General features: G+C 60.6%; 104 protein-coding genes and 1 other RNA gene (2 of these 105 cut by a window edge). 62 read left to right on the top strand and 43 right to left on the bottom strand.

The window, feature by feature from the left end; all coding sequences use genetic code 11:
• Positions 1-1,038 carry the 3' portion of an RNA-guided endonuclease InsQ/TnpB family protein gene (locus FRT59_RS12215; RefSeq protein ID WP_153871318.1) on the top strand. The gene continues 168 nt to the left of window position 1, outside the view, so 1,038 of the gene's 1,206 nt are visible here — the last part of the coding sequence; the start codon falls outside the window, past its left edge; the stop codon is at positions 1,036-1,038.
• Positions 1,039-1,154: 116 nt separating this feature from the next.
• Positions 1,155-1,808, top strand: coding sequence for a gamma-glutamylcyclotransferase (locus FRT59_RS12220; RefSeq protein ID WP_034116342.1), 654 nt, complete (start codon positions 1,155-1,157; stop codon positions 1,806-1,808).
• On the opposite strand, the gene glpT is transcribed toward FRT59_RS12220, so the two are convergent.
• Together glpT and FRT59_RS12230 are read right to left on the bottom strand one after the other, a co-directional pair.
• Positions 1,805-3,142, bottom strand: coding sequence for a glycerol-3-phosphate transporter (glpT, locus tag FRT59_RS12225; protein ID WP_153837392.1), 1,338 nt, complete (start codon positions 3,140-3,142; stop codon positions 1,805-1,807). The two genes, FRT59_RS12220 and glpT, sit on opposite strands and share 4 nt — an antisense overlap.
• A gap of 225 nt (positions 3,143-3,367) precedes the next feature.
• On the bottom strand, positions 3,368-4,345 hold the full coding sequence (locus FRT59_RS12230) for an NADPH:quinone oxidoreductase family protein (RefSeq protein WP_034116340.1): 978 nt from the start codon (positions 4,343-4,345) through the stop codon (positions 3,368-3,370).
• Between the two features lie 150 nt (positions 4,346-4,495).
• On the opposite strand from FRT59_RS12230, the gene FRT59_RS12235 reads away from it, so the two are divergent.
• A complete protein-coding gene (locus FRT59_RS12235; protein WP_034116339.1) occupies positions 4,496-4,903 on the top strand; it encodes a flagellar basal body-associated protein FliL in 408 nt (135 codons plus the stop codon).
• Between the two features lie 56 nt (positions 4,904-4,959).
• Here the strand turns inward: FRT59_RS12235 and FRT59_RS26990 are convergent, their stop codons facing one another.
• The 5 genes from FRT59_RS26990 to FRT59_RS12255 all read right to left on the bottom strand — a co-directional run bounded on the left by FRT59_RS26990 (position 4,960) and on the right by FRT59_RS12255 (position 10,880).
• Positions 4,960-5,376 carry a hypothetical protein gene (locus tag FRT59_RS26990; protein WP_167524271.1) on the bottom strand — a complete coding sequence of 139 codons (417 nt, stop codon included), beginning with the start codon at positions 5,374-5,376 and terminating at the stop codon, positions 4,960-4,962.
• 187 nt (positions 5,377-5,563) lie between these two features.
• Positions 5,564-6,682: an ABC transporter permease gene (locus tag FRT59_RS12240; protein WP_153871319.1), complete on the bottom strand. Its 1,119-nt coding sequence runs from the start codon at positions 6,680-6,682 to the stop codon at positions 5,564-5,566.
• Positions 6,682-9,399, bottom strand: coding sequence for a ribosome-associated ATPase/putative transporter RbbA (gene rbbA / locus FRT59_RS12245; protein ID WP_153871320.1), 2,718 nt, complete (start codon positions 9,397-9,399; stop codon positions 6,682-6,684). Before rbbA ends, FRT59_RS12240 begins: the two co-directional genes overlap by 1 nt.
• The gene (locus tag FRT59_RS12250; RefSeq protein ID WP_153837395.1) at positions 9,396-10,361 is read right to left on the bottom strand and encodes an HlyD family secretion protein; all 966 of its coding nucleotides are present in this window, start codon (positions 10,359-10,361) and stop codon (positions 9,396-9,398) included. Before FRT59_RS12250 ends, rbbA begins: the two co-directional genes overlap by 4 nt.
• A 69-nt stretch (positions 10,362-10,430) precedes the next feature.
• Positions 10,431-10,880: an EVE domain-containing protein gene (locus FRT59_RS12255; RefSeq protein WP_034116335.1), complete on the bottom strand. Its 450-nt coding sequence runs from the start codon at positions 10,878-10,880 to the stop codon at positions 10,431-10,433.
• A 194-nt stretch (positions 10,881-11,074) separates the two neighbouring features.
• On the opposite strand from FRT59_RS12255, the gene FRT59_RS26995 reads away from it, so the two are divergent.
• Complete coding sequence (locus FRT59_RS26995) at positions 11,075-11,224, top strand: hypothetical protein (protein WP_010207387.1); 150 nt, start codon at positions 11,075-11,077, stop codon at positions 11,222-11,224.
• 12 nt (positions 11,225-11,236) lie between these two features.
• Here FRT59_RS26995 and FRT59_RS12260 read toward each other — a convergent pair whose 3' ends face one another.
• The 4 genes from FRT59_RS12260 to FRT59_RS12275 all read right to left on the bottom strand — a co-directional run bounded on the left by FRT59_RS12260 (position 11,237) and on the right by FRT59_RS12275 (position 12,657).
• The gene (locus FRT59_RS12260; protein WP_153837577.1) at positions 11,237-11,866 is read right to left on the bottom strand and encodes a 5-formyltetrahydrofolate cyclo-ligase; all 630 of its coding nucleotides are present in this window, start codon (positions 11,864-11,866) and stop codon (positions 11,237-11,239) included.
• A gap of 58 nt (positions 11,867-11,924) precedes the next feature.
• A non-coding RNA gene (ssrS, locus tag FRT59_RS12265) (6S RNA) lies at positions 11,925-12,103 on the bottom strand.
• Positions 12,104-12,133: 30 nt separating this feature from the next.
• Entirely contained in the window at positions 12,134-12,451 is a 318-nt protein-coding gene (locus tag FRT59_RS12270) for a cell division protein ZapA (protein ID WP_034116333.1), read from the bottom strand.
• Positions 12,448-12,657, bottom strand: a complete 210-nt coding sequence (locus tag FRT59_RS12275) for a TIGR02449 family protein (RefSeq protein ID WP_003177365.1) — start codon at positions 12,655-12,657, stop codon at positions 12,448-12,450. Before FRT59_RS12275 ends, FRT59_RS12270 begins: the two co-directional genes overlap by 4 nt.
• Positions 12,658-12,795: 138 nt before the next feature.
• Here FRT59_RS12275 and FRT59_RS12280 point away from each other — a divergent pair, with 138 nt between their 5' ends.
• The 8 genes from FRT59_RS12280 to gcvH all read left to right on the top strand — a co-directional run bounded on the left by FRT59_RS12280 (position 12,796) and on the right by gcvH (position 21,777).
• Positions 12,796-13,353 carry a YecA/YgfB family protein gene (locus FRT59_RS12280; protein ID WP_017739071.1) on the top strand — a complete coding sequence of 186 codons (558 nt, stop codon included), beginning with the start codon at positions 12,796-12,798 and terminating at the stop codon, positions 13,351-13,353.
• 20 nt (positions 13,354-13,373) lie between these two features.
• Positions 13,374-14,696 carry a Xaa-Pro aminopeptidase gene (gene pepP / locus FRT59_RS12285; protein ID WP_153871321.1) on the top strand — a complete coding sequence of 441 codons (1,323 nt, stop codon included), beginning with the start codon at positions 13,374-13,376 and terminating at the stop codon, positions 14,694-14,696.
• On the top strand, positions 14,693-15,880 hold the full coding sequence (gene ubiH, locus FRT59_RS12290) for a 2-octaprenyl-6-methoxyphenyl hydroxylase (protein WP_034116331.1): 1,188 nt from the start codon (positions 14,693-14,695) through the stop codon (positions 15,878-15,880). The genes pepP and ubiH overlap by 4 nt, the downstream gene beginning before the upstream one ends.
• 61 nt (positions 15,881-15,941) lie before the next feature.
• Positions 15,942-17,159 (top strand): 2-octaprenyl-3-methyl-6-methoxy-1,4-benzoquinol hydroxylase, encoded by a 1,218-nt coding sequence (locus tag FRT59_RS12295; protein WP_167524275.1) that lies wholly within the window; start codon positions 15,942-15,944, stop codon positions 17,157-17,159.
• A 159-nt stretch (positions 17,160-17,318) separates the two neighbouring features.
• On the top strand, positions 17,319-18,323 hold the full coding sequence (locus tag FRT59_RS12300) for an extracellular solute-binding protein (protein WP_043046961.1): 1,005 nt from the start codon (positions 17,319-17,321) through the stop codon (positions 18,321-18,323).
• A 162-nt stretch (positions 18,324-18,485) separates the two neighbouring features.
• The gene (locus FRT59_RS12305) at positions 18,486-20,102 is read left to right on the top strand and encodes an ABC transporter permease (protein ID WP_153871323.1); all 1,617 of its coding nucleotides are present in this window, start codon (positions 18,486-18,488) and stop codon (positions 20,100-20,102) included.
• A 156-nt stretch (positions 20,103-20,258) separates the two neighbouring features.
• Positions 20,259-21,341, top strand: a complete 1,083-nt coding sequence (gcvT, locus tag FRT59_RS12310) for a glycine cleavage system aminomethyltransferase GcvT (protein WP_153871324.1) — start codon at positions 20,259-20,261, stop codon at positions 21,339-21,341.
• 52 nt (positions 21,342-21,393) lie between these two features.
• The gene (gcvH, locus tag FRT59_RS12315) at positions 21,394-21,777 is read left to right on the top strand and encodes a glycine cleavage system protein GcvH (RefSeq protein WP_153871325.1); all 384 of its coding nucleotides are present in this window, start codon (positions 21,394-21,396) and stop codon (positions 21,775-21,777) included.
• Between the two features lie 109 nt (positions 21,778-21,886).
• Here gcvH and FRT59_RS12320 read toward each other — a convergent pair whose 3' ends face one another.
• From FRT59_RS12320 to FRT59_RS12345, 6 genes are all read right to left on the bottom strand, one after another.
• A complete protein-coding gene (locus tag FRT59_RS12320; protein ID WP_153871326.1) occupies positions 21,887-23,029 on the bottom strand; it encodes a DegT/DnrJ/EryC1/StrS family aminotransferase in 1,143 nt (380 codons plus the stop codon).
• A gap of 161 nt (positions 23,030-23,190) precedes the next feature.
• On the bottom strand, positions 23,191-23,505 hold the full coding sequence (locus FRT59_RS12325) for a DUF2388 domain-containing protein (protein WP_034116324.1): 315 nt from the start codon (positions 23,503-23,505) through the stop codon (positions 23,191-23,193).
• A gap of 68 nt (positions 23,506-23,573) precedes the next feature.
• The gene (locus tag FRT59_RS12330) at positions 23,574-24,020 is read right to left on the bottom strand and encodes an NfeD family protein (protein ID WP_034116323.1); all 447 of its coding nucleotides are present in this window, start codon (positions 24,018-24,020) and stop codon (positions 23,574-23,576) included.
• A gap of 10 nt (positions 24,021-24,030) precedes the next feature.
• On the bottom strand, positions 24,031-24,951 hold the full coding sequence (locus tag FRT59_RS12335) for an SPFH domain-containing protein (protein WP_003195285.1): 921 nt from the start codon (positions 24,949-24,951) through the stop codon (positions 24,031-24,033).
• 76 nt (positions 24,952-25,027) lie between these two features.
• Positions 25,028-26,722, bottom strand: coding sequence for a GspE/PulE family protein (locus FRT59_RS12340; protein WP_153871327.1), 1,695 nt, complete (start codon positions 26,720-26,722; stop codon positions 25,028-25,030).
• 84 nt (positions 26,723-26,806) lie between these two features.
• The gene (locus FRT59_RS12345; protein WP_034116321.1) at positions 26,807-27,145 is read right to left on the bottom strand and encodes a hypothetical protein; all 339 of its coding nucleotides are present in this window, start codon (positions 27,143-27,145) and stop codon (positions 26,807-26,809) included.
• A 127-nt stretch (positions 27,146-27,272) separates the two neighbouring features.
• Here FRT59_RS12345 and FRT59_RS12350 point away from each other — a divergent pair, with 127 nt between their 5' ends.
• On the top strand, positions 27,273-27,743 hold the full coding sequence (locus FRT59_RS12350; RefSeq protein ID WP_003195279.1) for an Lrp/AsnC family transcriptional regulator: 471 nt from the start codon (positions 27,273-27,275) through the stop codon (positions 27,741-27,743).
• Between the two features lie 99 nt (positions 27,744-27,842).
• Here FRT59_RS12350 and FRT59_RS12355 read toward each other — a convergent pair whose 3' ends face one another.
• Entirely contained in the window at positions 27,843-29,210 is a 1,368-nt protein-coding gene (locus FRT59_RS12355; RefSeq protein WP_153871328.1) for a CYTH domain-containing protein, read from the bottom strand.
• A 158-nt stretch (positions 29,211-29,368) separates the two neighbouring features.
• Between FRT59_RS12355 and argE the strand changes: the two genes are divergently transcribed.
• Both argE and argA read left to right on the top strand, forming a co-directional pair.
• Complete coding sequence (argE, locus tag FRT59_RS12360; protein WP_153871329.1) at positions 29,369-30,517, top strand: acetylornithine deacetylase; 1,149 nt, start codon at positions 29,369-29,371, stop codon at positions 30,515-30,517.
• A gap of 133 nt (positions 30,518-30,650) precedes the next feature.
• Positions 30,651-31,949 carry an amino-acid N-acetyltransferase gene (gene argA / locus FRT59_RS12365; RefSeq protein ID WP_034116318.1) on the top strand — a complete coding sequence of 433 codons (1,299 nt, stop codon included), beginning with the start codon at positions 30,651-30,653 and terminating at the stop codon, positions 31,947-31,949.
• A gap of 69 nt (positions 31,950-32,018) precedes the next feature.
• On the opposite strand, the gene tauA is transcribed toward argA, so the two are convergent.
• Complete coding sequence (gene tauA / locus FRT59_RS12370) at positions 32,019-33,005, bottom strand: taurine ABC transporter substrate-binding protein (RefSeq protein WP_034116317.1); 987 nt, start codon at positions 33,003-33,005, stop codon at positions 32,019-32,021.
• A gap of 369 nt (positions 33,006-33,374) precedes the next feature.
• On the opposite strand from tauA, the gene FRT59_RS12375 reads away from it, so the two are divergent.
• The 8 genes from FRT59_RS12375 (at position 33,375) to FRT59_RS12410 (ending at position 40,641) form a co-directional block, all read left to right on the top strand.
• Positions 33,375-34,718 carry an OprD family porin gene (locus FRT59_RS12375; RefSeq protein WP_034116316.1) on the top strand — a complete coding sequence of 448 codons (1,344 nt, stop codon included), beginning with the start codon at positions 33,375-33,377 and terminating at the stop codon, positions 34,716-34,718.
• Positions 34,719-34,990: 272 nt separating this feature from the next.
• On the top strand, positions 34,991-35,629 hold the full coding sequence (locus FRT59_RS12380; protein WP_016978988.1) for a peroxiredoxin: 639 nt from the start codon (positions 34,991-34,993) through the stop codon (positions 35,627-35,629).
• A gap of 336 nt (positions 35,630-35,965) precedes the next feature.
• Positions 35,966-36,559: an NADPH-dependent FMN reductase gene (gene ssuE, locus FRT59_RS12385; RefSeq protein WP_034116315.1), complete on the top strand. Its 594-nt coding sequence runs from the start codon at positions 35,966-35,968 to the stop codon at positions 36,557-36,559.
• Positions 36,560-36,653: 94 nt separating this feature from the next.
• Positions 36,654-37,622 carry a sulfonate ABC transporter substrate-binding protein gene (locus FRT59_RS12390; RefSeq protein WP_153871330.1) on the top strand — a complete coding sequence of 323 codons (969 nt, stop codon included), beginning with the start codon at positions 36,654-36,656 and terminating at the stop codon, positions 37,620-37,622.
• A gap of 25 nt (positions 37,623-37,647) precedes the next feature.
• On the top strand, positions 37,648-38,796 hold the full coding sequence (gene ssuD / locus FRT59_RS12395; protein WP_034116313.1) for an FMNH2-dependent alkanesulfonate monooxygenase: 1,149 nt from the start codon (positions 37,648-37,650) through the stop codon (positions 38,794-38,796).
• Between the two features lie 9 nt (positions 38,797-38,805).
• Complete coding sequence (gene ssuC / locus FRT59_RS12400) at positions 38,806-39,594, top strand: aliphatic sulfonate ABC transporter permease SsuC (protein WP_153871331.1); 789 nt, start codon at positions 38,806-38,808, stop codon at positions 39,592-39,594.
• The gene (gene ssuB, locus FRT59_RS12405; RefSeq protein ID WP_153837408.1) at positions 39,591-40,397 is read left to right on the top strand and encodes an aliphatic sulfonates ABC transporter ATP-binding protein; all 807 of its coding nucleotides are present in this window, start codon (positions 39,591-39,593) and stop codon (positions 40,395-40,397) included. The genes ssuC and ssuB overlap by 4 nt, the downstream gene beginning before the upstream one ends.
• A gap of 28 nt (positions 40,398-40,425) precedes the next feature.
• Entirely contained in the window at positions 40,426-40,641 is a 216-nt protein-coding gene (locus FRT59_RS12410; RefSeq protein WP_003176783.1) for a TOBE domain-containing protein, read from the top strand.
• 121 nt (positions 40,642-40,762) lie between these two features.
• On the opposite strand, the gene FRT59_RS12415 is transcribed toward FRT59_RS12410, so the two are convergent.
• Both FRT59_RS12415 and FRT59_RS12420 read right to left on the bottom strand, forming a co-directional pair.
• Positions 40,763-41,392, bottom strand: a complete 630-nt coding sequence (locus tag FRT59_RS12415; protein WP_153871332.1) for a TetR/AcrR family transcriptional regulator — start codon at positions 41,390-41,392, stop codon at positions 40,763-40,765.
• Between the two features lie 222 nt (positions 41,393-41,614).
• Positions 41,615-42,991, bottom strand: coding sequence for a glutamine synthetase family protein (locus tag FRT59_RS12420; protein ID WP_003213894.1), 1,377 nt, complete (start codon positions 42,989-42,991; stop codon positions 41,615-41,617).
• A gap of 608 nt (positions 42,992-43,599) precedes the next feature.
• Between FRT59_RS12420 and FRT59_RS12425 the strand changes: the two genes are divergently transcribed.
• The 7 genes from FRT59_RS12425 (at position 43,600) to FRT59_RS12455 (ending at position 51,931) form a co-directional block, all read left to right on the top strand.
• Positions 43,600-44,958 (top strand): glutamine synthetase family protein, encoded by a 1,359-nt coding sequence (locus FRT59_RS12425; protein WP_034116308.1) that lies wholly within the window; start codon positions 43,600-43,602, stop codon positions 44,956-44,958.
• A gap of 58 nt (positions 44,959-45,016) precedes the next feature.
• Positions 45,017-46,381 (top strand): aspartate aminotransferase family protein, encoded by a 1,365-nt coding sequence (locus FRT59_RS12430; RefSeq protein ID WP_153837410.1) that lies wholly within the window; start codon positions 45,017-45,019, stop codon positions 46,379-46,381.
• Between the two features lie 209 nt (positions 46,382-46,590).
• On the top strand, positions 46,591-47,685 hold the full coding sequence (locus FRT59_RS12435; protein ID WP_034116690.1) for a polyamine ABC transporter substrate-binding protein: 1,095 nt from the start codon (positions 46,591-46,593) through the stop codon (positions 47,683-47,685).
• A gap of 145 nt (positions 47,686-47,830) precedes the next feature.
• On the top strand, positions 47,831-48,925 hold the full coding sequence (locus FRT59_RS12440) for a polyamine ABC transporter substrate-binding protein (RefSeq protein ID WP_034116306.1): 1,095 nt from the start codon (positions 47,831-47,833) through the stop codon (positions 48,923-48,925).
• A 65-nt stretch (positions 48,926-48,990) separates the two neighbouring features.
• A complete protein-coding gene (locus tag FRT59_RS12445; RefSeq protein WP_034116305.1) occupies positions 48,991-50,133 on the top strand; it encodes an ABC transporter ATP-binding protein in 1,143 nt (380 codons plus the stop codon).
• Positions 50,130-51,050 carry an ABC transporter permease subunit gene (locus tag FRT59_RS12450; protein ID WP_034116304.1) on the top strand — a complete coding sequence of 307 codons (921 nt, stop codon included), beginning with the start codon at positions 50,130-50,132 and terminating at the stop codon, positions 51,048-51,050. Before FRT59_RS12445 ends, FRT59_RS12450 begins: the two co-directional genes overlap by 4 nt.
• On the top strand, positions 51,047-51,931 hold the full coding sequence (locus FRT59_RS12455) for an ABC transporter permease subunit (protein ID WP_034116303.1): 885 nt from the start codon (positions 51,047-51,049) through the stop codon (positions 51,929-51,931). Before FRT59_RS12450 ends, FRT59_RS12455 begins: the two co-directional genes overlap by 4 nt.
• Before the next feature lie 141 nt (positions 51,932-52,072).
• Here FRT59_RS12455 and FRT59_RS12460 read toward each other — a convergent pair whose 3' ends face one another.
• Positions 52,073-52,714, bottom strand: coding sequence for an HD domain-containing protein (locus FRT59_RS12460; protein WP_153871333.1), 642 nt, complete (start codon positions 52,712-52,714; stop codon positions 52,073-52,075).
• 159 nt (positions 52,715-52,873) lie between these two features.
• On the opposite strand from FRT59_RS12460, the gene FRT59_RS12465 reads away from it, so the two are divergent.
• Complete coding sequence (locus FRT59_RS12465; RefSeq protein ID WP_153871334.1) at positions 52,874-53,839, top strand: GlxA family transcriptional regulator; 966 nt, start codon at positions 52,874-52,876, stop codon at positions 53,837-53,839.
• 9 nt (positions 53,840-53,848) lie between these two features.
• On the opposite strand, the gene FRT59_RS12470 is transcribed toward FRT59_RS12465, so the two are convergent.
• Both FRT59_RS12470 and FRT59_RS12475 read right to left on the bottom strand, forming a co-directional pair.
• Positions 53,849-56,203, bottom strand: coding sequence for a penicillin acylase family protein (locus FRT59_RS12470; protein ID WP_153871335.1), 2,355 nt, complete (start codon positions 56,201-56,203; stop codon positions 53,849-53,851).
• 27 nt (positions 56,204-56,230) lie between these two features.
• On the bottom strand, positions 56,231-56,806 hold the full coding sequence (locus FRT59_RS12475) for a DUF6436 domain-containing protein (protein ID WP_153871336.1): 576 nt from the start codon (positions 56,804-56,806) through the stop codon (positions 56,231-56,233).
• Positions 56,807-56,905: 99 nt separating this feature from the next.
• Here FRT59_RS12475 and bipL point away from each other — a divergent pair, with 99 nt between their 5' ends.
• Positions 56,906-57,847 (top strand): phospholipase BipL, encoded by a 942-nt coding sequence (gene bipL / locus FRT59_RS12480; protein WP_153871337.1) that lies wholly within the window; start codon positions 56,906-56,908, stop codon positions 57,845-57,847.
• Between the two features lie 105 nt (positions 57,848-57,952).
• On the opposite strand, the gene FRT59_RS12485 is transcribed toward bipL, so the two are convergent.
• Positions 57,953-58,705, bottom strand: a complete 753-nt coding sequence (locus FRT59_RS12485) for a DUF2059 domain-containing protein (RefSeq protein ID WP_153871338.1) — start codon at positions 58,703-58,705, stop codon at positions 57,953-57,955.
• A gap of 131 nt (positions 58,706-58,836) precedes the next feature.
• Here FRT59_RS12485 and FRT59_RS12490 point away from each other — a divergent pair, with 131 nt between their 5' ends.
• The gene (locus FRT59_RS12490; RefSeq protein WP_034116296.1) at positions 58,837-59,469 is read left to right on the top strand and encodes a 2OG-Fe(II) oxygenase; all 633 of its coding nucleotides are present in this window, start codon (positions 58,837-58,839) and stop codon (positions 59,467-59,469) included.
• Positions 59,470-59,471: 2 nt separating this feature from the next.
• On the top strand, positions 59,472-59,966 hold the full coding sequence (locus FRT59_RS12495) for a 2-thiouracil desulfurase family protein (RefSeq protein ID WP_034116295.1): 495 nt from the start codon (positions 59,472-59,474) through the stop codon (positions 59,964-59,966).
• Positions 59,967-60,069: 103 nt separating this feature from the next.
• Here the strand turns inward: FRT59_RS12495 and FRT59_RS12500 are convergent, their stop codons facing one another.
• Complete coding sequence (locus FRT59_RS12500; protein ID WP_153837416.1) at positions 60,070-60,564, bottom strand: transporter substrate-binding domain-containing protein; 495 nt, start codon at positions 60,562-60,564, stop codon at positions 60,070-60,072.
• Between the two features lie 134 nt (positions 60,565-60,698).
• Here FRT59_RS12500 and FRT59_RS12505 point away from each other — a divergent pair, with 134 nt between their 5' ends.
• Positions 60,699-61,139 carry a DUF4399 domain-containing protein gene (locus FRT59_RS12505; protein WP_153871339.1) on the top strand — a complete coding sequence of 147 codons (441 nt, stop codon included), beginning with the start codon at positions 60,699-60,701 and terminating at the stop codon, positions 61,137-61,139.
• Positions 61,140-61,206: 67 nt separating this feature from the next.
• Here FRT59_RS12505 and serA read toward each other — a convergent pair whose 3' ends face one another.
• Positions 61,207-62,436: a phosphoglycerate dehydrogenase gene (gene serA, locus FRT59_RS12510; protein ID WP_034116292.1), complete on the bottom strand. Its 1,230-nt coding sequence runs from the start codon at positions 62,434-62,436 to the stop codon at positions 61,207-61,209.
• A gap of 205 nt (positions 62,437-62,641) precedes the next feature.
• On the opposite strand from serA, the gene FRT59_RS12515 reads away from it, so the two are divergent.
• From FRT59_RS12515 to FRT59_RS12530, 4 genes are all read left to right on the top strand, one after another.
• Complete coding sequence (locus FRT59_RS12515) at positions 62,642-64,036, top strand: FAD-binding oxidoreductase (protein WP_034116291.1); 1,395 nt, start codon at positions 62,642-62,644, stop codon at positions 64,034-64,036.
• Between the two features lie 22 nt (positions 64,037-64,058).
• Complete coding sequence (locus FRT59_RS12520; RefSeq protein ID WP_153871340.1) at positions 64,059-64,724, top strand: fumarylacetoacetate hydrolase family protein; 666 nt, start codon at positions 64,059-64,061, stop codon at positions 64,722-64,724.
• Positions 64,725-64,956: 232 nt separating this feature from the next.
• Positions 64,957-65,883, top strand: a complete 927-nt coding sequence (locus FRT59_RS12525; RefSeq protein WP_034116289.1) for an SdiA-regulated domain-containing protein — start codon at positions 64,957-64,959, stop codon at positions 65,881-65,883.
• Between the two features lie 121 nt (positions 65,884-66,004).
• Positions 66,005-66,913 carry an SdiA-regulated domain-containing protein gene (locus FRT59_RS12530; protein ID WP_153871341.1) on the top strand — a complete coding sequence of 303 codons (909 nt, stop codon included), beginning with the start codon at positions 66,005-66,007 and terminating at the stop codon, positions 66,911-66,913.
• Here FRT59_RS12530 and FRT59_RS12535 read toward each other — a convergent pair whose 3' ends face one another.
• On the bottom strand, positions 66,914-68,860 hold the full coding sequence (locus tag FRT59_RS12535; protein WP_198809671.1) for an autotransporter domain-containing protein: 1,947 nt from the start codon (positions 68,858-68,860) through the stop codon (positions 66,914-66,916).
• Positions 68,861-69,177: 317 nt separating this feature from the next.
• Positions 69,178-69,849, bottom strand: coding sequence for a ribose-5-phosphate isomerase RpiA (gene rpiA / locus FRT59_RS12540; RefSeq protein WP_005792336.1), 672 nt, complete (start codon positions 69,847-69,849; stop codon positions 69,178-69,180).
• Between the two features lie 138 nt (positions 69,850-69,987).
• On the opposite strand from rpiA, the gene ilvA reads away from it, so the two are divergent.
• Together ilvA and FRT59_RS12550 are read left to right on the top strand one after the other, a co-directional pair.
• On the top strand, positions 69,988-71,502 hold the full coding sequence (gene ilvA, locus FRT59_RS12545) for a threonine ammonia-lyase, biosynthetic (RefSeq protein ID WP_153837421.1): 1,515 nt from the start codon (positions 69,988-69,990) through the stop codon (positions 71,500-71,502).
• A gap of 41 nt (positions 71,503-71,543) precedes the next feature.
• Positions 71,544-71,957, top strand: coding sequence for a DUF2269 family protein (locus tag FRT59_RS12550; RefSeq protein WP_153871343.1), 414 nt, complete (start codon positions 71,544-71,546; stop codon positions 71,955-71,957).
• Positions 71,958-72,068: 111 nt separating this feature from the next.
• Here the strand turns inward: FRT59_RS12550 and FRT59_RS12555 are convergent, their stop codons facing one another.
• On the bottom strand, positions 72,069-72,725 hold the full coding sequence (locus FRT59_RS12555; RefSeq protein WP_153837423.1) for a histidinol-phosphatase: 657 nt from the start codon (positions 72,723-72,725) through the stop codon (positions 72,069-72,071).
• A gap of 143 nt (positions 72,726-72,868) precedes the next feature.
• Here FRT59_RS12555 and FRT59_RS12560 point away from each other — a divergent pair, with 143 nt between their 5' ends.
• Both FRT59_RS12560 and ptsP read left to right on the top strand, forming a co-directional pair.
• Positions 72,869-73,348: an RNA pyrophosphohydrolase gene (locus tag FRT59_RS12560; RefSeq protein WP_003176750.1), complete on the top strand. Its 480-nt coding sequence runs from the start codon at positions 72,869-72,871 to the stop codon at positions 73,346-73,348.
• A 22-nt stretch (positions 73,349-73,370) separates the two neighbouring features.
• Positions 73,371-75,650: a phosphoenolpyruvate--protein phosphotransferase gene (gene ptsP / locus FRT59_RS12565; RefSeq protein WP_153871344.1), complete on the top strand. Its 2,280-nt coding sequence runs from the start codon at positions 73,371-73,373 to the stop codon at positions 75,648-75,650.
• Positions 75,651-75,710: 60 nt separating this feature from the next.
• On the opposite strand, the gene FRT59_RS12570 is transcribed toward ptsP, so the two are convergent.
• The gene (locus FRT59_RS12570; RefSeq protein ID WP_153871345.1) at positions 75,711-76,457 is read right to left on the bottom strand and encodes an NRDE family protein; all 747 of its coding nucleotides are present in this window, start codon (positions 76,455-76,457) and stop codon (positions 75,711-75,713) included.
• 217 nt (positions 76,458-76,674) lie between these two features.
• Between FRT59_RS12570 and lgt the strand changes: the two genes are divergently transcribed.
• The gene (gene lgt / locus FRT59_RS12575; RefSeq protein ID WP_153871346.1) at positions 76,675-77,487 is read left to right on the top strand and encodes a prolipoprotein diacylglyceryl transferase; all 813 of its coding nucleotides are present in this window, start codon (positions 76,675-76,677) and stop codon (positions 77,485-77,487) included.
• A gap of 58 nt (positions 77,488-77,545) precedes the next feature.
• Positions 77,546-78,379 carry a thymidylate synthase gene (locus FRT59_RS12580; protein ID WP_034116689.1) on the top strand — a complete coding sequence of 278 codons (834 nt, stop codon included), beginning with the start codon at positions 77,546-77,548 and terminating at the stop codon, positions 78,377-78,379.
• 63 nt (positions 78,380-78,442) lie between these two features.
• Here FRT59_RS12580 and cadR read toward each other — a convergent pair whose 3' ends face one another.
• The gene (cadR, locus tag FRT59_RS12585) at positions 78,443-78,883 is read right to left on the bottom strand and encodes a Cd(II)/Pb(II)-responsive transcriptional regulator (protein WP_153871347.1); all 441 of its coding nucleotides are present in this window, start codon (positions 78,881-78,883) and stop codon (positions 78,443-78,445) included.
• 85 nt (positions 78,884-78,968) lie between these two features.
• On the opposite strand from cadR, the gene FRT59_RS12590 reads away from it, so the two are divergent.
• The 7 genes from FRT59_RS12590 to FRT59_RS12620 all read left to right on the top strand — a co-directional run bounded on the left by FRT59_RS12590 (position 78,969) and on the right by FRT59_RS12620 (position 88,039).
• Positions 78,969-81,275: a heavy metal translocating P-type ATPase gene (locus tag FRT59_RS12590; protein WP_153871348.1), complete on the top strand. Its 2,307-nt coding sequence runs from the start codon at positions 78,969-78,971 to the stop codon at positions 81,273-81,275.
• A gap of 16 nt (positions 81,276-81,291) precedes the next feature.
• On the top strand, positions 81,292-82,155 hold the full coding sequence (locus FRT59_RS12595; RefSeq protein WP_034116278.1) for a LysR family transcriptional regulator: 864 nt from the start codon (positions 81,292-81,294) through the stop codon (positions 82,153-82,155).
• 247 nt (positions 82,156-82,402) lie between these two features.
• Positions 82,403-83,467, top strand: a complete 1,065-nt coding sequence (locus FRT59_RS12600; RefSeq protein ID WP_153837428.1) for a putative 2-aminoethylphosphonate ABC transporter ATP-binding protein — start codon at positions 82,403-82,405, stop codon at positions 83,465-83,467.
• A gap of 1 nt (position 83,468) precedes the next feature.
• Positions 83,469-85,181, top strand: a complete 1,713-nt coding sequence (locus FRT59_RS12605; protein WP_153871350.1) for a putative 2-aminoethylphosphonate ABC transporter permease subunit — start codon at positions 83,469-83,471, stop codon at positions 85,179-85,181.
• Between the two features lie 21 nt (positions 85,182-85,202).
• Positions 85,203-86,225 carry a putative 2-aminoethylphosphonate ABC transporter substrate-binding protein gene (locus FRT59_RS12610; protein ID WP_153871351.1) on the top strand — a complete coding sequence of 341 codons (1,023 nt, stop codon included), beginning with the start codon at positions 85,203-85,205 and terminating at the stop codon, positions 86,223-86,225.
• A 126-nt stretch (positions 86,226-86,351) separates the two neighbouring features.
• The gene (locus tag FRT59_RS12615; protein ID WP_153871352.1) at positions 86,352-87,485 is read left to right on the top strand and encodes a TIGR03364 family FAD-dependent oxidoreductase; all 1,134 of its coding nucleotides are present in this window, start codon (positions 86,352-86,354) and stop codon (positions 87,483-87,485) included.
• Positions 87,485-88,039 (top strand): phosphonate degradation HD-domain oxygenase, encoded by a 555-nt coding sequence (locus FRT59_RS12620; protein WP_153871353.1) that lies wholly within the window; start codon positions 87,485-87,487, stop codon positions 88,037-88,039. Before FRT59_RS12615 ends, FRT59_RS12620 begins: the two co-directional genes overlap by 1 nt.
• Here the strand turns inward: FRT59_RS12620 and FRT59_RS12625 are convergent.
• Both FRT59_RS12625 and FRT59_RS12630 read right to left on the bottom strand, forming a co-directional pair.
• Positions 88,036-89,403, bottom strand: a complete 1,368-nt coding sequence (locus FRT59_RS12625; RefSeq protein ID WP_153871354.1) for a DUF3482 domain-containing protein — start codon at positions 89,401-89,403, stop codon at positions 88,036-88,038. The genes FRT59_RS12620 and FRT59_RS12625 overlap by 4 nt on opposite strands.
• Complete coding sequence (locus FRT59_RS12630; RefSeq protein ID WP_198809670.1) at positions 89,396-90,775, bottom strand: DUF2868 domain-containing protein; 1,380 nt, start codon at positions 90,773-90,775, stop codon at positions 89,396-89,398. The genes FRT59_RS12625 and FRT59_RS12630 overlap by 8 nt, the downstream gene beginning before the upstream one ends.
• 69 nt (positions 90,776-90,844) lie before the next feature.
• Here FRT59_RS12630 and FRT59_RS12635 point away from each other — a divergent pair, with 69 nt between their 5' ends.
• Entirely contained in the window at positions 90,845-91,357 is a 513-nt protein-coding gene (locus FRT59_RS12635) for a dihydrofolate reductase (RefSeq protein WP_153837433.1), read from the top strand.
• Positions 91,358-91,436: 79 nt separating this feature from the next.
• On the opposite strand, the gene FRT59_RS12640 is transcribed toward FRT59_RS12635, so the two are convergent.
• Complete coding sequence (locus FRT59_RS12640; RefSeq protein WP_034116269.1) at positions 91,437-92,828, bottom strand: L-cystine transporter; 1,392 nt, start codon at positions 92,826-92,828, stop codon at positions 91,437-91,439.
• A 241-nt stretch (positions 92,829-93,069) separates the two neighbouring features.
• Here FRT59_RS12640 and FRT59_RS12645 point away from each other — a divergent pair, with 241 nt between their 5' ends.
• The 4 genes from FRT59_RS12645 to FRT59_RS12660 all read left to right on the top strand — a co-directional run bounded on the left by FRT59_RS12645 (position 93,070) and on the right by FRT59_RS12660 (position 98,412).
• Complete coding sequence (locus FRT59_RS12645) at positions 93,070-94,131, top strand: HAD family hydrolase (RefSeq protein ID WP_153871355.1); 1,062 nt, start codon at positions 93,070-93,072, stop codon at positions 94,129-94,131.
• Positions 94,132-94,346: 215 nt separating this feature from the next.
• Complete coding sequence (locus FRT59_RS12650) at positions 94,347-94,880, top strand: RNA polymerase sigma factor (protein WP_034116267.1); 534 nt, start codon at positions 94,347-94,349, stop codon at positions 94,878-94,880.
• The gene (locus FRT59_RS12655; RefSeq protein WP_153871356.1) at positions 94,877-95,833 is read left to right on the top strand and encodes a FecR family protein; all 957 of its coding nucleotides are present in this window, start codon (positions 94,877-94,879) and stop codon (positions 95,831-95,833) included. The genes FRT59_RS12650 and FRT59_RS12655 overlap by 4 nt, the downstream gene beginning before the upstream one ends.
• A gap of 131 nt (positions 95,834-95,964) precedes the next feature.
• On the top strand, positions 95,965-98,412 hold the full coding sequence (locus tag FRT59_RS12660; RefSeq protein ID WP_153871357.1) for a TonB-dependent siderophore receptor: 2,448 nt from the start codon (positions 95,965-95,967) through the stop codon (positions 98,410-98,412).
• Between the two features lie 83 nt (positions 98,413-98,495).
• Here the strand turns inward: FRT59_RS12660 and ilvD are convergent, their stop codons facing one another.
• Complete coding sequence (gene ilvD, locus FRT59_RS12665; protein WP_153871358.1) at positions 98,496-100,337, bottom strand: dihydroxy-acid dehydratase; 1,842 nt, start codon at positions 100,335-100,337, stop codon at positions 98,496-98,498.
• Positions 100,338-100,627: 290 nt separating this feature from the next.
• On the opposite strand from ilvD, the gene FRT59_RS12670 reads away from it, so the two are divergent.
• Complete coding sequence (locus FRT59_RS12670) at positions 100,628-102,361, top strand: DUF4153 domain-containing protein (protein WP_153871359.1); 1,734 nt, start codon at positions 100,628-100,630, stop codon at positions 102,359-102,361.
• Here the strand turns inward: FRT59_RS12670 and FRT59_RS12675 are convergent.
• Positions 102,358-103,521, bottom strand: a complete 1,164-nt coding sequence (locus FRT59_RS12675) for an MFS transporter (RefSeq protein WP_153871360.1) — start codon at positions 103,519-103,521, stop codon at positions 102,358-102,360. The genes FRT59_RS12670 and FRT59_RS12675 overlap by 4 nt on opposite strands.
• 127 nt (positions 103,522-103,648) lie before the next feature.
• Complete coding sequence (locus FRT59_RS12680) at positions 103,649-104,845, bottom strand: class I SAM-dependent rRNA methyltransferase (RefSeq protein WP_034116262.1); 1,197 nt, start codon at positions 104,843-104,845, stop codon at positions 103,649-103,651.
• 308 nt (positions 104,846-105,153) lie between these two features.
• Here FRT59_RS12680 and FRT59_RS12685 point away from each other — a divergent pair, with 308 nt between their 5' ends.
• Both FRT59_RS12685 and mutM read left to right on the top strand, forming a co-directional pair.
• Positions 105,154-105,966, top strand: coding sequence for an HDOD domain-containing protein (locus tag FRT59_RS12685; protein ID WP_198809682.1), 813 nt, complete (start codon positions 105,154-105,156; stop codon positions 105,964-105,966).
• 21 nt (positions 105,967-105,987) lie between these two features.
• Entirely contained in the window at positions 105,988-106,800 is an 813-nt protein-coding gene (gene mutM / locus FRT59_RS12690) for a bifunctional DNA-formamidopyrimidine glycosylase/DNA-(apurinic or apyrimidinic site) lyase (protein WP_034116260.1), read from the top strand.
• A gap of 134 nt (positions 106,801-106,934) precedes the next feature.
• Here the strand turns inward: mutM and FRT59_RS12695 are convergent, their stop codons facing one another.
• The 5 genes from FRT59_RS12695 to FRT59_RS12715 all read right to left on the bottom strand — a co-directional run bounded on the left by FRT59_RS12695 (position 106,935) and on the right by FRT59_RS12715 (position 111,517).
• Positions 106,935-107,186, bottom strand: a complete 252-nt coding sequence (locus FRT59_RS12695) for a YfhL family 4Fe-4S dicluster ferredoxin (RefSeq protein ID WP_003195146.1) — start codon at positions 107,184-107,186, stop codon at positions 106,935-106,937.
• Between the two features lie 102 nt (positions 107,187-107,288).
• Entirely contained in the window at positions 107,289-107,768 is a 480-nt protein-coding gene (coaD, locus tag FRT59_RS12700; protein WP_003176711.1) for a pantetheine-phosphate adenylyltransferase, read from the bottom strand.
• A 114-nt stretch (positions 107,769-107,882) separates the two neighbouring features.
• Positions 107,883-109,478, bottom strand: a complete 1,596-nt coding sequence (locus FRT59_RS12705; RefSeq protein WP_153871361.1) for a GMC family oxidoreductase — start codon at positions 109,476-109,478, stop codon at positions 107,883-107,885.
• Between the two features lie 37 nt (positions 109,479-109,515).
• Entirely contained in the window at positions 109,516-110,061 is a 546-nt protein-coding gene (locus FRT59_RS12710) for a twin-arginine translocation pathway signal protein (protein ID WP_153871362.1), read from the bottom strand.
• 28 nt (positions 110,062-110,089) lie between these two features.
• Positions 110,090-111,517, bottom strand: coding sequence for a coniferyl aldehyde dehydrogenase (locus tag FRT59_RS12715; protein ID WP_153871363.1), 1,428 nt, complete (start codon positions 111,515-111,517; stop codon positions 110,090-110,092).
• Positions 111,518-111,663: 146 nt separating this feature from the next.
• Here FRT59_RS12715 and FRT59_RS12720 point away from each other — a divergent pair, with 146 nt between their 5' ends.
• Entirely contained in the window at positions 111,664-112,335 is a 672-nt protein-coding gene (locus tag FRT59_RS12720; protein WP_034116256.1) for a TetR/AcrR family transcriptional regulator, read from the top strand.
• A gap of 33 nt (positions 112,336-112,368) precedes the next feature.
• Positions 112,369-112,901 carry the 5' portion of a sulfurtransferase gene (locus tag FRT59_RS12725; RefSeq protein ID WP_153871364.1) on the top strand. Its footprint extends 322 nt past the window's final position, so the window shows 533 of its 855 coding nt (coding positions 1-533); it begins with the start codon at positions 112,369-112,371; its stop codon lies off the right edge, out of view.

A 112,901-nucleotide genomic window follows, 5' to 3' on the forward strand; every position in this document is an offset into this window, starting at 1 on the left:
AAGCAATTGGTTGAATGGAAAGATCATCCAGAAACCAATTGGCTGTCTGAGACGCCATCTCAGGCGCTTCAGCAGACACTCAAAGATTTGGAACGCAGCTACGCTAATTTTTTTGCCAAACGAGCTGAGTTTCCGCGCTTTAAAAAGAAATGGAAATCTGACAGTTTTCGTTACCCACAAGGGATGAAGATCGACGAAACCAACAATCGTATTTTCCTGCCCAAGCTGGGCTGGATACGCTACCGCAACAGCCGCGATATTCTGGGCAAGGCAAAGAACATCACCATTAGCCAGTCTTGCGGCAAATGGTACGCGAGTATCCAGACGGAGCGCGAGGTAGAACAGTCATTCCCACAAGGCGATGCCGTGGGTATCGACTTGGGCATCACCCGATTCGCCACGCTCTCAGACGGTACGTTCTTCAAACCGCTCAACAGCTTCAGGCAGCATGAAAGCCGCCTGCGAAAAGCGCAGCAGGTGATGAGCCATAAGGTTAAATTCAGCAACAACTGGAAGAGGGCAAGAGCCCGCGTCCAGCGTATTCACAGCCATATCGGTAACGCTCGCCGCGACTACCTGCACAAAACCACATCCAGCATCAGCAAAAACCACGCGATGGTGTGTGTCGAGGACTTGCAGGTTAGGAATATGTCCAAGTCATCGGCAGGCGACAGCGAGCAGGCCGGCAAGAATGTTCGGGCCAAGTCCGGCCTGAACAAATCTATCCTCGACCAAGGTTGGTTCGAGTTTCGGCGGCAACTGGACTACAAGTTGGCGTGGAAGGGTGGATACCTCGTTGCGGTCCCGCCGCACTACACAAGCCAGACCTGCCCATGCTGTGCTCATGTCTGCAAGGACAACCGGCAGACGCAGGCTCAGTTCCTATGTGTCGAGTGTGGTTTCAAAGAAAACGCCGATGTGGTCGGCGCGATCAATGTGTTAAGGGCGGGATACGCCCGGTTCGCCTGTGAAGTGAACGGTGCTGTCAGGCCGTCAGCAGCAGGAACCCACCGAGGTGAGTCAGCTCTAACAGGCTGAACACGGTAGGAATCCCCTTCCTTTCCAGCTTGCCTGTCTAGGCTCTGGGTAGCAGGCCGAGAGGTGGGGAAGGATGTCAAAACTGGTAACACACAGGAGGCGCACCGCTTTTCGCCATGACCGCCATTGAAACCGATCTTTTGCAGTTGGCTTACCCTCCGCGGCTCGATCTTGGGCCGCAACTCACTCACGAACAATTGATGAGCTCGATGCAGGCCACCATGGCCCGGCATAAGGGTGGGCCGGTGTGGCTGTTTGCCTATGGTTCGCTGATCTGGCGTCCTGAGTGTTCGTCGACCGAACGGGTGCGTGCACGGGTCCACGGTTATCACCGCGGCCTGTATTTGTGGTCCCACGAGCATCGGGGCACGCCGGAATTACCGGGGTTGGTGTTCGGGCTGGATCGCGGTGGTTCCTGCAGCGGGTTTGCCTACCGCTTGCCGGAAGACCAGTTGGAGGCCTCGCTGTACGCCCTGTGGCAGCGCGAGATGCCTTACCCCTCTTACCGGCCACACTGGCTCAGCTGCCGATTGGAAGATGGCAGTAGCGTGCAGGCGTTGGGGTTTGTATTGGAGCGGCACTTGCCCAGCTATGCTGGCAACTTGCCAGATATCGTGCTTAATCATGTGCTGCAAAGCGCTTGCGGGCGTTACGGCACCACTCGCGATTATGTCGAGCAGACCGTGAACGCCCTGCGTAGCCACGCCATGCCAGATAAAAACCTGGAGGCGCGGCTCAAGCGTTGTGCCAAGGATTGCCCAGGCGGTTAACGCGCCGAGCTGACGCTGTTGGTGTGCCACAGCGTGGGGATCAGGAACGCGATCGCCAGTACACAGGCACCAATCAGCAACACGAAACCACCGTCCCAGCCGAAATGGTCAACCGTGTAGCCCATGGCCGCACTGGCTGCCACCGAACCACCCAGGTAGCCGAACAAACCGGTGAAGCCCGCAGCGGTGCCGGCGGCTTTCTTTGGTGCCAGTTCCAGCGCCTGCAGGCCGATCAGCATCACCGGGCCGTAGATCAGAAAGCCGATGGAGACCAGCGCGATCATGTCGATCATCGGGTTGCCCGGCGGGTTGAGCCAGTAAACCAGGGTCGCCACGGTGACCAGGGCCATGAACACGATACCGGTCAGGCCACGGTTGCCACGGAAGATCTTGTCCGACATCCAGCCACACAGCAGCGTGCCCGGGATACCTGCCCACTCGTAGAAGAAATACGCCCAGGACGACTTGTCGACCGTGAAGTGCTTGGCTTCCTTCAAGTAGGTCGGCGCCCAGTCCAGAACGCCATAGCGCAACAGGTAGACGAACACGTTGGCAAAGGCGATGTACCACAGCATTTTGTTACGCAGCACGTACTTGACGAAGATTTCCTTGGCGCTGAATTCGTCTTCGTGGCTGGCGTCGTAGCCTTCCGGGTAGTCGTTCTTGTACTGCTCGATCGGCGGCAGGCCCACCGACTGCGGGGTGTCGCGCATGGTGATGAAGGCAAACGCCGCCACCGCCAGGGCCACCGTGGCCGGCACATAGAACGCGGCGTGCCAGTCGTTGAACCAGGCCATGCCCAGCAGGAACAGCGGGCCGATCAGGCCGCCGCCGACGTTGTGCGCTACGTTCCACACCGACACCACACCGCCGCGCTCTTTCTGCGACCACCAGTGCACCATGGTCCGCCCACTCGGCGGCCAACCCATGCCCTGGGCCCAGCCGTTGATGAACAGCAAAATGAACATCATGGTCACGCTGGACGTTGCCCAAGGTGCGAAACCGAAAATGAACATCACCCCGGCGGAAACCAGCAAGCCGAAGGGCAGGAAGTAGCGTGGGTTGGAGCGGTCGGACACCAGGCCCATGAGGAACTTGGACAAGCCGTAGGCAATCGCAATCGCCGACATCGCCAGGCCCAGTTCACCGCGGGTGTAACCCTCGTCGATCAGGTAGGGCATGGCCAGGGAGAAGTTTTTGCGCAGCAGGTAGTAGCCGGCGTAACCGAAGAAAATACCGGCGAAGATCTGCCAGCGCAGCCGTCGGTAGGTACTGTCTATTTTTTCTTCAGGCAGGGGCGCCTGGTGTGCGGCAGGGCGAAAGAAAGCAAACATTCAAGAGCTCCAAATTTCTTGTTTTGACTGCGGATGCGAATGTTACAGTTTCGTTACCGAAAATAGCATCGCCTCTTATCTGCAAACACAGGAAATGGGAGCAATTGCATGTTCTTTTACGAACATGTCGCTTATAGATAAGTGTGGGTCGTGATCAATTTTGATTTGCCGGTGAACCAAATGTGGGAGCGGGCTTGCTCCCACACTAACCGCATTTCAGATCAACTAGCGGGTTTGGACGACGACCTTGCCCACCGCCTTGCGCTGCCCAAGATCGTTGATCGCCTGGGCGGCTTGTTCCAGCGGATACACCTGCGACACCAGCGGCTTGAGCTTGCCTTCACCGTACCAACTGAACAATTGCTGAAAATTCGCCGCATTATCCTGCGGCTGGCGCTGGGCAAACGAGCCCCAGAACACCCCGACCACCGCCGCGCCCTTGAGCAATGCCAGGTTCACTGGCAGTTCAGGAATGCGCCCGCTGGCAAACCCCACCACCAGCAGCCGGCCGTTCCAGGCGATGGCGCGGACGGCCTGGTCAAACAAATCGCCGCCCACCGGGTCGTAGATCACATCGGCGCCGTTGCCGTCGGTCAGGCGCTTGATCTCGTCCTTGAGGCTGGCTTCGCTGTAGTTGATCAACTCATCGGCGCCGGCCGCCTTGGCCACCGCGAGTTTGTCGGCGCTGCTGGCGGCGGCGATCACCCGGGCGCCCATGGCCTTGCCGATTTCCACGGCGGCCAGGCCTACGCCACCGGAAGCGCCGAGCACCAGCAGGGTTTCGCCGGGTTGCAGGTTGGCCCGCTGTTTAAGCGCGTGCATCGAGGTGCCGTAAGTCATGCTGAAGGCGGCGGCGGTGTTGAAGTCCATGCTTGGCGGGATCGGCAGCACGTTATAGCCGGGCACCGCGACCTGCTCGGCAAAGCTGCCCCAGCCGGTCAACGCCATCACCCGGTCACCGACTTTCAAGTGGCTGACGTTCTCACCCACTTCACTGACCACGCCCGCCGCTTCGCCACCGGGTGAGAACGGAAAAGGCGGCTTGAACTGGTACTTGCCCTCGATGATCAGGGTATCCGGAAAATTCACCCCGGCGGCGTGCACGTCCAGCAGGATCTCGTTCTTCTTGATCGCAGGGCTGGTGATCTCTTCCAGCACCAGGGTTTCGGCGGGGCCGAAGGCTTTGCACAGCACAGCTTTCATCGGACTATTCCTTTTGGCGTCATGGCCGATAAGTGTAGGAGGGTACGCCCGCGGGTCAACGAGCATGCCCGGGCCTGATAAGCCGCCATAAGCTTGTGCTCAGCCTTGCTAGCGTTATGCTACCGGGCAACCGAATTCGAGGAATGAACTGTGAAAGCGTGGATCCTGTTGATGCTGGCCCTGACGTTGCCGATGGCAGCCCAGGCCGAAGAGGCCAAGGAAGGCGAGGCGCCGAAGGTCAGCTATATCAGCCTGACGCCACCGTTTGTGGGCAACTACGGCCTGGATGGCACGGCGAAGCTCAAGGTATACAAGGCCGACATCGCCCTGCGCGTGACCGGCCCTGAAGCGGCTGCTGCGGTCAAAGCCAACGACCCGTTGATTCGCAACCAACTGGTGGCGCTGTTTACCCAGCAGACCAATGAGGCCATGAGCAGTGTTGAAGGCAAGGAAAAACTGCGCCAGGAAGCCCTGAAGCAAACCCAGCAAGTAATGAACGATGAGACTGGCAAGCCGGTGGTTGAGGATTTGTTGTTCAATAACTTGATTATTCAATAAGTGCAGAGTTACCACGCCTGCGGCTGGTTTGTCGGCCGCAGGCAGGTCGGTATTATTTAAATAATGGGTAGATTTACAGTTTTTCGGACAGTTGCACTCGGGCCACCCGGCATAGCCTGGAATATGAAATCAAAAAAATAAGATCGCGAAGTTGTTTGAAGACTTGAGTCCCATTTCTCCCATTGGTTGATAATTGTTGGGTTTACAGATAGGGGAGATAAGTTAGGTGCTGTGATACTAAATTTCGAATCTTGCGGTTTATAAGACGTTTTGAGGTAGTAGCTTAGGGTTCTAACTAAAATTATCGACGAGCCCGAACCAGTAAGAGAATACTCGAACTCTATATAGCCATGGAATCCCCATGGTGCGTACGCGCCATCTATTATCTTGGTCGTCGCCTTGGTGGTTGGAGCGCTTACAGTTTCGGCAGGGAGTTCGATGTAGATTTCTTTGGATTCTGGTGTGTTCGCCATGATGAAGCTCCGTTAAGTGCATGGACATGCAAAAGTTGCTATGGCTTTGAGTTTTCCAGAGCAAATTTTTATATCGTCAGTAGAGTTCTTTAGAGCGGAATTTACTACTGTCATAAATAACAGTTGTTTAGGTTATATAGCTATAAGGAAGCTCGTTTTGGTGTTTTTGGCGCTAACAATTCAAGCGTCAAGACAACAACGTCTTCCTGAATCTCGCCAACGCCACCGCAAAAAACACCAAGCCAATCCCCGCCAACGCCAGCAAGTCCGGCCACACCACGCTCAGCCCCGCATCCCTGAATAGAATCGCCGCGCTCAAACTCACAAAGTGCGTCGACGGCGAGCCCTGCATCACCCACTGCAACCACTCGGGCATGCTGTCCAGCGGCGTACTGCCACCCGAGAGCAATAGCATCGGGATGATCACCGGGATCGCCAGCAGGCCGAACTGCGGCGTCGAGCGGGCGAGGGTGGCGAGGAAGATGCCCAGTGCGGTACTCGCAAACAGATACAGCGCCGTCACCAGCAGGAACAGGCTCAGCGACCCGGCCAACGGCACGCCGAGCAAGCCTTTGACCACCAACTCCAGGGACAGCCACGTACACAACACCACCACCAGCATATTGCTCCAGATTTTCGCCAGCATGATTTCCAGCGCGGTCAGGGGCAGCACCAGCAGGTGGTCGAGGGTGCCGTGTTCGCGTTCGCGCAGCAGGGCGGTGCCAGTCAGCACGATGGCGAGGATGGTGATGTTGTTGACGATCTGGATCACTGCCAGAAACCAGCCACCTTCCAGGTTGGTATTGAACAGCGCCCGAGTGGTCAGCAGGGCCGGGGCTTTGCTGGCTACGTCGGCCTGGCCGCTGTAGGTCAGCAGCTCCCGCTGAAAAATCCGGCCGATGTAACCCGCGCCCATAAATGCCTGGCTCATCGCCGTGGCGTCGACGTTCACCTGCACGCCCGGCTGGCGCCCGGCCAACAGGTCGGCCTGGAAATTCACCGGTACATTGATGACGAAGGTGTACTGGCCGCTGTCCATGACCTTGTCCAACTGGTCGTAGGCCAATGGCGCCGGCGCCTGGAATTCTGGTGGTTGCAGGGCCTCGGCCATCTGCCGCGAGAGCGCGCTGTGATCTTCATCGACAAAGGCCACGCTGGCGTTGTGCACGCCAATCACCGAGCCCGCGGCGGGCATATAGATCGCCACGGTGAAGGCGTAGAACAGAAATAGCAGCAACACGCTGTCGTGGCGCAGGCTGGTGAGTTCCTTGATCCCCAGCCGCAGGATATGGGCGAGCTTGTGCATCAGGCCTCCTGCTTCTTGAGCATCACCAGGCTGAGCCCGGTGAACCCGACGAAAAACCCGAACAAGGCCAGGCACTGCGGCCACAACTGGCGAAGGTCCAGGGCTTTGGTGAAAGTGCCCACCGCAATATCCAGAAAGTGCCCGGCCGGAAACAGCATGCCCATCAGCGCCGCCGCACCCTCCAGGGACGAACGCGGCACGATCAGCCCGGAAAATTGGATGGTTGGCAGGCTGGTGATGATCATGGTGCCGAGGATCGCCGCGATCTGGGTGCGGGTGAACGCCGAGATCAACAGGCCCATGCTCGTGGTGGCCAGCACGTACAACAGGCCACCGAAAGCCAGGGTCAAGCCGCTGCCTTTGAAGGGTACACCGAACAACCAGCGGTTCATCGCCACCAGCAGCGCCAGGTTGACCAGGCTGACGGCCAGGTAGGGCGCTTGTTTGCCCAGCAGGAACTCCAGACGCGTCAGCGGCGTGGCGTAGAAGTTGGTGATCGACCCCAGCTCTTTTTCCCGCACGATGCCGAGCGCGGTGAGCATGGCCGGAATGAACGCCAGGATCAGCGCCATCACGCCCGGGCCGATGGCATTCACGCTGACCACGTCCTGGTTGTAGCGAAAGCGCGTTTCAAGCTTGGCGGCGGCCCGGTTGTTCAGGGGCTGGCTGCTCAGTTCGGCGAGCTGCGCAAGGTTGCCCTGGTGCACCGCCTCCACATAGTTGCGGCTGGTTTCCGCACGAAACGGCATGCCGCCGTCGAGCCAGGCCGCGACGCTGGGCTGGCGGCCGGCGTAGAGGTCACGGCCGAAGCCCGGCGGGATCTCCAGGGCCAGTTTGATTTCCGAGCGTTGCAGGCGCTTGTGCAGTTCGTTGGCGTCGCGGATGGGCGCTTGCTCGGCGAAATAACGCGAACTGCGGAACGCCTCCAGGTAGGCGCGGCTTTGCGGGGTCTGGTCCTGGTCGTAGACGGCGAAGGCGAGGTTTTCCACGTCCAGGGAAATACCGTAGCCGAAGATCACCATCATGAACATTGCCCCGAGCAGGGCGAAGGCCATGCGCACTTTATCGCGCAGCAGTTCCTTGCCTTCGCGGCTGGCCACGGCCAACAGCCGGGCCAGGCTGAAGCCACGTTTGCTCACGGGCGGCGCGTGGGTTTCGTTGGCGGTTGCACGGGGTGCGGCGGGTTCGGGTTCACCCTGGGCCTGCTCCAGGCAGGTGACGAAAGCCGCCTCCAAGGTATCGCCGTGGAACTGCCGTTGCAGCGCCTCGGGCGTGTCGCAGGCCAGTACCTTGCCCGCATGCATCAAGGAGATACGGTCGCAGCGCTGGGCTTCGTTCATAAAGTGGGTGGACAAGAAGATGGTCACGCCCTGTTCCCGCGAGAGCTCGACCAGCAGCCGCCAGAAATCATCCCGTGCCGCCGGGTCGACGCCCGAGGTGGGCTCATCGAGGATCAGCACTTCCGGGCGATGCAGCACCGCGACGGCCAGGGACAAACGCTGGCGCAGGCCAAGGGGCAGCTCGCCGGAGGGCTGCTCGGCCACTTCACCGAGGTCGAAGCGCTTTATCAGTTCATCAATGCGCGGGCCACTGTCGACCTTTGGCAAGTCGAACAGTTGCGCATGCAGCACCAGGTTCTGGCGCACGCTCAGCTCGCCATACAGCGAGAAACTTTGCGACATGAAGCCCACGCGCTTGCGGGTCGCCAGGTCCTTGGCGTCCACCGGCTTGCCCAGCAGGATTGCACTGCCTTCGGTGGCCGGCATCAGCCCGGTCAGGACTTTCATGGTGGTGGTCTTGCCGCAGCCGTTGGAGCCGAGGAAGCCGAAGATCTCGCCGCGGCCAATGGCAAAGCTGACGTTGTTCACCGCCGTGAAGTCGCCAAAACGCAGGGTCAGGTCGTGGGCCTGGATGGCGATATCGGTGTTGCCGTTTGTGCGCGGTGGAATCACCAGTGGCTGGTTGTCGTGGGCGCTGTCGCCCTGGAAGTGGGTGAAGGCTTCATCCAGCTTGCCGCTGGGCGTGATCGTCGCCAGTTCGCGGCTCAACCCGTCGGCGATCAACCTGCCACGGTCAAGCATCAGGCAATGTTCGAACTGCTCGGCCTCTTCCATATAGGCAGTGGCTACCAGCAGCGTCAGTTGCGGGCGCTCGCCGCGTACGCTGTCTACCAGCTCCCAGAAACGCCGGCGTGACAGCGGGTCGACGCCGGTGGTGGGCTCGTCGAGGATCAACAGGTCTGGGTCATGGATCAGCGCGCAGCACAGGCCGAGCTTCTGCTTCATGCCACCGGACAGCTTGCCCGCCGGGCGCTCGGCAAAGCGTGCGAGGTCCGTGGCGAGCAGCAGGTTGTGCATGCGCTGGTCGCAATCGGCTTTCGACAGGCCGAACAAGGTGGCGAAGAAACGGATGTTCTCGCTGATGGACAGCTCGGGGTACAGGTTGCCACCCAGGCCCTGGGGCATAAAGGCGATGCGCGGGTACAGGCTGTTGCGGTGACGGCGGTCTTCGATGGAGCCGCCGAGCACCTGCAACTGGCCTTCTTGCAGTTTTTTAACCCCGGCGATCAACCCCAACAGGCTCGACTTGCCCGCGCCATCCGGGCCGATCAACCCGCAGCGGGTGCCGGCTGGCAGGCTGAAGGCAATGTCGACCAGCGCCTGTTGCTTGCCGTAGCGATGGTTGATCCCCGTGGCGTGCAGCGCCAGGCCGCTCATTGCAGGTTGGCCGGCCAGTCGATATCAGCTGTGCGAACGTAGCCCGCGCCGGGCATGCCCGGTTTGGCTTGTGGCACCGCGCTGGGTTGGGTCAGGCGCAATTTGACGCGGAACACCAGCTTCTGGCGTTCGTCGCGGGTTTCCACTTCCTTGGGGGTGAACTGGGATTTGTCCGCGACAAAACTGATTTTGGCCGGCAACGCTTGCTGGGGCAGGGCGTCGAGCAGGATGCGCGCTTCACTGCCGACAGTCAGGCGACCGGTGACGGAGGCGGGCAGGTAGAGGTTCATGTATTGGTCATTGGGATCAATCAGCAGCAACACGCGACCCCCTGCGCCGAGCACTTCACCGGGCTCGGCCAGGCGCAATTGGATGATGCCGTCGATGGGCGCACGCAGGCTGCTGTCATCAATTTCGCTGGTGAGTTGGGCCACTTGGGCCTGGGCCGCACCGATCGCGGCCTTCACCGCGTTGACCTGGGCTTGTGCGGCGATCACCGCGGCGTTGCCGGTGTTCTGGCGTGCCTGCTGCTGGTCGATCAACTGGCTGCTGGCGAAGCCGCGCCGGTACAGCTCCTGGGTACGCTTGAGTTCCTGGCTGGCCAGCAGTTGCTCGCTTTGGCGCAACTGCACGTTGGCTTCGGCGGAGGCGAAGTTTTCCTTGGCGCGTAACACCTCGGCTTCGGCCTGGGCGCGCTGGGCTTCCAGGGTGCGGGTGTCCATGCGCGCCAGCAGTTGGCCCTTGAGCACTTTGTCGCCTTCATCCACGCGCACTTCGGCCAGGCGGCCGGGGATCTTGGCGGCGATCTGCACTTCGGTGGATTCCAGGCGCCCGTTGCCCATGCTCAAGCCTTCGGGCAGGCGGTCCTGGGTCGAGCGCCAGTAACCAAAGGCCCCGGCCCCCAGCAACAGGGCGATCAGGGCAATAGCGAAAAGACGGGAGGTGTGGTGGTTCGTAGACATGGCTGCATCCTGCGGCGTTAGCGTCCCAGTGTGACGGGTTTACCCCGTGGTGGTGTTGATATCGGTCATTTAAAGCAGATGAATGATGGCGGCCCACTGTTCAGGTGTGACCGCCATGACCGAAAGCCGGCTGCCTTTTTGCACCAGCGGCATTTCGGCAAGAGCGGTTTGCTGTTTCAGATAGCCCAGGCTCAACACCTTGGGGAAGGTTTTGACGTGGGCCACGGTGATCGCACTCCAGGGGTTTTTCTCCGCGCTGGCCTTGGCGTCGAAGTAATGGCTGTCCGGTTCCAGTGCGGTGGGGTCCGGGTAGGCAGCCTCAATGATTTTGCCGATGCCGGCGATGCCCGGCTCCGGGCAACTGGAGTGGTAGAAGAAAAACTCATCGCCCACCGCCATGGCGCGCAGAAAGTTGCGCGCCTGATAGTTGCGCACCCCATCCCAGCGGGCTTCGCCGAGCGTTTCCAGGCCGTTGATGGAGAGTTCGTCGGGCTCGGATTTCATCAGCCAGTAGGCCATTTTGGGGCTCCTGAAAAAGGCATTGGGCAAGTTGTCGGGCAATTCCATGACAAACCGACAGTCGGTTGGCGTCAAGGTTTGCGTGTTGGTTCACGTTGCCGCAGAATGCCGGCCTTTAAGCTTGACGCAGCTGCAACGGACTACCTTGGAACGTTGTTGTCATCGTGTACGAGGTGCCTGAAGGGGGGCAATCGATGCAACGTAAACCGGATTTACTATGGATTTTGGTTATTTTGTTTGGTCTGGGCGTCGTGACCACCGGTTATGCCCAAAGCCTGTGGTCGAACAAGACCGATGCACCGGTTGAACTGGCTCAGCAGCAGCCACAACCGTTCAAGCGTTAACTCAAAGCTTAACTAAGGCGCCGCTGTTTCCAGCGGCGTTTGTGCGACATACCACTGCTTATCGGTCACCGTCCCCGCCAATGGCACATCCCAGCTTGCCTGCGCCAGGCGCTCGACTTTCTGACACTCATGGGCCAGCCCCAGCAGCGTCGGCTTGCGCCAGCTACGGCGACGGGCCAGATAGGCCAGGCTGCGGTCGTAAAACCCGCCGCCCATGCCCAGCCGCCCGCCCGCATCATCGAACCCCACCAACGGCAACAGTACCAAGTCCAGCGCCCACACTTGTCGTTGGCGCTGGGCATTCACCCGTGGCTCCAGAATGCGAAAGCGGTTGGGCAACAACTTATCCCCAGGCCGCACGCGCTGGAACACCATCTTGGTGCGCGGCCAGGCGCTCAGTACCGGCAGATAAGTGGCCTTGCCCCGGCGCTGGGCCGCACGCAGCAGCAGGCGCGGATCGAGTTCACCGTCCGTCGGCAGATACAAGGAGATATGTTTGGCCCGGCGAAACAGCGGGTGCTGTGCCAGTTGCCGATACACACCAAGGGCGGCCTGGCGCTGTTCGCTCGGTGTGAGGGCGCGGCGGGCCTTGCGCAACATGCGTCGAAGTTGCGGACGGGAAAGCGGCGCAGGTTCGGTCATGGTTTTTCGGCTCATAAAACAATGCCAGTCCTGGGACTGGCATTGAGTTTGGGAATTCAGGCTCCCCGACAGAGCCGCTGTCGACTTAGCCCTTGAACCCGAAAGTTCAAGGTGGAAGAAGCAGTAGGCTTTAAGGCTTTCCGTCTAGCGGACATGCACACCAGCCCAACGTGCAACTTCCAGGGTAGTGCGAATCGGCTCAGGGACATCGCCGACTGGCAAACACGCCAGGGAGTGGGGCGAGTATACCTTAAACAGACTCGGCAATCAGCCCTTGGGTGTGTCTGAATCGGTGGAAAGCACCAGATCCACGCGTTCGAGCAGGTCACGCACTTGCTCGCGCGTCGAGCCGCTGGCCTGCACGTCAGGGCGTTCCTGCTTATGCAGCAGATCGTGGGTGATATTCAACGCGGCCATCACGGCGATGCGGTCGGCGCCGATGACTTTGCCGCTGCTGCGGATTTCACGCATCTTGCCGTCCAGGTAGCGGGCAGCGCTCACCAGGTTGCTGCGTTCTTCCTGGGGGCAGATGATCGAATATTCTTTGTCGAGGATCTGCACAGTTACGCTATTGCTTGAACTCATGAGTCTTGCTCCAGGGCCTTCAGGCGCGAAATCATCGATTCGACCTTACGCCGGGCGATTTCGTTTTTTTCAATGAGGTGAGCGCGTTCCTCGCGCCAGGTCTTTTCCTGAGCTAATAGGAGTCCGTTTTGACTCTTAAGTTGCTCGACCCGATCAATTAGCAGTTCGAGTCTGGCCATCAGCGCTTGCAGGTCGGTGTCTTCCATTGGGTTCCACTGGATTTGTCTGATGAATGGCAACTGCAGGATAAACGATCTGACGCCCTCGATAGTCTTGGTGCGTCTGCCGGTGCTAGGATACAGCGCTCCATTCTAGACATTGCGCCGTCTGGCGCCTAGCTCACCATGCCCATTCAGAATTCCCCGTACGACGCTTTTTCCAAACTGCTGAGCACCAGCGGCCACCCATGCTCGCCTGCCGAACTGCACGGCGTGCTGTTGGGCCGCAGTTGCACCGGTGTGGGCTTTGATGCCGACAACTGGCTGGCCGATGTGGCCGAGCTGCTGGAAACCGAACCCACCGAGAACGTGCGTAACGCGCTGATCGGCCTGCAAGAAATGGTCAAGGGCGAGCTGACCGGTGATGACGTCACCGTGGTCCTGCTGCTGCCGACCGATGACGCGCCGCTCACCGAACGCGCTGCCGCCCTGGGCCAGTGGTGTCAGGGTTTCCTCCACGGTTTCGGCGTGAACGCCGGCGGCCTGGAGCTGAGCACCGACGCCAAGGAAGTGCTGCAGGACCTGGCAGCCATCTCCCAGGTGCAAGATGCCCTGGAAGAATCCGAAGACGGCGAGGGCGACTACATGGAAGTCATGGAATACCTGCGCGTCGCGCCGTTGCTGCTGTTCACCGAGACCAAAAAGTCTGCTGAACCTGCTGCACCCAAGCCTTCGCTGCATTAAGAAAGGAACCCCATCTGCCCATGATTCATATCCCCAAAGCGGAATACACCCGACGCCGCAAGGCGCTCATGGCGCAGATGGAACCCAACAGCATCGCGATCCTGCCGGCCGCCGCCGTGGCGATCCGCAACCGTGATGTCGAGCATGTGTATCGCCAGGACAGCGACTTCCAGTACCTGAGCGGTTTCCCCGAGCCCGAAGCGGTCATCGTGCTGATGCCCGGCCGCCAGCACGGCGAGTACGTGCTGTTCTGCCGCGAACACAATGCCGAGCGCGAGTTGTGGGACGGTCTGCGCGCCGGCACCGAAGGCGCGATCCGCGACTTTGGCGCTGACGACGCGTTCCCCATCACCGATATCGACGACATCCTGCCTGGCCTGATTGAAGGCCGCGATCGCGTGTATTCGGCCATGGGCAGCAACGCCGAGTTCGACCGGCATGTGATGGAGTGGATCAACGTGATCCGTTCCAAGGCGCACCTGGGCGCCCAGCCGCCGAACGAATTCGTTGCCCTGGATCATCTGCTCCACGACATGCGCCTGTATAAATCGGCTGCAGAAGTGAGGGTGATGCGCGAGGCGGCGCGGATTTCCTGCGCGGCCCACGTGCGGGCGATGCAGGCCAGCCGCGCCGGCCTGCATGAGTTCAGCCTGGAAGCCGAGCTGGATTACGAGTTCCGCAAGGGCGGCGCGAAAATGCCGGCCTATGGTTCCATCGTCGCCGCCGGGCGCAACAGCTGCATCCTGCATTACCAGCAGAATGACGCGCTGCTCAAGGACGGCGACCTGGTGCTGATCGACGCCGGTTGTGAGATCGACTGCTACGCCAGCGACATCACCCGCACCTGGCCGGTCAACGGCAAATTTTCGCCTGAACAAAAGGCGATCTACGAGATTGTGCTGGCCTCCCAGGAAGCCGCCTTCAAGCAGATTGCGCCGAACAAACATTGGAACCAGGCCCACGAGGCGACCGTGCAGGTCATCACCGCCGGGCTGGTGAAGTTGGGATTGTTGCAAGGTGATGTTGACGAGTTGATCGCCAGCGAAGCCTACCGCGCCTTCTACATGCACCGTGCCGGCCACTGGCTGGGCATGGATGTGCATGATGTGGGCGAGTACAAGGTGGGCGGTGAATGGCGAGTGCTGGAAGTCGGCATGGCCTTGACCGTGGAACCGGGCATCTATATTTCACCTGACAACCAGAACGTGGCAAAGAAATGGCGTGGCATTGGCGTACGCATCGAGGATGACGTGATAGTGACCAAGCAAGGCTGTGAAATCCTGACCGGCGGCGTGCCCAAGACTGTCGCCGAGATCGAAGCACTGATGGCGGCTGCCCGATGAGCCGGGTCAACCTGGCGATTATCGGCGGCGGCCTGGTGGGCGCCAGCCTGGCATTGGCGTTGCAGGCCGGGGCCAAGGCGCGGGGCTGGAAAATCGTACTGATCGAACCCTTTGCACCGGGTGACAGCTACCAGCCGAGCTACGATGCGCGTTCTTCCGCGCTGTCGTTTGGCGCACGGCAGATCTACCAGCGCCTGGGCCTGTGGCAGGCCATCTCCCCGCGTGCCGAGCCGATCAAGCAGATCCATGTGTCGGACCGCGGGCGTTTCTCCACTGCACGTTTGTCTGCCATGGAAGAGGGCGTTCCGGCCCTGGGCTATGTGGTGGAAAACGCCTGGCTCGGCCAATGCCTGTGGCAAGGCTTGGACAAGGATGTGGTGAGCTGGCGCTGCCCTGCGGAAGTCACGCGCATGGAGCCGCTGCCCGATGGCTATCGCCTGACCCTCAACGATGAAACCGTGCTGGAGTGCGACCTTGCAGTACTGGCCGATGGCGGCCGCTCCGGTTTGCGTGAGCAACTGGGCATTGGCGTGAAAACCCGGCCCTACAACCAGAGCGCGCTGATCGCCAACATCACCCCAAGCGAAGCCCACAATGGCGAAGCGTTCGAGCGCTTTACCGATGAAGGGCCGATGGCCTTGTTGCCGCTGCCGGACAACCGTTGTGCGCTGGTCTGGACCCGCATCGGCATGGACGCCCAGCGCTTGGCCAACCTTGACGAGCGCAGCTTCCTGAGCGAACTGCAGGGTGTGTTCGGTTATCGCCTGGGTACCCTCAAGCAAGTGGGCGCCCGTCACCTGTATCCGTTGACTCTGGTGGAAGCTGAAGAGCAAGTGCGCTCCCACCTGGCGGTCCTCGGCAATGCCGCCCACAGCCTTCACCCGATTGCCGGGCAGGGTTTCAACCTGTCCCTGCGCGATGCCAATGCCTTGGCCGAAGCCTTGCTGGCTGGCCCTGCAGTGCCGGGCGACCTGGCGACCTTGCAAGGCTATCGCGATCGCCAGCGCCTGGACCAGCAACTCACCGTAGGTTTCTCCGACCAGGTCACGCGCCTGTTTGGCAGCGGCCAGCCGTTAATGGCGCTGGGCCGCAACCTGGGCTTGCTCGGCCTGGACCTTTTGCCACCGGCCAAACGCTGGTTCGCCCGCCAGGCCATGGGCCTGGGCACGCGCTCTGATGTTTGAACCGGCCCACTACTTTATTTGCGGCCTGTGCCGCACACGAGACAAGGCTTAAAGCATGGACATGCGCGCAGATGTGCTGATTGTCGGGGCCGGAATGGTCGGAAGCGCCCTGGCGCTGGCGTTACAGGGCAGTGGCTTGCAGGTGCTACTGCTCGATGGCAGCCCGTTGAGCGTCAAGCCGTTTGACCCGAATGCAGCGTTTGAACCGCGGGTGAGCGCTTTGTCAGCGGCCAGCCAGCGCATTCTTGAACGCCTGGGCGTGTGGGGCGGCATCGTCGAGCGTCGCGCCAGCCCCTACGGCGAGATGCAAGTATGGGACGGCAGCGGCACCGGGCAGATCCACTTCTCGGCGGCCAGCGTGCATGCCGAAGTGCTCGGGCATATCGTCGAAAACCGTGTGGTACAGGATGCCTTGCTGGATCGCCTGCACGACTGCGACCTCGGCCTGCTGGCCAATGCGCGCCTGGAGCAGATGCGCCGCTCCGGCGATGACTGGCTGCTGACCCTGGCCGATGGCCGCAAGCTGCGTGCGCCGCTGGTGGTAGCCGCCGATGGCGCCAACTCCGCGGTGCGCCGCCTGACGGGCACCGCGACCCGCGAGTGGGATTATCTGCATAACGCCATCGTGACCAGCGTGCGCAGCAGCCAGCCGCACCAGCGCACGGCGTGGCAACGCTTTACCGATACCGGCCCGTTGGCGTTCCTGCCGCTGGTGCGCGATGGGCAGGAGGATTGGTGTTCGATCGTCTGGTCGACCACGCCGGCTGAGTCCGAACGCCTGATGGCCCTGGATGATGAACGCTTCTGCCGGGAACTGGAGCGGGCCTTTGAAGGGCGCTTGGGCACTGTGGTCAGCGCAGACCCACGCGTCTGCGTACCTTTGCGTCAGCGCCATGCCAAACGTTATGTGGCTGAAGGGCTGGCGCTGATCGGCGACGCGGCCCACGTGATTCATCCCCTGGCGGGTCAGGGCGTGAACCTGGGCTTCCTCGATGCAGCGGTGCTGGCTGAAGTATTGCTGGCAGCGACCGAGCGCGGCGAGCGCCTGGCGGATGTGAAGGTGCTGAGCCGTTACGAACGGCGGCGCATGCCGCACAACCTGGCGTTGATGGCGGCAATGGAAGGCTTTGAACGCCTGTTCCAGGCTGATCAACTGCCACTGCGCTGGCTGCGTAATGCCGGTTTGAAAATCGTCGACCAGATGCCCGAGGCCAAGGCGGTGTTTGTACGCCAGGCATTGGGTTTGACGGGTGACCTCCCAGAGCTCGCTAAACCTTGAACTGAAATGCAATCCCTGTGGGAGGGGGCTTGCCCCCGATGAGGCCATTGGCCTTCGCGCATATTCTGGCTATGCAACATCTGGTAACGCCTCCGCCGAGCGTTACCAAATGTGAGTCCTTATCATTTGCTCTCAATTTTCAAATGAGAGACCGCACCCATGTTGGCACCCAAGCGCCTCCTGACTGCCCTGGCACTCACCTTGATCGGCAGCACCACCGTGCAGGCGGCCGACGAAGTGGTGGTCTACTCCTCGCGTATCGACGAACTGATCAAGCCGGTATTCGACGCCTACACCAAGAAGACCGGCGTGCAGGTCAAGTTCATTACCGACAAGGAAGCGCCGCTGATGCAGCGCATCAAGGCCGAGGGCGAGAACGCCACCGCCGACCTGCTGCTTACCGTTGACGCCGGCAACCTGTGGCAGGCCGAACAGATGGGCATCCTGCAACCCTTCACCTCTGCCGTCATCGACAAGAATATTCCGCTGCAATATCGCTCATCGGCCCACGCCTGGACCGGTTTGAGCCTGCGTGCGCGGACGATCGCCTATTCCACTGACCGGGTAAAACCGGGCGAGCTGACCACCTACGAAGCCTTGGCCGACAAGCAGTGGGAAGGACGCCTGTGCCTTCGCACGGCGAAAAAGGTCTACAACCAGTCGCTGACCGCCACGTTGATCGAAACCCATGGCGCAGCCAAGACCGAAGAGATCGTCAAGGGTTGGGTCAACAACCTGTCCACCGACGTGTTCTCCGACGACATTGCCGTGCTGGAGGCTATCAACGCCGGGCAGTGCGACGTGGGTATCGTCAATACCTACTACTACGGCCGCCTGCACAAGCAGAAGCCCGACCTGGCAGTGAAACTGTTCTGGCCGAACCAGGGCGACCGTGGCGTGCATGTGAACCTGTCAGGTATCGGCCTGACCAAGCACGCGCCGCACCCGGAAGCGGCCAAGGCACTGGTGGAGTGGATGACTACGCCTGAGGCGCAGAAGATCTTTGCCGACGTGAACCAGGAGTTCCCGGCCAACCCGGCGGTACCGCCATCGGCGGAAGTGGCGAGCTGGGGCAAGTTCGTAGCCGATACCTTGCCGGTGGAAGTGGCGGGCAAGCGCCAGGCTGAAGCCATCCGCCTGATGGATCGCGCTGGCTGGAACTGAATGTGTAAATTGCCACAGATCTAAATGTGGGAGGGGGCTTGCTCCCGATAGCGGGGTATCAGTCTAATCATCATTGACTGGCACTCCGCCATCGGGAGCAAGCCCCCTCCCACACTGTTTTGTGTCTTACCTTTAGATAACCCGTTCACAGAGAGTTTGCTCTTGGCCCACCCCGCCCAACGCCGTTGGTACCTGCCGGTCTTCACCGTCGCCGCCCTGGTGCTGCTGCCGCTGAGCGTGCTGTTGCTGTCCTGGCAAAGCATCGATCAACAGATCTGGTCCCACCTGTGGGACACCCAGATGCCCCGTTTGCTCGGCAACACCCTGACCCTGGTACTCGGTGTCGGTCTTGGCGTGACACTGTTGGGCGTCAGCCTGGCCTGGCTGACCAGCCTCTGCGAATTCCCCGGGCGACGCTGGCTTGATTGGGCCTTGATGCTGCCCTTTGCGATTCCGGCCTACGTGCTCGCCTTCGTGTTCGTCGGCCTGCTGGACTTCGCAGGTCCAGTGCAAACCTTGCTGCGCGAATGGTTCGGTACAGGGCTGCGTTTGCCGCGGGTGCGCTCCACAAGCGGCGTAGTCATCGTGTTGGTGCTGGTGTTCTATCCCTACGTCTACCTGTTGGCGCGCACGGCGTTTCTGGCCCAGGGCAAGGGCTTGATGGAAGCGGCGCGGGTGCTGGGGCAGTCGCCCTGGCAAGCATTCTGGCGCGTGGCCTTGCCGATGGCGCGCCCCGCGATTGGTGCCGGCGTGGCCTTGGCCTTGATGGAGACCCTGGCGGATTTCGGCGCCGTCTCGGTATTCAATTTCGACACCTTCACCACCGCTATCTACAAGACCTGGTACGGCTTTTTCAGTCTTTCCAGTGCCGCTCAACTGGCCAGCCTGTTGCTGCTGGTGGTGATGCTGGTGCTGTATGGCGAACGGCGCGCCCGCGGGGCCAGCCGGCCGAGCAATGAGCGACCGCGAGGCAAGGCGTTGTACCACCTTCGTGGGCTCAAGGCGGTGGCGGCCAGCGCTTGGTGCGGCCTGGTATTCGCTTGCGCGTTTGTGATCCCGATGCTGCAACTGGTGGCCTGGTTCTGGCAGCGCGGTCGCTTCGACCTGGATGAGCGCTACACGGGCCTGATCATCCACACCCTCTACCTGGGCGGTATTGCAGCGCTGATTACTGTCAGCGTGGCGCTGATACTGGCCTTTGCCAACCGCTTGGCGCCGACTCGGGCGATTCGCTCCGGCATCAGCCTGGCCAATGTCGGCTATGCCTTGCCCGGTTCGGTGCTGGCGGTGTCGATCATGCTGGCGTTCAGCTACTTGGATCGCGAGCTGGTGGTGCCACTGTCCGGCTGGCTGGGCGGTGCGGGCAAGCCCTTGCTGCTGGGCAGCCTGTCAGCGCTGGTGCTGGCGTATTTGGTGCGGTTCCTGGCAGTGGCCTACGGGCCTTTGGAAAACAGCCTGGCACGCATTCGCCCGTCATTGCCCGAAGCTGCACGCAGCCTTGGAGTGAGTGGCCCGCGACTGTTTTGCAAAGTGTATCTGCCGTTATTGTTGCCGGGCACCTTGAGCGCGGCGCTGCTGGTGTTCGTCGATGTGCTCAAGGAAATGCCTGCGACCCTGCTGATGCGCCCGTTCGGCTGGGACACCCTGGCGGTGCGGATCTTTGAAATGACCAGTGAAGGCGAATGGGCGCGGGCTTCTTTGCCGGCGCTGACCCTGGTGCTGGTCGGGTTGTTGCCGGTCATCGGGCTGATTCGGCGCTCTGCCCGACAAATCGGCTAGGTGCCAGTCCTACGGCTTGAGGCTACAATGCGCGGCATTCGGTGCGCTCCGTCTTTCGGATCGACCTGCTGTATGTGGCTGCGGGCCTTGTAATCCAGGGTGTTCAGCGCATGTGGCAGCCCTGCGCACCTTCGCCAAGCCCGGAAGGAGAAACCCATGGGACAGCGTACGCCTCTGTATGACCTGCATCTCGCCCTCGGCGCGAAAATGGTCGATTTTGGCGGTTGGGATATGCCTTTGCATTACGGCTCGCAAGTTGAAGAGCACCACCAGGTGCGACGCGACTGTGGGGTCTTCGATGTATCTCATATGACCGTAATCGATGTCACCGGCCCTCAGGCCAAGGAATGGCTCCAGCGCTTGCTGGCCAATGATGTCGATCGATTGCACGGCTGCGGCCGTGCGTTGTACAGCGCCATGCTCAACGAGCAGGGTGGGGTGGTGGACGACATGATCGTCTACCGCACAGAGAGCGGCTACCGGCTGGTGGTCAACGCCGCCACCCGCGACCAGGACATGGCCTGGATGCAGGCGCAACTGGGCGACTATCAGGTGCAACTGCATGAGCGATCCGAGCTGGCCATGCTCGCCATCCAGGGCCCCCATGCCCGGCAGAAAATCGCCGAACTGGTGACCCAGTCCCGTGGCACCCTGATCCAGCAACTCAAGCCCTTCGAGGGCCAGGCCGACGGCGACTGGTTTATCGCCCGCACCGGCTATACCGGTGAAGATGGCCTGGAAATTGTCCTGCCTGCCGATCAGGCGCCAGGCTTCTTCAACGATCTGGTGGGTGCCGGCATTTCCCCCATTGGTCTCGGCGCTCGCGATACCTTGCGCCTGGAGGCCGGCATGAACCTGTATGGCCAGGATATCCACCAGAATGTTTCGCCCCTGGCGGCCAATATGGCCTGGAGCATTGCCTGGGAGCCTGTCGGGCGCAATTTCATCGGTCGCACTGCGCTGGAAGCGGAAAAAACTGCCGGCGTGCAATTCAAACTGGTGGGGCTGGTACTGGAAGAGCGCGGGGTTTTACGTGCTCACCAAGTGGTTCGTATCGCCAATGTTGGCGAAGGAGAGATCACCAGTGGTAGTTTCTCGCCTACGCTAAGCAAATCCATTGCCCTGGCGCGTGTGCCGACGGCGACTGCCGACCGGGCCGAAGTGGAAATCCGCGGTAAGTGGTACCCGGTTCGAGTGGTCAAGCCGACCTTCGTGCGCCATGGCAAAACCTTGATCTAACTATTTCCGGCAGGCCAATGGCCGCTGACATTTCTTCTTGAGGACACAGACTATGAGCAATATCCCTGCAGACCTGCGTTTTGCCGAAAGTCATGAGTGGGCGAAAAAGGAGGGTGATCTTATCGTGGTGGGCATTTCCGACCATGCACAGGAAGCTCTGGGCGATGTGGTGTTTGTGGAACTGCCGGAAATCGGCAAAGTGTTTGTCGCGGGCGATGTCGCGGGTGTGGTTGAGTCGGTGAAAGCGGCCTCGGATATCTATTCACCAGTGGCGGGTGACGTGGTCGAAGTCAACCAGGCGCTGGGTTCCGAACCTGAAGCGCTGAACAACACGCCTTATGAATCGTGGATTTTCAAGGTCAAACCTTCGAATGCCGATGCGGATTTGGAAAAACTCTTGGACGCTGCCGGCTACAAAGCCGCCATCGGCGAATAAACGCAAACCCCATGTGGGAGGGGGCTTGCTCCCGATTGCGGTGTGCCAGTCAACTCACTTGTAGCTGACACACCGCAATCGGGAGCAAGCCCCCTCCCACAGTGTGTGATCAGCCTGCTTTCAATACCGCTTTAACCGCCGCGACAGCCCGCTCCACATCCGCCTCTGTCATCGCCGTAAACATCGGCAACGACACGATCAAACGCCCAACACGCTCCGCCACCGGGAACATACCTTCCTTGAAACCCTGCGCCCGATACAGGCTCAGCAGGTGGATCGGCGGATAGTGATAGCCAATGCCGACGCCGTGGGCCTGCATCTGCTCCATGAACGTCGCTCGGGCCGGCAGGCCATCCTGGCGCTCCGGCAGCACCAGTTGGAACAGGTGCCAGTTGCTGTTTTCGAAGTCTGCCGGCGGCAGTTGCGCACCATACTGTTCTTCGAAATCGCTGCCGAAGCACTTGAAGTAGTGTCGTGCCAGGTTCTGGCGGTGGGCGGTGATCTTCTCGATATGCGCAAACTGCCCCAGCCCGATGGCTGCGGCAATGTCGGTCATGTTGAACTTGCCGCCCAATACATCCACATCCAGGCCGTCGAAACCGGTGCGGGTCACGCCCTGCAGGCGATATTTCTCTGCCAGGCGGGCTTCCTCGGCGTTATTCAACACCAGGCAGCCACCTTCGGACGAAGTGATGTTCTTGTTCGCCTGGAAACTGAATGACACGAAGTCGCCGGTGGCGCCAATCCGCTCTCCATCCCAACTGGACCCCAGTGCCTGGGCAGCATCTTCCACGATACGCAGGTTGTACTTGTTGGCCAGCGCGTAAAGCATCGGCATATCCAGGGGTAAACCGGCCAGGTAGACCGGGATGATCGCCTTGGTACGCGGGGTGATTGCTGCTTCTACCTGGGTCAGGTCGATGTTACGCGTGACTGGATCGATATCGGCAAATACAGGGGTGGCGCCCACCTCGAGAATGACGTTGGCCGTCGCAACCCAGGAAATCGGTGTAGTGATGACTTCATCCCCTGGCCCGATACCGGCAATGCGCAGGGCAATCTCCATGGTGCAGGTGCCCGAGTTGAAGGTGCGCACTGGGCGCCCGCCAAAGTATTCCGACAACTGCGCTTCGAATGCCTGCACCTTGGGCCCGCTGGTGATCCAGCCGGAACGCAGGACATCGCCGACTGCCGAGATAGTGGCTTCATCGATGGTAGGTTTGGAAAACGGCAGGAAGGGCAGTTGGCTCATGACGAAGAAGGCATCCGTTTCGGTAGGTGATGAGTAATAGAGGTATCAGTAGCGCATGGTTGCATGGCTCGACTGAATATAGCCTGTCGCGCGTGAACGATTCGTCAGGTTGCAGGCAAAAAAATGCCGCTTGAAAAAGCGGCATTTTTTATCGGGCTTGGTTACTCGGCGACGGCATTCTTCGCGAGGATGGCGTTAGCCAGTTCCATGTCCGTGGCCTTGAGGCCAGGGTTGTCGGCGCGGACTTTCTGCATGGCGGCTTCCAGGTATGGGCCGCGAATGCCGCCGTCGCTGGCAACGAAGCTGCCAGCGTCATCCTGGGCGGCAACGACCAGCTTGTGGTCCTTGAACGTCAGGTACGTCGAGCCGGTGGTGGCGCCCGACGAGATGACATTGCGCCAGAAACTGTCGGCCATGGCTGAACCGACAGGAAGGGAAAGCACAGCGAGGGTGGCGACAGCATATTTGAGACGCATGATGGGTGACTCCGGTGGGTTATCTGTACGTTTTGATTGTAGTTAAGTCAGTCGAGTTCCATGACTGACTAAACAGTTTCAACTTTTAAAATCACTCCCTCCAGGCCAATCACGCGCACTTGAGCGCCTGCGGGTGTGTCGGCACCGGTGACCATCCATACCCCATCGCCGACTTTGACCTTGCCCCGGCCTTCCACAATCGCCTGATGCACCACGAAGGTGCGCCCGACCAGCTCTGTACCACGCTCGTTCAAGCCCGGTTGATCGCTGGTTTTGCCGCTGCTGCGTTGGCGTTTCCACCAGTACACGGCGGTCAGTATCGACAACACGGCAAACAGCAGCAGTTGCCATTCCAGCCCGAGCGGCGGCACCAAGAACTTGATTACGCCCACGGCAGCAGCGGCGATGCCCATCCACAGCAGGTAGCCGCCGGCACCGAACACCTCGAGTATCAACAGCACGGTGCCCAGCGCCAACCAATCCCAGAACGACAAATGCAGCAGGAAATCCCACATGGTGATGGCCTCAGCCTTTCTGGTTGCCGAAAGTCGCCTTGACGATCTCGCCGATACCGCCCACGGCGCCAATCACCTGGCTGGCTTCCAGCGGCATCAGGATGACTTTGCTGTTGTTGGCCGACGCCAGCTTGCCCAGGGCATCGATGTATTTTTGCGCGACGAAGTAATTGACCGCCTGCACGTTGCCCGACGCGATGGCTTCGGACACTACTTGTGTCGCCCGGGCTTCGGCTTCGGCCTGACGCTCACGCGCTTCGGATTCCAGGAACGCAGCCTGGCGGCTACCTTCGGCTTCGAGGATCTGCGCCTGCTTCTTGCCTTCGGCCGTCAGGATCGCCGACGCCCGCAGGCCCTCGGCTTCGAGGATCTGTGCACGCTTGATCCGCTCGGCTTTCATCTGGCCAGACATGGCGGCCATCAGGTCGGCGGGCGGGCTGATGTCCTTGATCTCGATACGGGTGATCTTGATGCCCCACGGCGCAGTGGCTTCATCCACGGTGCGCAGCAGCTTTTCGTTGATGCCGTCTCGCTGGCTCAGCATGGCGTCCAGTTCCATCGAGCCGAGTACCGTACGGATATTGGTTTGCAGCAGGTTGCGAATGGCATGTTCGAGGTTGTTGACCTCGTAGGCGGCCTGGGCGGTGTTGACCACCTGGAAGAAGCACACGGCATCGATCTGCACGGTAGCGTTGTCGGCGGTAATGACTTCCTGGGGCGGGATATCCAGTACGCTTTCCATCACGTTGATCTTGCGACCAATGCGGTCCATGACCGGGATGATGATGTTCAGGCCGGGCTTGAGGGTGTTGGTGTAGCGGCCGAAACGTTCAACAGTCCACTGGTAGCCTTGGGGCACCACCTTGAAACCCATGAACAGGATGGCAATGGCCAAGCCCACGAAAAGAAGCAGTACGGTTCCGATCTGCATAACGATTCCCTATCTGGAGGTGTCAGTGAACGACATTGGGCCGATTGTAACGGTCTGGTCACGAATAAAGACGGTTTCACGGCCCAATAAACAAGGGATTTGTTTCTGAATCCCCAGGGGTGACCCGTAATACCTCCGTCATCGTGGTCAGGCCAGCCTTCACTTTATCGATGCCGGCCATACGCAGGCTGTTCATGCCTTGTGCCAGCGCCCCACGGCGCAGCGCCTGTACGTCTGCGTCGGGGGTGACCAGCGCCTTGAGCGCTGGGTCCAATACCATTATTTCGTAGAGCCCGGCCCGGCCCTGATAACCGCTGTCACGACATTCCACACAGCCGACGGCTTCGTAGCCGCCAACGCTTTCCACCTCCGCCGGGCGCTTGCAGTGGGTGCACAGGACTCGCACCAGGCGCTGGGCCATGACCCCTAAGAGCGTAGCCTTGATCAAATAATGAGCAATGCCCAACTCCTGCAGTCGGCTGATAGCGCTGGGCGCATCGTTGGTATGCAGGGTCGATAGCACCAGGTGCCCGGTCAACGCGGCCTGGATCGCCATCTCTGCGGTTTCCTGGTCACGGATTTCGCCGATCATGATGATGTCCGGGTCCTGGCGCAGCAGGGCGCGGATGCCGCTGGCAAATGTGAGATCAATGTTGTGTTGGACCTGCATCTGATTAAAAGCCGGCTCGACCATTTCAATCGGATCTTCCACCGTACACAGGTTGACCTCACGGGTCGCCAGTTGCTTGAGGGTGGTGTAGAGGGTGCTGGTCTTGCCCGAGCCGGTCGGGCCTGTGACCAGGATGATGCCATTGGCTTGCCGGGTCATGGCGTGCCAGCGTTGCTGGTCAGCGCTCGACAACCCCAACTGGTCAAAATCCTTGAGCAGCACCTGTGGGTCAAAAATCCGCATCACCAGCTTTTCGCCAAACGCCGTCGGCAGGGTCGAAAGGCGCAGCTCCACCTCGACGCCTGTCGGGTTCCTGGTCTTGACTCGGCCGTCCTGGGGTTTGCGTTTCTCGGCCACATTCATTCGCCCGAGGCTTTTCAAACGGCTGACCACTGCCGTGGTGACCTGAGGCGGGAATTGATACACGTCCTGCAACAGCCCATCGATGCGAAAGCGCACCCGGCCCTGGTCGCCGCTGGGTTCAATGTGTATGTCGCTGGCCCGTTGGGCAAAGGCGTATTGCAACAGCCAGTCGACGATGTTGACGATATGCGCGTCATTGGCATCCGGTTCCTTGTCGCTGGCGCCGAGGCTGAGCAGCTCGACGTTGCCGGGTGTCGCCATCTTTTGATCGGCGCTACGGACTGACTTGGCCAGCCGGTAAAACTCGTTGATGCAGCGCTGGATATCCCGGGGGTTGGCAACCACGCGCCTGATCGAGCGCTTGAGCACTTGGGAGAGCCCGGCTTCCCAGGCGCTGACATGGGGCTGGGCGCTGGCGACCGTGACGCTCTGCGCATCTACCGCCACTGCAAGGATGCCGTGGCGCTGGGCGAAGGCATGAGACATCAACGGCACCACTGCCGCCACATCGATTTTCAACGGGTCGATGCGCAAGTAAGTCTGGCCGGCATGCCGGGCCAGCCATTGGGTCAAGGTCTCAAGGCAAGGGCCTTCGGCCGCGATGCACTCCAAGGGATGTTGGTTGCAGGGTGCTGCCGAAATTTTCTGCGCCGCCTGCGCCGTGATCAACCCTTGCTCGATTAACGCCGGCAACAACTGATGCAGTTCCAAGGGGTGATCGTGGGAGGCGACGGACATGCAGGGTTTCCTGGGAAGCTGGGAGGTGTAATCCCAGGCTAGCCAGCCTCTGAAAATCCTCCTCCCCGTGTGTTTTACAGGCTGTTACCCCGCGGTTGCCGCCAGCGCTTGAAGCCGCTCGGAATCAGCTGGCCAAAGCTCCAGGTCGCATACGCTGATCAGGTTTCGAATCTTTTCACCGATCACTTGGGCGCGGTGCCAGCTCAGGCCATGCATCACGATATCGATGTTCATCAGGTCGGCGTCCCGGCTCGCACTGACCTGGGCAGGTGTCAGCGATTGCAGCGCGAAATAGTTCAGCACCCGGCACAGCACGTCCGGCTCAGCTTCGGCGACGATGCGATAGTGCGCCTGGCAGTGGGCGCTGGTGACGGCCCACGCATCGGCGCGGGTGACAGGGTGGGCGGTTTCAACGACATGCATGCTGACTCTCCAGATTTGACTGGAGAAATTTTTACATTCGGCTCGGGAGATTTCTTATCTATGATGAGCTGATTTTGCGATTATTCGAATCAATCAATTCAGAATAAACCTATCAGCAGGTATTTCTATGCACAGTGAGTTGGACGCCTACGACCGCCGCATCCTGGCCCTGCTGCAAGAGGATGCCTCGCTCTCCAGCGCACAGATCGCCGAGCAGGTTGGCCTATCACAGTCACCGTGTTGGCGGCGCATTCAGCGGCTCAAGGAAGAGGGCGTGATCCGTGGCCAGGTCACCCTGCTGGACCGCAAGAAAATCGGGCTCAACACGCAGATTTTCGCCGAGGTCAAACTCAACGCCCATGGTCGCTCCAACTTCACCGAGTTCACCGAAGCGATTCGCGGGTTCCCGGAAGTGTTGGAGTGTTATGTGCTGATGGGGGCGGTGGATTTTCTGTTGCGCATCGTCACCTCGGATATCGAGGCATATGAGCGGTTTTTCTTCGAGAAGTTGTCGATGGTGCCGGGGATCCAGGAGGTCAACTCGATTGTGGCGTTGTCCGAGATCAAGTCCACCACCAGCCTGCCAGTATTGCGCTGACAGGGAGGGCCTCATCGGGGGCAAGTCGAATCGTCGCACCGCCCCTCCCACATTGGAACGCATTCCCCTGTGGGAGGGAGCTTGCTCCCGATGGCGATATTACAGGCGCAGAAGCGTCTTCCAGGCCCGATTCTGATACACCGCAATCGCCTGATGCATACGCGCATCCAGCGACTCATCGGTAATCGGCTGGTTAGCCAGGTGCGCCAGCTTGTTCAGCTCGCCGTACAAGCGGTCCAGCTCGGGAATATCCACCACGTGACGCGCATGGTGCAGCCAGGCCTGGATGCGTTCGATGCGCGGCAGTTGCTCGGCCAGGTCTTCCGGCTGTTGCTGGTAGCGCGACAGTTGCAGGGCTACGGCGTCGTCGGCCAGCAGGCGCGGCAGCCAGTTGGTGATTTGCGCAGCGCCCTGGCGGTTGCCGCGCACGTTGCGCTCGGCGGTCCAGGTACGGGCCAGCAGCCAGCGCGAGGTGTTCAGTGAGAACAGGCCCCAACGCACGTCTTGCAGCTCTTCGACGAACTGCTCCGGCGCGGCTTTGCGAATGTCTTCATCGTCGTCACCGGCCTGGACCAGCGGGCGCCAGTCTTCCAGCAGTGCATCCAGCGCGCTGCGCAGCTCGCTGGTGGATTGACGCGGTGCGGCCTGGCCGAGGCTGCCGATCAGGGCACGCAGCTCGCCGAGGTTTTCGACCCAGTCCTGCAGCAGGCGCCAGTGGCCGTTGAAACGGTATTGCTCGGCCAGGCGCTGGCTGCTGCCCAGCAGGTGCCACATGATCGCAGCGAAGGCATCGTCCAATGGCATTTCTGCGTGGATCTGCGGGGCGGGCAGGCTCAGGGAGTAGCTGCTGGCGTCGTACAGGCGGTAGCCACGCTCGGCCTTGCTGATATCACAGGGCATCAGCGCCAGGGTCGCGGCCAGCTCGGCGGCCAGTTCCAGCAGGGCAGCCGGTTCGCCTTCGCGCAGTTCCAGTTCCAGCTCGCAGATTTCTTCCTTCTGCTTGCCGACCACTACATGGCCCAGGTCCAGGGCGGCTTCGATCACCACCTTGGCTTTGCCGCGGCCCCAGGCGATTTCGGCGTGCTCGCGGACGAAATCGGTGGTGAAGATCGGCTTGAGGGTTTTCTTGTCCAGCTCGGCCAGTTGCTCAGGCCAGCATTCGCCGTCTAGTTTCTTCACGTCGAGCTTGGCTTTGGGCAGTTCCCAGTTGTACTCGTTGCGTTCCGACAAGCCGGCGACGCTTTGGCCACGGGTCTTGAGGGTCTGGATAATGTCGTCACCGTCCTTGCGCAGGCGCAGGGCAACTTTGGCCTGGGCCAGGTCACGCTCGGGGGTGTCGAAGTACTGGTTCATCAACTCACGGCGTTCCCAGCCACTTTTGTTGCGTTTTTTCAGTAGCGGGTGCTCACGCAGCGCGGCGAGTGTTTCGCGGCTGACGCGGAGCTTGATTTCGGTTTCTTTCTGCATGGCCGGAAAATCCAGGATCGGGAGCGCAGCCGGGGAAAAGTGTGGCTGCCAAGGTCGTGCAGTGTACAGGACTGAGCCCGGCAACGTGCCGCAACGGTTTATTGTGTCGTGCAGATGCCTCTATAGTGAGGTTCATCCGGGAAGTTGGGAGACCGCGCATGCCGTTACCGTCCATGAAAGAGCAGTTCGCCGCCTTGATCGCCGCACCGTCGGTGAGTTGTACCCAAGCGTCTCTCGACCAGACCAACCGCCCGGTGATCGATCTGCTCGCCGCTTGGCTGGGTGACCTGGGCTTTGCTATCGATATCCAGCAAGTCAGCCCTGGCAAGTTCAACCTGTTGGCCAGCTTCGGCAGCGGCCCCGGTGGTTTGGTGCTGGCGGGCCATAGCGATACCGTTCCTTACGACGCGGCGTTGTGGAAGACCGATCCGCTCAAACTGACGGAAGTCGACGGCCGCTGGGTAGGACTGGGCAGTTGCGACATGAAGGGCTTTTTCGCCCTGATCATCGAAGCTGTGTCGCCGCTGCTGGACCAGCCGTTCAAGCAACCGCTGCTGGTCCTCGCCACCTGTGACGAGGAAAGCTCGATGTCCGGTGCCCGTGCGCTGGCCGAGGCCGGGCGCCCGCTGGGCCGGGCGGCGGTGATCGGCGAGCCGACGGGCCTCAAGCCGATTCGACTGCACAAAGGCGTGATGATGGAGCGCATCGATATCCTCGGCCGCAGCGGTCACTCGTCGGACCCCAGCCTGGGCCACAGCGCCCTTGAAGCCATGCACGATGCCATCGGCGAACTGCGCGGCCTGCGTCTGGCCTGGCAGCGCGAGTACCGCAACCCACAATTCAGCGTGCCGCAGCCGACCATGAACTTCGGCTGCATCCACGGCGGCGACAACCCTAACCGCATCTGCGGCCAGTGTTCACTGGAGTTCGATCTGCGACCTTTGCCGGGCATGGATCCCGAGGTGCTGCGTGCGGCTATTAGGCAGAAGCTCGAACCCCTGGCCGAGCGCCACAAGGTCAAGATCGATTACGCGCCATTGTTCCCCGAAGTTCCGCCTTTCGAGCAGCCCGAAGACGCTGAGTTGGTGCGCGTGGCGCAGCGATTGACCGGTCATCGTGCCGAAGCAGTAGCGTTCGGCACCGAAGCGCCTTATCTTCAGCGCCTTGGTTGTGAAACCCTGGTGCTTGGCCCCGGCGATATTGCCTGCGCCCATCAGCCGGGCGAGTACCTCGAAATGTCACGCTTGACGCCTACAGTGCGTCTATTGCGGGAACTGATCGAACACTACTGCCTGAAACCTGCATAAATTAACCCCTGCCCATTCGTACATAAGGAGAGCGAGCGTGTCGCCAAGCCTGTTCCGACGATAACCATCAGCCCGCTGTGCGTTTTTTCGACTCATCCTTTTTCGGCTGCTTTTTATTACAGGCCCAGGTTCCATGCCCGAATACGTCAATTGGCTTCGTCACGCTTCGCCCTACATCAACGCCCACCGCGACTGCACCTTTGTGGTCATGCTGCCCGGCGACGGTGTGGAACACCCGAACTTCGGCAATATCGTCCACGACCTGGTGCTGCTCCATAGCCTGGGTGTGCGGCTGGTGCTGGTACATGGTTCGCGCCCACAGATTGAAACCCGCCTGCAGGCACGCGGCCTGACCCCGGCTTACCACGAAGGCTTGCGCATCACCGATGCCGCGACGCTGGAGTGTGTGATCGACGCGGTGGGCCACCTGCGTATCGCCATTGAAGCGCGCCTGTCCATGGACATGGCCTCGTCACCGATGCAAGGCTCGCGCCTGCGGGTGGCCAGCGGCAACCTGGTGACCGCGCGGCCGATTGGTGTGCTTGAAGGCGTGGACTACCACCACACCGGCGAAGTGCGCCGCGTCGATCGCAAGGGCATCAACCGCCTGTTGGACGAACGCTCCATCGTGCTGCTGTCGCCGTTGGGTTATTCGCCCACCGGTGAAATCTTCAACCTGGCCTGTGAAGACGTCGCCACCCGCGCTGCCATTGACCTGGGCGCCGACAAGTTGCTGTTGTTTGGTGCCGACCTGGGCCTGATCGATGAAAACGGTCGCCTGGTGCGAGAGTTGCGCCCGCAGCAAGTGCCTGCGCACCTGCAACGCCTGGGCAGCAACTATCAAGCCGAGCTGCTCGATGCCGCCGCGCAAGCCTGCCGGGGTGGAGTAGGGCGCAGCCATATCGTCAGCTACGCCGAAGACGGCGCCTTGCTCACCGAACTGTTCACCCGGGACGGCGGCGGTACGCTGGTGGCCCAGGAACAATTCGAATTGGTGCGCGAAGCGGCGATTGAAGACGTCGGCGGTTTGCTCGACCTGATCAGCCCGCTGGAAGAGCAAGGCATTCTGGTACGCCGTTCGCGGGAAGTGCTGGAACGTGAGATCGAACAGTTCAGCGTGGTCGAACGCGAGGGCATGATCATCGCTTGCGCGGCGCTGTATCAGATCGCGGATTCGGATGCGGGTGAGTTGGCGTGCCTGGCAGTGAACCCGGAGTACCGCCACGGCGGGCGCGGTGATGAACTGCTGGAACGCATTGAGACTCGGGCGCGGGCTCAAGGGTTGAAGACGTTGTTCGTGCTCACCACCCGCACCGCGCACTGGTTCCGGGAGCGTGGGTTTGTGCCGAGCAGCGTGGATCGCCTGCCGTCGGCACGGGCCTCGCTGTACAACTATCAGCGTAATTCGAAAATTTTCGAGAAAGCGTTGTAAACCCGACCCAGCAAACAATACATATCCAAATGTGGGAGGGAGCAAGCCCCCTCCCACATTGGACCGCGTTTATTCTGTGACGAACTTGTCGGTCACATACGCCGAATAGTCCGGCAACACCGCCTCCACCTTGCCCTGCTCCTTCAAGAACTTCGCGGTCTCCCCAATCGCCTTCGCCGTGCCGCCCTTAAGCAGCGCCTCGGTTTGCTGCGCTTGTGCATCCGGAAACGTCGTACCGGCCAATAACTCTGGAATATCGTCGGCGTTGGAGCCTGTCAATTTAGCGATTTTCTGCACCGGCTCCGAATCCACCGTCCAGCTGTCTTTATGGGCGGCATAGTCAGCGAAGGCGTCCAGGGTGACCTTGGCAAACTTGGCCACTACGTCAGGATGTTTTTCCGCGAAATCCTTGCGCGCTACCCACACTTCAAACGTCGGTGCACCCCACTGGCCCACCTGCGCCGCATCTGTCAGGGTTTTGCCGGTCTTGCGGATTTCGCCCAAAGCCGGTGACCACACGAAGGCACCGTCGATATCGCCGCGTTTCCAGGCGGCGGCGATCTCGGCCGGTTGCAGGTTAACCACCTTGACCTGCTGGGTGTTCAGCCCCCAATGCTTGAGCGCGCCGAGCAGGCTGTAATGGGAGGTTGAGACGAATGGCGTGGCGATGGTTTTGCCGATCAGGTCTTCGGGCTTGTCGATGCCACTGCCGTTACGCACCACCAAGGCTTCAGAAGCGTTGATCTGTGCCGATACGATAAACGCCACGATCGGTAGATTGCGCGAAGCCGCCGCTGCGAGCGGGCTGGAGCCGAGGTTGCCGATTTGTACATCACCCGAAGCAATCGCCGTGACCACCTCTGGCCCGCTGTTGAACCGGCGCCAGGCAATTTTCTCGCCAATGGTTTTTTCGTACAGACCGTCGGCCTGGGGGACTTTGCTGGGGTCGATGCCGGTTTGATAGCCGACGGTTAGATCGGCCGCATTGACACCAAAAGAAAGTATTAGCGATACAAAAACTGTAACAAATTGACGGGAGGATGTGCGTTTGGCCATGATGGCGTCGCCTTTTTGATCGTGAGTGACGTATGTAACCTTGCGGGCACACTAAACGATCTAAAAAAGCACTGGTAAATACCCTTTAGGAATTAGCTTATGGAGCGTGCGTCTATGCTGAGCAGCCCGCTGCATGGAAAGTCTTATTCCTGGATCGTATGAAAAAGAATGAAATAATTCTTTTTGGGTGTATGAAAAACTCATTACCCTGCAGGGACCAAATCAACTGCGATTAGACGAAGGTAGTAGACACACAAGGTTACGATTGACTTGGTAGTCACTATCTGGCGCTAATCGCGCATCTGTGGATCCAGGGCGTCAGACCCGGGACCAAAGAAATACAAAAATTAGAAATGAGAGGAGCGGTACATGAATAAGTCCACCTTGGCATTGGCTGTAGCCCTGGGCGCGGTTGCCCAGCAAGCAGGCGCTGCTGGTTTCATCGAAGACAGCAAGGCCACACTGGGCCTGCGTAACTTCTACATCAACACGGATAACCGTGAAGGTACCGCCAACCCGAGCAAGAACGAAGAATGGGGCCAAGGCTTCGATCTGCGCTTCATCTCCGGTTACACCCAAGGCACCGTTGGCTTCGGTCTCGACGCTATCGGCCTGTTGGGTGTTCGCCTGGATTCCGGCGGCGGCACCAATGGCGCGACTGCCAGCTCCTACGGTGGCACCATCTTCCCGAGCAAGTCCAATGGCGAAGCCGTTGATAACTATTCGAGCCTGGGCCTGACCGCCAAAGCCAAGATCTCCCAGACCGAACTGAAGCTGGGTACCTTGCAGCCTAAGCTGCCGGTCATCGTCACCAACGATGGTCGTATGCTGCCGCAGACCTTCCAGGGCGGCCAGATCACTTCCAGCGACATCAAGGACCTGACCCTGGTTGCCGGCCAGATCGAAAAAGCCAAGGGTCGTAACTCCAGCAACAACGAAAGCCTGTCCATCTCCGGCGCCAACAGCCGCGGTGTGAACTGGCGTTCGAGCAACAAGTTCTACTACGCCGGTGGCGACTACAAGATCACCAAGGATCTGACCGCCCAGTACTACTACGGCAACCTGGAAGATTTTTACAAGCAGCACTTCCTGGGCCTGACCCACAACTGGGCCATCGGTCCTGGCGTGCTGAAGTCTGACCTGCGCTACTTCAACAGCTCCGACGACGGTAACAATGGCAACCAGTCTGCCTACTTCTCGTCCGGTAACTACGGCGGCGTCAACTCCGGCCGTGGCAAGGTGGATAACAACCTGTACAGCGGCCTGTTCCTGTACTCCGTTGCCGGTCACACCTTCGGTGGCGGTTACCAGGTCAGCAACGGCAGCAGCGACTTCCCTTGGTTGAACCAGGGTGACGGCTCGTCGGCTTACATCACCACCGACATGCAGATCCAGAAGTTCGCCCGTGCCGGCGAGCGCACCTGGCAAGCTCGCTACTCCTACGATTTCGCCAAGGTTGGCGTACCTGGCCTGACCGCTGGCGTCGTGTACCTCAAGGGCGATCATATCGACACCGTTGCCAGCAACCGTGCCGAGTTCACCGGTCAGTCCGAGTGGGAACGTGACATCACTGTTGCCTACGTCGTACCGGAAGGTCCGCTGAAAAACGTCGGCGTGGCGTGGAAAAATGCTATGTGGCGCAGCGATATCGCCAGCGCGCGTAACCAGGACGAAAACCGTGTAATCGTCAGCTACTCGATCCCGCTGTTGTAAGACCGTAAAACCTTGCCCGGCGCGATGCCGGGCAAGGTGTCTTGCTTTTCAAGTCGGGCTCAACCCCCGCAAGCCCTTCCTGAACCCTCTTTTTACAGCGTCTCAAGGCCTTCTCGAACCTTGGAAGCAATGGTGCTCCTCGCCCGTTGACGCGTCCAATGAACACATTTTTAATATTCCTTTATCGTCTAGATAAATCGATATTTATTCTTTTTAAATAATTCAAGATCCATGCACAGTGGGCTCCATAAGCACTCACCAGGAGCCACACCATGAGCCTAAGACTGGGCGACATCGCCCCCGACTTCGAACAGGATTCCAGCGCCGGCAAGATTCGTTTCCATGAATGGCTGGGAGATAGCTGGGGTGTGTTGTTTTCCCACCCGGCGGACTTCACGCCGGTGTGCACCACCGAGTTGGGTTTTACCGCCAAGCTCAAGGACGAATTCGCACAGCGTGGCGTCAAGGCCATCGCCCTGTCGGTAGACCCGGTGGACTCGCACCACAAGTGGATCGAAGACATCAACGAAACCCAGAACACAATCGTCAACTTCCCGATCCTGGCCGACGCCGACCGCAAGGTCTCGGACCTCTACGACCTGATCCACCCGAACGCCAGTGACACCCTTACCGTGCGCTCCTTGTTCGTGATCGACCCGAACAAGAAGATCCGCCTGACCATCACCTACCCGGCCAGCACCGGGCGCAACTTTCATGAAATCCTGCGGGTAATCGACTCGCTGCAACTGACCGACAACCACAAGGTTGCCACCCCGGCCAACTGGCAGGATGGGGATGAAGTAGTGATCGTGCCGTCGCTTAAGGATGAGGAAGAGATCAAGAAACGCTTTCCGAAGGGTTACCGCGCCGTGAAGCCTTACTTGCGCCTCACTCCACAACCCAATCGTTAACACAGGTCAAATGTGATACAGGACCAGTGTGGGAGGGGGCTTGCTCCCGATAGCGGTGGATCAGTCACCGAATGCATTGACTGGCACTCCGTCATCGGGAGCAAGCCCCCTCCCACGTGTTTAAGCGCATTTTCAACGCTCACAATGCAGGGGTTTTCAGGCCGTTTCCACGGCCTTTTTTTTCGCCTGGCGATTGATAAACCGCTTATGTGTTTATGGAATAAACAAATGAATAAATAAGATTTATAGATATATAAATCTGCTGTTAAGGTCTGTTCCATCTTGGCGCCATCGCCACACAGCGAACCGCCGACACTTGCCCAAGGAATTCCCTACATGCTGGTCGTAACACTTGGAGGCAGTCCCAGCCAGCGTTCGCGCTCCGGGGTGTTGCTGGATAAAACCCGTCAATGGCTGCAACAGCAGGGCGTGGAAGTGGTGAGTTACCAAATACGGGACTTCCCGGCAGAAGATTTACTGCACGCCCGGTTCGACAGCCCCAAGGTCATCGACCTGCTGCAGCAAGTTGCCAATGCCGACGGCCTGGTGATTGCCACGCCGGTGTACAAGGCGTCGTTTTCCGGCGCGTTGAAAACCGTGTTGGACCTGCTGCCCGAACGCGCCCTGGCGCATAAGGTGGTACTGCCAATAGCAACCGGCGGCAGCATCGCCCACATGCTGGCAGTGGACTACGCCTTGAAGCCGGTGTTGTCAGCCCTCAAAGCCCAGGAATTGCTTCACGGCATTTTTGCCGAAGACAGCCAGATCGCGTATGGCGAAGGCAGCGCCCAGGCGCAACTGGTGCCGGTGCTCGAACAGCGTTTGCACGAGGCTCTGGAGCAGCTCTACAGCGCCATGGCTCGGCGCCCGAAACCGCTGGACCCTGATGTGTTGAATGAACGTTTGTTGAGTGCTCGCTGGAGCATCTGAGCCTTACCCGGATATCGAGAAACACTCACCTTACTCAGCCGCCAACGGCCAAGCAGGTGCAGCCAAAACCCTAATCGCAAATGTGGAGAGCGCCATGCGCACTGTCATCTTGCGTCGTGGTCTGGTCGCACTGTTTGCTGCGGCTGTGTCCTTCGGCGCCATTGTTCAAGCCCAAGCCGCCGAGACCCTGCGGATCGGTTATCAGAAATACGGCACCCTGGTGCTGCTCAAAGCCAAGGGCACCCTGGAAAAACGCCTGGCCGCCCAAGGCGTGCAGGTGCAGTGGACCGAGTTCCCCGGCGGCCCCCAGTTGCTCGAGGGCTTGAACGTCGGCTCTATCGACTTCGGCGTCACCGGTGAAACCCCACCGGTCTTCGCCCAGGCTGCCGGCGCCGACCTGCTCTATGTCGCCTACGAACCGCCCGCGCCTACCAGTGAAGCGATCCTGGTGCCCAAAGACTCGCCGATCAAATCGGTGGCTGAGCTCAAAGGCAAGAAGGTGGTGCTCAACAAAGGCTCCAACGTGCACTACCTGCTGGTGCGTGCCCTGGAAGATGCCGGCCTCAAATACACCGACGTGACGACGGTGTTTCTGCCGCCCGCCGATGCCCGTGCCGCGTTCGAGCGCGGCAGCGTGGACGCTTGGGTGATCTGGGACCCGTACCAGGCCGCCGCCGAGAAACAACTGCAAGCCCGCACCCTGCGTGACGGTACCGGCATTGCCGACAACCATCAGTTCTACCTGGCCACCAAGCCCTACGCCGAAAAGCATCCGCAAGTGATCGAAGCATTGGTGGACGAAGTGCGCGCCGCGGGCGAATGGGCCAAGGCCAATCCTGAACAAGTCACCGCACAGGTCGCGCCGCTGCTGGGGCTGCCCGCTGATGTCACCCTCACCTCCATGAAGCGCCAAGGCTTCGGCGCGCTATTCCTGACGCCAGAGGTGGTCGCAGCCCAGCAGAAAATCGCCGACAGCTTCTACCAACTCAAATTGATCCCCAAGCCCTTGAGCATCAAGGACGTGATCTGGACGCCACCCGCCGCTGTTGCCAAAGCGCCGTAACCCGACTTCTTCAGGAGACAACTCCATGAGCCTCAATATTTTCTGGTTCCTGCCTACCCACGGCGACGGCCATTACCTTGGCACCGCCGAAGGCGCTCGCGCCGTCGATCACGGTTACCTGCAACAAGTGGCCCAGGCCGCTGACCGGCTGGGTTTTGGTGGGGTGTTGATCCCTACCGGCCGCTCCTGCGAAGACTCGTGGCTGGTGGCCGCCTCGCTGATTCCAGTGACCCAGCGTCTGAAATTCCTTGTCGCGCTGCGCCCCGGGATCATTTCCCCGACGGTGGCCGCACGCCAGGCCGCAACCCTGGACCGCCTGTCCGGTGGCCGTGCGTTGTTCAACCTGGTGACCGGCGGTGACCCCGAAGAGCTGGCCGGCGACGGCCTGTTTCTCAGTCATGAAGAGCGCTACCAGGCCTCCGTGGAATTCACCCGCATCTGGCGCCGCGTGCTGGAAGGCGAAACCGTGGATTACGACGGCCAGCACATCAGCGTCAAAGGCGCCAAGTTGCTCTACCCACCGATCCAGCAACCGCGCCCGCCGCTGTACTTCGGTGGTTCCTCCGAAGCCGCCCAGGATCTGGCAGCCGAACAGGTGGAAATGGTCCTGACCTGGGGCGAGCCGCCGGCTGCGGTCGCGGAAAAAATTGCACAGGTTCGCGCCAAGGCCGAGAAACTCGGGCGTACCCTGCGCTTTGGCATTCGCCTGCATGTGATCGTGCGCGAGACCAACGAAGAGGCATGGAAAGCCGCCGACAAATTGATCTCCCATCTGGACGACGACACCATCGCGCGTGCCCAGGCGTCCCTGGCGCGCTTCGATTCGGTCGGCCAGCAGCGCATGGCAGCCTTGCACGGCGGTAGCCGTGACAACCTGGAAGTCAGCCCTAACCTGTGGGCCGGCGTCGGCCTGGTGCGCGGCGGTGCAGGGACTGCGCTGGTCGGCGATGGGCCAACGGTTGCGGCGCGGGTCAAGGAATACGCGGACCTGGGTATCGACACCTTTATCTTCTCCGGTTATCCGCACCTGGAAGAGTCGTATCGGGTCGCTGAGCTGCTGTTCCCGCACCTGGATATCGAGCGTCCCGAGCTGCCGAAAAGCGCCGGTTACGTCAGCCCGTTTGGCGAGATGGTCGCCAACGACATCCTTCCCAAAGCTGCGTCACAGAGTTGAGGCGCCGTTATGGACGTTGAAAAATTCAGCCATCGCGTGGCGCCATGGGTGCTGCCGATCTTGTTACTGGCGGTGTGGCAGTTGTCGGTGTCGGCGGGTTGGTTGTCGACGCGTATTCTGCCGGCGCCGAGTGCGGTGATTGCAGCCGGGGTCAACTTGGTGGTCAGCGGCGAAATCTGGACGCACCTGGCCATCAGCGGCTGGCGTGCCGGCCTGGGTTTTGTGATCGGTGGCAGCATCGGTTTGGCCCTGGGCTTTATCACCGGCTTGTCGAAGTGGGGCGAGCGTCTGCTGGACAGCTCGGTGCAGATGATCCGCAACGTGCCGCATCTGGCGCTGATTCCGCTGGTGATCCTGTGGTTCGGCATTGACGAGACCGCAAAGATTTTTCTGGTGGCCTTGGGCACGTTGTTCCCGATTTACCTGAACACCTACCACGGCATCCGCAATGTCGACCCGGCGCTGGTGGAAATGTCGCGCAGCTACGGCTTGTCCGGGTTCAACCTGTTCTGGCAAGTGATCCTGCCGGGCGCGCTGCCGTCGATCCTGGTGGGCGTGAGGTTCGCCCTGGGCTTTATGTGGCTGACGCTGATCGTGGCGGAAACCATCTCGGCCAGCTCCGGCATCGGCTACCTGGCGATGAATGCCCGTGAGTTTCTGCAAACCGACGTGGTGGTATTGGCCATCGTCATGTACGCCATCCTCGGCAAACTGGCCGACCTGGCCGCCCGTGGGCTGGAGCGTGTGTGGCTGCGCTGGCACCCGGCCTATCAAGTGAATAAAGGAGGTGCGGCATGACCGCTCAACAACCTCCACGCCTGTTGAAGGGCATCCCACTGGCGGTGCGCAAGTTGCGCAAGGCCTTTGGTGCGCGGGAAGTGCTCAAGGAAATCGACCTGCACATTCCGGCGGGGCAGTTCGTGGCTGTGGTCGGTCGCAGTGGTTGCGGTAAAAGTACCTTGCTGCGCCTGCTGGCCGGTCTGGACAAAGCCAGCGGCGGCGAGCTGCTGGCCGGCTCCGCGCCGCTGCACGAGGCAATTGAAGACACGCGATTGATGTTTCAGGAAGCGCGTTTGCTGCCCTGGAAAAAGATCATCGACAATGTTGGCCTCGGTCTCACGGGCAATTGGCGCCCTCGCGCGCTGGAAGCCCTGGAAGCGGTCGGCCTGGCTGAGCGCGCCAATGAATGGCCGGCGGCATTGTCCGGTGGCCAGAAGCAGCGCGTGGCGCTGGCCCGTGCGTTGATCCACCAGCCGCGCCTGTTGTTGCTCGACGAGCCGCTGGGGGCTCTGGATGCCCTGACCCGCATCGAGATGCAGCAACTGATCGAAAACCTCTGGCGCAAGCATGGCTTCACCGTGTTGCTGGTGACCCATGACGTCAGCGAAGCGGTGGCGATTGCCGATCGGGTGATTCTGATTGAGGACGGCGCCATCGGCCTCGACCTGAACATCGACCTGCCACGTCCGCGCGCCCGTGGCTCACATCGCCTGGCTGCGCTGGAAGCCGAAGTACTCAACCGTGTGCTGTCGCTGCCCGGCTCACCGCCGGAACCCGAACCTGTTTCACCGTTGCCGACGCAATTGCGTTGGGCGCAATAACTCACTTGTCCTTAGAAGGAACAACACCATGACTATCAAAGCCATCAACGTGCGTAACCAGTTCAAAGGCACCATCAAGGAAATCGTGGTCGGTGACGTGCTGTCTGAAATCGATGTACAGACGGCGTCGGGCATTGTCACTTCGGTGATCACCACTCGCTCGGTCAAGGAGCTGGAGTTGGTGATTGGCAGTGAGGTGATCGCCTTTGTGAAATCTACTGAGGTGTCGATTGCAAAGTTGTGAGGTACGTCGTTCTTGAGGCCGCCTTCGCGAGCAAGCCCGCTCCCACATTTAGAATGTGTTCACAAATCAAAATGTGGGAGCGGGCTTGCTCGCGAAGAGGCCTGCCCAGTCACCACAAGACTTATCGCTTGGGCAGGTAGGCAGGCAAATAAAGCCCCACATAGGCATCAAACACCCGCATCCCTTCCTCCGCCATACGCGGGGTAATCAGCCCATGTTGATGCACTGAACGCGCATACACGCGGTCGCTCAGCTCCAGTGCCAGGGCAAATACATCCACATCCTTGGGCAAGCTCGGCACTTCGAAGTGGCGGTTGAACACTTCCAGCATCAAGTCCCCCAGCTCCAGATCATGCTGACGATCCGCCTGGGTGACTTCGGTCAGCCCGTGCTGGGCCAGGATCAACTGGCGTGCAGCGGCGTCCTGATCGTAAACGCTGAGCATGCGCTGTTCGACGATGCAGGACAGGTCGCGCCAATGCTTGAGTGACTCGTGCTCGATGGGCGCCTGGATGGCGGCGCGGAAGGCTGCGTGAACGTCAGCGGTCAACGCCTCCAGCAACGCCGGCACACTGGCGAAGAAGTGATACACCGACGACGGCGGAATCTGCGCCCGCTCGGCCACGCTGTAGATCGACAAACTGGCCACGCCTTCGGCGGCCAGCAAGGTGCGGGCGGCGTCGAGGATCGCGTCGATCCGAGCCTGGCTGCGGGCGCGAGGTTTGCGAGGGGCGGCGGGGCGGGTGGGCATGGAAGTCTCCTACAAGGCAGCGGGCATTGTATGAGCAGGGAGGTGTGTTGTCTGCCAGGCCGCCATCGGGAGCAAGCCCCCTCCCACATTTGGATCTGTGAATACATTCAAAATGTGGGAGGGGGCTTGCTCCCGATGAGGCCAACTCGGTCCCCCAAAAGCAACCCATAAAAAAACGCCACTGACCAAAGCCAGCGGCGTTCCTTCAGCAGCTGCAACCGCTTACACGGTATGCAGGTACCAGTTGTACTCAAGGTCGGAGATGGAGTGTTCGAACTCTTCCAGCTCACTTTCCTTACAGGCGACGAAGATATCGATGTATTTAGGATCGATGTACTTGGCCATCACCTCGCTGTCGTCCAACTCACGCAGGGCATCGCGCAGGTTGTTCGGCAGGCTTTGCTCGTTCTGCTCGTAGCTGTTGCCTTCCACCGGCGCGCCTGGCTCGATCTTGTTGGTCAGGCCGTGGTGCACACCTGCCAGGACCGAGGCCATCAGCAGGTAAGGGTTGGCATCGGCACCGGCCACACGGTGTTCGATACGTACCGCATCGGATGAGCCGGTGGGTACGCGAATCGCTACAGTGCGGTTATCCAGGCCCCAGCACGGCGAGTTCGGCACGTAGAACTGTGCGCCGAAACGACGGTAGGAGTTCACGTTAGGGCACAGGAACGCCATTTGAGCGGGTAGGGTCTCGAGCACACCGCCGATCGCGTGACGCAATGCGGCGTTCTGCTCGGGATCCTCGCTGGCAAAGATGTTCTTGCCGTCTTTGTCCAGGATCGAAATGTGTACGTGCAAACCGTTGCCTGCCTGGCCTGGGTAAGGCTTGGCCATGAAGGTGGTGTCCATCTCATGGTCGTAGGCGATGTTCTTGATCAGGCGCTTGAGCAGTACCGCGTAATCGCAGGCCTTGATCGGGTCGGCGACGTGGTGCAGGTTCACTTCGAACTGCGCCGGGGCGCTTTCCTTGACGATGGCGTCGGCCGGAATGCCTTGCTCCTTGGCACCTTCCAGGATGTCCTGGAGGCAGTCGACGTATTCGTCGAGGTCGTCGATCAGGTAGACCTGTGTCGAGTGCGGGCGTTTGCCGGAGATCGGCGAGCGGGGCGGTTGCGGGCGGCCGTTCACGTTCTCCTGATCGATCAGGTAGAACTCAAGCTCGAAGGCAGCGCAGATGGTCAGGCCGAGGTCGTCAAATTTGCTTACAACTTGGCGGAGCACTTCGCGCGGATCGGCGAAGAAAGGTTCACCTTCAAGTTCGTGCATGGTCATCAGCAGTTGCGCGGTAGGGCGCTTTTGCCAGGGTTCATTGCACAGGGTGTCGGGGATTGGATAACAGATTCGGTCAGCATCACCGATGTCCAGGCCCAGGCCGGTGCTTTCCACCGTCGAGCCGTTGATATCCAGGGCAAATAAAGAGGCAGGCAGGTTAATGCCCTTCTCGTAAACCTTGTGGAGGCTGGTGCGTTCGATGCGCTTACCGCGCACCACACCATTCATATCCGCAATTAGAAGGTCTACGTACAGAACCTCAGGATGATCCTTAAGGAACGCGTTCGCTTCGTTAAGCTGAACGGCACGCGGGGGTACCGACATGATGCAACACCTTTGTTGTTAAAAATATCAATCATTGATCTTTTCTGGTTTCAGTCAACCCGAACGGCATGCCGAAGTCAAGCGAGGGCTTTTTTGCCCTAAAAAAGCGCCGCGAAGGCTTTTTTGCGGTGTTTTGGGGCGGTTTTCTGAGTTTGCTGTGCATGGGACTCGCAGTCTTGAGCGGGCCGTGTAGGATTTTTTACGGGGGTGTTGTGTAAAAAAATGAACAAGGCTAAGCTCGATTCAAACCCATAACAGCAATAATACCGGGGTGCTTCATGTTTCTCCTGCCGCCACTTGGCGTCTTGGCCTGCTTCAGACGGGCTTTTTCATCCGTTCTTGCGTCCTGCGTGAACGCCTGCGCCCCGGCCAATATTCTTGACGCCCAGGCCGACCTCTTCTTTGCACAATCACTGCCCTCCAAATTGCCTCTCAATGGCTGGCGCCTGCGGGGCTGCTCATGATTCTGCACAAGTTTGGCGTGAGGAATACAACCCTTGGGCAAATGGCAGGTAAGCTCCTACCCTGAATGAAAAACGACGCGGATGCTGCGTCAACCAACGCCTGGCCTTTTAATGGATGCCAGGAAACCCAGCCCAGAGGCATTTATGAGTAACAACCTCGACCAGCTCACCGATTGGTTGAAAGACCACAAGATCACAGAAGTCGAATGCATGATTGGCGACCTCACCGGTATCACCCGTGGCAAGATCTCGCCGACCAACAAGTTCATCGCCGAAAAAGGCATGCGCCTGCCCGAGAGCGTTCTATTGCAGACCGTGACCGGCGACTATGTCGAAGACGACATCTATTACGAATTGCTCGACCCGGCCGACATCGACATGATCTGCCGCCCCGACCAGAACGCGGTATTCCTGGTGCCGTGGGCCATCGAACCGACCGCTCAGGTAATCCACGACACCTACGACAAGCAAGGCAACCCGATCGAGCTGTCGCCGCGCAACGTGCTCAAGAAAGTCCTCAAGCTCTACGCCGACAGAGGCTGGCAGCCCATCGTGGCGCCGGAGATGGAGTTCTACCTGACCAAGCGCTGCGAAGACCCGGACTTCCCATTGCAACCGCCGATTGGCCGTTCCGGCCGCCCGGAAACCGGTCGCCAATCCTTCTCTATAGAAGCGGCCAACGAATTCGACCCATTGTTCGAAGACGTCTACGACTGGTGCGAACTGCAGGAACTGGACCTCGACACCCTGATCCACGAGGACGGCACGGCGCAGATGGAAATCAACTTCCGTCATGGCGATGCCTTGTCCCTGGCCGACCAGATCCTGGTGTTCAAGCGCACCATGCGTGAAGCCGCGCTCAAGCACAACGTGGCCGCCACCTTCATGGCCAAGCCGATGACCGGCGAGCCCGGCAGCGCGATGCACCTGCACCAGAGCATCATCGACATCGCCACCGGCAAAAACGTCTTCTCCAATGAAGACGGGACCATGAGCCAGTTGTTCCTCAACCACATTGGCGGCCTGCAGAAATTCATCCCCGAATTGCTGCCGCTGTTTGCGCCTAACGTGAACTCCTTCCGCCGCTTCCTGCCCGACACCTCGGCGCCGGTAAACGTGGAGTGGGGCGAAGAAAACCGCACCGTCGGCCTGCGCGTACCGGATGCCGGCCCGCAGAACCGCCGCGTGGAAAACCGCCTGCCGGGCGCCGATGCCAACCCGTACCTGGCAATTGCCGCCAGCCTGCTGTGTGGCTACATCGGCATGGTCGAGGGCCATACCCCGAGCGCGCCGGTGGTGGGCCGCGGCTACGAGCGCCGCAACCTGCGCCTGCCGTTGACCATCGAGGACGCCCTGGAGCGCATGGAAAACAGCAAGACCATCGAGAAATACCTGGGGCAAAAATTCATCACAGGCTACGTCGCGGTCAAGCGGGCCGAGCATGAAAACTTCAAGCGCGTGATCAGTTCGTGGGAGCGGGAATTCCTGCTCTTCGCCGTCTGATGCGCCGGGCGCGTCGTAGGAAAGGCGCGCCCTCACCTGAAAAGTCTAGGAGATTGGTATGTCCAGCAACAACCCGCAAACCCGTGAATGGCAAGCCTTGAGCAATGATCACCACCTGGCGCCGTTCAGCGACTTCAAGCAATTGAAAGAGAAAGGCCCTCGGATCATCACCAAAGCCCACGGCGTTTACCTGTGGGACAGCGAAGGCAACAAGATCCTCGACGGCATGGCCGGCCTGTGGTGCGTGGCGATCGGTTACGGTCGCGATGAACTGGCAGACGCCGCCGCCAAGCAGATGAAAGAACTGCCGTACTACAACCTGTTCTTCCAGACCGCGCACCCGCCGGTGCTGGAATTGGCCAAGGCGATTTCCGATATCGCACCGGCCGGCATGAACCATGTGTTCTTCACCGGTTCCGGCTCCGAAGGCAACGACACCATGCTGCGTATGGTGCGCCACTACTGGGCGATCAAGGGCCAGCCGAACAAGAAAACCATCATTGCCCGCAAGAATGGCTACCACGGTTCTACCGTGGCCGGCGCCAGCCTGGGTGGCATGACCTATATGCACGAGCAGGGCGACTTGCCGATTCCGGGCATCACCCACATCGCCCAGCCGTACTGGTTTGGCGAAGGCGGCGACATGAGCCCCGAGGAATTCGGCGTGTGGGCGGCCAACCAGTTGGAAGAGAAGATCCTCGAACTGGGCGTGGACAACGTCGGTGCCTTTATTGCCGAACCGATCCAGGGTGCCGGTGGCGTGATCGTACCGCCCGCCACCTACTGGCCGCGCATCAAGGAAATCCTCGCCAAGTACGACATCCTGTTTGTTGCCGACGAAGTGATCTGCGGCTTTGGCCGTACCGGTGAGTGGTTCGGTAGTGATTTCTACGACCTCAAGCCGCACATGATGACCATCGCCAAGGGCCTGACCTCGGGCTACATCCCCATGGGTGGCCTGATCGTACGTGACGAAGTGGTCGACGTGCTGAATGAAGGGGGCGATTTCAACCATGGCTTTACCTACTCCGGTCACCCGGTAGCCGCGGCTGTGGCCCTGGAAAACATCCGCATCCTGCGCGATGAAAAAATCGTTAACCGCGTTCACGATGAAACGGCACCGTATTTGCAGAAACGCCTGAGGGAACTGGGCGATCACCCGCTGGTGGGCGAAGTGCGCGGCGTGGGCATGCTCGGTGCGATCGAGCTGGTCCAGGACAAGGCCACGCGCAAGCGTTATGAAGGCAAAGGCGTAGGCATGATTTGCCGAACCTTCTGCTTCGAGAATGGCCTGATCATGCGCGCCGTGGGCGACACCATGATCATTTCGCCGCCACTGGTGATCAGTAAGGCTGAGATTGACGAGTTGGTCAGCAAGGCTCGCCAGTGCCTGGACATGACTTTGGCGGCATTGCAGGGCTAAGTGCTAGGCTCAGTGCGCAGCGGCTTCGGGCGCTGCGTCTGAGCAAGTAAATGAGACACCGATAAATAGAGTGCTTTGGTTGAAAGCCGGCACTAGAACTTGCCAGACTGTCGCCCTGTTTTGTTGCCCTTCGGTTGGGCCGTAGAACATACAAAGCTTGTGGCCCAAAAAAGAAAAAATTGGAGCATCACCAAATGAAGGCATTAGGTTTGAAGAACGCTGGCAAGACCCTCCTCGCCTTGTCCCTGATGGGCGCAATGGCGGGCGCGGCCCAGGCAGACAATAAAGTGCTGCACGTCTACAACTGGTCCGACTACATTGCACCGGACACCATCGCCAACTTTGAAAAAGAGTCGGGCATTAAAGTGGTGTACGACGTTTTTGACAGCAACGAGACCCTGGAAGCCAAGTTGCTGGCAGGCAAGTCCGGTTACGACATCGTCGTGCCGTCGAACAGCTTCCTTGCCAAGCAGATCAAGGCCGGTGTCTACCAGGAGCTGGACAAGTCCAAGCTGCCCAATTACGCCAACCTGAACAAATCCCTGCTCAAAGCCGTGGCGGTCAGCGACCCGGACAACAAGCACGCCTTCCCGTACATGTGGGGCTCGATGGGCATCGGCTACAACCCGGAGAAGGTCAAGGCCGCACTGGGCGTGGACAAGATCGATTCATGGGATGTGCTGATGAAGCCGGAAAACATCGCCAAGCTGAAAAGCTGCGGTGTGAGCTTCCTCGACTCGCCGACCGAAATGTTGCCAGTGGCGCTGCACTACCTGGGCCTGCCGACCGACACCCAGAAGAAGGCTGATCTGAAACAGGCCGAAGACCTGTTCATGAAAATCCGACCTTCGATCGGCTACTTCCACTCGTCCAAGTACATTTCTGACCTGGCTAACGGCAACATCTGCGTGGCTGTAGGTTACTCGGGTGATATTGAACAGGCCAAAACCCGCGCGGCTGAAGCCGGTGGCAAGGTCAAGATCGCCTACGACATTCCGAAAGAAGGCGCTGGCAGCTTCTTCGACATGGTCGCCATCCCTAAGGATGCCGAAAACGTCGAGGCCGCCTACGCGTTCATGAACTACCTGCTCAAGCCGGAAGTCATGGCCGCGATCACCAACAGTGTGCGTTTCCCGAACGGCAACGAGAAAGCCACCCCACTGGTTGATAAAGACATCACCAGCGACCCGGGCATCTACCCATCAGCGGACGTGCAGGCCAAGCTTTACGCCATCGCTGACATGCCGGCTGCGACCCAGCGTGAAATGACACGCAGTTGGACCAAGATCAAGTCGGGTAAATAATCCTTGAACCTGTGGGAGGGCTTGCCCCCTCCTACAAATTAAATGACAGAAAGTTTTGCCGGATCGGTTTATCGAGGGTAAGTTGCGCGCCGGTTTTGTTGTCGGGCAACAACTTTAAGGCCCAACTATTTAAGAGGACCTCCACTTGCCAATTTCTTTATTTCGCAAAGCCATGCTGGTGGGTGCAGGTATCACGCTGGCTGCCAGCGTGCAGGCCGCACCGACGGTGCATATTTATAACTGGTCGGACTACATCGGCCCCGACACCCTGGTCAACTTCGAAAAGGCCAGTGGCATCAAGCCCGTGTATGACGTGTTTGATTCCAACGAAACCCTGGAAGGCAAATTGCTCGCCGGGCGTACCGGCTACGACGTGGTGGTGCCGTCCAACCATTTCCTCGGCAAGCAGATCAAGGCCGGGGCGTTCCAGAAGCTCGACAAGTCATTGCTGACGAACTATGCCAACCTCGACCCGGTACTGCTCAAGCGCCTGGAAAAGAACGACCCGGGCAACCAGTACGCGGTGCCGTACCTGTGGGGCACTAATGGCATCGGCTACAACGTCGATAAAGTGAAGGAAGTACTGGGCGTCGACCATATCGACTCCTGGGCGGTGTTGTTCGAGCCGGAAAACATGAAGAAGCTTGCCACTTGCGGCGTTTCCTTCATGGACTCCGCGGATGAAATGCTGCCAGCGGTGCTCAACTACATGGGACTGGACCCTAACAGCACCAACCCGGCTGACTACAAGAAGGCCGAGGAAAAACTGCTGAAAGTGCGCCCCTACGTGACCTACTTCCACTCTTCCAAATACATCTCCGACTTGGCCAACGGCAATATCTGCGTGGCGGCCGGCTTCTCCGGCGATGTGTTCCAGGCCAAGGCCCGTGCGGCTGAGGCCGGTAAAGGCGTAAACATCGCCTACGCGATTCCGAAAGAAGGCGGCAACCTGTGGTTTGACGTGTTGGCGATCCCCAAGGATGCCAGCAACGTCAAAGAGGCCCACGCCTTCATCAACTATTTGCTGCAACCTGAGGTGATCGCTCAGGTCAGTGATCAGGTCGGTTATGCCAACCCTAACCCAGGGGCGGACAAGCTGATGGAACAATCGATACGCACTGACGCAGCGGTTTACCCACCGCAGGCGGTTCTCGAGCGGACATTCGTCAACTTCGAGTTACCCCCGAAAGTGCAGCGTTTAATGACCCGTAGCTGGACCAAGGTCAAGACGGGCAAGTAAGGCTCAAACTATCCAAGGCTGGCCCGTATTGGGTGAGCTGCACTCTTTTTTTGGGAGTTTCGTAAATGGCAGTTGCCTCCGGCGCCTATAAGAAAGCCCTCGAGGGCGACCAGACACCGAAAAAGGTGCTGGTCAAAATCGACCGGGTCACGAAGAAGTTCGACGAGACGATTGCCGTGGACGATGTGTCCCTGGAAATCAAGAAAGGCGAAATCTTCGCCTTGCTCGGCGGTTCGGGTTCGGGCAAATCCACCTTGCTGCGCATGCTTGCGGGTTTCGAGCGCCCAACCGAAGGTCGCATCTACCTCGATGGGGTGGACATTACCGACATGCCGCCCTACGAGCGGCCGATCAACATGATGTTCCAGTCCTACGCCTTGTTCCCGCACATGACCGTGGCGCAGAACATCGCGTTCGGCCTGCAACAGGACAAGATCCCCAAGGCCGAAGTCGACGCCCGCGTGGCCGAGATGCTCAAGCTGGTGCAGATGAGCCAGTACGCCAAGCGCAAGCCGCACCAGTTGTCCGGTGGCCAGCGCCAGCGTGTGGCGTTGGCGCGCTCCCTGGCCAAGCGCCCGAAACTGCTGCTGCTCGATGAGCCGATGGGCGCGCTGGACAAGAAACTGCGCTCGCAGATGCAGCTCGAGCTGGTGGAAATCATCGAGCGCGTCGGCGTGACCTGCGTGATGGTGACCCACGACCAGGAAGAGGCCATGACCATGGCCGAGCGCATTGCGATCATGCACCTGGGCTGGATCGCCCAGATCGGCAGCCCGATCGATATCTACGAAACCCCTACCAGCCGCCTGGTGTGCGAGTTCATCGGCAACGTCAACATCTTCGACACCCAGGTGGTAGACGACGCCGAAGGCCACGCAGTGCTCAAGTGCGCTGACCTGGACCGCGATATCTATGTGGGCTACGGCATCGCCACCTCGGTGGAAGACAAATCGGTGACCTACGCCATTCGCCCGGAAAAACTGCTGGTCACCACCGAAATGCCGACCTGCGAGCACAACTGGTCCAGCGGCAAGGTGCACGACATCGCCTACCTGGGCGGCCACTCGGTGTTCTACGTGGAGCTGCCGAGCGGCAAGCTGGTGCAGTCCTTCGTCGCCAACGCCGAACGCCGCGGCCAGCGCCCAACCTGGGGTGACCAGGTGTACGTGTGGTGGGAAGACGACAGCGGCGTGGTGCTTCGCTCATGAATATGAAGAAATTCAAGCGGCGCTTGGATCGCATCGTCCCCAATGGCAAGCAGGTGGTCATCGGGATTCCCTTCCTGTGGCTGTTTCTGTTTTTCGCACTGCCGTTTTTCATCGTATTGAAAATCAGCTTTGCCGAAGCCGATGTGGCGATCCCGCCCTATACCGAGATCTACACCTACGTTGAGCAAAAGCTGCAAGTGGTGCTGAACCTGGCCAACTACAGCTTGCTGGCGGGCGACGAGTTGTACATCGCCGCGTACCTGGGCTCGCTGAAAATGGCGTTTTTCAGCACGCTGCTGTGCCTGCTGATCGGCTACCCAATGGCCTATGCCATCGCCAGTGCGCGCAAAGAGATGCAGACCGTGCTGGTGCTGCTGATCATGATGCCGACCTGGACCGCGATCCTGATCCGCGTGTATGCGTGGATGGGCATCCTCAGCAACAACGGCCTGCTCAACGGCTTCCTGATGTCCATCGGCTTGATCAACGAGCCGCTGCAGATCCTCAACACCAACATCGCGGTGTATATCGGTGTGGTCTATTCTTACCTGCCGTTCATGATCCTGCCGCTGTACGCCAACCTGGTGAAGCACGATCAAAGCCTGCTGGAAGCTGCCTCCGACCTGGGGTCGAGCACCTTCAACAGCTTCTGGAAAATCACCGTACCGCTGTCCAAGAACGGCATCATTGCCGGTTGCATGCTGGTGTTCATCCCGGTGGTGGGCGAGTTCGTGATCCCTGAACTGCTCGGCGGCCCGGAAACCCTGATGATCGGTAAAGTATTGTGGCAAGAGTTCTTCAACAACCGTGACTGGCCGGTGGCGTCTGCCCTGGCGGTGGTGATGCTGGCGATCCTGATCGTGCCGATCATCCTGTTCAACCGCAGCCAAGCCAAAGAGATGGAGGGCAAGATATGAAGCGCTTCAGTTTCTCGAGTTTCATGCTGGTGGCGGGGTTGCTGTTCATCTACCTGCCGATGCTGATCCTGGTGATCTACTCGTTCAACGAATCCAAGCTGGTGACGGTGTGGGGCGGTTGGTCGATCAAGTGGTACGTGGGCCTTCTGGATAACACCCAGCTGATGGGCTCCGTGGCGCGCTCCCTGGAAATCGCCTGCTACACGGCGGTGGCTGCGGTGGCGTTGGGCACCCTGGCGGCATTCGTGCTGACGCGTATCAGCCAGTTCAAGGGCCGCACGTTGTTCGGCGGCCTGGTGACGGCGCCGTTGGTGATGCCGGAAGTGATCACGGGTCTGTCGCTGTTGCTGCTGTTCGTAGCCATGGCGCAGATGATCGGCTGGCCTCAGGAGCGTGGCATCGTCACCATCTGGATCGCTCACACCACCTTCTGCGCCGCCTATGTGGCGGTGGTCGTGTCGGCGCGCTTGCGTGAACTCGACCTGTCGATCGAAGAAGCTGCGATGGATTTGGGCGCACGGCCGTGGAAGGTGTTTTTCCTGATTACCATCCCGATGATTGCGCCATCGCTGGCGGCGGGCGGCATGATGTCCTTCGCGCTGTCTCTGGATGACCTGGTACTGGCCAGCTTCGTGTCGGGCCCGGGCTCGACCACCTTGCCGATGGAAGTGTTCTCGGCGGTGCGTCTGGGGGTCAAGCCCGAGATCAATGCCGTGGCCAGCCTGATTCTGTTGGCGGTGTCGCTGGTGACCTTCCTGGTGTGGTTCTTCAGCCGCCGTGCCGAAGAACACCGCAAGAAAGCCATCCAGCAAGCGATTGAAGAAGCTGCGGCGGACGGCTGGCAACAGCCGGACAAGCGCCGGGCGCCTGCGCCGGTTTAATCAGGTTTGCCTGAAGAAATCGGATCAAAATGTTGGAGCGGGCTTGCTCGCGAATGCGGAGTGTCAGTCACCAGATGTCTAGACTGATCCACCGCATTCGCGAGCAAGCCCGCTCCCACATTTGATTGCATTTCAGGCTGATTACGCAGCCCACGGCGACTTACGAATCACCTCGACAAAATTCATCGGCTTGAACCCCGGCTCCTGATCCACCAGCACATCAGTCTTCACGTTGCCAAACGTGGTCTGCGGGCGATGACGCAAGCCGTCGGCGAACGCGCAGATGATGCACTCCTTGAACCCTTCACCGCGTGGATGCGCATGCACCACCGCTTCGCGCTGTACGCTGCTGAATGCGGCGTAGTCCATGCCCAGCACGTCCATTTCCACACCGGCAGTCACCAGTGCTACGGTGGGGCGCAGGTGCCGCGGCACGCCAGGCGTGGTGTGCAGGGCGATGGATAGCCACACTTGTTCGATATCGTCATCGCTCAGCCCATAAGGTTTGAGGAACGCAGCGGCGGCGTTGGCCCCGTCCACTTCGAAACGCTCGTTGTCACTGCGATGGCCCTCCACCAGGCCGAGGTCATGGAACATTGCGCCCACGTACAGCAATTCCGGGTTGTAGGTCAGTTGCTTGCGCTCACCGCTCAGGGCACCGAACAGGAATACCCGGCGTGAGTGGTGGTAGAGCAGGTCTGATTCGACGTCGCGGATGTATTCGGTGGTGGCCTTGGCCAAGGCGCTGTCGGGGATCTGGATGCCGGCGATGGTGGTGCTCATGGTGGTTCTCCTCTGGAAAGCATCCAGTCTGGTCGCGCGGGCGCGACGCAGCTATCGCGGCGAGGGAGCGTTCTCGGCCAATGTGCCGGCACATCGCGCCAAGGCTGCACCCTCCCACAGGGGATTTGCGTTTTTCCAGTTATAAAAAGGTGTGTCTTCATGAGCAAAACCGTCGCGATCCTGATCTTCCCCGGCGTCCAGTCACTGGATGTGACCGGGCCGATGGATGTGTTCTGCGAGGCCAACCGCTTCCTGGCGCCTGAAGACCACTATCACCTGGAAGTCATCGGCTTCGGTCACGGCGCTATGGCTGCCTCCAACGGCCTGTCCTTGCAGGCTCACAAACACTACAGCGAAGCCCTGCAACCCTACGACCTGCTACTGGTCGCCGGTGGCCCGCAACTGCCTTTCGAAGACTTCGGCCCCCAGTTTGATGACTGGCTGCGCGCTGCCGCCGCCAAGGCAAAACGCTTCGGTTCGATCTGCAACGGCGCCTTCATGCTCGCCCGCGCCGGCCTGCTGGATGGGAAAACGGTCACCACCCATTGGGGCGATGCCGCAGACCTGGCGCGCCGGTGTCCTACGGCCAAGGTCGAAGCCGACCGTCTCTACATGCAGGACGGCAACCTCTACACCTCGGCCGGGGTCACGGCAGGTATCGACCTGTCGCTGTACCTGTTGGCCCAGGATCACGGTCCGGAAGTCGCGTTGAGCGTGGCCAAGCGCCTGGTGGTGTTCACCCAGCGCTCGGGCGGGCAATCGCAGTTCAGCCCGTTCCTTACGCCCCATGCCGAAACCACCTCGGCGGTGGCGCTGGTGCAGTTGTACGTGCTGGCGAACCTGACGGGGGACTTGACCATTGCCGACCTGGCCAAGGCAGCCAATATGAGTGCGCGCAACTTCTCCCGGGTGTTCGCCCGTGAAGCGCGGATTACGCCGGCGGAATTCGTCGAGCGGGCGCGGGTGGATGCGGCGCGGGTGATGCTCGAAAGCGGCCATGCGCCGCTCAAGACCGTGGCCTATCAATGCGGGTTCCGCGATGCTCAGCACATGCGCAGCGTGTTCAACCGACGGCTGGGCGTCACGCCGCAACAGTTCAGGCTTAACTTTGCGGCGCCGGTGTAGCCATCATGTCTATCTGGCAGGCAGCAGCTTGAGGGTGCCGCGCGTATTGGCCGTGACTTCCTCGTCACTGAAATGCGCCTGCTCGTAGCCGCCTTCGATATAGGTTTGCGCCTGATCGCCATAGTGGGTGTCAAACGGCACGCCGCTTTGCCCCACGGGGTTGATGGTCAGGGCATGGGTCGGGTCGGCGAAATCGATCAAGCGCCGCGTTGACGGCCCGTAGGTCACCGCCCAGGGTGCCGGGCCGATCGGGGCGGTCTGGTTGTTCGGCACTTCGTGGCTGCCGGGTGCCGGGAACGGGCCGACGTTGAAGATCTTATCCAACGGCTTTTGCGTGCCCAGCGGGTGGCCGTGGGTCAGGGTGTGCGCCATGCCCCATTGCCACTGCGCCGGATCATCGCCGAAGGTGGTCTTGAGGTGCGTGAGGCTGTTGTCCCAGGCGAGCTTGACGATATCGGCGCGCTTGCCGTTCCACCAGGGCGAATCCGCCGAAGCGGCCAGGCGCGGTAGCGCAGCGTCGATCACACGGGTACCGAGCAGGGTCTTGAACAGTGCGTCGCCCAGTTTCGGGTGGAAGGTCGCGTCGGCGAGGCTGAACAGAAACTGGTTGAACAGCGTGGCGCTGGTGGAATCCAGCGGGTAGTCGCCTTTCCAGTTGGCCAGTTGCTCCACCAGCTTCAATTGCGCCGGGTCCTTGACCACCTCGCGCAGCACCGGCAATAGCGGCGCCAGCAGGCGTGGGCCATAGGCGGTGGTGGTGCCCAGTTGCAGGGCCTGGCTGTTGGTCACATCCCACTTCACGCTCTTGTCGCTCAACTGCGCGTTCAACTGCTGGCCACGGTCAGCCAGGTTGTAATAACCGGGAATTTCCATGCCGGTAGGCGAGGCCGGCTGGGCATTGGCGGACACCACATAGCCGCGTGCCGGGTTTTCTTCCTGGGGGTTGGCACTGAACGGGTAGAAACCCAGTTTGTCGGCCTGGGCGGTACTGCCATCGAGGATGAACGCCGGGTTGACGCCGGCGGGGCGGATTGGCAACTGCGCCGCCGCCCACCAGCCGATATCGCCCTTGGCATTGGCCCACATGATGTTCAGGCCCGGCGCCGAGACCTTGGCGGCCGCGGCACGCGCCTTGGCCAGGGTATCGGCACGGTTGAGCTGGTAGAAGCCTTCGAGGATCGGGTTCTCGGTGTCCAGAAACGCCCACCACATGGCAATCGGCGTACTGCCGGCGTTCTCGCCGAGCACGTCATTGATGATCGGGCCATGGGGTGATCGGCGCAGGGTGAAGGTTACCGGCGTCTGGCCCTTGACCTGGATCTGTTGCTCGCTGCGAGTCATGTCGACCCATTGGCCGTGATACCACACCTGGTTGGGGTTGTCCGGGTTGACCTTCTCGGCAACCAGGTCGAGGTCGTCGTTCTGGAACATGGTCAGGCTCCAGCCGAAGTCCAGGTTGTGCCCCAGGAACGCCACCGGCACCAGCGCGTTGTGATAGCCGTACAACTCAAAACCGGGCGCCGACAGCTGCGCCTCGTACCACACCGATGGCACCGAGAAGCGGATATGCGGGTCACCCGCCAGCAACGGCTTGCCGCTTTGGGTATGACTACCGCTGACGGCCCAGGCATTGCTGCCTTCGAACTGCGGCAGGCCGTTGTCGGCCAGGGCTTGTTCGCTCAGGGCGGCGATGGCGCCGAGTGCCTGCCAATCGCTGGCCGCCAGGTTAAGCGCGCCCTTGGGTTGCCAATCGAGATCGAAGACTTTCAGATAGTCACTGCCCAACCGGTCGCGCACGTAGGTCAGCACCGGCTCGGTACGAAACGCCGCGGCAAAGCTGTAGGCCATGAACCCGGCGACGCTGATGCTGTCCTCGGCGGTAAAGGCGCGCTTGGGGATGCCCAGCACGTCAAACTCCATGGGGCTGGGGTGGTTGGCCTGATATTGGTTGATCCCGTCCAGATAGGCTTGCAGGGCTTTTGAGGCGGCTGAGTCAGGGGCCATGTGCTCGGCGTAGCTTGAGGCGCGTTCGCGAATACGCAGGCTGCGAAACAGCTTGTCGGTCTCGAGCATCTTCGGCCCCAGCACTTCGGCCAGCTCGCCACGGGCCAGGCGCCGCATGATCTCCATCTGGAACAGCCGGTCCTGGGCATGTACATAGCCCAGCGCGCGATACAGGTCGGCCTCGTTTTCGGCGCGGATATGCGGCACGCCACGGTCGTCGTAGCGCACCGTGACCGAGCCCTGCAGGTGGGCCAGGGTCACCGTGCCCTGGCGCATGGGTTGCTTGCTGTAGACATACCAGCCGGCGCCCAGGGCGCCGAGCACAATCAGAACCGCGAAAACCTGCAAGACGCGCTTCATGAACATTCCTTAGCAAAAGTGAACGGGCTACAGATCCTTAGGCCACGAACAATAGCAGCCTACCGCGAGGGTGTGAGTGGCATTCAGTTCGCGTCCGGTTCCAAGTGCCTTGAGAATTGGCTCGATAAAACTGTTGCTGGCGTTGCATGTCAGCCCTTCGCTGTAGGGGCCGAAATACGCCAGCTTGCCCGTGCGATCCCAGATGCCCACGGCTGGGCTGGCGGGTATCTGGTCGGCGCCGGGCAGGGCGTCGAGGTTTTTCATGTGGCGCAGGTTATCCGGCAACTGGCCGTGGCTGCCCGGTTTTTGCAGGGCATAGAACTCCACGCCTTGGGGCGCGTACTGCTCGATCAACTCGCCCAGGTGTTGCTGGTTACCGACATTGCACGGGCAGGCCGGGTCCCAGAAATGCACCAGGCGAATCGGGCCAGGGCCGCTGAGGGCGGCGGGCAGTTGCAACGCATCGCCGGAGAACACTGCCGTGTGTTCGCTGAAGGCGCGCAGGTAGCGGCCCTGGAACCAGTCATACGCGGCCCACAGCACGCCGGCGCAGATAACCAGGATCAGGCTGGCGAACAAGGCGTTTCGGTAGGGCGGTCGCATTCAGAGGTATCCTCGCAGGTCGCGTAGCTTGCCATGCTTGTCCTGACAGATGAATATCGCAGCTCGATATTCATCTTCACCGCAAGTCTGGAAGCCTTTATGCCCGTTACCTTTGACCCTGATCATCTGCGCGAAAGCTTGCGACCCTTGGTGGATGCGCAACCGCTTTGCGCCGAGGCGAGGGTCTATCAACGTTTCTATGGGCTTGACCTGGCCGCCCGCAAGGTGCCGGCCGTGAGCCGCCTGGGGCGCTTGGAGGTGGATGGCTTTGAAGTGGTGGCCCAGGTGTGGTGGCCGCCTGTGCCTGTGGCGACGATGTTTATGTTCCACGGCTTCTACGACCACATGGGGCTGTACCGCCATGTGGTGGACTGGGCGCTGGACCAGGGCTTCGTGGTGATCGCCTGCGACCTGCCGGGGCATGGTTTGTCCAGCGGCGCGCGCGCCAGCATTGATGAGTTTGCGGTGTATCAGGACGTGGTGCAGGCGTTGTTCGCCGAGGCCAAGGCGCTGCAATTGCCACAACCCTGGCACCTGTTCGGGCAAAGCACCGGCGGCGCCATTGTGGTGGATCACCTGCTCAACCACGGCGCCGACAGCCCGGCGCAGGGCCAGACCTTCCTGCTGTCTCCCCTGGTGCGGCCGCGTGCCTGGGGTTGGTCGCAGGTCAGCTACTACCTGCTGCGCCCGTTCGTCAAAGGCATCGCCCGGCGCTTCAGCGATAACTCCAACGACCCCGCGTTCAAACCGTTCCTTGAAGCCGACCCGCTCCAGCCTCGTCAACTGCCGACCGCCTGGGTGGGGGCCCTGGCGCGCTGGATCAAGCGCATCGAAGCCGCACCGCGCAGCCCCCGGCGGCCGGTGATCGTGCAGGGTGAGGAAGATATGACAGTGGATTGGCGACACAACTTGCAGGTGTTACGGGGCAAGTTCGACCGGCCAGAGGTGCTGATGCTGCCGCGGGGCAGGCATCACTTGGCCAATGAGATTCCAGAGATTCGTCATGAGTACTTCAGTTTTCTCACGGATCAACTGAAGTAACACAGGCTAAATGTGGGAGCGGGCTTGCTCGCGAATGCGCAGTACCAGTCACCTGATTTGCTGACTGACACACTGCATTCGCGAGCAAGCCCGCTCCCACATTTTTTACTGCGTCAGGCTGGAAGTGCTTTGGCCTACTGCAAGTCCGGCGCGAATGGCCGCAAGGGCCGCCTGGTAATACGCCTTTCCCTCCGGCGACTCGGCAAACGTCGCGAACTCTTCCAGCTCCGGGTCGGACAACTCCCGATAGACGTACAGCAGCGTGTTGTTCAGATCCTTATCGATCTGCTGCATCAGCCGCTCGCGCTGGCCATTCAACATGCCCTGGGCCTGGCCGCCGCCGAGCAGGCCGGGGATCATCTGGCTCAAGCTGTCGGCCGCCACGCCGGCAATCGCCAGGCTGACCTCCGCGCCGGCTTCACGAGCGGGCAGGGCCTGGGCCAGGTGGCCGATGATCAGGCTGCGGGTGGCTTCGGCCTGGATTTTCGGCAGGCCCTGGGCGTTTTTTGCCAATTGGTCGCGGCGCGTGGCCAGCAACTCGGCGGCGACAATCTTGCGGCCCAGGGGCGATTGGAAAAACGCCAGGGCCGGTTTCGGGTCTGTCAGGTGCTTGCGCAGTTGCGCCTCGGCACGTTGGTCCATGGCCTGGGCGGCAAAGCGTTTATTGCTGTTGTCCACCAGCGCCTGGTACACCACCGGCGGCAGGCTGTTGCGGTAGCGTTGCTGCGCGGCACTGAGGGCGTCATTGAAATGCGCACGTTGCTCGGCCCAGCCGGCGACCTTGTACAGCTGGTCATGGCCGTCTGCCCAAGCGGGCAAAACGCAGAACATCAACACGGAAAAAAACAAACGACGCATATGGACTCCTGTCAGTCGGCCACTATTGTCCGTGTCGGGCGTAGGATTTGTCGAGAAGTCCTATCAGCCACCTGACTAAAGTGTATTCAGACGCTCAGCGGCTCTGTCGGATTCATAGGCGTATGGATACTATGCGCGCCATGCAAATACCCCTCGATCACCCGCTGCTGCAACGCATCGTTGACGACCTGGCCGAAAAAGGCTGGTCGCAGCAGAATGGCTTCCTGCCCCAGGCTCTGACCCTGGAACTCGCTGCTGAGTGCCATAAACGTGCGGCAGAGGGTGAACTGGCACCCGCGGCGGTGGGGCGCGGGCCGGCCCAGGAGATCCGCGAGGGCATTCGCGGTGACCATATCCAGTGGTTGGAGGCGGGTGACGCGGCTGTCTGCGACACTTACATGGCGATCATGGACAGCCTGCGCCTGGCGATGAACCGCAGTCTGTTCCTCGGCCTGGAAGATTTCGAAAGCCACTTCGCGATGTACCCGCCCGGCGCGTTTTACCTCAAGCATGTGGACCGTTTTCGCGACGATGACCGGCGGATGGTCTCGGCGGTGATCTACTTGAACGACGCCTGGCTGCCCGAGCATGGCGGCCAGTTGCGCATGTACCTCAAGGGCGGCGTCGAATACGATGTGGTGCCCACCGGTGGTTGCCTGGTGGTGTTCCTGTCGGGCGAGGTGCCCCACGAAGTCCTGCCTGCCACGCGAGAGCGCCTGTCGTTGACCGGCTGGTTTCGCCGGCGGGGTAACGAGCCGTTTTAACCATGGAAAAGATTCTGGTCAGCCGCTGCCTGCTCGGGCACAAGGTGCGTTATGACGGCGGGGCCAGCGGCCCGTTCGATCAACTGGCGGCGTGGCAGGCCGAAGGCCGGGTGGTTGCGGTGTGCCCGGAGGTGGCGGGTGGTTTGCCGACGCCCAGGCCCTCGGCTGAAATCCCTGGCGGCCAAGGTATCGATGTGTGGGAAGGCCGCGCCCAGGTGCTCACCGCCGAAGGCGAAGACTTCAGCGCCGCATTCCTCGATGGCGCGCGCCAGGCGCTGGCATTGGTGCAGCGCCACGCAATCCGCATCGCCATCCTCAAGGCCAACAGCCCGTCCTGTGGCAATGTGCTGACTTATGACGGCACCTTCAGCGGCGTGAAGGTGAGCGGCGAAGGTGTCACGGCAGCACTGCTCAAGCGCCATGGGGTGCAGGTGTTCAGTGAGCTGCAATTGCCTGAGGCGGCGTTGGCGCTGGCCCATCTCTCAAGCCATACCTAGAACAAAATGTGGGAGCGGGCTTGCTCGCGAAAGCGGAGTGTCAGTCAACTAATTTGCTAACTGACACACCGTATTCGCGAGCAAGCCCGCTCCCACAGGTGATCTAGGGTGCCTTGACTACCGGTGTGTCACCCTCAAACCACTTCTGCGCCAGTGCCTTCAAGCGACCATCCGCCTTCACCCGCTCCAGCGCCTTGTCCAGGCTGCTCTTGAACGCTGGATTGCCTTTCTGGAATGGAATCGCCAAGTCCGGCTTCACGCGATAAGGCTCGCTGAAATCGAACCGATCCCGCAGCTCGGCAGTCATAGCGATATGGTTGATAGCCACGTCGTACTTGCCGGTTTCCACGCCTGGCAACAGGTCGCTGTCGTCAGTGGTGATAAATGAGGGGCGTACGTCCATCTCCTTGGCCAGTTGCTCGCCCAACTCCACTTCAAAACCGGTGAGTTTCTCGCCGTCCTTGAAGTTGAAGGGAGGCGTGTTGGCTTCCAGGGCAATGCGCAGTTCGCCGCGATCATTGACGTCATCGATCAGTTCGGCATGAGCCAAGGGGCTCAGGAGGGACAGCAACAGTACAAGGCCAGGCGAAAAGCGCATGGTCACTCCTAAAGAATTCGTGTGAGCGAGGCGCTGTTGAGCATCGCTTTGCTATGGTGTTGAGTGCCTTGGACCGCGATTTGTCGCGAAGTTGTCATAACCCTACAAATTTCACAGAAAAACTGGAGAAGCGAATGAAAGCCCTTTTGTCCCGTGCCACCCTGGCCAGCTTGTTGCTGGGTGCTTCGATGTTGGCGACCGCTGCCGATCTGCCGCGCACACCCGCTCCCGCAGGTGCTGAAGTGTTCATTGTCTCGCCTAAAGACGGCGCTACTGTCGACACAACCTTTACCGTCAAATTTGGCATCAAGGGCCTGGACCTTGAGCCGATCGACAAACAAGTGCCAGGCGCCGGCCACCATCACCTGCTGGTAGACCAGCAAGTAGAGTCGCTCAAGGCCGACGAGGCGATTCCGGCCACCGCCACCTCGATTCACTTCGGCAAGGCGCAGACCGAAACCGAGCTGACCCTGACGCCGGGCAAGCACACCTTGCAACTGGTGGCTGGCGACAACGTGCATCGCCAGTTCGAACCGACTGTAGCCTCCAAAGTCATCACGATTACCGTCAAGTAAGATTTGTTCAGACAAAAAAATGGGAGACCCCTGCGGGTCTCCCATTTTTTGTGCGGCGTTTAAAGCGTTAGAACAACACGCGGCTACGGATAGTGCCGTTGATGTGCTGCAGCTTCTCTTGCGCCAGGTCCGAGTACTCGGCGTCGACGTCGATTACCACGTAGCCGACCTTCTCGTTGGTCTGCAGGAACTGACCGGAGATGTTGATGCCGTTTTCCGCGAAGACCTTGTTGATCTCCATCATCACGCCCGGAATGTTCTGGTGGATGTGCAGCAGGCGGTGCTTGCCTGGGTGAGCCGGCAGGGCCACTTCCGGGAAGTTGACCGACGATACCGAAGTACCGTTGTCACTGTACTTGACCAGCTTTTCCGAGACTTCCAGGCCGATGTTGGCTTGGGCTTCAGCGGTGGAGCCGCCAATGTGCGGGGTCAGGATCACGTTGTCCAGGCCACGCAGCGGGCTTTCGAAGATGTCGTCGTTGGAGCGCGGCTCCACCGGGAACACGTCGATGGCGGCGCCGATCAGGTGCTTGTCCTTGATCGCCTCGGCCAGGGCGTCCAACTCGACCACGGTGCCGCGTGCCGCGTTGATCAGGATGCCGCCTTTCTTGATCGCACGGATTTCCTTCTCGCCGATCATCCACTGGGTTTCAGCGGTTTCTGGAACGTGCAGGGTGACGATGTCGGACATACCCAACAGCTCGGTCAGGCTCGACACCTGGGTGGCGTTGCCCAATGGCAGTTTGGTCAGGGTGTCGTAGAAGAACACCTGCATGCCCAGGCCCTCGGCCAGGACCGACAATTGGGTGCCGATCGAACCGTAACCGACGATACCCAGCTTCTTGCCACGGATTTCGAAGGAGTTGGCCGCGCTTTTGATCCAGCCGCCACGGTGGCAGGAAGCGTTTTTCTCAGGGATACCGCGCAACAGCAGGATGGCCTCGGCCAAGACCAGTTCCGCAACGGAACGGGTGTTGGAATACGGTGCGTTGAACACCGCGATGCCGCGCTCGCGCGCTGCGTTGAGGTCGACCTGGTTGGTGCCGATGCAGAAACAGCCGACGGCCACGAGTTTCTTGGCGTGGTCGAAGATCTCTTCGGTCAGCTGAGTGCGGGAGCGAATGCCGATAAAGTGCGCGTCGGCGATCTTTTCCTTGAGCTGGGCTTCCGGCAGAGAACTGGTGATGTACTCAATGCTGGTGTACCCGGCGGCTTTCAGAACGTCGACAGCCGATGGGTGGACGCCTTCCAGAAGAAGGAACTTGATCTTGCTCTTATCGAGAGAAGTCTTGCTCATCTGCGTAAACCTGTATCCCGGAGAAAATTGGCAGGGAGTCGAGCAGCGCAAGCTGACCCGGACGGCAGGAAAGCCGTCACCGCAGAAACGCCCTTTGGGTCTGTCCTGCGGGGGCGGTATGCTAGCATACGCACCCCGCTAAACACCTATTCCTGCGACGTGAAGCGTTCTCAGGATGACCATGAATTGTTCGAGAGTTCTGTCGATGACCCATCCTGCCCTGATTGATGAGCTGAAGACCCTGGTTGAGCCCGGCAAAGTGCTGACCGATGCAGACTCCCTGGAGGCTTACGGCAAGGATTGGACCAAGCACTTCGCACCCGCGCCCACCGCCATCGTGTTCCCCAAGACCACTGAACAGGTACAGGCCATCGTACGTTGGGCCAATGCCCACAAGGTCGCACTGGTGCCGTCCGGCGGTCGTACCGGCCTGTCGGCAGCGGCGGTGGCGGCCAATGGCGAAGTGGTCGTCTCGTTCGACTATATGAACCAGATCCTCGACGTGAACCTCACCGACCGCACAGCGGTGTGCCAGCCGGGCGTGGTCACCAAGCAATTGCAGAACGTCGCTGAAGAAAACGGCCTGTACTACCCGGTGGACTTCGCTTCGTCTGGTTCCAGTCAGATTGGCGGCAATATCGGCACCAATGCCGGCGGGATCAAAGTCATTCGCTACGGCATGACCCGCAACTGGGTAGCCGGCATGAAGGTGGTTACCGGCAAGGGCGATGTGCTGGAACTGAACCGCGACCTGATCAAGAACGCCACCGGCTATGACATGCGCCAGCTGTTTATCGGCGCTGAAGGCACCCTGGGTTTTGTGGTCGAAGCCACCATGCGCCTGGACCGTGCGCCGAAAAATCTCACGGCAATGGTGCTCGGCACCACCGACTTCGACTCGATCATGCCGGTGCTGCATGCGTTCCAGAGCAAGCTGGACCTGACGGCCTTCGAGTTCTTCTCCGACAAGGCCCTGGCCAAAGTCCTCGGCCGTGGCGATGTGCCGGCGCCGTTTGAGACCGAATGCCCGTTCTACGCCCTGCTGGAATTCGAAGCCACCACCGAAGAGGTAGCCAACCACGCCCTGGAAACCTTTGAACATTGCGTCGAGCAGGGCTGGGTGCTCGATGGCGTGATGAGCCAGAGCGAAACCCAACTGCACAACCTGTGGAAACTGCGCGAGTACATCTCCGAGACCATTTCCCACTGGACGCCGTACAAGAACGACATCTCGGTCACGGTCTCCAAAGTGCCGGCGTTCCTGAAAGAAATCGATGCGATCGTCGGCGAACACTACCCGGATTTCGAAATCGTCTGGTTCGGCCATATCGGCGACGGCAACCTGCACCTGAACATCCTCAAACCGGAAAACCTCAGCAAGGATGAGTTCTTCGCCAAGTGCGCCACGGTGAACAAGTGGGTGTTCGAAACCGTTGAGAAGTACAACGGCTCGATCTCCGCCGAACACGGCGTGGGCATGACCAAGCGCGATTACCTGACTTACAGCCGTTCGCCGGTTGAAATCGAGTACATGAAGGCCGTGAAAGCCGTGTTCGACCCGAACGGAATCATGAACCCTGGCAAGATCTTCGCTGTTTAACCGCACCTGAAGGAGTCGTTCCATGAGCTACCAGCACAAGTATGTCGACGGCACCAATATCCACTTCCCTGTGGGTAAAGTGGTGTGTATCGGGCGTAACTACGCCGAGCACGCCAAGGAGCTGGATAACCCGGTGCCCACCGAACCCTTGCTGTTCATCAAGCCGGGCAGTTGCGTGGTGCCGCTGGAAGGTGGTTTTACTATCCCGACCGAGCGTGGTTCGGTGCATTACGAAGCGGAAATCGCCGTATTGATCGGCAAGCCGTTGTCGACCAAGCCAAGCCGTGAAGAAGTGCTGGACGCTATCTCCGGCTTCGCCCCGGCCCTCGACCTGACCCTGCGTGACAAGCAGGCCGAGCTGAAGTCCAAGGGCTTGCCGTGGGAAATCGCCAAGTGCTTCGATGGCGCGGCGGTGATTGCGCCCTTTGTGGTTAGCAGTACCTTCGCGGACGTGACCGATATCGGCATTCGTTTGAGCATCAACGGCGAAGTACGCCAGGACGGCAACAGCGCGCAGATGCTCAACCCGATCGTTCCGATGATCCAGCACATGGCCGGGTGCTTCTCCCTGCAGGCAGGTGACGTGATTCTTACCGGCACTCCGGCGGGCGTAGGCCCGTTGAATGTGGGGGATGAGCTGGTGTTGGAGCTGGCGGGTGTGAACCGTTTCGAAAGCACCGTGCGCTGATTTCCAAATGTGGGAGGGGGCTTGCTCCCGATAGCGGTAGGTCAGCTACAAATAAGCTGGCAGACAGACCGCAATCGGGAGCAAGCCCCCTCCCACATTTGATTCTGTGCATCTGCAAAGTCCGGTGCTTTTGCATTTTTTTCACACACCATCCGGATAATCCCAGCCTCTTGCGCGCAGGCCGTTGAATCCTGTGCTATCCCATACAGCTGACTTTCCGGAAAAGCGCTCAATGGCCGTGCCTCTACCCACTTCGAAAACCTCGCTTCGCTCTCGCTTGTCCATGCGCTGGTATTCCTGGGTATTTTTGGCCGGGGCGATTCTGTATGGGGTTTCCTGGGCCATGCACTGGGACGATCGTGGTGTGCTGTGGTTGCTGGAGAGTTTCGAGAGCCCGGCTGAACGCCAGGAGAGTGTGTGGCTCCCGGACTACCACGCGGTCATCGACGCCAAGTTGCTGCCCGGTATGGAGAAGGACGAGGCCTCGGACCTGTCCTACAATCCCCAGACCAAAACCCTGTTTTCCGTCATGGGCAAAAACCCGTTTCTCGTTGAGCTGAGCTTGCAAGGTGACGTGCTGCGCAAGATGCCGCTTAACGGCTGGAACAACCCGGAAGGGCTGACCGTGATGGAAAACGGCCTGATGGCGGTGGTCGATGAGCGCCAGCACAGCCTGACCATCGTCAATGTCGACGCCGGTACCACGGCGTTGCACAAGGCCGACTTCCCGAGTTATGACCTTGGCCCGTCTGCGGACCAGAACAAAGCCTTTGAAGCCATTGCCTGGGACAAGCGCAACCAGCAACTGGTGCTGGGTGAAGAGCGGCCGCCGGCGCTGTTTACCTGGAAAAGCGATGGCAGCCAGAACCTGGTTGGCGACAAGCAAAAACTGGTCAGCACCGAACTCGACATGCGCAACCTGTCGGCGTTGGCCGTCGACCCACGAACCGGGCACTTGCTGGTGCTGTCAGCCGACTCCCACCTGTTGCTGGAACTGGACGAGAAGGGCGAGCAAGTCAGCTTCATGACTTTGCTTGGCGGCTTCAACGGCCTGAAAGACACTATCCCTCGCGCCGAAGGGGTCACCATGGACGAAAGCGGCAACCTGTACATGGTCAGTGAGCCAAACCTGTTCTATCGTTTTGAAAAGCAGAAGTAACCGACGAATTACGTCAGACTTTTCTTTATAAACGGCATTCGCCAGACAGTTCGGTGCGTTTAAGTTTAAATTCAGGCGACCTTGATATCTATTCGCCAGTTTTTTCTCTGAGCCCGCCACGATGCGTCGACTTGCCCGCCCCAAACCTGCTTTTTTCATCCTGCTGTTGCTTGCCCTGGTTGCTACCGGGATTGTTGCCCAGCAGTTCCGTCTGTTCGAGCGCGCCTGGTTCAACTGGCAAGCATGGCGCTTGCCCGCCGATGAGCGCTCTATTGGCCTGGCGGAGTACCGCGTCACTTTGGAAGGCCAGGTGATTGACGGGCTAGACGACGATGTCTCGGCCCTCACCTTCGACCCGGTGCGCAAAAGCCTGTTTACCGTCACCAATAAAAATGCCGAGCTGGTCGAGCTGTCGCTGGAGGGCAAGATCCTGCGGCGCATTCCTTTGGTGGGCTTCGGCGATGCCGAAGCGGTGGAATTTATCAGCGACAACATCTACGTCATCAGCGATGAGCGACAACAGCGGCTGATCAAGGTGCATGTGGACGATGACACCCAATTCCTCGACGCCGCCGATGCAGAGCAAATGACCTTGGGCGTGCACATCGGTGGCAACAAGGGTTTCGAAGGGTTGGCCTACGACTCAGTAGGCAAGCGCCTGTTCGTGGCCAAGGAGCGCGACCCGATGCTGATCTACGAGGTCCACGGCTTCCCGCATTTCAAACCGGAAAAAACCTACTCGGTACACGTGATCAACAACCCCAAGCGCGATGCCGGATTGTTTGTACGCGACCTGTCGAGCCTGCAATACGACGAACGCAGCGGCCATCTGCTGGCGCTGTCGGATGAGTCGTTCCTGGTATTGGAGCTGGATATCGACGGTCGCCCCTTAAGCAGTTTGTCGTTGCTTAAGGGGCGCCATGGCCTGAGCAAGCGCGTGCCCCAGGCCGAAGGAATCGCTATGGACGACGACGGTACCTTGTATATGGTCAGCGAGCCGAACCTGTTCTACGTGTTCAAGAAGCCCTGATCAGAACATCCATTGCACGCCCAGTGAATAGCCGGTCTGGCTGCCTTCGGCATGCCCCAGGCGGCCATTGACCTCGGCATACACCCCCAGCTGTGGGGTGATCGCCAATTGGCTGCCGACTTGCGCGCGGCCAAAGCTCTTGTCCGGTGAGCCGAGCCGAGCGGTGCGCGCCTGGCCATCAGCGCGTGCGGTCAGTTGCAGGTCGTCCAGGCGGCCGTCGGCCAATTCCTTGACCCAGGCGATGTCGCCATACGGCATCAGGCTCAGGCCATAGGGCAGGGCGACCGCGCCACGCACGCGCCAGCCGAGGCTGGCTTCCAGGGAATCGAAAGACTGTTCTTCATACTCCAGGGCCGTGCGCAGGTTCTGTTTTTCGTGGAACTTGTCGATGCGGTAGTGGCTGTAGTCCAGGCCGGCGAAAGGCCCGCTCTTGAGGGCGCCGAAGTCAAAGTCATAGCCGCCCAGGACCCGTGCGCCCAATGCCAGGGCATCGGCCTCGCCGGTCAATTGTTGATTGAGCAGGATCGGCCCGCCATTGGCCTGGATGACCAGGTTGCGCTTGGAGTCGAAGCGCGTGTGGCCGACGCTCAGGTCACCGGCCAACCAGCTTGGCCCGCCATCGTTGAGCAACGCATAGGCGGCTGCCTGCCAAGTGTCGCTGTCCAGTTTGCCGCGATGCTCGAGTTTGTCGCGCCCATTGAGGTAGCTCAGGCTGGCGCCGATATTCAGGCTCGAGGTCAGTTGATAGTCGCCGAGGGCATGCAGGCCCAGGCGCCGGGCTTCGGGGTTGGGAGCGCTGTCGAAGCCACTGTCCGGGTTGTATTCGCCATCCACGCCGAGCTCGCCATCAAAGCTGCCGACTTCACGGCTGGCGGCCTGCAGGGTCAGCCAGCGGCGATCATGCAGGCGCACCATGGCCTGATGCTGGCGTTGCAGGTTGTCTTGCATGTTGCGTGCAACGGCACCGCCGGACGCCGTTGAGGCCATCAGGTCGGCGTTGGTCAGTTCCAGTACCAGGCGGCTGAGCAGGCGCGAGTAGTCACGCAGGCGCTGGTCGATGCGCGCCTGGCCGAAGGCATCGGTGAGCACGGCTTTGTTGTCTTCTTTAGGGTCGTGCCAGGTGGAGCCGCCGGGGATCTTCGGGTTGTCGGTCTGGGTGTAGCCGTCCAGGTCGCCCAGTTCCCAATTGGTGGCTTCTATATAAAGGATTGGGATGTTGAGCGGTTCAAAGGCCTCGCCATCGCTGCAACAGCCCGTGCCCTTGGGGTATTTCGCGTCCAGGCCAGGGTTGGTGAACAGTGGGATGTTCAATTCCTTGGCGATCTGGAACGTGTGCTCGCGCAAGGAAGCCAAGCCCGGGTTGTCGGTGCTGTTCTGGCCGGCGTGGGCATACATCATGTCGCCGGTGATCAAGCTGTCGAGGTTGATCATCGCGAGCATATTGGCGCGCTGGCTGGCACTGAGTGAGTCGACAAAGGCCCGGGAGCCGCGCAAGCCTTCTTCTTCCGCGCCGAAGCCGACTATTTGCAGGCCATTTTCCAATGGCAGGCCGCCGAGGTTCTTCGCCACCTCGGTCAACACGCTGGCGCCGGAGCCATTGTCGTCCAGGCCTTGCAGGGCCGGGCGGCCAAAGTAGGTGTCGAAATGCGCGCCAATCACCACGTACTGCGGCTGGGTGCCGGCGGCGTAGGCCACGACGTTTTGCGAAGCACGGCTGCCGCTGTTCCAGGTGAAGTCCTGGCGGCTGATGGTATAGGCCGTGCCCATCTGGCTTTGCATCCAATCCGCAGCACCGGCGAAATTAGCCGTGCCGCGATAACGACCGGGGTAGTCGTTGATCAGTTTTTCCAGGGTGGTGTTGGCGTGCTGGCCGTAATCGTAGGCGTGGGCTTGCGTGGACAGCAGGGCACCGGCAACGCTGATGGCGAAGGCGAGGGGCTTGATCACAAGGTTCTTCCTTGAGGTGAGGGAGATGTTCAGGCCCAGACCCTTTGCACAATGCGCGCCTCATTCCGTGGGCGGCTGCAAATTGGCGCATTGTTAAACGCGTGGGTCGCGTGGCTGTAATTTGTAACGGATTGGATACCAAGTAGGGCGGGGCGTGCCGTGATCGAGCGCACGGTTTTGGAGAGGAGTGCTGCAAATGTGGGAGGGGGCTTGCTCCCGATTGGGTGTATCAGTACCAGATATTCTGACTGACACACTGCTATCGGGAGCAAGTCGAATCGTCGCACCGCCCCTCCCACATTGGTGTGGTGGTGTTCTTAAGCCTTGAGAGTTTTCACACCTTCGGAGGTACCCAGCAGCAACACATCCGCCGGGCGCGCAGCGAACAGGCCGTTGGTGACCACGCCCACAATGGCGTTGATCTGCGTCTCCAGCTCCACCGGGTTGGTGATCTGCATATTGAACACGTCAATGATGATGTTGCCGTTGTCGGTCAACACACCTTCGCGGTACACCGGGTCGCCGCCCAGTTTCACCAGCTCGCGGGCCACGTGGCTGCGGGCCATGGGGATGACTTCCACCGGCAGCGGGAATGCACCGAGTACCGGCACCAGCTTGCTGGCATCGGCGATGCAGATGAAGGTCTTGGCCACGGCTGCGACGATCTTCTCGCGGGTCAGGGCCGCGCCGCCGCCTTTGATCAGGTTCAGGTGTTCGTCGCTTTCATCGGCGCCATCGACGTAGAACTCCAGGTCGCTCACGGTGTTGAGCTCGTACACTGGAATGCCATGGCCTTTAAGGCGGGCGGCGGTGGCTTCGGAGCTGGCCACTGCGCCGTCGAACGCGCCCTTATGCTGGGCCAGTGCGTCGATAAAGCAGTTGGCGGTGGAACCGGTGCCGACGCCGACGATGCTCTTGTCGTCGAGTTTAGGAAGGATTAAATCGACAGCGGCCTGGGCCACTGCCTGTTTGAGTTGATCCTGGGTCATGCGGGCTCCGGAACGGGCGGGGAGTTATCGAGGGCGGCGAGTATAACCCAACAAAACCTCGGGATTCGTGTGGTCGCCCGGCCAAACGCTGGGTTAGACTCCTTGGCCCTGCCCAACCCGTGAAGTAGATGCCTGCCGATGCTTGAACACTACGTCAAAAAAATCCTCACCTCGCGCGTTTACGACGTTGCCGTGGAAACCCCCTTGCAGACTGCCCGCCAGCTCTCCGAGCGGCTGGGTAACAAGATTTGGCTCAAGCGCGAAGACTTGCAGCCGGTGTTCTCGTTCAAGATTCGTGGCGCCTACAACAAGCTGACCCAGTTGACCGCTGAAGAGCGTGCGCGTGGCGTGGTGACGGCTTCGGCGGGCAACCATGCCCAGGGCCTGGCGCTGGCGGCCAAGGTGTTGGGGGTCAAGGCCACTATCGTGATGCCTAAGACTACCCCGGAGATCAAGATCGAAGGCGTGCGCTCCCGTGGCGGCAAGGTGGTGTTGCACGGTGATACCTTCCCGGAAGCGCTGGCCTACTCGCTCAAGCTGGTCGACGAAAAAGGCTACGTCTACATTCACCCCTACGATGATCCGCACACCATTGCCGGGCAGGGCACCGTGGCGATGGAAATCCTGCGCCAGCACCCTGGGCCGCTGGACGCGATTTTCGTACCGGTGGGCGGCGGCGGCCTGATCGCCGGCATCGCCGCGTATGTGAAGTACCTGCGCCCGGAGATCAAGATCATCGGCGTCGAGCCAGACGACTCCAACTGCCTGCAAGCCGCCATGGCCGCGGGCGAGCGTGTGGTATTGCCGACCGTCGGGATCTTCGCCGATGGCGTGGCGGTGGCGCAGATCGGCCAGCACACCTTCGACATCTGCAAGGACTATGTGGATGAGGTGATCACCGTCAGCACCGACGAAATCTGCGCGGCGATCAAGGACATCTACGACGACACCCGCTCTATCACTGAGCCGGCAGGCGCGTTGGGCGTGGCCGGGATCAAGAAGTACGTCGAGACCCATGGCGTCAGCGGCCAGACCTTTGTCGCCATCGACTCCGGGGCCAACGTCAACTTCGACCGCCTGCGCCATGTGGCCGAGCGTGCCGAGCTGGGTGAAGGCCGCGAAGCGATTATCGCCGTGACCATTCCCGAGCAGCCAGGCAGCTTCAAGGCGTTCTGCGAAGCTGTGGGCAAGCGCCAGATCACCGAATTCAATTACCGCTACCACTCTGGCAGTGAGGCGCACATCTTCGTTGGCGTGCAGACCCACCCGGAAAACGACCCACGCAGTGCCTTGATCGCCAGCCTGACCCGCCAGGGTTTCCCGGTGCTGGACCTGACCGAGAACGAACTGGCCAAGTTGCACATTCGCCATATGGTCGGCGGGCATGCGGCCAAAGTCAGCGACGAGCTGGTATTTCGCTTCGAATTCCCGGAGCGTCCGGGGGCGTTGTTCAACTTCCTCCACAAGCTGGGCGGGCGCTGGAACATTTCGATGTTCCACTATCGCAACCACGGCGCGGCCGACGGGCGCGTAGTGGCAGGCCTGCAAGTGCCGGCGGATGAGCGCCACCTGGTACCGGCGGCCCTGGCGCAAATCGGCTATCCATACTGGGATGAAAGCGAAAACCCGGCTTACCAGTTGTTCCTCGGTTGAGCGACTACGCTGACTGAGCGGCCTTTTAAGGAATCGAAACCATGGAAACGCTGACCACCCTCAAGGTTATCCACATCACCGCCACCGTGTTGCTGCTGCTCAGCGGCTTCGGCCTGGCCGTACTGGCCTGGCGTAAGCGCAGCGCCGGCCCGGCGGTTACGGTGCAACGCCCGTGGGCATTTGTCTGGCTGCTGATGGGCGTTTGCCTGGTCAGCATGCCGTTCACCGGTTGGTGGCTGGTGCACCTGCTCGGCTGGCCATTGGGGCAAACCTGGATCCTGGGTTCCAGCATCCTCTACACCGTGGCGGCGCTGGCGTGGTTCTGGCTGGTGGCGCGGCTTAATCGCCTGCGTAAGGGCGAGGGCGGTAGCCTGAATTTCACCTTGGTGTTGGCGGTGGTCAGTCTGGTGGGGTTTGTGGCGATTGCCGGGCTCATGGGTGCCAAGCCGGTATAAGGCTTGAGACCGAGTTGCCTGCATCGGGAGCAAGCCCCCTCCCACATTTGCCCGCGTACATCCCTTGGAGTGCGGTCTAGTGTGGGAGGGGGCTTGCTCCCGATAGGGCCATCAGCTACGCAGCGTAATCACCGGCCATCCGCGCTTCTGGGCCTCAGCCCGCAAATTCGGATCCGGATCCACCGCCACCGGATGCGCCACCTGCTCCAGCAACGGCAAATCATTCATCGAATCGCTATAGAAGTAGCTGTCTTCCAGGCTGTACCCAGTCTCTTCCAGCCAACGGTTCAAGCGCGTCACCTTGCCTTCGCGAAAGCACGGCACATCGGTGCTGCGCCCGGTATAGCGGCCGTCCAGCATTTCGCATTCGGTGGCGATCAGGGTCTCCACGCCCAACCGTGCGGCAATCGGCGCGGTGACGAAGCGGTTGGTCGCGGTGATGATCACCAGCGTGTCGCCGGCGGCGCGGTGCCTGGCCAGCAGTTCCACTGCTTGCGGCAGCATCAGCGGTTCGATGCAGTCGCGCATGAAGTCTCGGTGCCATTCGTCCAACTGGGCCATCTCGGTGCGGCCGAGGATTTCCAGGCTGAAGTTCAAGTAGGCGGCGTTGTCGAGCTTACCGGCCAGGTAATCCTGGTAGAACTCGTCGTTGCGGGCCTTGTAGGCTACCGGGTCGAGAATCCCGCGTTCACACAGGTAATCGCCCCAGGCGTGATCGCTGTCACCGCCCAGGAGCGTGTTGTCCAAGTCGAATAAAGCCAGGCGCATTGCAGTTACTCGCTGAAAAGTCTGTAAAAAGGCGTCCAGAATACGGTCTTTTCACAAGAGTGCACATAAGGTAAGAAGCCTCGTTGCCGCTGGAACAACCTTTGTGGAACAATGCGGTGACATGCGTTTGCGAGGTTGTTGCCGTGATCGACCCCGATGGTTTCCGTCCTAATGTCGGGATTATTCTTACGAATGATGCCGGACAGGTGCTATGGGCTCGCCGAATCAACCAAGATGCTTGGCAGTTTCCTCAAGGTGGAATCAACCCCGACGAAACCCCTGAAGACGCCTTGTACCGTGAGTTGAACGAAGAAGTCGGCCTTGAGCGTGAAGATGTGCAAATTCTGGCCTGTACCCGTGGCTGGTTGCGCTATCGTTTGCCGCAACGTTTGGTGCGTACCCACAGCCAACCGCTGTGCATCGGCCAGAAGCAGAAATGGTTTCTTTTGCGCCTGATCTCCAATGAGCAGCGGGTGCGGATGGATTTGACCGGTAAACCGGAGTTCGATGGCTGGCGCTGGGTCAGCTATTGGTACCCGTTGGGCCAGGTGGTGACATTCAAGCGCGAGGTTTATCGTCGCGCTCTCAAAGAGCTTGCCCCGCGCCTTTTAGCGCGCGACTGACGACGGAGTTCGACCCCGAGCCATGCTCAATACGCTGCGCAAGATCGTCCAGGAAGTTAACTCCGCCAAGGATCTCAAGGCGGCGTTGGGGATTATTGTGTTGCGCGTCAAGGAAGCCATGGGCAGCCAGGTCTGCTCGGTTTACCTGCTGGACCCCGAGACCAACCGTTTTGTGCTGATGGCCACGGAGGGCTTGAACAAGCGCTCCATCGGCAAGGTCAGCATGGCGCCCAATGAAGGTCTGGTGGGCCTGGTGGGGGCGCGTGAAGAACCCCTGAACCTCGAACATGCGGCCGACCACCCGCGTTATCGCTACTTTGCTGAAACCGGTGAAGAGCGCTACGCCTCGTTCCTTGGCGCGCCGATCATTCACCACCGCCGCGTTGTCGGCGTGTTGGTCATCCAGCAAAAAGAACGCCGCCAGTTCGACGAAGGTGAAGAAGCCTTCCTCGTGACCATGAGCGCGCAGCTTGCCGGGGTTATCGCCCACGCCGAAGCGACGGGCTCGATTCGCGGCCTGGGGCGCCAGGGCAAGGGCATCCAGGAAGCCAAGTTCGTCGGCGTGCCGGGTTCTCCGGGCGCGGCGGTCGGTACCGCGGTGGTCATGCTGCCCCCGGCTGATCTGGACGTGGTGCCGGACAAGTCCGTCGACGACATCGACGCTGAAATCAAACTGTTCAAGACCGCCCTTGAAGGCGTGCGCGCCGACATGCGCAACCTGTCGACCAAGCTGGCCACCCAGTTGCGCCCCGAAGAACGGGCGCTGTTCGACGTGTACCAGATGATGCTCGACGACGCGTCCCTGGGCAACGAAGTCAAGACCGTGATCAAGACCGGCCAGTGGGCCCAGGGCGCGTTGCGCCAGGTGGTCACCGATCACGTCAACCGCTTCGAAATGATGGATGACGCCTACCTTCGTGAGCGCGCCTCGGATGTGCGCGACCTCGGTCGCCGTCTGCTGGCGTACCTGCAGGAAGACCGCAGCACCAACATGGTCTTCCCCGCTAACACCATCCTGGTCAGTGAAGAATTGACGGCCACCCAGCTCGGCGAAGTGCCTGAGGGCAAGCTGGTGGGCCTGGTCTCGGTATTGGGCTCGGGTAACTCCCACGTCGCGATCCTGGCCCGGGCCATGGGTATCCCGACGGTGATGGGCCTGGTGGACCTGCCGTACTCGAAGGTCGATGGCATCGACATGATCGTCGATGGGCATCGCGGCGAGGTTTTCACCAACCCCAGCGACGTGCTGCGCAAGCAATATGCCGAAGTGGTGGAAGAAGAGAAGCAACTGGCACAGGGCCTCGATTCGTTGCGCGAGCTGCCCTGCATAACGCTCGACGGCCACCGTGTTCCGTTGCTGGTCAACACTGGCCTGCTGGCGGATGTAGCGCGTGCGCAGCAACGTGGCGCTGAAGGGGTGGGGCTGTATCGCACCGAAGTGCCGTTCATGATCAACCAGCGTTTTCCGAGTGAGAAGGAGCAGCTGGCGATTTATCGCGAGCAATTGCAGGCCTTCCACCCGTTACCGGTGACGATGCGCAGCCTGGATATTGGCGGCGACAAGTCACTGTCGTATTTCCCGATCAAGGAAGACAACCCCTTCCTTGGCTGGCGTGGCATTCGCGTTACCCTCGACCATCCTGAAATTTTCCTTGTCCAGACCCGCGCCATGCTCAAGGCCAGCGAGGGTTTGAACAACCTGCGTATCCTGCTGCCGATGATCTCCGGCACCCATGAGCTTGAAGAAGCCCTGCACCTGATCCACCGCGCCTGGGGCGAAGTCCGCGACGAGGGCGCCGACGTGCCGATGCCGCCGATTGGCGTGATGATCGAAATCCCGGCTGCGGTGTACCAGGCCAAGGAACTGGCGCGTCAAGTGGACTTCCTGTCGGTGGGCTCCAACGACCTGACCCAGTACCTGCTGGCCGTGGACCGCAACAACCCACGGGTGGCCGACCTCTACGACTACCTGCACCCGGCGGTGCTGCAAGCCCTGCAACACGTGGTGCGCGACGCCCATGCCGAAGGCAAGCCGGTGAGCATCTGCGGTGAAATGGCCGGCGACCCGGCGGCGGCGGTGCTGTTGATGGCGATGGGTTTTGACAGCCTGTCGATGAACGCCACTAACTTGCCGAAGGTGAAATGGATGCTGCGCCAGGTTGAATTGAGCATGGCCAAGGATTTGCTGGCCGAGCTGATGACCATCGACAACCCGCAAGTTATCCACAGCTCGCTGCAACTGGCCCTGAAGAACCTGGGGTTGACCCGGATGATCAACCCGGCTTCTGCCAAAACCCTCTAGCGCCTGGCGCCGATCAAAATGTGGGAGCAAGCCCCCTCCCACATTGGTTTTATGGTGGGGTTAAAAATTGAGTTCGACTTCGCCCAACTGGCCGCCATAAGGCCCAAAGCTGCGCTCCACCATCCGCCGCGTGCCATCGGCATTCACAATCAGCGCCGTACTCGCCCGTGTCCCATAGCTGGGGCTGGAAATGAACACGCTCGACAGCAGGCTTTCGGTCGCCAAGCCCACGCCGGTGTCCGGCAGCTCGGCAAACGGCGCCGTTTTCGGATCGCTCAAAACCCCCAGCAAGGCTTCCGGCTGTGGGTCTTCCAATAACTCGCTGAACGCAGCTTTGGCTTTGAGCAACTTCGGCCACGGCGTATCCAGCCCGGCATTGGACAGCCCATAGACTCCCGCTGCCAGCAGTGTCGGCTCGGTGTCATTGGCGTTGTAGTGCCATAGCTCATCCTGCGTGCCTAGCAGCAGGTTAAACCCGGCATATTCAATCGATCGTCCATTAACGTCGGCTAAATAATCGTCAATGGGTAGCGAAACACTGAGAAAGCGCGCCACCAGTTCGCCACGTGACTTGCGTGCCGGTGGCTGGTGCGGGTCGCGAATATTGGTGAGGGCGGCGAAACGCCCCTCGGCACTGACCCCCAGCCAGGTTCCGCCGGCTTCCTGATCGCGGCCGGCGTAGACCTGGGGCGCATCCGCCCACTGGGCCAGCGGCAGGCTGGGGCGGGCGTAGAACTCATCGCGGTTGGCCGCGACGATCAGCGGCTGGGCATGGCCCGGTCGCCAGGCGAAAACAATCAGGCACATCGGGAGACCCCTTGTGTGTTTTTCTCAACTCTACCCACAGAACGGCAGGCGTTCCATCGCAACGAAGTTGGGCCGTGCGCCTTCCATCCGTTAACATGCCGGGCTGTTTGGTGTGTATGTGAACTTCTTAATTTGATATCGGCGCTGTAACGCAGGCTTAATCGCACATCGGCATGGTCCGGTGCGTCATGACTAAATGTTTTAACGAGGAGTCGCAATGCTGCCTTACCCGCAGATCGACCCGGTGGCCCTGGCCATCGGTCCGCTGAAAATCCATTGGTACGGGTTGATGTACCTGATCGGCATCGGCGGTGCCTGGCTGCTGGCTTCCCGGCGCCTGAACCGTTTCGACCCGACCTGGACCAAGGAGAAGCTCTCCGACATGGTGTTCTGGATGTCGATGGGGGTGATCGTCGGTGGGCGCCTGGGGTATGTGCTGTTCTACGATTTGTCGGCCTATATCGCCAACCCGACGTTGATCTTCGAAGTGTGGAAAGGCGGCATGGCCTTCCATGGCGGGTTTGTCGGCGTGATGATCGCCGCGTGGTGGTTTGGCCGCCGCAATGGCAAGTCGTTCTTCCAGCTGATGGACTTCGTCGCACCGTTCGTGCCGATCGGCCTGGGTGCCGGGCGTATCGGTAACTTCATCAACGCCGAGTTGTGGGGCAAGCCGACCGACGTGCCATGGGCCATGGTGTTCCCGCCGTTCAGCGACCCGGCGCAATTGCCGCGCCACCCGTCGCAGCTGTATCAGTTCGCGTTGGAAGGCGTGGCACTGTTCCTTATCCTCTACATCTTCTCGCGCAAGCCACGCCCAACCATGGCCGTGTCGGGCATGTTCGCGCTGTTCTACGGGATTTTCCGCTTTATCGTCGAGTTTGTACGGGTGCCGGATGCGCAGTTGGGCTACCTGGCGTGGGGCTGGCTGACCATGGGTCAAGTCCTCAGCCTGCCGATGATCCTGGCGGGCCTGGGCATGCTGTGGTGGGCGTACAATCGCCCGCAACCGCTGAAGAACGCCGCGCTTTAAATTCGAATGCCGCGGCCCGGGTTTGAAGGGCCGCAGCTTCAACGATACGGGTAACTACATGAAGCAATATCTCGAACTGCTGCACGACGTCGTGACCAATGGCCTGACCAAGGGCGACCGCACCGGCACCGGCACCAAGGCCGTGTTCGCCCGTCAGTATCGGCATAACCTGGCCGACGGCTTCCCGCTGCTGACCACCAAGAAGCTGCACTTCAAAAGCATCGCCAACGAGCTGATCTGGATGTTGAGTGGTAACACCAACATCAAGTGGCTCAATGAAAACGGTGTGAAAATCTGGGACGAATGGGCCACCGAAGACGGTGACCTCGGCCCGGTGTACGGCGAGCAGTGGACAGCCTGGCCCACCAAGGACGGCGGCACGATCAACCAGATCGACTACATGGTGCACACGCTCAAGACCAACCCCAACAGCCGTCGCATCCTGTTCCACGGCTGGAACGTCGAATACTTGCCGGACGAAACCAAGAGCCCACAGGAAAACGCGCGCAACGGCAAGCAAGCCCTGCCGCCGTGCCACCTGTTGTACCAGGCGTTCGTGCATGACGGTCATCTGTCGATGCAGCTGTATATCCGCAGCTCCGACGTGTTCCTGGGCCTGCCGTACAACACCGCCGCGCTGGCGTTGCTGACCCATATGCTGGCCCAGCAATGTGACCTGATCCCCCACGAGATCATCGTCACCACGGGCGATACCCACGCCTACAGCAACCACATGGAACAGATCCAGACCCAGCTGGCGCGCACGCCGAAAAAACTGCCGGAACTGGTGATCAAGCGCAAGCCTGCGTCGATCTACGACTACAAGTTCGAAGACTTCGAGATCGTAGGCTATGAGGCCGACCCAAGTATCAAGGCCGATGTCGCTATCTAAAATCTGACGCTATCCAATGTGGGAGCAAGCCCCCTCCCACATTGGTTCAGTGTTCACTTGAGTTCAATGGCCGTGGCTTCTGCCCACATGTGAAGGCTCAGCCTCACTGGCCGCAATCCCACCGCTGACTTCCAACTGCTGCAAGATCCCGCACTGCTCCCCACCGCCGCAGCGTTGACGCAGGTCCAGCAACTGCTCCTGCAAGGCCAACAACCCATCGATCCGCGCTTTCACATGGTGGATATGTTCGTCGATCAACGCATTCACGCTTTCGCACTGGTCCTGGGGGCTATCGCGCAGCCCCAGCAGGCTGCGGATTTCCTCGAGGGTCATGTCCAGGCTGCGGCAATTGCGGATGAAGGTCAGCCGTTCGGTGTGGGCCTGGGTGTACACCCGGTAGTTGCCGTCGGTGCGCGCAGGTGGCGGCAGCAGGCATTCCTTCTCGTAATAACGGATGGTTTCCACCGGGCAGTCGGTGAGTTTGGCCAGTTCGCCGATCTTCATCGCAGCAATCTCCAAATGGGTGCTTGACCCTATAGTGGCTACAGGGTCTTTACTTGGCAACAGGCACCTTTACGGACGCGACCTGATGAGCCACTCCATTCACACCCCGCACAAGCACGATCATGATCACGACCATGCTCATGACCACGGCCATAAGCACGACCATGATCACGATCACAAGCATGATCATGCCCCGGCAAAACTCACTCCTGTGGATAGCCACGCCCACGCGGGCTCCTGCTGCGCCGGCGCTGCCGGGCCTGCGATAGTGACCCTGAGCGAGGCGCCCACCGCCGGCTCGCGCCTGAGCACCTTCCGCATTGAAGCCATGGACTGCCCCACCGAGCAGACGCTGATCCAGAACAAACTGGGCAAGCTCGCCGGCGTGCAGCAACTGGAATTCAACCTGATCAACCGCGTCCTCGGCGTCACCCACGACCTGCCGAGCACGGCGCCGATCATCGAGGCGATCAAGTCCATCGGCATGCAGGCCGACCCTATCGAGGAAGGCAGCCCCGCCGCCGCACCGCCCGCGAAGAAGCATTGGTGGCCGTTGGCACTTTCGGGCGTGGGCGCCTTGGGTGCCGAAGTGCTGCACTTCACCGGCGTGGCACCGACCTGGGTGATCGCGCTGGTGGCGCTGGTGTCGATCCTCAGCGGCGGTCTCACCACCTACAAAAAGGGCTGGATTGCCCTGAAAAACTTCAACCTGAACATCAATGCGCTGATGAGCATCGCGGTGACCGGTGCCATCCTGATCGGCCAGTGGCCGGAAGCGGCGATGGTGATGTTCCTGTTCACCGTGGCCGAGTTGATCGAAGCCAAGTCCCTGGACCGGGCGCGCAATGCGATCAGCGGCTTGATGCAGATGACCCCGGAACAGGCCACGGTGAAACAGGCCGACGGATCCTGGATGGAACAAGAGGTCAAAAGCATTGATCTTGGCGCGATCGTTCGGGTAAAGCCCGGCGAGCGCATCGGCCTGGACGGTGAAGTGACTTCTGGTCAATCCACCATCGATCAGGCGCCCATCACCGGGGAAAGCCTGCCGATTGAAAAGACCGTCGGCGATAAAGTCTTCGCCGGCACTATCAACCAGGCGGGTTCCCTGGAGTACAAGGTCACTGCGGCGGCCAACAATTCGACCCTGGCGCGGATCATCCACGCCGTGGAGCAGGCTCAAGGGGCACGGGCGCCGACCCAGCGGTTTGTTGACAGTTTCTCGAAGGTCTATACCCCGGCAGTCTTCCTGTTTGCCTTGGGCGTGGCCGTGATTCCGCCGCTGTTCATGGCGGGTGTTTGGTTCGACTGGATCTATCGTGCCCTCGTGCTGCTGGTAGTGGCTTGCCCCTGCGCCTTGGTGATCTCTACGCCGGTGACCATCGTCAGCGGTCTGGCGGCGGCGGCGCGTAAAGGCATCCTGATCAAGGGCGGCGTGTACCTGGAGGGTGGTTACAAACTCGACTACCTGGCCCTCGACAAGACCGGCACCATCACCCACGGCAAGCCGGTGCAAACCGATTACCTGCCACTGTTCCCCAATATCGAAGACAGCGCCCCGGCGTTGGCCGCCAGTCTGGCCGGTCGTTCGGACCACCCGGTATCTCTGGCGATCGCCAGCGCGGCTGTGGATAAAAACCTGCCGATTCACGCTGTGGATAACTTCGAAGCCCTGGCCGGGCGCGGTGTGCGTGGTGATATCAACGGCCAGACCTATCACCTGGGTAACCACCGCTTGGTGGAAGACCTCGGCCTGTGCTCGCCAGCCCTGGAAGAAAAACTCTTCGCCCTGGAAAAACAAGGCAAATCCGTGGTGCTGCTACTGGACACTTCCGGCCCGCTGGCGCTGTTTGCCGTGGCCGACACCGTCAAGGACAGCAGCCGCGAAGCCATTCAGCAACTGCATGACCTGGGCATCAAGACCCTGATGCTCACCGGCGACAACACCCACACCGCCCAGGCGATTGCCAGCCAGGTCGGCATCGACCAGGCCCAGGGCGACTTGTTGCCCACCGACAAACTGCAAGCCATCGAAACCCTCTACGGCCAAGGCCATCGGGTGGGCATGGTCGGCGATGGCATCAACGATGCTCCAGCCCTGGCGCGGGCCGAGATCGGCTTTGCCATGGCGGCGGCGGGTACTGACACGGCTATCGAGACCGCCGACGTAGCGCTGATGGACGATGATTTGCGCAAGATTCCGGCTTTCATTCGGCTGTCGCGGCAAACGTCGAGTATCCTCAAGCAGAACATCGCCCTGGCGCTGGTGATCAAGGCGATCTTCCTGGCGGTCACGTTCATGGGCATGGCCACGATGTGGATGGCGGTCTTTGCCGACATGGGCGTGAGCCTGCTGGTGGTGTTCAATGGCCTGCGCCTGTTGCGCAAATAGAGGATGAGAGGGTGGTGTGCTGAGTGCTGAGTTAAAGGCGTTTTTCATGGTCGCCCGCCTGGGCAGCATTACCCAGGCGGCGAAAAAACTCGGCCTCAGCCAGCCCACCGTGACTACCCAGATCCGTAACCTGGAAAGCCAGTACGGCGTTGAGTTGTTCTATCGGGGCGGTCGCCGCCTCACCGTCAGCGATGAAGGTGCGCGGCTGCTGCCGATGGTCAAGGCGCTGTTGCAGCAGGAAGCGGATATCGAGTTTTTCCTGCGCAACAACGGCCAGGTCCAGGGGGCGCTGCGGATTGCCGCGACGGCGCCGTATTACATCCTCGATCTGGTCAAAGCCTTTCGTGAGCGCTTGCCACAAGTGGAAGTCTCGGTGGAAATCGGCAACTCCCAGCAGGTGCTCGAGGCGCTGGATGATTACCGCGTCGATGTCGCCGCCTCTTCGCAATTACTGGAAGACCCCCGCCTGATCCGCCGCGTGCTGGGTACCGACCCGTTGGTGCTGGCGGTGCATCGCAATCACCCGTTGGCCAAGCTCGATCATGTGCCGTTGAGCGCGCTGGCCGGGCATACGCTGCTGATGCGCGAGGCGGGCTCCACTACCCGAAGGCTGACTGAAGAGATGTTGCGGGGCGCCGGCGTGGGTTATGGGCCGTTGCTGGAGATCGGTAGCCGTGAGTCGATTCGTGAGGCGGTGCTGCGCAATATCGGCATCAGCATCATCGCCCGCCAGGAAGTGCCCCATGACCCGCAGTTGCGGGTGCTGACTATCGAAAATGCGCCGCAGATTCCGGAGTATCTGTATTGCCTCAAGGAGCGAAAAGGTGCGCGGTTGCCGGCGGCGTTTTTAGGGTTGGCGCAGGAAATGTCACCAATCTAAGTTCTGTGGCTGGCTTGAGGGCCAATCGGGAGCAAGCCCCCTCCCACATTTTGACCGCATTCTCATGTTGGAACCCGGCCAACTGTGGGAGGGGGCTTGCTCCCGATAGCGATAGGCCTGGCGACTCATCTCCATGAGTCCTACACAAATCTACCAATACCACTATCACCCCATTTTGCCTTTCTGCCACAACACCTACGCATTGCCTGCCTAGCATGGCCTTCATCAGTTAGATGAGGTGCCTTGCATGAACACAGTCCTGACCCAACCCGGCGCGCCCATGAAGGTGCGCGGGGTCCAGAAACGCTTTGGCGCCTTCACCGCGCTGGATAACGTGTCCCTGGACGTCGCCGCCGGCGAACTGGTGTGTCTGCTCGGCCCCTCCGGCTGCGGCAAGACCACGCTGCTGCGCTGCATCGCCGGGCTGGAACGCCAGGACAGCGGTGAGCTTTACCTGGGCGAGCGTGATGTTTCCCTGCTGCCACCCCAGGCGCGGGACTACGGCATCCTGTTCCAGTCCTACGCGCTGTTCCCCAATCTCACCGTGGAAGCGAATATCGGCTATGGCCTCACCGGCAGCGGCCGCGATGAAGTACGCAAGCGTGTTGGGCAGATGCTTGAACTGGTCGGCCTGGTCGGCAGCGAAAAGAAATACCCCGGCCAACTCTCCGGCGGCCAACAACAACGGGTCGCCCTGGCCCGTGCACTGGCGCCAGCGCCTTCGTTGTTGCTGCTGGATGAACCGATGTCGGCCCTCGATGCCCGGGTGCGTGAGCATTTGTGCACCGAGCTGCGCCAGCTGCAACGGCGCCTGGGTATCACCACCTTGATGGTGACCCACAACCAGGACGAAGCCATGTTGATGGCCGACCGTATTGCCGTGATGAACAACGGCAAGGTCGAGCAGTACGCCACGCCCCAGGAAATCTACGACCGCCCGGCCACGCCGTTCGTGGCGGAGTTTGTCGGCCAGGGCAATTGGCTGCCGTTCAGCCGCAACAGTGCCAGCCATGCCCAGGTCGGCGGGATGAATATGCGCCTGGCCGACGATGCGGGCGTGGCCAAGTCCGGCCGCCTGTTCTGCCGCCCGGAAGCCATCAGCGTCAACCCGCCGGTGCATGAAGAAAACCTGTTCCCGGCCAAGGTTCGCGAGATCACCTTTCTCGGTAACCGCTGCCGCATGAGCTTTGAACTGGAGCAATTGCCGGGTCATCCGTTACTGGCCGAGCTGGCTCCCGAAGCCATGCCGCGCCTGGGCGCCCAGGATATCTGGGTAGCGTTACCGCCGCGCAGCCTGCAGGTGTTTGCCTGAGATGGCCGCTGTCATGACACTGCCGGTAGCGCGTCAGGTGTCCCGCGCCGAATGGGGCGACCGTATCTTCGTAGTCGGCGGCAAATGGCTCTGGCTGGGCCTGTTGGTGGTGGCGGTCTTGCTGCCGCTGCTGGCGATCTTCTGGCGCGGCTTCAGCAGCGAAGCCGGGCAGGGTGGTGGCCTGGTGGCTGCGCGAGAATTGGTCACCAGCGCCAACTTTCACTGGTTGCTGGGCAATAGCCTGAAAGTTTCCCTCAGCGTGGCGGCCATCGTCGTACCGCTGGCCTATCTGTTTGCCTACGCGCTGCAACGCACGCTGATTCCCGGCAAAGCTGTCTGGCGTGGCCTGTCGTTGCTGCCGTTGATGGCGCCGTCGATGCTGCCGGGCATTGCGCTGGTCTACCTGTTCGGCAACCAGGGCATGCTGCGCGGCTTGCTCTCGGACAATATCTACGGCTTCTGGGGCATTGTGCTCGGCGAAGTGATCTACACCTTTCCCCATGCGTTGATGATCCTGCTGTCGGCGTTGTCCCTGGCGGATGCACGCTTGTTCGACGCCGCTTCGAGCATGGGCGCCAGCCCGGCCCGGGCGTTTCGCAGCATTACCTGGCCGGCCACGCGCCAGGCGGTGTTCGCCGCGTTCTGCCTGGTGTTCACCCTGACCATCACCGACTTTGGTGTGCCGGTGGTGGTGGGCGGCGATTACCAGGTGCTGGCGCTGGAAGCCTACAAGGCGGTGGTCGGCCAGCAACAGTTCGGGCGCGGTGCGTTGATCGGCATGGTGTTGCTGCTGCCGGCGCTGTTCAGCTTCGGTGTGGATGCCTGGTTGCGCCGTCGGCAGGGTGACGCCATGAGCGGTCGCGCCCAAGTGTTCCAGCCGGTACCGTCGCGGCTGCGCGATGGCTGCTACCTGGCCATCGTGCTGCTGGTCTGTGCGGTGTTGCTGCTGGTGTTCGGCATGGCGGTGTACTCCTCGCTGGTGAAATTCTGGCCGTACAACCTGTCGCTGTCGCTCAACCACTACCAGTTTGAAGACACCGCCGGCGGCGGCTGGCTGGCCTATCGCAACAGCCTGACCATGGCGCTGTGCACGGCGTTGATCGGCAGCGTGCTGATCTTCACCGGCGCCTACCTGATGGAAAAGACCAAGGGCCAGAAAGGCCTGAACCTGGCGTTGCGTATGCTCAGCTTCGTGCCGATGGCGGTGCCGGGTCTGGTGCTGGGCCTGGGCTACGTGTTCTTTTTCAATCTCAACGGCAACCCGTTGCATGTGTTCTACGGGAGCATGGCGTTGCTGGTGGTGTGCACCATTGCGCACTACCTGACCACCGCACAGATGACCGCCACCACCGCCCTGCGCCAGCTGGACGCCGAGTTCGAAGCCGCCGCGTTGTCGCTCAAGGCGCCGCTGTACCGCCACTACCTGCGCGTTACGGTGCCGATCTGCCTGCCGGCGCTGCTGGATATCCTGCGCTATCTGTTTGTGTCGGCGATGACCACCGTGTCAGCCGCGATCTTCCTCTACAGCCCCGACACCATCCTCGCCGCCGTCGCCGTGTTGAACATGGACGACGCCGGCAATGTGGGCGGCGCCGCGGCCATGTCGACCTTGATCCTGTTCACTTCGGCCGGCGTCTCGCTGTTGCTGGCGTGGGCTTCACGTGGCGCGCTGCGTCGCTCCCAAGCCTGGCGCCAGACCGCGCCCGGCCAATAAACATCCTGAAGGAGGTGCTCCATGTTCAAGCCCCTGGCGCTGGTCGCTGCGGTACTCACTGCATTCAGCCTGAATGCCTTCGCCAAGACCGAGTTGACCGTGTACACGGCCCTCGAAGCCGAGCAATTGAAGACCTACAAAAAAGCCTTCGAGCAGGCCAACCCCGACGTCGAGATCAAGTGGGTACGCGATTCCACCGGCATCATCACCGCTAAGCTTCTGGCCGAGAAAGACCGCCCGCAGGCTGACGTGGTGTGGGGCCTGGCTGCCTCCAGCCTGGCGATCCTCGACCAGCAAGGCATGCTGGACAACTACGCACCCAAAGACCTGGACAAAATCGGCAAAAACTATCGCGACGCCGCCAACCCGCCGGCCTGGGTCGGCATGGACGTGTGGGCCGCGACCATCTGCTTCAACATCATCGAAGCCGAAAAGCAGGGCCTGACCAAGCCAGTGAGCTGGCAGGACCTGACCAAGCCTGAGTACAAGGGCAAGATCGTGATGCCTAACCCGGCGTCGTCCGGCACCGGCTTCCTGGATGTCAGCGCCTGGTTGCAGACCTTCGGCGAGAAGCAAGGCTGGCAATACATGGACGACCTGCACCAGAACATCGGCCAGTACGTTCACTCCGGCTCCAAGCCGTGCAAGCTGGCAGCTTCGGGTGAATTCCCGATTGGTATTTCGTTTGAATACCCGGCCGTACAGCTCAAACGCCAGGGTGCGCCGCTGGACATCATCTTGCCCAAGGAAGGCCTGGGCTGGGATATCGAAGCGACGGCGGTGATCAAGGGCACTGCCCATGCCGACGCGGCTAAAAAGCTCGCTGACTTCTCCGCCAGCGCTGCGGCGATGGACCTGTACAAAGACAACTTCGCCGTCCTCGCCCAGCCGGGTATCGCCAAGCCGCAGACCGAATTGCCGGCCGACTACGAGCAGCGCCTAATCAAGAACGACTTCGCCTGGGCCTCGAAAAACCGCGACAGCATCCTGACTGAATGGCGCAAGCGTTATGACGGTAAGTCGGAGAAGGTGGCGGGTCAGTAATTTCTCGGTTTGGCTTGATGGCCTCATCGGGGGCAAGCCCCCTCCCACATTTTGATGTGTGAACACATTTCAAATGGGGGAGCGGGCTTGCTCGCGAAGGCGGCTTCGAATTCAGGACATCATTTAATGACACACCACAGCGACCTGTTGATCATCGGCGCCGGCATCCTCGGCCTGTCCCACGCTTATGCCGCGGCCAAGCGCGGCCTCAAGGTCAAGGTGTTCGAGCGCAGCGCCACACCATTGGGCGCCTCGGTGCGCAACTTCGGCCAAGCCCTGGTCACCGGCCAGCCGCTGGGGCCGATGTTGGACCTGGCCCGCCAGAGCCGCGAGATCTGGGGCCAATGGGCGCAAGCGGCGGGCCTTGCGCTCAAGCGCAATGGCTCTTACCTGTTTGCCCGCACGGAAGCTGAGGAACATCTGCTCGAAGGCTTCTGCGCCGGGCGTGCCCGCGAACACGGCTACAACGTCGAGCTGCTGCAAGGCGCCGCGATGAAGGACCTGTATGCCGGCCAGTTCCGCCACCACCGCGCAGCGCTGCACGGCAAGGACGATCAGCAACTGTATTCCCGCGAGGCGATACCGGCGCTGATCCAGTACCTGAGCCACGAGTTGAAGGTGGAGTTTCACTTTTCCACCCTGGTGCGCGACGTTGAGCCTGGCCAGTTGCACAGCACGGCTGGCAGCTTTCGCGGCGAGCAGATCATCGTCTGCTCCGGCCATGACTATCAGACTCTGTTAGCCGAACCCATCGCCCAGCTCAACCCGCAGACCTGCCGCCTGCAAATGCTGCGTGCCCGACCGACGCTCAACCTGAACCTGCAACACGCCCTGCTCACTGGCCTGAGTTGCGTGCACTACGGCGCTTTTGCCGATCTACCAGAAGCGGCCGCCGTGCAGGCGCAGATCCTGCGCGAAACACCCTACCTGCATGAGCACGGTATCCATCTGCTGATCAGTCCTACGCCCCATGGCGAACTGATCATCGGTGACTCCCACCATTACGACAGCGATCCGTCGCCCTTCAACGCCGAGCAGGTCGATGACTGGATGATCGAGTTGGCCGAACAAACCCTGGGGTGCAAGATCCAGGTGGTCGAACGCTGGCAAGGCGTCTACGGTGCTCGCGGGCCGGGGCCGTTTTCATTTGTGCAGGCAGCACCCGGTGTCAGCGCCGCGTTGATGCACACCGGCGTAGGCATGAGCGTGGGGCCGGCGATGGCGGAACGAAATATCAGCACCTTGTGGGGAGAGGCGTGATGAACCCGGAACAGGCGATTGCCCAGGTGTTTGGCTTGTACGAACAACATGGCATGGCCGACTACATCGGGGAGCCGGTGTCGCAGATCGAGCACATGTCCCAGGCCGCGCAGTTGGCAATGGCCGAAGGCTTTGATGATGAGGTGGTGTTGGCGGCGTTCTTCCACGACATCGGCCATCTCTGCGGCCAAGGCGCCGCGGACATGGGCGGTTACGGCGTGGTCAGCCATGAGCGGCTGGGCGCCGACTATTTGCGTCGCGCAGGCTTCAGCGAGCGCCTGGCCAAGCTGGTGGAATATCACGTACAGGCCAAGCGCTACCTGACCTTCAGCCAGCCGGACTATTACGCCCGCTTGAGCGAGGCCAGCCGGCGCACTTTGGGCTATCAGGGCGGTGCCATGAGCGTCGAAGAAGCCCGGGCCTTCGAGCAGGATCCGCTATGTGCCGTAAGTTTGCGCATGCGCGACTGGGACGAACAAGCCAAAGAAACACAAGTGCCGGTGCTCGACCTTGACGTACTCAAGGCCAAGGCACGGCAGCTGCTGGCGGCTTAGGCTTCGTCGAGACGCTGGGCCAGGGCTTCGACCTGTTCCTGGCGCTCGGCCTGGCTCAGCTTGGCGTGGGGGTTGAGGGACGACCATTGCGGATAGGCGCGGGCCCTGTTCAGCGCGTCGGGCAACTTGCCTTCACGCCAGGTTTTGTCCTGAGGCGTATCGACCTTGATGCTGTGCATCGCCGCATGGCCGCGCAGGTTCAGGGCCTTGAGCAACTGGCGTTGGCGCAGGGCAAGCAGGCGCAGCACGCTGTCGTCGACGGTCAGCTCGCGCTGGCCCTTGATCTTGCCGAGCAGGCGGCTGCCGTAGCTGCGTGCGGTTTGCAGGGCGCCACCGGCGATAGCACCGGCCAGGGCCGCGGCGCCAAGGGTCAGGCCGCCGACCAATAGATCCACGCCAGCACCGGCAGCGGCGCCGGCGGCGATTCCACCGCCGACGCGCACGCCGAGCTGCTTTAGGGTTTGCGGGTTGAACAAGTCATCGCCCCAGCGACCGTCGAGCAACGGCAGGTCACTGGCGGCGGCATCCTGTGGGCGGAAGCCGAACAGTTTGAGCAGGGCTTCGACGCATTTCTGTTCGCGCTGGCGCACGGCTTTGCGCAGATCGCCGATGGCTTGCTGTTCATCTTCGGTAACCACGCTGCGACGGCAGGCGGCGCAGTCGATCAGCAACTCGGCGATCAACCGTGCCGCACTTTGCTGGCGGGCCTGGCGCTGGGCTTCCTGATCAAGGATCAGCCGCTCCAATTGCGGCCGTGAGGTTTCCAGCAGCAGGGCCAGGCTTTCATACAGGCGGCGCTCGCCATCTTCCGGTGGCGCTACGCTGTCGAACCGCACCAGCGCATGCAGGCCAAGGCGGGCCAGGACTTCGCGCCAGTCCGGTTCGCGGTGGTCGCTGCTGCTGACGAAGTTGAGCACCGGCAACAACGGCTTGCCGCAGCTGGCCAGCACTTGCAGCTCATCGCGGTATTTGGCCAGCACTGGCTCGCGGGCGTCGATCACATACAGGCCGGCGTCCGAGGCGAGCAGTTGGCGCAACACCTTGGCTTCCTGTTCGAAACGCTGGCGGGCTTCGCTGCCGTCAAGGAAGCGCGCCAGGCGGGCCGGGCCATCCAGGCGTTCGCCTGGGCGGTCCAGGCGTTCGAGGTAATCGAGCAGGGCGATGGCGTCTTCCAGGCCGGGCGTGTCGTACAGTTCCAGCAGGGCTTCGCCATCCACCGACAAGCGTGCGCCTTCGACATGCCGCGTAGTGCTGGGGCGATGGGAGACTTCACCGAAGCCCACATCACGGGTGAGAGTGCGCAGCAGTGAAGTCTTGCCCACGTTGGTGTGGCCGACCACGGCGAGTTTCAGTGGTTTAGTCATGACCGGTCTCCAGCCAGTTCAGCGGCGCGCAGTCGGCAAACGCTAGATCTAGCTGTTGCAGTGCGGTGTGCCAATCACCCAGGCGCTCGGCGTCCAGGGCCTGGCCCGAGGGTGCTTGCAGCAGCCATACGCGGGTGGCGGTGGCGCTGCGTGCCAGCTCGGCGATCAGCGCCAGGCTGCCACGGTCGGGCGAGCGGCGCGGGTCGCAGGCGATGACCAGGCGCGCGGGTGGGAAACGGCTGAGTTGTTCCAGCAGTTTGTTGCGCGATTCGCGGCTGTCGAGGATACCGGCGTTTTTTACGCTGGCGGGCAGCTTGGGCGGCCAAGGGTGTTGATCGTCGAGTTCGATGGCGACCAGCAAGGCGCCGTCGCTTTGCAGATCGCTGACGCCGCCGCTGACGTGGTGCAGCTGATCGGGCGCGGCATCGTTGACCCCAAGGCGTTCGCTGCTGGGCATCAGGCGCTCGCGCAACTGGCTGTAGCCGGGCAGGTTGAGGTCCAGGCGCAATGCGGCACGCCCGATTTTCCAGCGCCACAGGCACAACAGGGCGAGGATCAGCCGGGGCAGCAGGCCGTAGACCAGCAACACGCCTACCAACCAGGCAGCCCAGGCCTGGCGGGCGCTCTCGATATTCAGCGCGGAATCGCCGCTGGCGCGGATCATGTCGACGCTCGGCACATTGAAGCCCAGCAACGCGGGGAGGGTGCCGAGGGCTTGGGTCACGGCGACAAAGGTGTCGGCGCCGAGGATGGTGGTTTCCCACACAAAGCCGTAGCGATGGGTAGCGAGTAGCGTCAGCAGGATCACCATGGCGCTGAGCAATGCCAACATCCACAGGCTGTTGACCAGCACACCCACTGCCCAACGATTGAGTTTTTGCCGTTGCAGCAACAGCAGCAACGCCGGGGCCAACTGCGCGGCCTTGGCATCACGCGCCAGTTTCTCGCTGAGCCACAACCACAGTCGCCCAAGGCTGGCGCTGTGTTCGCCAGCAAACAGCAGGCCCAGGGCCCAACTGACCAACAAGATCAGGTTCAAACCGAGCAGGCTGCCCAGAGCCCAGAACACATTCACTGGGGTCAAACCGTTGCCCAGCGCCGCAAACGCCAAGCCGGCGCCGCTGATCACGGCCACCACCGCCAGCAACACCAGCGCCAGGCGTGCGCCTTGCAGCCAGCGCGTGAGAGCGGCGGTCAGGCCATCGCGCTCGGCCAGGTGCAAGGCACGCTGTTGTATCCGCGTCTGCAGGTCGCCCCCGGCCGTGCGGGCCAGGCGGTTGGCTTCCAGGTCTTCCAGGGGGCCGGCGTGCTCTTCACGCAGGCGCACGGTTTCCGTCAGCCAGAGGGTGTGCAGGGGGTTCAGTGCAGTCACGCGCTATCCTGTTGTTTCAGTGAGGTTGGAGCATAACCGCTGGCTCGCAGCTCTGGTATTCTCGTCGCCATGAAAAAAACTCTCCCTTTAAGCCTGATCGCAGCTCTCGGTGAAAACCGTGTGATCGGCGTCGACAACAGCATGCCCTGGCATTTGCCGGGGGATTTCAAATATTTCAAAGCCACCACGCTCGGCAAGCCGATCATCATGGGGCGCAAGACCTGGGATTCCCTGGGCCGACCGCTGCCGGGGCGGTTGAACCTAGTGGTTAGCCGTCAGACCGATCTGGCGCTTGAAGGTGCCGAGGTTTTTCCATCACTGGAAGCGGCGGTACAGCGCGCCGAGGAATGGGCCAAGGCTCAAGGCGTGGACGAGCTGATGCTGATCGGCGGCGCGCAGTTGTATGCGCAGGGGCTGGAGCAGGCGGATCGCCTGTATCTGACGCGGGTGGCGTTGAGCCCGGAAGGGGATGCGTGGTTTCCAGAGTTTGATACGAACCAGTGGAAGCTGGTGTCGAATCTGACGAACCCCGCCGAAGGTGATAAGCCGGCTTATAGCTTCGAAGTCTGGGAAAAAGCCTAAAAAGCATCGGGGGCAAGCCCCCTCCCACATTGGAATGCATTCCAAATGTGGGAGGGGGCTTGCCCCCGATAGCGGTCTATCAGGCCTGCGCTAGTTCGGCATGCTCGTCGGTATTCAACAGCTTTTTATCCGTCTGCCCCATGATCTGGCTGGTAATCGCCCCCGCCGTCATCGAACCATTCACGTTCAACGCCGTACGGCCCATGTCGATCAACGGCTCCACGGAAATCAGCAGCGCCACCAGTGACACCGGCAAGCCCATGGCCGGCAGTACGATCAGCGCGGCGAAGGTCGCACCGCCGCCCACGCCGGCAACGCCCGCCGAACTCAAGGTCACAATCGCCACCAGGGTTGCGATCCACAACGGGTCCAGCGGGTTGATGCCCACGGTCGGCGCGACCATCACCGCCAACATCGCCGGATAAAGACCGGCGCAACCGTTCTGGCCGATAGTCGCGCCAAACGAGGCGGCGAAACCGGCGATGGATTGCGGGATACCCAGGCGACGGGTCTGCGCTTCGATGCTCAGTGGGATGCTCGCTGCGCTGGAGCGACTGGTGAAGGCAAAGGTCAATACCGGCCAGACCTTGCGGAAGAAGCGCAGCGGGTTGATCCCGGCCAGGGACAGCAGCAGACCGTGCACCACGAACATCAAGCCCAGGGCCAGGTACGACACCACCACGAAACTGCCCAGCTTGATGATGTCTTGCAGGTTGGAACCGGCGACCACCTTGGTCATCAGCGCCAATACGCCGTATGGGGTCAGCTTCATCACCAGGCGCACCAGGCGCATCACCCAGGCTTGCAGAGTGTCGATGGCGTTGATGACCTTCTGGCCTTTTTCCACGTCATCCTTGAGCAGTTGCAATGCGGCCACCCCGAGGAAGGCGGCGAAAATCACCACGCTGATGATCGACGTCGGCTTGGCGCGGGCCAGGTCGGCGAACGGGTTGGCCGGCACGAACGACAACAGCAACTGCGGGATATTCAGGTCGGCGACCTTGCCGGCGTAATCACTCTGGATCACTTGCAAGCGCGCCATTTCCTGGGTGCCGGCCACCAAGCCTTCGGCGGTGAGGCCGAACAGATTGGTCAGGCCGATGCCGATCAACGCCGCGATGGCGGTGGTGAACAGCAACGTGCCGATGGTCAGGAAGCTGATCTTGCCCAGGGACGACGCGTTATGCAGGCGCGCCACGGCACTGAGGATCGAGGCGAACACCAGTGGGATCACGATCATTTGCAGCAGTTGCACATAGCCGTTGCCGACCAGGTCAAACCAGCCGATGGAGGCTTTGAGCACCGGGTTGCCGTCGCCGTAGATCGTGTGCAATGCCGCACCGAACAGGACGCCGAGAACCAGGGCAAACAGGACCTTCTTGGCCAGGCTCCAGTTAGTACGACGGGTTTGTGCCAGGCCCAGCAAGAGGGCCACGAACACCAATAAATTGAGAATCAGGGGCAGATTCATTGAAGCTCCGTTGAGAAGGCAGCCAATCGCGTGAGCCTGCGATTGCGAACCGGGAAGCCTAACAGCTTGAAATATATTGATTTAATACCGATATGGAATGGTGACTGTCGTTTTTGGAATAAGCATTTGACGCTCAGGTGTATGCCCTTGGCGCAATCAAGACGCCCGCGGTCGCGCCCGGGCGATAACTGTCATACGGATTTGTTAGCGTCGATGTCTTTCACTCAGGGAGACAACGCCTATGAAGCTTGCGCCGAAACTACTGATATCCGCCGCCTTCTGCCTCGGGCTCGCCAGCCAGGCGTTTGCCGCCACCGAGTTGAAACACTGGCCGGCGCCTGCCGCTAAACAATTGAACGAAATGATCGCCGCCAACGCTAACAAAGGTAACTACGCGGTGTTCGACATGGACAACACCAGCTACCGCTACGACCTCGAAGAGTCCCTGCTGCCGTACATGGAAAACAAGGGCCTGATCACCCGCGACAGCCTCGACCCTTCGCTCAAGCTGATGCCGTTCAAAGACACCGCCGAGCATAAGGAAAGCCTGTTCAGTTACTACTATCGCCTTTGCGAAGTCGACGACATGGTCTGCTACCCGTGGGTAGCCCAGGTGTTTTCCGGCTTCACCCTCAAGGAACTCAAGGTCCAGGTGGATGAGCTGATGGCGTCCGGCAAGCCGGTGCCGGTCAGTTATTTCGACGGCGATGCGGTGAAGCAGTCCGAGGTGCAGCCGCCGAAAGTCTTCACCGGCCAGGCCGAGCTGTACAACAAGCTGATGGAGAACGGCATCGAGGTCTATGTGATGACCGCCGCTTCCGAAGAGCTTGTGCGCATGGTCGCCGCTGATCCGAAGTACGGCTACAACGTCAAACCCGAAAACGTCATCGGTGTGACCACCCTGCTCAAGGACCGCAAGACCGGCGAGCTCACCACCGCTCGCAAGCAGATCGCTGCCGGCAAATATGACGAGAAGGCCAACCTTGGCCTGGAACTGACCCCGTACCTGTGGACCCCGGCGACCTGGATGGCCGGCAAGCATGCGGCGATCCTCACCTACATCGACGAATGGAAAAAGCCGGTGATCGTCGGCGGTGATACACCGACCAGCGACGGTTACATGCTGTTCCACGATGTGGACGTGGCCAAGGGCGGCATTCACCTGTGGATCAACCGCAAAGACAAATACATGACCCAGCTCAACGGCATGATCGCCAAGCACGCTGCGGCGCAGGCCAAGGAAGGGTTGCCGGTGACGGCGGACAAGAACTGGGTGATCGTCAAGCCTGACGAGATTCAGTAGGACCGAGTCGCCTGCCTTCGCGAGCAAGCCCGCTCCCACATTCGACCGAGTTTCAACATGAGAATGCGGTCAAAATGTGGGAGCGGGCTTGCTCGCGAAGGCGGCCTCGAGAACACAGCAGTATCTGTGCAAAAATAGATATCAATTGCGAACCAATCTCATCCTCTGCTAGCGTGCACACCTCCTGAACCCCACGTTCTTCTCAAGGTAGTGCCGTGCTCTCCTGGAATTCGCAGATCGCGCGCCTGTTCGCGGAGCAGAAGAAAGCCCTCGAAGCCTTCGTCACCCGCCGCACCGGCAGTGCCCAAGTGGCCGCCGACCTGACCCAAGAGTCTTTCCTGCGCCTGGCACGCATGGATTGCGGCGAGAAAATCGATAACCTGCCTGCCTTCCTCTTCACCATCGCCAGCAACCTGGTGCGTGATCACCAACGCCAGACCATTCGCCGTGAACGCTTGGACGCCGGTGAACCCAGCGAAGAGCTGCCATGCAGTAATCCTGGTGCCGACGAGCAATTAGCCGCCTATCAACAGGAACAGTTGATGCAGGACGCTATCCTGGCCTTGCCTGAAGCGACTCGACAGATCTTCCTGCTCTATCATGTCGACGAACTTTCCTATCGCGAGATCGGCGAGCGCCTGTCGATCAGCCCGCGCAGTGTGGAATACCAATTGCGTCGCGCCTTGATTGAGTGCCGGGCGTATATCAAGACGCGGCTTGCCTGCGATGAACAAGGACGTCGGTCATGACTGCCACACCCGCTGCCGAGGCGCTGTTTGACGAAGCGTCCGGCTGGTATTTCCGCCTGCAGGCCGAGGATGTAACGGCCGCCGAGATGGACGCTTTCGCCGCCTGGCTGGGGCAGGGTAATGCCCAGGACGCGGCCTGGCAGGAAGTGCAGGCGATGCTCGGTGGCCTGCGTGAACCCGCGCGGGTGATCCGTTGCGCCGAACAGGCCGCCTGGCGCAAACCTGCACGGCGCTGGCCGCGTTGGGCCTGCGCCGCCGCGGTGTTGCTGGCGGTGGGCCTCATCGTGCAAAACACGCCCTGGCTCGACCGCCTGCGCGCGGACTACGCAACCAGCACCGGCGAATCACGCAGCATTGAACTGGCCGACGGCTCCCACCTGCAACTCAATACCGACAGTGCAGTGCAGGTGCGCATGAGTGCGGGCGAGCGCCAGGTGCGTTTGTTGCGGGGCGAAGGGTTCTTCGACGTGACCAAGGACCCGTCGCGACCGTTTGTAGTGCAGTCCGGCGATGGCTGGGTAAAGGTGGTCGGCACACAGTTCAGCGTGGCGCGGCGCGATGCCCAGACCCGCGTGCAGGTCGCGCAAGGCAAGGTACAAGTCAGTGCTGGCAGCGACGCGCCGGTGTACCTGGAGCCGGGTCGGGCGGTGGAGTATCAGGGTCAACGCCTGGCCGAGGTGCATGGCTTCGACCCGGCCAGCGGGTTTGCCTGGCGCCAGCGGCAACTGGTGTTTCGTCAGCAACCGCTGTCGGACGTGGTCAGTGAGTTGAACCGCTACTGGCCGGGCAAGACCCTGGTGCTTGGGGATGCGCTGCGCAATCGAGTGGTGTCGGGGGTGTTTGAAATCGACAAACCCGACGCGGTGATCAAGGCATTGGAATACACCCTCAACCTGCGCGCTGAGCACTACACCCCGTATTTACTGGTGTTGCGCGAAGGCAAGGCGTCGTAATCACAACTTTTTGAAAAAACTTTCAGGGTTTCCCGGCAGGCGGTCGTCCTTGATCACTGAGGCGTAAATAGTAAGCACTCTCAAGTAGTGCGGCGCCGATCACAGACTTTTTGCACCGGGGAGCACCATCCATGGCACACCGATTCGCCGCACGGCCCTTGCTGGCACTGGCCATTTCCATGGCCTGTGGCACGGCACCTCTGTATTTGCAGGCCGCCGAGACTACGCAAGCCCAGACGTACCGTTTTGATATTCCGGGGCAAAGCCTGGACGGTGCGTTGGCGGCGTTTTCGGCGGTGACTCGGGTTCAGGTGCTGGTGTCGGGTGAGTTGACCCAACAGGTGATATCGCCGGGTGTAAAAGGCAGTCTCGGTCAGCGCGAAGCGCTCGGGCAACTGCTTGGCGGCACGGGGTTGAGCGCGGCGTTTATCAATGCCGATACGGTCACCCTGGAAAAGCGCGTGGCCAGCGGTTCGGCCATCGAAGTCGGCGCCACCACCATCAGCGCCGAACGCCTGGGCGCCACCACCGAGGGCAGCGGCTCCTACACCACGGGCGCCGTGACCCTTGGCAAAGGCGAACAGAAGCTCAAGGACATCCCGCAATCGGTCAGCGTCATGACACGCAAGCAGATGGATGACCAGAACACCACCAAGCTCTCCGAAGTGGTCAAGCGCACCCCTGGCCTGACAGCGACCAAATCCCCTGGCCCCGGTATGTTCATCTTCTCCCGTGGCTTTGAGGTCGGCACCCTGCAATACGATGGCGTGGGCATCCCGCGTAACACCTATGCATTGGGCAGCTACCTCACTGAAAACATGGCGATCTATGACCGCGTAGAAACCCTGCGCGGCCCGGCCGCCTTGCTGCAAGGCGCGAACAGCCCCGGCGGCACCATGAACCTGGTGCGCAAGCGCGGCCAGCAGGCGCCGACCGTGACGATCACCGCAAAAGCCGGCTCCTGGGACCACTACGGCACCCAGGTCGATGCCGGTGGCCCGCTCAATGCCGAAGGCACCCTGCGCGGCCGGTTTGTGGCGGATTACGACACGACAGACTCGTTCGTTGACTATGCCGGTGGCTGGAATCAGACGGTGTATGCGGCCGTGGACTACGACTTCACGCCAGACACCACCGTCGGCGTGGGCGTCAGCAACCAGAAAGGCCACTCGCGCCCCAACTTCATGTCACTGCCCCGTTACGCCAATGGCAGCGATATCGGCCTGCCGCGCTCGACGTTTGTCGGCGCCAGCTGGAACCGCAACGTCAATAACCAGACCCAGGTGTTTGCCGATATCGAGCACCGCTTCAACGATGACTGGAAGGTAAAGGCCGCCCTCGTAGCCATGGATGAACACAACGACGCGACCTACCAGGCGACCTGGGATGAGATTCCCAACCCCGGCACCGCCGGCAATGTGCGTTATGTGGATTGGGTCACCGACTTCAATACCAAGAGCCGCGGCGTTGATGTGTATGTGAACGGCAAGTTTGAAGGTTTGGGCTTGCAACAGGAGATGGTGCTGGGCGCCAACTATTCCAAACTCACCACCAACGACCAGTGGGCGCGAGCAGCGACGGCCGGCGCGGATATTTTCAACATCGATCACAACCGTCCACAGCGTGACAAAAACCAGCTGTTCCAGGCGGGCAATGCTACGAAAAGCTGGTATGACATTCGCCAGAAAGGGGTTTATGGCACCTGGCGCGTCAAGGTTGTGGATCCGCTGACCTTGATTCTCGGTGCACGTACCAGTTGGTATGACTATGGCTACACCGACGAGAGCGGTTCCCGGGGTGTCTATGGCGACCCAACCCGCAGCACCACGCAGAGCAATGGTCACGTTACCCCGTACGCCGGGCTGGTCTACGCCCTCAATGACCAGTGGTCGGCCTACGCCAGTTACGCTGACGCGTTCGAACCGCAAACCAACCTGACCACGGCGTTGACCGTACTCAAGCCCATCGAAGGCCAGAACTACGAACTGGGCCTGAAGGGTGAACTGGCGGACGGTCGTCTGAATACCTCGTTCGCCATCTTCCGTTATGACCAGGAAAACCGTGCGGCTCAAGACCTGCAAGGCGGCAAAGTCTGCGGCGGCTGGTACTGCTCGCTCGCCTCGGGCAAGGTTCGCAGCCAAGGTTTCGAAGCCACTTTGAGCGGCGAAGTGCTACCAGGTTTGCAACTGGTCTCCAGCTACACCTACAACACCACCAAATTCCTCAAGGACGACACTTACGAAGGCAAGGTCTTCAGCACCTGGACCCCCAAGCACCTGCTCAAGGTCTGGGGTGATTACCAGTTGCCGGGCGACTGGCAGAAAGTCAGCATCGGCGCCGGTGTGACCGCGCAAAGCAGCACCGAAGCCTACGACCGCAACTTCAGCGTACCCGGCAATGCACTGTGGGATTCGCGGGTGGCCTATAAGATCAACCAGGAATTCACCGTGGCAGCCAACTTGAACAATATGTTCGACAAGAAATACTACATCCCTGCGTATAACGCGACGTGGGGCAGTAACTACTATGGCGATCCGCGCAATGTGATGTTCAGCATGACCTACACCCCACAGTTTTAAGGAACGCCATATACCCAATGTGGGGGAGGTGTTTCAGGCAAAAAAATGCCCCGCACTTGGCGGGGCATTTTTATGCGCGAGTCTTACAGGCCGTCGAGCATTGCTTTGTTACGCACAGCACCTTTGTCGGCACTGGTGGCCAGTAGGGCATAGGCCTTCAACGCGGTGGTGACTTTGCGTGGACGCTTCTCCACCGGCTTCCAGCCCTTCTTGTCCTGCTTGACCCGGCGTGCAGCCAGTTCTTCGTCGCTGATCAACAGGTTGATCGAGCGGTTCGGAATGTCGATCAGCACTTTGTCGCCATCCTGCACCAGACCAATCGCGCCCCCGGCAGCGGCTTCCGGCGAAGCGTGGCCGATGGACAGGCCCGAGGTGCCCCCGGAGAAACGGCCGTCGGTCAGCAGCGCGCAAGCTTTGCCCAGGCCCTTGGATTTCAGGTAGGACGTGGGGTAGAGCATCTCCTGCATACCCGGGCCGCCTTTCGGGCCTTCGTAGCGGATGATCACGATGTCGCCTTCCTTGACCTCGTCAGCGAGAATGCCGCGTACCGAGCTGTCCTGGCTTTCGTAGATCTTGGCGCGGCCTTCGAAGACGTGGATGGATTCATCCACACCGGCGGTTTTCACCACGCAGCCATCGAGGGCGATGTTGCCGTACAGCACGGCCAGGCCGCCTTCCTGGGAGTAGGCGTGCTCGACACTGCGGATGCAGCCGTTTTCACGGTCGTCATCCAGCGTATCCCAACGGGTCGACTGGCTGAATGCGGTCTGGGTCGGGATGCCCGCCGGGCCGGCCTTGAAGAAGGTGTGCACGGCTTCGTCGTCAGTCTGGGTGATGTCCCACTTGGCGATGCCTTCGGCGATGGACTTGCTGTGCACGGTCGGCAGGTCGGTGTGCAGCAAGCCGCCACGGGCCAGGGAGCCGAGGATCGAGAAGATCCCGCCGGCACGGTGCACGTCTTCCATGTGGTACTTCTGGATGTTCGGCGCGACCTTGCACAGCTGTGGCACGTGACGGGACAGACGGTCGATGTCGCGCAGGTCGAAATCGATCTCGGCTTCCTGGGCCGCGGCCAGCAAGTGCAGGATGGTGTTGGTGGAACCGCCCATGGCGATGTCCAGGGTCATGGCGTTCTCGAACGCCTTGAAGTTGGCGATATTGCGCGGCAGTACCGACTCGTCGTTCTCGGTGTAGTAACGCTTGCACAGTTCGACGATGGTACGGCCGGCCTGCAGGAACAGTTGCTCGCGGTCGCTGTGGGTAGCGAGGGTGGAACCGTTACCCGGCAAGGCCAGGCCCAGGGCTTCCACCAGGCAGTTCATCGAGTTGGCGGTGAACATGCCGGAGCACGACCCGCAGGTCGGGCAGGCGCTGCGCTCGTATTCCGCGACCTTCTCGTCAGAAGCGCTGGAATCGGCGGCGATGACCATGGCGTCGACCAGGTCGAGGCCGTGGGAGGCGAGTTTGGTCTTGCCGGCTTCCATTGGCCCGCCGGAGACGAAGATCACCGGGATGTTCAGGCGCAAGGCAGCCATCAACATGCCAGGGGTGATCTTGTCGCAGTTGGAGATGCACACGATGGCGTCAGCGCAGTGGGCATTGACCATGTATTCCACGGAGTCGGCGATGATCTCGCGGCTCGGCAGGGAATACAGCATGCCGTCATGGCCCATGGCGATGCCGTCATCCACGGCGATGGTGTTGAATTCTTTCGCTACACCGCCGGCGCGTTCGATCTCGCGGGCGACCAGTTGGCCCAGGTCCTTGAGGTGGACGTGGCCGGGTACGAATTGGGTGAAGGAGTTGGCAATCGCGATGATCGGCTTCTTGAAGTCGTCATCTTTCATCCCCGTGGCACGCCACAGTGCGCGGGCGCCGGCCATGTTGCGGCCGTGGGTGGATGTTTTCGAGCGGTAATCTGGCATGGAGCACTCCGGGCGGCTAATCAGGTATCAAAGGGGAGTGAGCTTCTATTGACGTCTGGAACACTCAGAAAATGGCCGTGTGTCCGGAAGTTGCCACTCGCGTCGCGGGATCGCCGCGTGCTTGGGCCTCGAGCTCATAAACCCGCCGGGGGATGACTGGCGATGAATAGCATCGATTCTACACCGCTGACGGCGGGAGGGAACGGGGATGTGCAGGCGTATTACCCAAGGGCACAGGCTTTGTTTAGACTTGCGGCCCTTTGCCTTCCCCCCACTCCAAAGGAATTGGAATGCCTGGTCTCAATCGCTTTCTTGGGTTTTACCTGCTGATCGGCCTGCTTCAGGGCATCGTGTTCTATTACGCCGACCGGCTCTTCACGTCTAGCCAAGTGCTGCTTACCGGCGCCTTGGCCGTGGCCTTGGTGGGTGGGACTCTGTTGCAGTTGCTGGGGGAAAAAGCCCGGCAATGGCGCGCTTTGCTGCCTACGTTGGCGTTCACTTTGCTGGTGAGCGGCATGACGATGTGGGTCTTTTACAGAGCCGAGCACTTGCTGATTAGCCGACGGGAGGTGGACGCCTGGTGCATCAGCCTGGTGCTGCTGAGCTACATCTGCGCCAGCTTTCTGGTTGCCTGGCCCGTCGCGAAGGGGCAGCGCTGGCGGTATGAAGACCTGTTTCAGCAAGCCTGGAACAGTGTGTTCAGGGTGCTGTATGCCCTGATCCTCGTCGGTATTTTCCTATTGTTGCTCAAGCTGTGGAGCCGACTGTTCCTGATGCTGGGCATCGAATTTTTTGAGCTCCACTTCTGGAGCCAAACATTTATGTGTTTCAGCGTGCCGCTGGTGTTCGCGCTGGGCATGTACATGGGAGGGCGCAGTGAGAAAGTCATCGGCCAGATGCGCGGCATGCTGTTTGGTGCCTGTGGATTGTTGTTGCCGTTGATTGCACTGATCAGTGTGCTGTTTACCCTGACCTTGCCATTCACCGGGCTCGACCGTATTTGGGCAACGGGCTACTCCACGCCGATTTTGCTGGTGTTGGCCGGAGCCCAGCTGTTTTTGCTCAATGGCGTCTTTCAAGAGGGCGGGCAACCTCGGCCATATCCCAAGTGGCTGATGCGCTTTGTCGAGTTCAGCCTGTTGTGCCTGCCGATTCTCGCAGCGCTGGCGTTTTACTCCAGCTGGCTGCGCGTCGAGCAATATGCTTTGTCGCCGCAACGTTTCATTGCACTGGCGCTGGCACTCCTGTGCAGCTTGTATGGTCTGGCAGCGGTGTGGGCGGTGGTCTTGCGTTCGCCGGCTTGGCTCAGCAACCTGCGCATTACCAACCCGGCACTGGCGTTGCTGTTTTGTGTGTTGTTGGTGTTGATCAATACGCCGGTACTCAACCCGATACGGCTCAGCGTTGACGACCAGGTGCAACGCTTGCTTGATGGGCGCACCAACGCGCACGCGTTTGATGCCCATTACCTGCGCTTCGGCTTGGGGAAGGCCGGCGAGGAGGCGTATGCCCAGTTGCAGATGGACTTGGACCAGGAGCGCATTCTTGACCCGGAGTCTCGCCGGGCCCTGCGCGAGAGAATGGAAGATACGTCGCTGAGTTATGAGGAACAGTTGGCCAAGGAGCGGGCGCGAGCGCCCAAGCCCGAGTTGGAATGGATCGGCCCCAAACCCAAAGGCAGCGAGCAGTTTGTTGCTATCAGCGAGATCGCGGACTCACCTTGCGATTCCGGCTGTGTGCTGTGGGCGGTCGACCTCGACGAGGACGGCCAAAGCGAGGTACTGGTGGTGCCTGGCGCCGGTTTTCGATACGAGTACAAGTCACCGCGCATTTATGTCTTGGATGAGAAAGGTGAGTGGGACGATCGCGGCCCTCTGCTCTGGACACAACTGCCCGACGGTCACGTCGACACCGAGACACTGATCCGCGACATTCGCGAAGGCAACATCTCGTTGGTAAAGCCGCGATACAGGCAGTTGCAGTCCAGCGATATGCTGCTGACGCCGGTGATTCGCCAGCCTTAGCGGCGCCCGATCCTGCTGTTGGTCAGCAACCCCCACAGGCTCAGCCCGATGAAACTGAGGGCGATGGTCATGAGCAGGTGATCGCCTGTCTGGGCCAGCGCCGCGCTGCTGACGGCGGCAGTGAGGAACATGATGCTGTTGCCGGCCGAGGCGGCAGTGCCGGCGCTGCTCGAAAACAGCAACATTGCGGCGGAAATGGCGGCAGGCCTCACCAGCGTGACAGCCAGGGCGCTGATCAGCATGGGAATGAGCAAGGTGAGGGTGGTGATGGCCTCACAGTGGATGATCAGCGCCAACAGCACGCCGGAAACACTGAGCAAGCCGAGGCCGATATTGATCTGTCGGGGCAGCGAGATACGTTTTTGTAGATACGACGCTACCACGCCGCCGAGCAAATAGGCCGCGCCGTATACCATCAGCACCAAGGCGTACTGGTACTCGGACAACTTCAATGAATCCATGAAGATCAGCGGTGTCACGCTGATCAAGGCGAAATAGCAGGCGAACACCAGCGCGGCGATCCACCAGTAGCGCAGGAAGTCGCGGTTGCGGGCGACAGCCTTGAGCGTGCCGAGGATGGACACCGGCGCACGGTGCGGGCTGGAGGACTTGGAAGGCAGGATGCAGAACGCATGAATCAGCATGCCCGCTGCCATCAGTGCAAAGCCGTAGAAGCTGCCTTGCCAGTCGAACGTGGTTTGCAGCCAGGAGCCGATCAGCGGTGACAGCGCGACAAACGAGCCGCTCAAGGTCATGTAATAGAGGCGCACGCGGGCGCGGTCCTGTTCCTCGAACAGGTCTTCCACCAGTGCATGGCCCAACACGAAGAACCCGCAGCCCATGGCCTGTACCGTGCGAAACAGCAGAAAGGTCAGGTAGTCCGACGCCAGCGCGCAGCCTATTGCGCCAAGGATCGACAGCGTGATGCAGCCGAGCAGCACTTCCTTGCGCCCCCATTTATCCGACAGCGGGCCGGCGACCAGTTGCGAGATCGAAAACACCAGGGTGAACAGGCTGATGGACAGCGCGATGTCTGCGGTGGGCGTGTCGAACTGGGTGGACAGGGCGGGGAACGAAGGGAGCAGGATATTGATCGGGAAAAAGCTGATCAGTGAAATGCAGGTGATGAGGATGAAGCGGGAGAGGGTGGACCCAGACATTGTTTTTGTTTTCCGGAGTAAAACCAGAAACCGATACTAGTCTGCGAAAAATGGAATTCAATCAAAACCACAAAAAACAAATGTGTGAGGGGGCTTGCCCCTCACACATTTTTATCCGCGTTTGACCTTAGCTATTGGGCAGCAACCGGCAAGTAATGCTCTTGATATACCGCGTCTCGGCAATCGCCGGGTGCACCGGATGATCCGGGCCCTGGCCGCCGCGCTCGAGCATCTGGATATTGCGGTCCAGGTGGCGGGCGCTGGTCAGCAGGATGTTTTGCAGATCATCTTCTGGCAGGTGCATGGAGCACGACGCGCTGACCAGGATGCCGTCCTTGCTGAGCAGGCGCATGGCTTGCTCGTTGAGGCGGCGGTAGGCGCCTTCGCCGTTTTTCATGTCTTTCTTGCGTTTGATGAAGGCCGGTGGGTCGGCGACGATCACGTCGAAGCGCTCTTCGCTGGCTTTCAGTTCCTTTAGGGCTTCGAACACGTCGCCTTCGATGCAGGTCATTTTCTCGGCAAAACCGTTCAGCGCAGCGTTGCGCTCCACGCCGTCGAGGGCAAAGGCCGACGCATCGACGCAGAACACTTCACTGGCGCCAAAGGCGGCTGCTTGCACGCCCCAGCCGCCGATGTAGCTGTACAGGTCCAGTACGCGCTTGCCCTTGGCATACGGGGCCAGGCGTGCGCGGTTCATGCGGTGGTCGTAGAACCAACCGGTTTTCTGGCCCTGGATCACCGGGGCTTCGAATTTCACGCCGTTCTCTTCCAGGGCGACCCACTCCGGCACCAGGCCGAACACGGTTTCGACGTAGCGGTTGAGGCCTTCGGCATCGCGCGCGGCGGAGTCGTTCTTGAACAGGATGCCGGTGGGCTTGAGTACTTGGGTCAGGGCGGCGATCACGTCTTCTTTATGAGCTTCCATGGTCGCCGAAGCGATCTGCACCACCAGGATGTCGCCGAAACGATCGACTACCAGGCCCGGCAGCAGGTCGGAATCACCGTAGACCAGGCGGTAGAACGGCTTGTCGAACAGGCGATCACGCAGGGACAACGCCACGTTCAGGCGGTGCACCAGCAGCGACTTGTCCAGAGGCAACTTGATGTCGCGCGACAGCAGGCGGGCGCAGATCAGGTTGTTCGGGCTCATGGCCACGATGCCCAAAGTCTTGCCGCCGGCCGCTTCCAGGATAGCCTGGTCGCCTGCCTGGAAGCCGTGAAGAGGTGTGGCGGCCACGTCGATTTCGTTGCTGTAGACCCACAGGTGGCCGTTGCGCAAACGACGATCGGCGTTGGCTTTGAGACGCAGGCTTGGCAGGGACATGACGTCGCTCCGGAAAAAAGAGCGGGAGTATACCGTGTTGTGCATTAGTTGGCGGCGCCGCCGGACATGTGGAGGGGCGTGCGACGATTCGACTTGCTTCCGATAGCGGTATGTCAGTGAAAGATGAGCTGACTGATCTCCCGCTATCGGGAGCAAGCCCCCTCCCACATTTAGTCCGGTTTCAATCGGGCATTTGGGTGTCGGCCGGGTCTTCATAAGGGTTAGAATTCGCGCCTAGCCCAGAGTGTGTATTTATGTCCCAAGAGCTTTCCGCCGAGCAGATCCAGCAGGTCCTGCAAGGCATCAGCGTGCCGCCCCAACCGCAAATCATGGTGGATTTGCAGATGGAGCAGTACATGCCAGACCCAGACCTGGAAGTGATCGCCAGGTTGATCGCCCAGGACCCGGGCCTGTCCGGTGCGCTGCTGAAGATCGTCAATTCGTCGTATTACGGTCTCAGCAACAAGATTGCTTCTATCCAGCGAGCGGTGAACCTGTTGGGCAGCCGTTCGATCATCAACCTGATCAACGCCCTGTCGATCAAGGGCGAGATGAGCGATGACACCATCGTGACCCTCAACCGGTTCTGGGACACTGCCCAGGATGTAGCCATGACCTGCCTCTCCCTGGCCAAGCGCACCGGTTCCCAGGCAGTCGATGAGGCGTATGCATTGGGCCTGTTCCACGATTGTGGCGTGCCGCTGATGCTCAAGCGTTTTCCCAACTACATGGCGGTGCTGGAACAGGCTTACGCCAACGCCGGCCCGGATTGCCGCGTGGTCGATACCGAGAACAACGCGTTCAACACCAACCATGCGGTGGTCGGTTACTACACGGCCAAGTCCTGGCGCCTGCCGGAGCATGTGACCGACGCTATCGCCAACCACCACAACGCCCTGGCGATTTTCAGCGATGAGTCGTCGCGCAACCCGCAGCTCAAGAACCTGCTGGCAATTTTGAAGATGGCCGAGCATATCTGTTCGTCCTACCGCGTACTGGGCAACCAGCCGGTGGACCATGAGTGGAATGCCATCGGCCACCTGGTGTTGGATTACGTGGGCCTGTCGGACTACGACTTCGAGAGCCTGAAGTTGTCGATCCGCGAATTGGGCGCGCACTGACCCATTATTCAAGAGGTACACATGCCCGAATTACCAGAAGTCGAAACCACCCGGCGCGGGATTGCCCCGCACCTGGAGGGCCAACGCGTCAGCCGCGTGGTGGTGCGTGAGCGGCGCCTGCGCTGGCCGATCCCGGAAGACCTGGATGTGCGCCTGTCGGGGCAGCGCATCGTGCTGGTGGAACGGCGGGCCAAGTACCTGTTGATCAATGCCGAAGTGGGCACCTTGATCAGCCACCTGGGCATGTCGGGCAACCTGCGCCTGGTGGAGGTCGGCCTGCCGGCGGCCAAGCATGAGCATGTGGATATCGAACTGGAGTCGGGCCTGGCCCTGCGTTACACCGACCCTCGGCGCTTTGGGGCGATGCTCTGGAGCCAGGACCCGCATAATCACGAGCTGCTGCTGCGCCTGGGGCCGGAGCCGTTGACCGATCTGTTTGATGGTGAGCGTTTGTTCCAGCTGTCGCGTGGCAAGTCGATGGCGGTGAAGCCGTTCATCATGGACAACGCGGTGGTGGTGGGCGTGGGCAATATCTATGCGACGGAAGCATTATTTGCGGCGGGTATTGATCCGCGTCGCGCCGCCGGTGGCATTTCACGCGGGCGTTATTTGAAGTTGGCGATTGAGATCAAGCGGGTGCTGGCAGCCGCCATTGAGCGGGGCGGTACCACGTTGCGCGACTTTATCGGCGGCGATGGGCAGCCGGGGTATTTTCAGCAGGAACTGTACGTCTATGGCCGGGGCGGCGAGGCGTGCAAGGTCTGTGGGACCGAATTGCGCAATGTGGTGCTGGGGCAGCGGGCGAGTGTGTTTTGCCCTAAGTGTCAGAGTTGAGTGCTGTGTGAGGGCTGATGCAGCCTTCGCGAGCAAGCCCGCTCCCACATTTGACTGCATTTAACCTGAAGAAACTCGGTTAATGTGGGAGCGGGCTTGCTCGCGAAGAGGCCCTAACAGGCACTAAAAGAAGCTTAAGCCTTACCGGTAATCTTGCGGTACTTCTCCATCAACTGCTCTTCAGTCTCAGGGTGTGCCTCATCCAGCGGAATGCAATCCACCGGGCAAACCTGCTGGCACTGCGGTTCGTCGTAGTGGCCGACGCACTGAGTGCACAGGTTGGGGTCGATCACGTAGATCTCTTCGCCTTGGGAGATTGCGGCGTTCGGGCACTCGGGTTCGCAGACGTCGCAGTTGATGCAATCGTCGGTGATGATCAGGGACATGGAAACTCCTGCCAGGGCGCTCTGCCAAGGCATCTGAAAACTAATGCGCGCAATTGTGCCGCATTGGCGCCCGCAGTGCGAGCAGGCGCCGATTGAGCGGTCTTACTTCTTGAAGCGCAACGTCAACGCATCCGCCACGGCAGGATGGACGAACTTGGTGATATCTCCGCCCAAAGCGGCGATTTCACGGACCAACGTCGAGGAAATAAACGAATAACGTTCAGACGGTGTAAGGAACAGGCTTTCCACGTCTGGCGCCAGTTGGCGGTTCATGTTGGCTAATTGGAATTCGTATTCGAAGTCCGACACCGCGCGCAAGCCACGCAGGAACACATTGGCGTTCTGCTCCTTGGCGAAATGCGCCAGCAGTGTCGAAAAGCCCACTACTTCCACATTAGGCAGGTGCTTGGTGACCTCACGCGCCAGCTCCACGCGCTGTTCCAGGGGAAACAGCGGGTTTTTCTTGGGGCTGGCCGCGACCGCGATGATGACATGGTCGAACAGGCGAGAGGCGCGTTCGACCAGATCGCCATGGCCTTTGGTAATCGGGTCGAAGGTACCTGGGTACAACACTCGGTTCATCGCGTCGTCCTGGCGGAGTCCGTTGGGGAACCGGATGGTATCGCAGCCATCCCGGTCGGCCAAGTCAACTTATGCAGAAGAAAGCACTATAGACACCGCGAATAATGGCTTTTTTTACGCTGTTTTCAGACGTTCGGCCAATGCTGTCGCCAGTTGCGCGGTCAATCCGTACACCGACAATTGCGGGTTGGCGCCAATGCTGGTTGGGAACAGTGAGCCATCGTGGATCGACAGGTTGCGTAACTGATGATGGCGACCGAGGCTGTCGGCCACAGCGTTTTTCGGGTCTTCGCCCATGGCGCAACCGCCCATCACGTGGGCGCTGCCCAGGGTTGTGCGGTGCAATTCCAGGCTCAGGCCATCAATCAAGCTGCGCGCTTCGGCCAGACTGTTCACGAACTGCGCGTCGTGATGCAGGGGCTTGACCGATTTTGCCCCCGCCGCGAACTGAATCTCGGCCATGCTGTGGAAGGCTCGGCGCAGGCCATCCCAGGCGTAGGGTGAGACCTGATAGTCGAGCACCGGCGTGCCGTCACCGCGTAACTCCACCGTGCCGCCCGGGCTGTCGGGGTGAAAACCGTCGCGCAGCAGGGCGAGCATGGCGTGGGTGTGAGGCAGTCGATTCATGTCCAGGGCGTTCTGCGTGCCATAGCCGCCGAACAAGGTGCTGGCCAATCCGGGGTGTAAGGGCGGTGCTTCGAGCTTGTAGGACATTTTGCCGGTGGTGCCGTCCTGCCACTGGAAATGGTCGGAATAGATCGACTGCGGCGCCCCGTAGAACGGGTTGATCACCTCGTCGAACAGGCCGGCGGAGAAGTTGACCAGATGCAAGAAGGTCCGTTTGCCCAGCCGCGAATGTGGGTCGGGTGCGTCCGAGCGCATCAGCAGGGCCGGGCTGTTGATACCGCCGCCCGATAGCACGTAGTGCTTGGCCTTCACGGTGATCTTGCGTCCGGTCGGCGCCACGCAGCGCTCGTCCATGGCCACGCATTCGAGGCTGCTGATGGTGTCGCCGCTGTATTTGAGCTGCTCGGCGCGGGCCAGGTACAGCAGCTCGCCGCCTTTTTCCAGGGTGGAGGGGATGGTCGTCACCAGCATCGATTGCTTGGCGTTGACCGGGCAACCCATGCCGCAATAACCCAGGTTGAAGCAACCGCGCACATTGCGCGGAATCACATGCCAGCTGTAGCCGAGCTTTTCACAGCCTTTGCGGATCACATCGTTGTTGGCATTCGGCGGGAGCGCCCAAGGCGCGATGCCCAGGCGCTGCTCCATTTGTTCAAACCAGGGCGCCATCTCGGCACTGCTGTGGCCCTTCACCGCATATTCGCTGGCCCAGTGGGCGAGGGTCTCGTCGGGTGTGCGAAAGCTGGACGTCCAGTTGATCAAGGTGGTGCCGCCCACTGCCCGGCCTTGCAGGATGGTGATGGCGCCGTCCTTGCTCATGCGCCCGATGCCTTCCTGGTAAAGGCTGGCATAGGCTTCGTCCTCCAGCAGTTTGAAGTCACTGCTGGTCTTGAGCGGGCCTTCTTCGATCAGCAGCACCTTGTAGCCGGCTGCGCTGAGGATTTCAGCGGTGGTGCCGCCTCCGGCACCGCTGCCGATGATGGCCACATCGGCTTCCAGGGTCAGGTCGTTGTCGAGGGCGGCGCCATTATGGGTTTTCCAGCCTCGGGCCAGGCCGTCGCGGAACAGGTCGGGTACAGGCATCAGGGTCGTCTCTGGTTTTTATTGTGAGGGATGCGAATCAGATCTTCGGCGGGCCGGGATAGCCGCAATGGGCCCAGGACGCAGGTCGGAAGTACCAGGCCATGATCACCAGCTTGAGCAGCGAGCCCTGGCCCATGCGCAGGAGGTTCAAGTAACTGTTTTCCCAGCGATGCAGGAAGTTGCGGATTTGCTCGCTGCTGGCGTTTTCCCAACTGCCCCAGATACCGGTCAGCGGGCCGCGGGTGATGCCCATGCCAAGCACGTCGAACAACTGCTGGGTGAGCTTGAACATCTCCGGCGACAGGTGTTGCAGGCTGTAGTCGAGTTTTTTCAGGGTGTCGTCAATGCCGGCGGCCACTGCCTCGGCGCTGGCCGCACCTTCCAGCAGCACCGGGATCACCGCACGCAAGAACGGCAAGTCACTGGCGCGCAACATGGCAAAACCGCTGGCCGGTGTACTGCTGGAGCAGCCGCTGAGGCTGGCGCCGAGCCCGGCGGTGGCGAGGAAGGCGCTGGCACACAGGCCGATTTTCAAGACACCGCGCCGCGACAGCGCGGGTGTATCAGTCAGGCAGGGGTTCATTGTTTTTAGAGTCCCGAAGGTGGCGTTATCAGCGGATAAACAGCTTCTGGATCAGCTTCTGAATCGACTTGCCATAGGGCGGGTAGATCAACTTCGCCGCGTTCAGGCGCTGTTTGACCAGTACACCCTTGGCCTTGCTGAACGTCAGGAAGCCTTCGTGGCCGTGGTAATGGCCCATGCCCGACGGGCCGATGCCACCGAACGGCATGTCGTCCTGGGCGACGTGCAGCAAGGTGTCGTTCAGGCACACGCCACCGGAATGGGTTTCGTGGAGTACGCGCTCCTGTTCACCCTTGTTGTAGCCGAAGTAATACAAGGCCAGTGGGCGTGGGCGCTGGTTGATGTAGGCGAAGGCTTGGTCAAGGCCGCGATAAGGCACGATGGGTAAGAGCGGGCCGAAGATTTCGTCCTGCATCACGGTCATGTCGTCGCTGACATTCAGCAGCAGGCTGTGGGCCATACGCCGCGCCTGGCCTTGCTCGTAAAGCGCAATCAGCGTGGCGCCCTTGTCGGTGGCGTCCTTGGCATAGGCATTGAGCCGGGCCAGTTGGCGCTCGTTGATGATGGCGGTGTAGTCCGGGTTGTCGGCCAGGGTCGGATAAAACCCACGGACAGCCTTGGAATAGGCCTCGACAAAACCCTCCACGCGATCTTCCGGCACCAGCACATAGTCTGGCGCCACGCAGGTTTGCCCGGCGTTCAAGGCTTTGCCGAAGGCGATACGCTCGGCGGCGTCCTTGAGGGGCACATCGGCCGAGACAATGGCCGGCGACTTGCCGCCCAGCTCCAGGGTCACCGGCGTGAGGTGTTCAGCCGCCGCACGCATCACGTGCTTGCCGATGCTGGTAGCGCCGGTGAACAGCAGGTGATCGAAGCGCAACTTGGAAAACGCCATGCCTACTTCGGCTTCGCCCAGCACTACGCATACCAGGTCCTCGGGGAAGATCCGGGCCAGCAGCGCCTTGAGCAGTTCACCGGTGGCCGGCGTGGATTCGCTGAGCTTGAGCATCACCCGGTTACCGGCGGCCAAAGCTCCCACCAACGGGCCGATGGCCAGGTACAGCGGGTAGTTCCACGGCACGATGACGCCGACCACGCCCAGGGGTTGGTAAATGACCTTGGCCGAGGCGGGCTGGAAGGCAATACCTACGGCGCGGCGGGACGGTTTCATCCAGCCCTTGAGGTGTTTGCTGGCATAGTGAATGCCATGCAGGCTGGGCATCAGTTCGGCGAACAGGGTTTCGTCTGCGCTGCGATGGCTGAAGTCCTGGCTGATCGCAGTGATCAGTGCCTGGCGTTCGTCGCTGAGCACATCCCGCAGGGCCTTGAGCCATTGCTGGCGTTGCGCGGCGGGCGGCATCGGGTTGGCGGCGTAGGCGCGACGCTGGGCTTCGAACAGGTTCTGGAGCTGATCCAGCGCCTGGGAATCTTGCAGGTAGGCAACGTTGGCAGACATGGCGCAGTTCCCGATTGTTATAGGTCTGCCTGGATTTTTAGAGTCATTGCTCTAAATTGTCAAATAACATTGCAGCAACATCCAGATTTAACCTGGCCGGGATAGGCCGTAAGATGCCCCATCCCGTGTATAGAAGCTGATCCCCTATGGCACCACGAGTAAAGACCAGCGAGCGCATTGTGCAAACCAGCCTGGAGCTTTTTAACCAGCAGGGCGAGCGCAGTGTCAGCACCAACCATATCGCCGCCCACATGGAAATTTCCCCGGGCAACCTGTACTACCACTTCCCCAACAAGCAGGCGATCATCGCCGTGCTGTTTCGTGAATACGAAGCCTTGGTGGACAGCTTCCTGCGCCCGCCCCAGGGCCGTGCCGTTACCGTCGAAGACAAGCGTTTCTATCTGCAGGCCGTATTGGCAGGCATGTGGCGTTACCGCTTCCTGCACCGCGATCTCGAACACTTGCTGGAGAGCGACCCGGAACTGGCTACCGGTTACCGGCGGTTTTCCCAGCGTTGCCTGATCCAGGGCGGTGCTATCTATCAAGGGTTTGTCGATGCCGGCATTCTCAATATGGACCCGGTGCAAACCGAGGCCCTGACCCTGAATGCCTGGATCATCCTGACCTCGTGGGTGCGGTTCCTGTGTACCACCAATGAAAAATCCACCCATCTGAGCGCCGAGGCGATCAAGCGCGGGGTGTACCAGGTGCTGGTGCTGGAGGCTGGGTTTGTCACGCCCCAGGCCAGAGAGGCGGTGGATGCCTTGTTCAAAGAATTTTACGTGCCGTTGAATCAGGCACTGGAAGAAGTGAAGTAGGACCTTTCCCGAATCTGTCTGCAGGAGACCGTCATGCCGCTTGCCCAACTGATCAGCCCCCCACAATTGGCTGCACGCCAGCAGACTGCCGGGCTGGTGATCCTCGATTGCCGCTTTGCCCTGGAAGACCCGGACTACGGGTTGTGCAGTTACGCCGAAGGGCATATCGAAGGCGCGCAATATGCCGATCTGGAGCGGCATCTGAGCGGCCCGGTGACCAAGGGCGTGACCGGTCGTCATCCTTTACCTGTGGCGGACACGTTCGCCAAGCAGCTGCGGGCCTGGGGCATCAGCGCCGACACCGATGTGGTGCTGTATGACGATGGCCCCGGCGCCTATGCCGCTCGGGCCTGGTGGCTACTGGCTTGGCTGGGCAAGCGTGAGGGTGTGTTTATCCTCGACGGTGGCCTCAAGGCCTGGCATGCCGCCGGCTTCCCTTTGAGCCTGGATGCGCCGGTGACTGAGCCGGGCACCTTTGCCGGTACGCCGGATAATCGGTTGCTGCTGGATGCTGAACACCTGCACAAACGCCTGGGCCGACCTGGCCTGACCCTGATCGACGCCCG

The sequence above is a fragment of the Pseudomonas haemolytica genome (genome assembly GCF_009659625.1).
Classification (GTDB): domain Bacteria; phylum Pseudomonadota; class Gammaproteobacteria; order Pseudomonadales; family Pseudomonadaceae; genus Aquipseudomonas; species Aquipseudomonas haemolytica.

Excerpts from the sequence above, each read along its gene's own strand:
- glpT (WP_153837392.1), bottom strand. The coding sequence starts at position 3,142 with ATGTTTGCTTTCTTTCGCCCTGCCGCACACCAGGCGCCCCTGCCTGAA.
- cadR (WP_153871347.1), bottom strand. The coding sequence starts at position 78,883 with ATGAAGATCGGCGAACTGGCCAAACTCACCGACTGCCCGGTGGAAACC.
- ssuE (WP_034116315.1), top strand. The coding sequence starts at position 35,966 with ATGCTGGTCGTAACACTTGGAGGCAGTCCCAGCCAGCGTTCGCGCTCC.
- FRT59_RS12240 (WP_153871319.1), bottom strand. The coding sequence starts at position 6,682 with ATGCACAAGCTCGCCCATATCCTGCGGCTGGGGATCAAGGAACTCACC.
- FRT59_RS12580 (WP_034116689.1), top strand. The coding sequence starts at position 77,546 with ATGAAGCAATATCTCGAACTGCTGCACGACGTCGTGACCAATGGCCTG.
- FRT59_RS12415 (WP_153871332.1), bottom strand. The coding sequence starts at position 41,392 with ATGCCCACCCGCCCCGCCGCCCCTCGCAAACCTCGCGCCCGCAGCCAG.
- FRT59_RS12605 (WP_153871350.1), top strand. The coding sequence starts at position 83,469 with ATGGCCGCTGTCATGACACTGCCGGTAGCGCGTCAGGTGTCCCGCGCC.
- coaD (WP_003176711.1), bottom strand. The coding sequence starts at position 107,768 with ATGAACCGAGTGTTGTACCCAGGTACCTTCGACCCGATTACCAAAGGC.
- FRT59_RS12325 (WP_034116324.1), bottom strand. The coding sequence starts at position 23,505 with ATGCGTCTCAAATATGCTGTCGCCACCCTCGCTGTGCTTTCCCTTCCT.
- FRT59_RS12555 (WP_153837423.1), bottom strand. The coding sequence starts at position 72,725 with ATGCGCCTGGCTTTATTCGACTTGGACAACACGCTCCTGGGCGGTGAC.
- FRT59_RS12275 (WP_003177365.1), bottom strand. The coding sequence starts at position 12,657 with ATGGAAGACACCGACCTGCAAGCGCTGATGGCCAGACTCGAACTGCTA.
- FRT59_RS12270 (WP_034116333.1), bottom strand. The coding sequence starts at position 12,451 with ATGAGTTCAAGCAATAGCGTAACTGTGCAGATCCTCGACAAAGAATAT.
- FRT59_RS12465 (WP_153871334.1), top strand. The coding sequence starts at position 52,874 with ATGAGCAAAACCGTCGCGATCCTGATCTTCCCCGGCGTCCAGTCACTG.
- FRT59_RS12640 (WP_034116269.1), bottom strand. The coding sequence starts at position 92,828 with ATGAATCTGCCCCTGATTCTCAATTTATTGGTGTTCGTGGCCCTCTTG.
- FRT59_RS12695 (WP_003195146.1), bottom strand. The coding sequence starts at position 107,186 with ATGTCCCTGATCATCACCGACGATTGCATCAACTGCGACGTCTGCGAA.
- FRT59_RS12680 (WP_034116262.1), bottom strand. The coding sequence starts at position 104,845 with ATGTCCCTGCCAAGCCTGCGTCTCAAAGCCAACGCCGATCGTCGTTTG.
- FRT59_RS12390 (WP_153871330.1), top strand. The coding sequence starts at position 36,654 with ATGCGCACTGTCATCTTGCGTCGTGGTCTGGTCGCACTGTTTGCTGCG.
- FRT59_RS12625 (WP_153871354.1), bottom strand. The coding sequence starts at position 89,403 with ATGACTAAACCACTGAAACTCGCCGTGGTCGGCCACACCAACGTGGGC.
- FRT59_RS12280 (WP_017739071.1), top strand. The coding sequence starts at position 12,796 with ATGCCCATTCAGAATTCCCCGTACGACGCTTTTTCCAAACTGCTGAGC.
- bipL (WP_153871337.1), top strand. The coding sequence starts at position 56,906 with ATGCCCGTTACCTTTGACCCTGATCATCTGCGCGAAAGCTTGCGACCC.
- lgt (WP_153871346.1), top strand. The coding sequence starts at position 76,675 with ATGCTGCCTTACCCGCAGATCGACCCGGTGGCCCTGGCCATCGGTCCG.
- FRT59_RS12420 (WP_003213894.1), bottom strand. The coding sequence starts at position 42,991 with ATGTCGGTACCCCCGCGTGCCGTTCAGCTTAACGAAGCGAACGCGTTC.
- ptsP (WP_153871344.1), top strand. The coding sequence starts at position 73,371 with ATGCTCAATACGCTGCGCAAGATCGTCCAGGAAGTTAACTCCGCCAAG.
- FRT59_RS12515 (WP_034116291.1), top strand. The coding sequence starts at position 62,642 with ATGACCCATCCTGCCCTGATTGATGAGCTGAAGACCCTGGTTGAGCCC.
- gcvT (WP_153871324.1), top strand. The coding sequence starts at position 20,259 with ATGGGACAGCGTACGCCTCTGTATGACCTGCATCTCGCCCTCGGCGCG.
- ilvD (WP_153871358.1), bottom strand. The coding sequence starts at position 100,337 with ATGCCAGATTACCGCTCGAAAACATCCACCCACGGCCGCAACATGGCC.
- FRT59_RS12470 (WP_153871335.1), bottom strand. The coding sequence starts at position 56,203 with ATGAAGCGCGTCTTGCAGGTTTTCGCGGTTCTGATTGTGCTCGGCGCC.
- FRT59_RS12615 (WP_153871352.1), top strand. The coding sequence starts at position 86,352 with ATGACACACCACAGCGACCTGTTGATCATCGGCGCCGGCATCCTCGGC.
- FRT59_RS12670 (WP_153871359.1), top strand. The coding sequence starts at position 100,628 with ATGCCTGGTCTCAATCGCTTTCTTGGGTTTTACCTGCTGATCGGCCTG.
- FRT59_RS12320 (WP_153871326.1), bottom strand. The coding sequence starts at position 23,029 with ATGAGCCAACTGCCCTTCCTGCCGTTTTCCAAACCTACCATCGATGAA.
- FRT59_RS12425 (WP_034116308.1), top strand. The coding sequence starts at position 43,600 with ATGAGTAACAACCTCGACCAGCTCACCGATTGGTTGAAAGACCACAAG.
- FRT59_RS12705 (WP_153871361.1), bottom strand. The coding sequence starts at position 109,478 with ATGCCTGTACCCGACCTGTTCCGCGACGGCCTGGCCCGAGGCTGGAAA.
- FRT59_RS12490 (WP_034116296.1), top strand. The coding sequence starts at position 58,837 with ATGCGCGCCATGCAAATACCCCTCGATCACCCGCTGCTGCAACGCATC.
- serA (WP_034116292.1), bottom strand. The coding sequence starts at position 62,436 with ATGAGCAAGACTTCTCTCGATAAGAGCAAGATCAAGTTCCTTCTTCTG.
- FRT59_RS12635 (WP_153837433.1), top strand. The coding sequence starts at position 90,845 with ATGAAAAAAACTCTCCCTTTAAGCCTGATCGCAGCTCTCGGTGAAAAC.
- FRT59_RS12485 (WP_153871338.1), bottom strand. The coding sequence starts at position 58,705 with ATGCGTCGTTTGTTTTTTTCCGTGTTGATGTTCTGCGTTTTGCCCGCT.
- FRT59_RS12660 (WP_153871357.1), top strand. The coding sequence starts at position 95,965 with ATGGCACACCGATTCGCCGCACGGCCCTTGCTGGCACTGGCCATTTCC.
- FRT59_RS12295 (WP_167524275.1), top strand. The coding sequence starts at position 15,942 with ATGCGCGCAGATGTGCTGATTGTCGGGGCCGGAATGGTCGGAAGCGCC.
- ubiH (WP_034116331.1), top strand. The coding sequence starts at position 14,693 with ATGAGCCGGGTCAACCTGGCGATTATCGGCGGCGGCCTGGTGGGCGCC.
- mutM (WP_034116260.1), top strand. The coding sequence starts at position 105,988 with ATGCCCGAATTACCAGAAGTCGAAACCACCCGGCGCGGGATTGCCCCG.
- FRT59_RS12675 (WP_153871360.1), bottom strand. The coding sequence starts at position 103,521 with ATGTCTGGGTCCACCCTCTCCCGCTTCATCCTCATCACCTGCATTTCA.
- argE (WP_153871329.1), top strand. The coding sequence starts at position 29,369 with ATGCCGTTACCGTCCATGAAAGAGCAGTTCGCCGCCTTGATCGCCGCA.
- FRT59_RS12340 (WP_153871327.1), bottom strand. The coding sequence starts at position 26,722 with ATGTCCGTCGCCTCCCACGATCACCCCTTGGAACTGCATCAGTTGTTG.
- FRT59_RS12620 (WP_153871353.1), top strand. The coding sequence starts at position 87,485 with ATGAACCCGGAACAGGCGATTGCCCAGGTGTTTGGCTTGTACGAACAA.
- FRT59_RS12710 (WP_153871362.1), bottom strand. The coding sequence starts at position 110,061 with ATGAACCCCTGCCTGACTGATACACCCGCGCTGTCGCGGCGCGGTGTC.
- FRT59_RS26990 (WP_167524271.1), bottom strand. The coding sequence starts at position 5,376 with ATGGCGAACACACCAGAATCCAAAGAAATCTACATCGAACTCCCTGCC.
- tauA (WP_034116317.1), bottom strand. The coding sequence starts at position 33,005 with ATGGCCAAACGCACATCCTCCCGTCAATTTGTTACAGTTTTTGTATCG.
- rpiA (WP_005792336.1), bottom strand. The coding sequence starts at position 69,849 with ATGACCCAGGATCAACTCAAACAGGCAGTGGCCCAGGCCGCTGTCGAT.
- FRT59_RS12455 (WP_034116303.1), top strand. The coding sequence starts at position 51,047 with ATGAAGCGCTTCAGTTTCTCGAGTTTCATGCTGGTGGCGGGGTTGCTG.
- FRT59_RS12345 (WP_034116321.1), bottom strand. The coding sequence starts at position 27,145 with ATGCATGTCGTTGAAACCGCCCACCCTGTCACCCGCGCCGATGCGTGG.
- ssuD (WP_034116313.1), top strand. The coding sequence starts at position 37,648 with ATGAGCCTCAATATTTTCTGGTTCCTGCCTACCCACGGCGACGGCCAT.
- FRT59_RS12600 (WP_153837428.1), top strand. The coding sequence starts at position 82,403 with ATGAACACAGTCCTGACCCAACCCGGCGCGCCCATGAAGGTGCGCGGG.
- argA (WP_034116318.1), top strand. The coding sequence starts at position 30,651 with ATGCCCGAATACGTCAATTGGCTTCGTCACGCTTCGCCCTACATCAAC.
- FRT59_RS12255 (WP_034116335.1), bottom strand. The coding sequence starts at position 10,880 with ATGGCCTACTGGCTGATGAAATCCGAGCCCGACGAACTCTCCATCAAC.
- FRT59_RS12220 (WP_034116342.1), top strand. The coding sequence starts at position 1,155 with ATGACCGCCATTGAAACCGATCTTTTGCAGTTGGCTTACCCTCCGCGG.
- pepP (WP_153871321.1), top strand. The coding sequence starts at position 13,374 with ATGATTCATATCCCCAAAGCGGAATACACCCGACGCCGCAAGGCGCTC.
- FRT59_RS12715 (WP_153871363.1), bottom strand. The coding sequence starts at position 111,517 with ATGTCTGCCAACGTTGCCTACCTGCAAGATTCCCAGGCGCTGGATCAG.
- ssuC (WP_153871331.1), top strand. The coding sequence starts at position 38,806 with ATGGACGTTGAAAAATTCAGCCATCGCGTGGCGCCATGGGTGCTGCCG.
- FRT59_RS12300 (WP_043046961.1), top strand. The coding sequence starts at position 17,319 with ATGTTGGCACCCAAGCGCCTCCTGACTGCCCTGGCACTCACCTTGATC.
- FRT59_RS12335 (WP_003195285.1), bottom strand. The coding sequence starts at position 24,951 with ATGCAGATCGGAACCGTACTGCTTCTTTTCGTGGGCTTGGCCATTGCC.
- FRT59_RS12450 (WP_034116304.1), top strand. The coding sequence starts at position 50,130 with ATGAATATGAAGAAATTCAAGCGGCGCTTGGATCGCATCGTCCCCAAT.
- gcvH (WP_153871325.1), top strand. The coding sequence starts at position 21,394 with ATGAGCAATATCCCTGCAGACCTGCGTTTTGCCGAAAGTCATGAGTGG.
- FRT59_RS12720 (WP_034116256.1), top strand. The coding sequence starts at position 111,664 with ATGGCACCACGAGTAAAGACCAGCGAGCGCATTGTGCAAACCAGCCTG.
- FRT59_RS12590 (WP_153871348.1), top strand. The coding sequence starts at position 78,969 with ATGAGCCACTCCATTCACACCCCGCACAAGCACGATCATGATCACGAC.
- FRT59_RS12230 (WP_034116340.1), bottom strand. The coding sequence starts at position 4,345 with ATGAAAGCTGTGCTGTGCAAAGCCTTCGGCCCCGCCGAAACCCTGGTG.
- FRT59_RS12610 (WP_153871351.1), top strand. The coding sequence starts at position 85,203 with ATGTTCAAGCCCCTGGCGCTGGTCGCTGCGGTACTCACTGCATTCAGC.
- ssuB (WP_153837408.1), top strand. The coding sequence starts at position 39,591 with ATGACCGCTCAACAACCTCCACGCCTGTTGAAGGGCATCCCACTGGCG.
- FRT59_RS12350 (WP_003195279.1), top strand. The coding sequence starts at position 27,273 with ATGCACAGTGAGTTGGACGCCTACGACCGCCGCATCCTGGCCCTGCTG.
- FRT59_RS12375 (WP_034116316.1), top strand. The coding sequence starts at position 33,375 with ATGAATAAGTCCACCTTGGCATTGGCTGTAGCCCTGGGCGCGGTTGCC.
- rbbA (WP_153871320.1), bottom strand. The coding sequence starts at position 9,399 with ATGAGCGGCCTGGCGCTGCACGCCACGGGGATCAACCATCGCTACGGC.
- FRT59_RS12655 (WP_153871356.1), top strand. The coding sequence starts at position 94,877 with ATGACTGCCACACCCGCTGCCGAGGCGCTGTTTGACGAAGCGTCCGGC.
- FRT59_RS12550 (WP_153871343.1), top strand. The coding sequence starts at position 71,544 with ATGGAAACGCTGACCACCCTCAAGGTTATCCACATCACCGCCACCGTG.
- FRT59_RS12430 (WP_153837410.1), top strand. The coding sequence starts at position 45,017 with ATGTCCAGCAACAACCCGCAAACCCGTGAATGGCAAGCCTTGAGCAAT.
- FRT59_RS12260 (WP_153837577.1), bottom strand. The coding sequence starts at position 11,866 with ATGACCGAACCTGCGCCGCTTTCCCGTCCGCAACTTCGACGCATGTTG.
- FRT59_RS12460 (WP_153871333.1), bottom strand. The coding sequence starts at position 52,714 with ATGAGCACCACCATCGCCGGCATCCAGATCCCCGACAGCGCCTTGGCC.
- FRT59_RS12445 (WP_034116305.1), top strand. The coding sequence starts at position 48,991 with ATGGCAGTTGCCTCCGGCGCCTATAAGAAAGCCCTCGAGGGCGACCAG.
- FRT59_RS12530 (WP_153871341.1), top strand. The coding sequence starts at position 66,005 with ATGCGTCGACTTGCCCGCCCCAAACCTGCTTTTTTCATCCTGCTGTTG.
- FRT59_RS12475 (WP_153871336.1), bottom strand. The coding sequence starts at position 56,806 with ATGCGACCGCCCTACCGAAACGCCTTGTTCGCCAGCCTGATCCTGGTT.
- FRT59_RS12505 (WP_153871339.1), top strand. The coding sequence starts at position 60,699 with ATGAAAGCCCTTTTGTCCCGTGCCACCCTGGCCAGCTTGTTGCTGGGT.
- FRT59_RS12410 (WP_003176783.1), top strand. The coding sequence starts at position 40,426 with ATGACTATCAAAGCCATCAACGTGCGTAACCAGTTCAAAGGCACCATC.
- FRT59_RS12645 (WP_153871355.1), top strand. The coding sequence starts at position 93,070 with ATGAAGCTTGCGCCGAAACTACTGATATCCGCCGCCTTCTGCCTCGGG.
- FRT59_RS12520 (WP_153871340.1), top strand. The coding sequence starts at position 64,059 with ATGAGCTACCAGCACAAGTATGTCGACGGCACCAATATCCACTTCCCT.
- ilvA (WP_153837421.1), top strand. The coding sequence starts at position 69,988 with ATGCTTGAACACTACGTCAAAAAAATCCTCACCTCGCGCGTTTACGAC.
- FRT59_RS12355 (WP_153871328.1), bottom strand. The coding sequence starts at position 29,210 with ATGCAGAAAGAAACCGAAATCAAGCTCCGCGTCAGCCGCGAAACACTC.
- FRT59_RS12330 (WP_034116323.1), bottom strand. The coding sequence starts at position 24,020 with ATGTGGGATTTCCTGCTGCATTTGTCGTTCTGGGATTGGTTGGCGCTG.
- FRT59_RS12525 (WP_034116289.1), top strand. The coding sequence starts at position 64,957 with ATGGCCGTGCCTCTACCCACTTCGAAAACCTCGCTTCGCTCTCGCTTG.
- FRT59_RS12250 (WP_153837395.1), bottom strand. The coding sequence starts at position 10,361 with ATGTCTACGAACCACCACACCTCCCGTCTTTTCGCTATTGCCCTGATC.
- FRT59_RS12380 (WP_016978988.1), top strand. The coding sequence starts at position 34,991 with ATGAGCCTAAGACTGGGCGACATCGCCCCCGACTTCGAACAGGATTCC.
- FRT59_RS12570 (WP_153871345.1), bottom strand. The coding sequence starts at position 76,457 with ATGTGCCTGATTGTTTTCGCCTGGCGACCGGGCCATGCCCAGCCGCTG.
- FRT59_RS12495 (WP_034116295.1), top strand. The coding sequence starts at position 59,472 with ATGGAAAAGATTCTGGTCAGCCGCTGCCTGCTCGGGCACAAGGTGCGT.
- FRT59_RS12500 (WP_153837416.1), bottom strand. The coding sequence starts at position 60,564 with ATGCGCTTTTCGCCTGGCCTTGTACTGTTGCTGTCCCTCCTGAGCCCC.
- FRT59_RS26995 (WP_010207387.1), top strand. The coding sequence starts at position 11,075 with ATGCAACGTAAACCGGATTTACTATGGATTTTGGTTATTTTGTTTGGT.